At 58.9% G+C, this 115,343-nt stretch carries 103 protein-coding genes and 1 pseudogene (2 of these 104 running past the window's edge); 56 read left to right on the top strand and 48 right to left on the bottom strand.

Annotated features, from left to right (window positions below; translation table 11 throughout):
• Positions 1-4,293, top strand: partial view of an RHS repeat-associated core domain-containing protein gene (locus ACP7EE_RS17060; RefSeq protein WP_426235449.1) — the 3' portion only. It extends 492 nt beyond the left edge of the window; only the last 4,293 of its 4,785 coding nucleotides appear in the window; its start codon lies beyond the left edge, outside the window; its stop codon occupies positions 4,291-4,293.
• Positions 4,294-4,295: 2 nt separating this feature from the next.
• Positions 4,296-4,691, top strand: coding sequence for an Imm50 family immunity protein (locus ACP7EE_RS17055; protein ID WP_426235447.1), 396 nt, complete (start codon positions 4,296-4,298; stop codon positions 4,689-4,691).
• A 109-nt stretch (positions 4,692-4,800) separates the two neighbouring features.
• Here the strand turns inward: ACP7EE_RS17055 and ACP7EE_RS17050 are convergent.
• From ACP7EE_RS17050 to ACP7EE_RS17040, 3 genes and pseudogenes are all read right to left on the bottom strand, one after another.
• A pseudogene (locus ACP7EE_RS17050) lies at positions 4,801-5,835 on the bottom strand (chitinase); the annotation flags it as partial.
• Positions 5,836-5,874: 39 nt separating this feature from the next.
• Positions 5,875-6,510 carry a lytic polysaccharide monooxygenase auxiliary activity family 9 protein gene (locus ACP7EE_RS17045; RefSeq protein WP_426235445.1) on the bottom strand — a complete coding sequence of 212 codons (636 nt, stop codon included), beginning with the start codon at positions 6,508-6,510 and terminating at the stop codon, positions 5,875-5,877.
• 221 nt (positions 6,511-6,731) lie between these two features.
• Positions 6,732-7,169, bottom strand: coding sequence for a hemerythrin domain-containing protein (locus ACP7EE_RS17040; RefSeq protein ID WP_420648944.1), 438 nt, complete (start codon positions 7,167-7,169; stop codon positions 6,732-6,734).
• 146 nt (positions 7,170-7,315) lie between these two features.
• Here ACP7EE_RS17040 and ACP7EE_RS17035 point away from each other — a divergent pair, with 146 nt between their 5' ends.
• On the top strand, positions 7,316-7,741 hold the full coding sequence (locus tag ACP7EE_RS17035) for a GNAT family N-acetyltransferase (RefSeq protein ID WP_426235443.1): 426 nt from the start codon (positions 7,316-7,318) through the stop codon (positions 7,739-7,741).
• 20 nt (positions 7,742-7,761) lie between these two features.
• On the opposite strand, the gene ACP7EE_RS17030 is transcribed toward ACP7EE_RS17035, so the two are convergent.
• The gene (locus tag ACP7EE_RS17030) at positions 7,762-8,112 is read right to left on the bottom strand and encodes a hypothetical protein (RefSeq protein ID WP_426235441.1); all 351 of its coding nucleotides are present in this window, start codon (positions 8,110-8,112) and stop codon (positions 7,762-7,764) included.
• A 135-nt stretch (positions 8,113-8,247) separates the two neighbouring features.
• Here ACP7EE_RS17030 and ACP7EE_RS17025 point away from each other — a divergent pair, with 135 nt between their 5' ends.
• From ACP7EE_RS17025 to ACP7EE_RS16995, 7 genes are all read left to right on the top strand, one after another.
• On the top strand, positions 8,248-8,577 hold the full coding sequence (locus ACP7EE_RS17025; protein ID WP_420648947.1) for a DUF6388 family protein: 330 nt from the start codon (positions 8,248-8,250) through the stop codon (positions 8,575-8,577).
• 81 nt (positions 8,578-8,658) lie between these two features.
• Positions 8,659-9,051 carry a sulfurtransferase complex subunit TusD gene (tusD, locus tag ACP7EE_RS17020; RefSeq protein ID WP_426205379.1) on the top strand — a complete coding sequence of 131 codons (393 nt, stop codon included), beginning with the start codon at positions 8,659-8,661 and terminating at the stop codon, positions 9,049-9,051.
• A 1-nt stretch (position 9,052) separates the two neighbouring features.
• Positions 9,053-9,409: a sulfurtransferase complex subunit TusC gene (tusC, locus tag ACP7EE_RS17015; protein WP_426235439.1), complete on the top strand. Its 357-nt coding sequence runs from the start codon at positions 9,053-9,055 to the stop codon at positions 9,407-9,409.
• Complete coding sequence (tusB, locus tag ACP7EE_RS17010; protein ID WP_426235437.1) at positions 9,409-9,702, top strand: sulfurtransferase complex subunit TusB; 294 nt, start codon at positions 9,409-9,411, stop codon at positions 9,700-9,702. The genes tusC and tusB overlap by 1 nt, the downstream gene beginning before the upstream one ends.
• Positions 9,699-10,034: a TusE/DsrC/DsvC family sulfur relay protein gene (locus tag ACP7EE_RS17005; protein WP_426235435.1), complete on the top strand. Its 336-nt coding sequence runs from the start codon at positions 9,699-9,701 to the stop codon at positions 10,032-10,034. The genes tusB and ACP7EE_RS17005 overlap by 4 nt, the downstream gene beginning before the upstream one ends.
• Positions 10,031-11,032 (top strand): glycosyl transferase family protein, encoded by a 1,002-nt coding sequence (locus ACP7EE_RS17000; protein WP_426235433.1) that lies wholly within the window; start codon positions 10,031-10,033, stop codon positions 11,030-11,032. Before ACP7EE_RS17005 ends, ACP7EE_RS17000 begins: the two co-directional genes overlap by 4 nt.
• Before the next feature lie 92 nt (positions 11,033-11,124).
• On the top strand, positions 11,125-12,126 hold the full coding sequence (locus ACP7EE_RS16995; RefSeq protein WP_426235431.1) for a glutathione S-transferase family protein: 1,002 nt from the start codon (positions 11,125-11,127) through the stop codon (positions 12,124-12,126).
• A gap of 178 nt (positions 12,127-12,304) precedes the next feature.
• On the opposite strand, the gene cysG is transcribed toward ACP7EE_RS16995, so the two are convergent.
• From cysG to ACP7EE_RS16965, 6 genes are all read right to left on the bottom strand, one after another.
• Complete coding sequence (gene cysG, locus ACP7EE_RS16990; RefSeq protein WP_426235429.1) at positions 12,305-13,699, bottom strand: siroheme synthase CysG; 1,395 nt, start codon at positions 13,697-13,699, stop codon at positions 12,305-12,307.
• Positions 13,700-14,980: a serine--tRNA ligase gene (gene serS / locus ACP7EE_RS16985; RefSeq protein WP_426235427.1), complete on the bottom strand. Its 1,281-nt coding sequence runs from the start codon at positions 14,978-14,980 to the stop codon at positions 13,700-13,702.
• A 15-nt stretch (positions 14,981-14,995) separates the two neighbouring features.
• A complete protein-coding gene (crcB, locus tag ACP7EE_RS16980; protein ID WP_420648956.1) occupies positions 14,996-15,370 on the bottom strand; it encodes a fluoride efflux transporter CrcB in 375 nt (124 codons plus the stop codon).
• On the bottom strand, positions 15,370-16,692 hold the full coding sequence (locus ACP7EE_RS16975) for a replication-associated recombination protein A (protein ID WP_426235425.1): 1,323 nt from the start codon (positions 16,690-16,692) through the stop codon (positions 15,370-15,372). The genes crcB and ACP7EE_RS16975 overlap by 1 nt, the downstream gene beginning before the upstream one ends.
• Positions 16,693-16,716: 24 nt before the next feature.
• Entirely contained in the window at positions 16,717-17,337 is a 621-nt protein-coding gene (lolA, locus tag ACP7EE_RS16970) for an outer membrane lipoprotein chaperone LolA (RefSeq protein ID WP_426205387.1), read from the bottom strand.
• A 65-nt stretch (positions 17,338-17,402) separates the two neighbouring features.
• Positions 17,403-19,844 carry a DNA translocase FtsK gene (locus ACP7EE_RS16965; protein WP_426205388.1) on the bottom strand — a complete coding sequence of 814 codons (2,442 nt, stop codon included), beginning with the start codon at positions 19,842-19,844 and terminating at the stop codon, positions 17,403-17,405.
• Positions 19,845-19,847: 3 nt separating this feature from the next.
• On the opposite strand from ACP7EE_RS16965, the gene ACP7EE_RS16960 reads away from it, so the two are divergent.
• From ACP7EE_RS16960 to infA, 4 genes are all read left to right on the top strand, one after another.
• Complete coding sequence (locus ACP7EE_RS16960; protein ID WP_426235423.1) at positions 19,848-20,279, top strand: hypothetical protein; 432 nt, start codon at positions 19,848-19,850, stop codon at positions 20,277-20,279.
• An 11-nt stretch (positions 20,280-20,290) separates the two neighbouring features.
• Positions 20,291-20,971, top strand: coding sequence for a leucyl/phenylalanyl-tRNA--protein transferase (gene aat, locus ACP7EE_RS16955; protein ID WP_426205389.1), 681 nt, complete (start codon positions 20,291-20,293; stop codon positions 20,969-20,971).
• Between the two features lie 58 nt (positions 20,972-21,029).
• On the top strand, positions 21,030-21,737 hold the full coding sequence (locus tag ACP7EE_RS16950) for an arginyltransferase (protein ID WP_426235420.1): 708 nt from the start codon (positions 21,030-21,032) through the stop codon (positions 21,735-21,737).
• 112 nt (positions 21,738-21,849) lie between these two features.
• Positions 21,850-22,068: a translation initiation factor IF-1 gene (gene infA / locus ACP7EE_RS16945; protein ID WP_002553999.1), complete on the top strand. Its 219-nt coding sequence runs from the start codon at positions 21,850-21,852 to the stop codon at positions 22,066-22,068.
• Positions 22,069-23,012: 944 nt separating this feature from the next.
• On the opposite strand, the gene clpA is transcribed toward infA, so the two are convergent.
• Complete coding sequence (gene clpA / locus ACP7EE_RS16940) at positions 23,013-25,283, bottom strand: ATP-dependent Clp protease ATP-binding subunit ClpA (RefSeq protein WP_426235418.1); 2,271 nt, start codon at positions 25,281-25,283, stop codon at positions 23,013-23,015.
• 30 nt (positions 25,284-25,313) lie between these two features.
• On the bottom strand, positions 25,314-25,697 hold the full coding sequence (gene clpS, locus ACP7EE_RS16935) for an ATP-dependent Clp protease adapter ClpS (protein WP_236483710.1): 384 nt from the start codon (positions 25,695-25,697) through the stop codon (positions 25,314-25,316).
• 226 nt (positions 25,698-25,923) lie between these two features.
• Between clpS and ACP7EE_RS16930 the strand changes: the two genes are divergently transcribed.
• The gene (locus ACP7EE_RS16930; RefSeq protein WP_426235416.1) at positions 25,924-26,205 is read left to right on the top strand and encodes a cold shock domain-containing protein; all 282 of its coding nucleotides are present in this window, start codon (positions 25,924-25,926) and stop codon (positions 26,203-26,205) included.
• A gap of 89 nt (positions 26,206-26,294) precedes the next feature.
• Here ACP7EE_RS16930 and icd read toward each other — a convergent pair whose 3' ends face one another.
• A complete protein-coding gene (gene icd / locus ACP7EE_RS16925; protein WP_426205392.1) occupies positions 26,295-27,551 on the bottom strand; it encodes an NADP-dependent isocitrate dehydrogenase in 1,257 nt (418 codons plus the stop codon).
• A 480-nt stretch (positions 27,552-28,031) separates the two neighbouring features.
• On the opposite strand from icd, the gene ACP7EE_RS16920 reads away from it, so the two are divergent.
• The 9 genes from ACP7EE_RS16920 to aceA all read left to right on the top strand — a co-directional run bounded on the left by ACP7EE_RS16920 (position 28,032) and on the right by aceA (position 38,618).
• Entirely contained in the window at positions 28,032-30,257 is a 2,226-nt protein-coding gene (locus ACP7EE_RS16920; RefSeq protein ID WP_426235414.1) for an NADP-dependent isocitrate dehydrogenase, read from the top strand.
• Positions 30,258-30,460: 203 nt separating this feature from the next.
• Positions 30,461-30,907, top strand: coding sequence for an NUDIX hydrolase (locus ACP7EE_RS16915; protein WP_426235412.1), 447 nt, complete (start codon positions 30,461-30,463; stop codon positions 30,905-30,907).
• 59 nt (positions 30,908-30,966) lie between these two features.
• Positions 30,967-32,091 carry a tRNA 2-thiouridine(34) synthase MnmA gene (gene mnmA / locus ACP7EE_RS16910; RefSeq protein WP_426235410.1) on the top strand — a complete coding sequence of 375 codons (1,125 nt, stop codon included), beginning with the start codon at positions 30,967-30,969 and terminating at the stop codon, positions 32,089-32,091.
• On the top strand, positions 32,088-32,711 hold the full coding sequence (gene hflD / locus ACP7EE_RS16905) for a high frequency lysogenization protein HflD (protein ID WP_426205396.1): 624 nt from the start codon (positions 32,088-32,090) through the stop codon (positions 32,709-32,711). The genes mnmA and hflD overlap by 4 nt, the downstream gene beginning before the upstream one ends.
• A gap of 126 nt (positions 32,712-32,837) precedes the next feature.
• Positions 32,838-34,208 (top strand): adenylosuccinate lyase, encoded by a 1,371-nt coding sequence (gene purB, locus ACP7EE_RS16900; protein WP_426235408.1) that lies wholly within the window; start codon positions 32,838-32,840, stop codon positions 34,206-34,208.
• An 86-nt stretch (positions 34,209-34,294) separates the two neighbouring features.
• On the top strand, positions 34,295-35,467 hold the full coding sequence (locus tag ACP7EE_RS16895; protein ID WP_426235405.1) for a JmjC domain-containing protein: 1,173 nt from the start codon (positions 34,295-34,297) through the stop codon (positions 35,465-35,467).
• Positions 35,460-35,885: a GNAT family N-acetyltransferase gene (locus ACP7EE_RS16890; RefSeq protein ID WP_025108996.1), complete on the top strand. Its 426-nt coding sequence runs from the start codon at positions 35,460-35,462 to the stop codon at positions 35,883-35,885. Before ACP7EE_RS16895 ends, ACP7EE_RS16890 begins: the two co-directional genes overlap by 8 nt.
• A gap of 178 nt (positions 35,886-36,063) precedes the next feature.
• Positions 36,064-36,816 (top strand): secretin N-terminal domain-containing protein, encoded by a 753-nt coding sequence (locus tag ACP7EE_RS16885; protein WP_426235402.1) that lies wholly within the window; start codon positions 36,064-36,066, stop codon positions 36,814-36,816.
• 476 nt (positions 36,817-37,292) lie between these two features.
• Positions 37,293-38,618, top strand: a complete 1,326-nt coding sequence (gene aceA / locus ACP7EE_RS16880; RefSeq protein ID WP_033057066.1) for an isocitrate lyase — start codon at positions 37,293-37,295, stop codon at positions 38,616-38,618.
• Between the two features lie 116 nt (positions 38,619-38,734).
• Here the strand turns inward: aceA and ACP7EE_RS16875 are convergent, their stop codons facing one another.
• The 8 genes from ACP7EE_RS16875 to ACP7EE_RS16840 all read right to left on the bottom strand — a co-directional run bounded on the left by ACP7EE_RS16875 (position 38,735) and on the right by ACP7EE_RS16840 (position 46,521).
• On the bottom strand, positions 38,735-39,928 hold the full coding sequence (locus ACP7EE_RS16875) for an MFS transporter (RefSeq protein ID WP_426235400.1): 1,194 nt from the start codon (positions 39,926-39,928) through the stop codon (positions 38,735-38,737).
• A complete protein-coding gene (locus tag ACP7EE_RS16870; protein WP_426235398.1) occupies positions 39,925-41,082 on the bottom strand; it encodes a pyridoxal phosphate-dependent aminotransferase in 1,158 nt (385 codons plus the stop codon). The genes ACP7EE_RS16875 and ACP7EE_RS16870 overlap by 4 nt, the downstream gene beginning before the upstream one ends.
• A complete protein-coding gene (locus ACP7EE_RS16865) occupies positions 41,079-41,822 on the bottom strand; it encodes a class II aldolase/adducin family protein (protein WP_426235396.1) in 744 nt (247 codons plus the stop codon). The genes ACP7EE_RS16870 and ACP7EE_RS16865 overlap by 4 nt, the downstream gene beginning before the upstream one ends.
• A complete protein-coding gene (locus ACP7EE_RS16860) occupies positions 41,815-42,792 on the bottom strand; it encodes an NAD(P)-dependent oxidoreductase (RefSeq protein ID WP_426235394.1) in 978 nt (325 codons plus the stop codon). Before ACP7EE_RS16860 ends, ACP7EE_RS16865 begins: the two co-directional genes overlap by 8 nt.
• Before the next feature lie 62 nt (positions 42,793-42,854).
• Complete coding sequence (locus ACP7EE_RS16855; RefSeq protein ID WP_426235392.1) at positions 42,855-43,844, bottom strand: ornithine cyclodeaminase family protein; 990 nt, start codon at positions 43,842-43,844, stop codon at positions 42,855-42,857.
• Positions 43,845-43,910: 66 nt separating this feature from the next.
• Complete coding sequence (locus ACP7EE_RS16850; RefSeq protein WP_426235390.1) at positions 43,911-44,435, bottom strand: MaoC family dehydratase; 525 nt, start codon at positions 44,433-44,435, stop codon at positions 43,911-43,913.
• A 10-nt stretch (positions 44,436-44,445) separates the two neighbouring features.
• Complete coding sequence (locus tag ACP7EE_RS16845; RefSeq protein WP_426235388.1) at positions 44,446-45,273, bottom strand: HpcH/HpaI aldolase/citrate lyase family protein; 828 nt, start codon at positions 45,271-45,273, stop codon at positions 44,446-44,448.
• A gap of 9 nt (positions 45,274-45,282) precedes the next feature.
• Positions 45,283-46,521 (bottom strand): aminotransferase class I/II-fold pyridoxal phosphate-dependent enzyme, encoded by a 1,239-nt coding sequence (locus ACP7EE_RS16840; protein WP_426235386.1) that lies wholly within the window; start codon positions 46,519-46,521, stop codon positions 45,283-45,285.
• Positions 46,522-46,837: 316 nt separating this feature from the next.
• Here ACP7EE_RS16840 and ACP7EE_RS16835 point away from each other — a divergent pair, with 316 nt between their 5' ends.
• From ACP7EE_RS16835 to ACP7EE_RS16755, 17 genes are all read left to right on the top strand, one after another.
• Positions 46,838-47,599 (top strand): SDR family NAD(P)-dependent oxidoreductase, encoded by a 762-nt coding sequence (locus tag ACP7EE_RS16835; protein ID WP_290026460.1) that lies wholly within the window; start codon positions 46,838-46,840, stop codon positions 47,597-47,599.
• 508 nt (positions 47,600-48,107) lie between these two features.
• Positions 48,108-48,521 carry an NADH-quinone oxidoreductase subunit A gene (locus ACP7EE_RS16830; RefSeq protein ID WP_003223812.1) on the top strand — a complete coding sequence of 138 codons (414 nt, stop codon included), beginning with the start codon at positions 48,108-48,110 and terminating at the stop codon, positions 48,519-48,521.
• Between the two features lie 10 nt (positions 48,522-48,531).
• Positions 48,532-49,206, top strand: coding sequence for a NuoB/complex I 20 kDa subunit family protein (locus tag ACP7EE_RS16825; RefSeq protein ID WP_103306792.1), 675 nt, complete (start codon positions 48,532-48,534; stop codon positions 49,204-49,206).
• A gap of 70 nt (positions 49,207-49,276) precedes the next feature.
• On the top strand, positions 49,277-51,061 hold the full coding sequence (gene nuoC, locus ACP7EE_RS16820) for an NADH-quinone oxidoreductase subunit C/D (RefSeq protein ID WP_093434270.1): 1,785 nt from the start codon (positions 49,277-49,279) through the stop codon (positions 51,059-51,061).
• Positions 51,062-51,063: 2 nt separating this feature from the next.
• Positions 51,064-51,561: an NADH-quinone oxidoreductase subunit NuoE gene (gene nuoE / locus ACP7EE_RS16815; protein WP_007920186.1), complete on the top strand. Its 498-nt coding sequence runs from the start codon at positions 51,064-51,066 to the stop codon at positions 51,559-51,561.
• Positions 51,558-52,913: an NADH-quinone oxidoreductase subunit NuoF gene (nuoF, locus tag ACP7EE_RS16810; RefSeq protein WP_426205399.1), complete on the top strand. Its 1,356-nt coding sequence runs from the start codon at positions 51,558-51,560 to the stop codon at positions 52,911-52,913. The genes nuoE and nuoF overlap by 4 nt, the downstream gene beginning before the upstream one ends.
• Positions 52,914-53,050: 137 nt before the next feature.
• Positions 53,051-55,765 (top strand): NADH-quinone oxidoreductase subunit NuoG, encoded by a 2,715-nt coding sequence (gene nuoG / locus ACP7EE_RS16805; protein WP_426235382.1) that lies wholly within the window; start codon positions 53,051-53,053, stop codon positions 55,763-55,765.
• Positions 55,762-56,769 carry an NADH-quinone oxidoreductase subunit NuoH gene (gene nuoH, locus ACP7EE_RS16800; RefSeq protein ID WP_064390680.1) on the top strand — a complete coding sequence of 336 codons (1,008 nt, stop codon included), beginning with the start codon at positions 55,762-55,764 and terminating at the stop codon, positions 56,767-56,769. Before nuoG ends, nuoH begins: the two co-directional genes overlap by 4 nt.
• 11 nt (positions 56,770-56,780) lie before the next feature.
• A complete protein-coding gene (nuoI, locus tag ACP7EE_RS16795; RefSeq protein WP_426235380.1) occupies positions 56,781-57,329 on the top strand; it encodes an NADH-quinone oxidoreductase subunit NuoI in 549 nt (182 codons plus the stop codon).
• 9 nt (positions 57,330-57,338) lie between these two features.
• On the top strand, positions 57,339-57,839 hold the full coding sequence (gene nuoJ / locus ACP7EE_RS16790) for an NADH-quinone oxidoreductase subunit J (RefSeq protein WP_426235378.1): 501 nt from the start codon (positions 57,339-57,341) through the stop codon (positions 57,837-57,839).
• A gap of 3 nt (positions 57,840-57,842) precedes the next feature.
• Positions 57,843-58,151 carry an NADH-quinone oxidoreductase subunit NuoK gene (nuoK, locus tag ACP7EE_RS16785; protein WP_003223790.1) on the top strand — a complete coding sequence of 103 codons (309 nt, stop codon included), beginning with the start codon at positions 57,843-57,845 and terminating at the stop codon, positions 58,149-58,151.
• A complete protein-coding gene (nuoL, locus tag ACP7EE_RS16780; protein WP_426235376.1) occupies positions 58,148-60,001 on the top strand; it encodes an NADH-quinone oxidoreductase subunit L in 1,854 nt (617 codons plus the stop codon). The genes nuoK and nuoL overlap by 4 nt, the downstream gene beginning before the upstream one ends.
• A 39-nt stretch (positions 60,002-60,040) precedes the next feature.
• Entirely contained in the window at positions 60,041-61,573 is a 1,533-nt protein-coding gene (gene nuoM / locus ACP7EE_RS16775; RefSeq protein ID WP_420648978.1) for an NADH-quinone oxidoreductase subunit M, read from the top strand.
• A gap of 7 nt (positions 61,574-61,580) precedes the next feature.
• Positions 61,581-63,044 (top strand): NADH-quinone oxidoreductase subunit NuoN, encoded by a 1,464-nt coding sequence (gene nuoN / locus ACP7EE_RS16770; RefSeq protein ID WP_426235374.1) that lies wholly within the window; start codon positions 61,581-61,583, stop codon positions 63,042-63,044.
• A gap of 249 nt (positions 63,045-63,293) precedes the next feature.
• Complete coding sequence (locus ACP7EE_RS16765; RefSeq protein ID WP_426235372.1) at positions 63,294-63,644, top strand: toxin; 351 nt, start codon at positions 63,294-63,296, stop codon at positions 63,642-63,644.
• A complete protein-coding gene (locus ACP7EE_RS16760) occupies positions 63,634-63,948 on the top strand; it encodes a helix-turn-helix domain-containing protein (protein WP_426205404.1) in 315 nt (104 codons plus the stop codon). Before ACP7EE_RS16765 ends, ACP7EE_RS16760 begins: the two co-directional genes overlap by 11 nt.
• Positions 63,949-64,125: 177 nt before the next feature.
• Positions 64,126-65,451 (top strand): OprD family porin, encoded by a 1,326-nt coding sequence (locus tag ACP7EE_RS16755; RefSeq protein WP_426235370.1) that lies wholly within the window; start codon positions 64,126-64,128, stop codon positions 65,449-65,451.
• Positions 65,452-65,587: 136 nt separating this feature from the next.
• Here ACP7EE_RS16755 and ACP7EE_RS16750 read toward each other — a convergent pair whose 3' ends face one another.
• The 7 genes from ACP7EE_RS16750 to ACP7EE_RS16720 all read right to left on the bottom strand — a co-directional run bounded on the left by ACP7EE_RS16750 (position 65,588) and on the right by ACP7EE_RS16720 (position 73,114).
• Positions 65,588-66,109 (bottom strand): hypothetical protein, encoded by a 522-nt coding sequence (locus tag ACP7EE_RS16750; RefSeq protein ID WP_426235368.1) that lies wholly within the window; start codon positions 66,107-66,109, stop codon positions 65,588-65,590.
• The gene (locus tag ACP7EE_RS16745; RefSeq protein WP_426235366.1) at positions 66,067-66,360 is read right to left on the bottom strand and encodes a DUF1778 domain-containing protein; all 294 of its coding nucleotides are present in this window, start codon (positions 66,358-66,360) and stop codon (positions 66,067-66,069) included. The genes ACP7EE_RS16750 and ACP7EE_RS16745 overlap by 43 nt, the downstream gene beginning before the upstream one ends.
• A 362-nt stretch (positions 66,361-66,722) precedes the next feature.
• The gene (locus ACP7EE_RS16740) at positions 66,723-67,055 is read right to left on the bottom strand and encodes a DUF2790 domain-containing protein (RefSeq protein ID WP_426235365.1); all 333 of its coding nucleotides are present in this window, start codon (positions 67,053-67,055) and stop codon (positions 66,723-66,725) included.
• 78 nt (positions 67,056-67,133) lie between these two features.
• Positions 67,134-67,334, bottom strand: a complete 201-nt coding sequence (locus ACP7EE_RS16735; protein WP_426205407.1) for a co-regulatory protein PtrA N-terminal domain-containing protein — start codon at positions 67,332-67,334, stop codon at positions 67,134-67,136.
• 73 nt (positions 67,335-67,407) lie between these two features.
• Positions 67,408-70,554: a CusA/CzcA family heavy metal efflux RND transporter gene (locus tag ACP7EE_RS16730; RefSeq protein ID WP_426235363.1), complete on the bottom strand. Its 3,147-nt coding sequence runs from the start codon at positions 70,552-70,554 to the stop codon at positions 67,408-67,410.
• A 25-nt stretch (positions 70,555-70,579) separates the two neighbouring features.
• Positions 70,580-71,794 (bottom strand): efflux RND transporter periplasmic adaptor subunit, encoded by a 1,215-nt coding sequence (locus ACP7EE_RS16725; RefSeq protein ID WP_426235361.1) that lies wholly within the window; start codon positions 71,792-71,794, stop codon positions 70,580-70,582.
• 48 nt (positions 71,795-71,842) lie between these two features.
• The gene (locus ACP7EE_RS16720; protein WP_426235359.1) at positions 71,843-73,114 is read right to left on the bottom strand and encodes a TolC family protein; all 1,272 of its coding nucleotides are present in this window, start codon (positions 73,112-73,114) and stop codon (positions 71,843-71,845) included.
• A gap of 361 nt (positions 73,115-73,475) precedes the next feature.
• Here ACP7EE_RS16720 and ACP7EE_RS16715 point away from each other — a divergent pair, with 361 nt between their 5' ends.
• The 6 genes from ACP7EE_RS16715 to ACP7EE_RS16690 all read left to right on the top strand — a co-directional run bounded on the left by ACP7EE_RS16715 (position 73,476) and on the right by ACP7EE_RS16690 (position 79,186).
• Complete coding sequence (locus ACP7EE_RS16715) at positions 73,476-74,150, top strand: heavy metal response regulator transcription factor (RefSeq protein ID WP_420648988.1); 675 nt, start codon at positions 73,476-73,478, stop codon at positions 74,148-74,150.
• The gene (locus ACP7EE_RS16710; RefSeq protein ID WP_426235356.1) at positions 74,147-75,580 is read left to right on the top strand and encodes a heavy metal sensor histidine kinase; all 1,434 of its coding nucleotides are present in this window, start codon (positions 74,147-74,149) and stop codon (positions 75,578-75,580) included. Before ACP7EE_RS16715 ends, ACP7EE_RS16710 begins: the two co-directional genes overlap by 4 nt.
• A 378-nt stretch (positions 75,581-75,958) precedes the next feature.
• A complete protein-coding gene (locus ACP7EE_RS16705) occupies positions 75,959-76,087 on the top strand; it encodes a hypothetical protein (protein WP_420648990.1) in 129 nt (42 codons plus the stop codon).
• Positions 76,088-76,137: 50 nt separating this feature from the next.
• Positions 76,138-77,361, top strand: a complete 1,224-nt coding sequence (locus ACP7EE_RS16700) for a YcaO-like family protein (RefSeq protein ID WP_426235354.1) — start codon at positions 76,138-76,140, stop codon at positions 77,359-77,361.
• Positions 77,362-77,405: 44 nt separating this feature from the next.
• Complete coding sequence (locus ACP7EE_RS16695; RefSeq protein WP_426235352.1) at positions 77,406-78,311, top strand: class I SAM-dependent methyltransferase; 906 nt, start codon at positions 77,406-77,408, stop codon at positions 78,309-78,311.
• A 29-nt stretch (positions 78,312-78,340) separates the two neighbouring features.
• Positions 78,341-79,186 carry an alpha/beta fold hydrolase gene (locus ACP7EE_RS16690; protein ID WP_426235350.1) on the top strand — a complete coding sequence of 282 codons (846 nt, stop codon included), beginning with the start codon at positions 78,341-78,343 and terminating at the stop codon, positions 79,184-79,186.
• Between the two features lie 43 nt (positions 79,187-79,229).
• Here ACP7EE_RS16690 and ACP7EE_RS16685 read toward each other — a convergent pair whose 3' ends face one another.
• Genes ACP7EE_RS16685 through ACP7EE_RS16660 form a run of 6 tightly spaced genes read right to left on the bottom strand, consistent with a single transcriptional unit; the run spans position 79,230 to position 85,185 of the window.
• Positions 79,230-80,972, bottom strand: a complete 1,743-nt coding sequence (locus ACP7EE_RS16685; protein ID WP_426235348.1) for an extracellular solute-binding protein — start codon at positions 80,970-80,972, stop codon at positions 79,230-79,232.
• 47 nt (positions 80,973-81,019) lie between these two features.
• The gene (locus tag ACP7EE_RS16680; RefSeq protein ID WP_426205416.1) at positions 81,020-81,292 is read right to left on the bottom strand and encodes a DUF2160 domain-containing protein; all 273 of its coding nucleotides are present in this window, start codon (positions 81,290-81,292) and stop codon (positions 81,020-81,022) included.
• 10 nt (positions 81,293-81,302) lie between these two features.
• Positions 81,303-82,103 carry a carbohydrate ABC transporter permease gene (locus tag ACP7EE_RS16675; RefSeq protein ID WP_426235346.1) on the bottom strand — a complete coding sequence of 267 codons (801 nt, stop codon included), beginning with the start codon at positions 82,101-82,103 and terminating at the stop codon, positions 81,303-81,305.
• A gap of 9 nt (positions 82,104-82,112) precedes the next feature.
• Positions 82,113-82,979: a carbohydrate ABC transporter permease gene (locus tag ACP7EE_RS16670; protein ID WP_426235344.1), complete on the bottom strand. Its 867-nt coding sequence runs from the start codon at positions 82,977-82,979 to the stop codon at positions 82,113-82,115.
• The gene (locus ACP7EE_RS16665) at positions 82,976-84,091 is read right to left on the bottom strand and encodes an ABC transporter ATP-binding protein (protein ID WP_426235342.1); all 1,116 of its coding nucleotides are present in this window, start codon (positions 84,089-84,091) and stop codon (positions 82,976-82,978) included. Before ACP7EE_RS16665 ends, ACP7EE_RS16670 begins: the two co-directional genes overlap by 4 nt.
• Positions 84,091-85,185: an ABC transporter ATP-binding protein gene (locus ACP7EE_RS16660; RefSeq protein WP_426235340.1), complete on the bottom strand. Its 1,095-nt coding sequence runs from the start codon at positions 85,183-85,185 to the stop codon at positions 84,091-84,093. Before ACP7EE_RS16660 ends, ACP7EE_RS16665 begins: the two co-directional genes overlap by 1 nt.
• 248 nt (positions 85,186-85,433) lie before the next feature.
• Between ACP7EE_RS16660 and ACP7EE_RS16655 the strand changes: the two genes are divergently transcribed.
• A complete protein-coding gene (locus ACP7EE_RS16655; protein WP_426235338.1) occupies positions 85,434-87,338 on the top strand; it encodes a sigma-54-dependent Fis family transcriptional regulator in 1,905 nt (634 codons plus the stop codon).
• 115 nt (positions 87,339-87,453) lie between these two features.
• On the opposite strand, the gene ACP7EE_RS16650 is transcribed toward ACP7EE_RS16655, so the two are convergent.
• The 3 genes from ACP7EE_RS16650 to ACP7EE_RS16640 form a co-directional block, all read right to left on the bottom strand.
• Positions 87,454-88,659 (bottom strand): MFS transporter, encoded by a 1,206-nt coding sequence (locus ACP7EE_RS16650; RefSeq protein ID WP_426205470.1) that lies wholly within the window; start codon positions 88,657-88,659, stop codon positions 87,454-87,456.
• Positions 88,660-89,025: 366 nt separating this feature from the next.
• Positions 89,026-90,408 carry a cysteine--tRNA ligase gene (gene cysS / locus ACP7EE_RS16645; RefSeq protein WP_420649002.1) on the bottom strand — a complete coding sequence of 461 codons (1,383 nt, stop codon included), beginning with the start codon at positions 90,406-90,408 and terminating at the stop codon, positions 89,026-89,028.
• 20 nt (positions 90,409-90,428) lie between these two features.
• On the bottom strand, positions 90,429-92,129 hold the full coding sequence (locus tag ACP7EE_RS16640; RefSeq protein WP_426235336.1) for a glutamine--tRNA ligase/YqeY domain fusion protein: 1,701 nt from the start codon (positions 92,127-92,129) through the stop codon (positions 90,429-90,431).
• 249 nt (positions 92,130-92,378) lie between these two features.
• On the opposite strand from ACP7EE_RS16640, the gene ACP7EE_RS16635 reads away from it, so the two are divergent.
• Together ACP7EE_RS16635 and lpxH are read left to right on the top strand one after the other, a co-directional pair.
• Entirely contained in the window at positions 92,379-92,885 is a 507-nt protein-coding gene (locus ACP7EE_RS16635) for a peptidylprolyl isomerase (protein ID WP_420649004.1), read from the top strand.
• A complete protein-coding gene (gene lpxH, locus ACP7EE_RS16630) occupies positions 92,882-93,628 on the top strand; it encodes a UDP-2,3-diacylglucosamine diphosphatase (RefSeq protein WP_426235334.1) in 747 nt (248 codons plus the stop codon). Before ACP7EE_RS16635 ends, lpxH begins: the two co-directional genes overlap by 4 nt.
• Before the next feature lie 200 nt (positions 93,629-93,828).
• Here lpxH and ACP7EE_RS16625 read toward each other — a convergent pair whose 3' ends face one another.
• From ACP7EE_RS16625 to ACP7EE_RS16585, 9 genes are all read right to left on the bottom strand, one after another.
• Complete coding sequence (locus tag ACP7EE_RS16625) at positions 93,829-95,358, bottom strand: DHA2 family efflux MFS transporter permease subunit (RefSeq protein ID WP_426235332.1); 1,530 nt, start codon at positions 95,356-95,358, stop codon at positions 93,829-93,831.
• 174 nt (positions 95,359-95,532) lie between these two features.
• The gene (locus ACP7EE_RS16620) at positions 95,533-96,735 is read right to left on the bottom strand and encodes an efflux RND transporter periplasmic adaptor subunit (RefSeq protein WP_426235330.1); all 1,203 of its coding nucleotides are present in this window, start codon (positions 96,733-96,735) and stop codon (positions 95,533-95,535) included.
• Positions 96,736-96,750: 15 nt separating this feature from the next.
• Positions 96,751-98,220, bottom strand: a complete 1,470-nt coding sequence (locus ACP7EE_RS16615) for an efflux transporter outer membrane subunit (protein ID WP_426235328.1) — start codon at positions 98,218-98,220, stop codon at positions 96,751-96,753.
• Positions 98,210-98,692, bottom strand: coding sequence for a MarR family winged helix-turn-helix transcriptional regulator (locus ACP7EE_RS16610; protein ID WP_426235326.1), 483 nt, complete (start codon positions 98,690-98,692; stop codon positions 98,210-98,212). Before ACP7EE_RS16610 ends, ACP7EE_RS16615 begins: the two co-directional genes overlap by 11 nt.
• Positions 98,693-98,936: 244 nt before the next feature.
• On the bottom strand, positions 98,937-100,259 hold the full coding sequence (locus ACP7EE_RS16605; RefSeq protein WP_426235324.1) for a hypothetical protein: 1,323 nt from the start codon (positions 100,257-100,259) through the stop codon (positions 98,937-98,939).
• Positions 100,260-100,373: 114 nt separating this feature from the next.
• Positions 100,374-104,048, bottom strand: coding sequence for a translocation/assembly module TamB domain-containing protein (locus tag ACP7EE_RS16600; RefSeq protein WP_426235322.1), 3,675 nt, complete (start codon positions 104,046-104,048; stop codon positions 100,374-100,376).
• Positions 104,045-105,772: an autotransporter assembly complex protein TamA gene (locus ACP7EE_RS16595; protein WP_426235320.1), complete on the bottom strand. Its 1,728-nt coding sequence runs from the start codon at positions 105,770-105,772 to the stop codon at positions 104,045-104,047. The genes ACP7EE_RS16600 and ACP7EE_RS16595 overlap by 4 nt, the downstream gene beginning before the upstream one ends.
• Before the next feature lie 66 nt (positions 105,773-105,838).
• The gene (locus ACP7EE_RS16590) at positions 105,839-106,489 is read right to left on the bottom strand and encodes a GNAT family N-acetyltransferase (protein ID WP_420649013.1); all 651 of its coding nucleotides are present in this window, start codon (positions 106,487-106,489) and stop codon (positions 105,839-105,841) included.
• A gap of 24 nt (positions 106,490-106,513) precedes the next feature.
• Positions 106,514-106,792, bottom strand: a complete 279-nt coding sequence (locus ACP7EE_RS16585) for a hypothetical protein (RefSeq protein WP_426235318.1) — start codon at positions 106,790-106,792, stop codon at positions 106,514-106,516.
• Between ACP7EE_RS16585 and xthA the strand changes: the two genes are divergently transcribed.
• Together xthA and ACP7EE_RS16575 are read left to right on the top strand one after the other, a co-directional pair.
• The gene (gene xthA / locus ACP7EE_RS16580; protein WP_426235316.1) at positions 106,791-107,603 is read left to right on the top strand and encodes an exodeoxyribonuclease III; all 813 of its coding nucleotides are present in this window, start codon (positions 106,791-106,793) and stop codon (positions 107,601-107,603) included. The two genes, ACP7EE_RS16585 and xthA, sit on opposite strands and share 2 nt — an antisense overlap.
• Positions 107,604-107,694: 91 nt before the next feature.
• Positions 107,695-109,029, top strand: a complete 1,335-nt coding sequence (locus ACP7EE_RS16575) for a substrate-binding domain-containing protein (RefSeq protein WP_426235314.1) — start codon at positions 107,695-107,697, stop codon at positions 109,027-109,029.
• Between the two features lie 138 nt (positions 109,030-109,167).
• Here the strand turns inward: ACP7EE_RS16575 and ACP7EE_RS16570 are convergent, their stop codons facing one another.
• Complete coding sequence (locus ACP7EE_RS16570; RefSeq protein WP_426235312.1) at positions 109,168-110,397, bottom strand: acyl-CoA dehydrogenase; 1,230 nt, start codon at positions 110,395-110,397, stop codon at positions 109,168-109,170.
• Between the two features lie 167 nt (positions 110,398-110,564).
• Here ACP7EE_RS16570 and ACP7EE_RS16565 point away from each other — a divergent pair, with 167 nt between their 5' ends.
• The 4 genes from ACP7EE_RS16565 (at position 110,565) to ACP7EE_RS16550 (ending at position 114,014) form a co-directional block, all read left to right on the top strand.
• Positions 110,565-111,509 (top strand): LysR family transcriptional regulator, encoded by a 945-nt coding sequence (locus ACP7EE_RS16565; protein ID WP_420649018.1) that lies wholly within the window; start codon positions 110,565-110,567, stop codon positions 111,507-111,509.
• 55 nt (positions 111,510-111,564) lie between these two features.
• Positions 111,565-111,966, top strand: coding sequence for a MerR family transcriptional regulator (locus ACP7EE_RS16560; RefSeq protein ID WP_420649019.1), 402 nt, complete (start codon positions 111,565-111,567; stop codon positions 111,964-111,966).
• A gap of 146 nt (positions 111,967-112,112) precedes the next feature.
• On the top strand, positions 112,113-113,012 hold the full coding sequence (locus tag ACP7EE_RS16555; RefSeq protein WP_426205431.1) for a hydroxymethylglutaryl-CoA lyase: 900 nt from the start codon (positions 112,113-112,115) through the stop codon (positions 113,010-113,012).
• Positions 113,013-113,783: 771 nt separating this feature from the next.
• Positions 113,784-114,014: a hypothetical protein gene (locus tag ACP7EE_RS16550; protein ID WP_426235309.1), complete on the top strand. Its 231-nt coding sequence runs from the start codon at positions 113,784-113,786 to the stop codon at positions 114,012-114,014.
• Between the two features lie 159 nt (positions 114,015-114,173).
• Here ACP7EE_RS16550 and ACP7EE_RS16545 read toward each other — a convergent pair whose 3' ends face one another.
• Positions 114,174-115,343 carry the 3' portion of an AMP-binding protein gene (locus ACP7EE_RS16545; RefSeq protein ID WP_426235307.1) on the bottom strand. It continues 528 nt past the right edge of the window, so only the last 1,170 of its 1,698 coding nucleotides appear in the window; its start codon lies beyond the right edge, outside the window — the gene reads right to left on this strand; the stop codon is at positions 114,174-114,176.

Genomic DNA, 115,343 nt, shown 5'->3' with positions numbered 1-115,343 from the left:
GTCAAAACGCTGTACGCGTCTTATCAAGGTCTCATCGATGGACTTGAGGTCTGGCTGCGTGGGGAATGGGCAGGGTTTGAGCCGCAGTGGAAGGAGTTTTCCAGTGCCGGGTTCAGTGAGCGTTATGGCTTGTTGCAACAGGCTGACTGGCGCGGTTTTGAGAGCGCGCTAAACGGCGTCTGGGATGACGTGAAGCAGGTGTTTGCGCTGCTTGCGGACTTGCAGGCCAACAGCGAAAAACTCCTGGCGTATCTATCGGCGCTTGAACTGGACGCCCTGTTGAGCGCCTCGGCCGAGGCCATCGCCAACGGGTTGTTGATGCTCAGTGACGAGCCGCTGCTGTTTATTCATCTGGCGGCGTTTACCAGTTGGTTGAAGATGCTGCCGCCGCAGTATCTGGCCGAGGTGGTAGCGGAAGTTCGCGCCGAGTTGCTGATTGGCTTTTTGCTGATGTGCGTTGGGCGCGGCATGGGCGTGAAGCTGCTGTTGAGCGCCAAGGTCCTCTCCAAGATCAAATCGCCGCGTGCGCGGGAGTGGCTGGCGGCTGCGGCGTTGCGTTTGGCTGAGCTGACCTCTGAGGCCGATCTGACCCGACATGCTAATGCGCTGAGACCGCTGATGGTCAATGCGCGGCAGGCGCCGTTGAAGCCGACGCCGACCGTGCCGCTGGAGATTCGTCAGGGCGAGGCGCCGGTTTTGACGGTGCCCAACCCGGCGGCGATCTCGCGCAACAAGTCACAAGACATGACGCGGATGGAGCGGCACGAGCCTCGGGATGAGGCTTCGGATCAGGCTAAGAACCCCAACGGTGACAGCGCGGATTGCGCGGCGTCGACCTGCACCAACGGTTGCCCGGTATCGATGGTCACCGGTGAAGAGTTGCTGACCCTGACTGACGGTTCGCTCGATGGATTGCTGCCGTTCGAGTTCACTCGGTTGTATCGCAACAGCGCCGCCGAGATCGACGTTGGGCTGGGTTTTGGCTGGAGCCATTCGCTGGCGCATCGCTTGGAGATCGACGGTGACGCGGTTGTCTGGGTTGATCACGAGAACCGGCGCACGCGCTTTCCGTTGCCGAGCATTGCGCGGCCGGCGATTCACAACAGTCTGTCGCGGGCGGCGATTTTTCTCGGGGATGAACCGGAGGAGCTGATCCTGGCGCTGGCCGGGGATTCCGCGCGGTTTTATCACTTTCGCAATGGGCGGCTGACGGCGGTCAGTGATGCCTACGACAACCGGTTGGTTATTTCGCGTGATCGGTCGAATCGTATTCAGCGGCTGGACAACGGCGCCGGGCGTTGCCTGTTTCTGCGCTATGACCGCACGCATCTGGTGGCGGTGGATTACCAGGTGTTGCGCGAGGCGGTCTGGCGCAGTCAGCAGACCCTCGTCAGCTACCGCTACGACGCCCGTCAGCGGCTGATCGAGGCGACCAATGCGGTTGGCGACAGCGAGCGTTACGACTACGACGATCAGCACGTCATCCTCCAGCGGCAACTCAGCGGTGGGGCGAGTTTCTTCTGGGCGTGGGAACGGTCCGGCAAAGCGGCGCGCTGCGTGCGGCACTGGGCGTCGTTTTCGCAGATGGACACGCGCTATGTCTGGGATGATGCCGGCAGTGTCACGGTGCAGTACGTCGATGGCACTGAGGAAACCTATGTCCATGACGACCGTGCGCGGCTGGTGCGCAAGGTCGCCGCGGATGGTGGTGAGCAGCTCAAGGCTTACGACGATGCGGGGCGGTTGATTGCCGAGCAGGATGCGCTGGGGGCGGTTACCGAGTACCGCTATGACGAGGTGGGACGGCTGATTGCGCTGATTCCGCCGGAAGATGCACCCACGTCCTACGAGTATCGCCACGGTTTCCTGCACACCCGTTCGCGGGGTGAGGCGGTCTGGACTTACCGGCGCAATGCTCAGGGCGATGTGACCGAGTTGGTCGATCCGGACGGGCATGTCACGCATTACCACTACGACCCGCAAGGTCGGTTGCTGTCGATCCGTTATCCGGACACCAGCCGCCATGTGCTGGTGTGGAACGAGCTTGGGCAGTTGGTCGAGGAAACCCTGCCCGATGGCGGCGTGCGTAAATTTTCCTACGATGCCCTTGGGCGGCGGATTACCACTCGCGACGAACACGGCGCGCTTACCCGCCAGAGCTGGGACGCCGTCGGCCGACTGCTGCAGACCACCTCTCCAACCGGCGCCAGCCGCGCCTACAGCTACAGCCCCTACAACCAGATCACCGCCGAGCGCGATGAACTCGGGCGCATCACCCGTTACGAGTACGACGACGATCTGCACTTGGTCAGCCGCCGGATCAATCCGGACGGCACGCAGGTGCAATATCGCTACGACCATGCGCAGCTGCTGCTCACACAGATCGAGAACGAGTCCGGTGAAAAGTATCTTCTGGACTACACGCCGACCGGATTGATCCGACAGGAAACCGGCTTCGACGGCAGGCGCACCGCTTACGTCTACGACCGCAACGGGCATCTGCTGGAGAAAACCGAGTTTGGCGATGACGGTTCGACGCTGGTCACCGCTTACGAGCGTGATGCGGCCGGGCGCCTGCTGGTCAAGACCCTGCCGGACGGGGTCAAGGTTGAATACCGCTACGACCGCCTCGGCCGACTCAGCGGCGTCGATGACGGCCAAAAGCACCCGCTGGAATTTGCCTACGACACTCAGGATCGGCTGATCAGCGAACACCAGGGCTGGGGCACCCTGCGTTACGCCTACGACGCCTGCGGCCAGCTCAAACGCCTGCGCCTGCCCGACAACAGCAAACTCGACTACCTGTACGCCAAGGGTGGCGCGCTGACTGCGATCCACCTCAACGGCGCGCAGCTCACTCGCCACGTCTATCAGTCCGGTCGTGAGCAACAACGCCAGCAAGGCCTGCTGCTCAGCGAATATACCTACGACGAACAGGGCCGCTTGCAGGCGCACGCCGTAGGTCATCAGCGCAGTTCAGTGTATCGCCGCGATTATGCCTACAGCGCCAACGGCAATCTGGAGCAGATCGCCGACACCCGCCACGGCCAGCGCAACTACCAGTACGACGCCCTCGACCGGCTGATCCGCGTGTGCCACACCCGCGACCATCTGCCGGAAAGCTACGCTCACGACCCGGCCGGCAACCTGCTGATGCAGGATCGTCCGGGACCGAGCAGCGTCAAAGGCAACCGCCTGCTGGCCCAAGGCGACCGCCACTACGACTACGACGCCTTCGGCAACCTGATCCGCGAACGCCGTGGCCTCGCGCAACAACTGATCACCGAATACCGCTACGACAGCCAGCATCGCCTGATCGGCCTGACCCGCCCCGACGGAACAACCGCCAGTTATCGCTACGACGCCTTCGGCCGGCGCATCAGCAAAACCGTCGACGGCCAGACCACCGAATTCTTCTGGCAAGGCGACCACCTCGTCGCCGAAAGCAGCAAAACCCAACACCGCAGCTTCATCTACGAACCCGGCACCTTCCGCCCACTCGCCATGCTCGACGGCAAAGGCCCGAAACGCGCCTGCCCGTTCTACTACCAACTCGACCACCTCGGCACCCCGCAAGAACTCACCGACTACAGCGGCGAAATCGCGTGGTCGGCGCAGTACGCCGCGTACGGCAAAACCACCTCGGTGGAACTGGCCGGCGAAGACTACCTCGACCAGCCGCTGCGTTTTCAGGGGCAGTACTTCGATGAAGAAAGTGGACTGCATTACAACCGCCATCGATATTACGATCCGGACGTTGGACGCTATCTGACGCCGGATCCGGTGAAGCTGGCGGGTGGGCTGAATCAGTACCAGTACGTGCCGAATCCGACGGGGTGGGTGGATCCGTTGGGGTTGAGTTCCAACTGCCCGCCGAAGATCCAGCAATCCGTAACTTGCCAGAATCAGGGGGAACCTGAGTTACCTGATGCCTCAAGACGAGGGGCTTTCAGGCAAGCGAAAGCTGACGCCGGAATTCCGAAAAGCAATCAGCCGGATATACAAATAGATGAGATCAGTGGGCGACCACGTCAATTCACCTACGCCAACATGACTGATATCAACGGGAAGAATATTCTGGACGGTACCGGAATGCCGATCCGAACCAGACAGTACATGTTCACTAGAGAAGACGGTTTCATACTGATGTTGCAAGATCATTCGGCTGGCCACAAATTCGGCGAGAGCAACAAGAAAGGTGACCAAGGACCTCATTTCAACGTTCGTCCTGCAGATGATCCAAGAAATGGCAAGGTCGAAAATACTAATGAACATTATCCTTTCAGGAGATAAGCATGCAGTACTGGAACGACCTCGACGGTAGTACTTTTTTTTCCATGGTATTCAGTGGTCGCATTGAGATTGGGAACATAAAGCTTTTTTCCTTAAACATTGACACCAACCATTCCATAGTGACGATGGCATTCGACATCAAAGATCTCCCAGACAACCCACCGAGAAAGTGGCAATCAATGGAATATAACGCCTGCCGAATTGGAATTAGTTGCAGTGAAGTTGAGAGCGTCATGGTTAGAAATCTCCCAAATAGCGAACTTATGAAACTAACTATTCAGAAACACGGCTCCCACTTTGCCATCGCGGCTGTGTCTGAGCACTCTGCGATTGAGTTCACAACAGCGTTTCTGCACCTCCGGGACCCTTCTGTCTATCTGACAAATACTCCTATTTGAGTTGGAAACCACGAAATCAGGCACCTAGCAGTCGCCAGACATAAAAAAGCCCGGCAGCGCTACCGGGCTCTTTATTGGTTTACGACTGACGGGCGATGTTCGCCGTTGCAGCGTCAGGCTCATGGGTGGCTGACGCCGCTCCGTGAATCAGTGGCCCATACCGCCGACTGAATTCCCAGTTGTACGGCACCCGATCCTTGCTCACGCCGTTGTCCCAGTTCACCGACCAGGTCATCAAGCCCTTGATCGCCAGCCCTTTGACGGCCAGGCGCTTCATCGCATTACCGACCGCGTTTTTGTCGATCACGTAACCGGTCGCAGCGGCGTCGACGTTGGTGGGCAGGCCGATGACGAACTTGTCGGCCGGGATTTTGGTGAAGCCGCGTGTGCCGGTTACCAGACTTTCGGTCAGGTAGTACAGAAAGTCTTCCTTCAGCGCATCGTTGTTCTGCGCGATCCACGCGCCGCTGCCATTGTTGGCTTCCGGCACCCAGACGCCGTCGCCGCCCTGGTTATAGAACTGCGGGGCGATGAAGTCGTAGTAGCCTTCCAGCGCCCGCAAGTAGTCGACGTATTTGCCGTTGCTGGTCAGGTACGGAAACTCCGGCGCCATGCTGATGATGAAGTGTTTGCCCTGGCCGGCGTAGTGATCCTTGACCAGTTTCAGCGCGGCCGGCAGGACAGTCTTGTTGGCAGCGAAATCAATCGCGCTCTGTTCAAGATCGATGTCCAGACCATCAAAGCCGTAGGTTTCCACCAGACGGATGATTTCGTTGGCCAGCGGTTGTTCCTGACCGCTGCGCAACTCGATGTGCGCGTCGGCGCCGCCGAGGGAGATCAGCACCGCCCGCCCCTGACTGTTGAGCACACCGACCTGACGGCGGAACTCGGTATCGGAGAGGCTGTACGGTTTGAAGGTCGGGATCCCGCTGCCCTTCATGAAGGCCACCGCGACTACGTTGTAGTCCTTGGGCACATCTTCGAGCGCGATGTTGGCGAACTGACCGCGTTGGTAACCGTCGCTCGGCCCCGCCGGCCAGTTATGCCAGAAGCCCATGAGGATCTTCTTGCCGGCAATGCTCGGCATCAGCGAAGCGGCGTCGCTCGCCTTGTTTTGCAATAAGGTGAAATCGATATTCGACATGTTCTAATCCTTCAGAACGTGTGGGTTGGTGTTGCGGACTTATTTGAAGTCCACATCGAACGCTTGATAGAAAGCGTTGCCGGTGTTGGCAACGATCCACATCAGGACGATGACGTGGTGACCCTTCTTGTTGGCCGGAAGTTTCACCTCGTGATTGACCTTGGCCTTCAATTCCGCCGAATGACTGTAGTACGGAACCTGAGTGTAGAAATCCTCGGCGAACGGCTGCGCGTCCAGTTGCGCACGGCTGATGCGCTGCTGTGGATCCCAGCCATCCTTGGTGATCAGCCAACGGTAGCCACGGGTGGTGTGCGGTGCGGTGTACTCCCAATTGACCTTCAGAGTCTGGCCAGGCGTGACGTTGAGCAGCGGCCACTTAAACGGACGACCGAGTTTCTTGCTCATTTCCGCTGCGGTGAAGTTCACACAATCCCGGGCGTCATCCTTGCCGCCGCTGAGAATGTGACCGTCGGCCGGTGGCACTACGCTTGGGCTATCCGACTCGTAAGGCGCCGGGAACGGACCGGCCACCAGCGCCGGGAAGTTTTTGCCCCCTTCCATCTCGTTGACCTGCCAGCCGCCGAGCAATCCTTGATCGATGGCCACCGCGCCACGACTGGCCGGGGAGATGACGCGACCGTGTCGCAGTTGATTTTCAGCTTGTGGTTGATTCATGTTTTTCACTCCGTTGATTTAAGAACTCTCCTTTCCGAGGAGAGGCCTTCAACCTAACGGAGGTGGATTTTTTGTCCATTGGCGGATTTGTCGCGGTCGCAGGCACTGGTTCACGAAAACGCTGAAAACACTGGATATAAACACAGTGCTTTATGAGTAATCCTACTCGACATATGGAGAAAGGATTACACGCCGAGACCACATAAACCTGCATCCCGCGATCAAGCCAATTGAGCTTTGAACTCCTTTTGGTATTGCCCCGCGAGTTGCTCTTTCTGTTTTTCGTCGAGCAGTTTGCCGGCCATCTGGAAGAACTTTTGCTCCTCCTCCTTCAGATGGTGATGGACCTTGTCCGACAGCTTCTTCGCAGTCGCGAGCCAAGCCGGACTGGACATCTCGGTCTCGTCCAGTTCTTCCATCATCTCGTCCATTTCATGGTGTTCGGCGATGGCATGGCGGCTGAGGTCGACGCCTTGGTCCATCTCCATCAACGGGATATAGAAGAAGCGTTCCTCAGCGGTTTCATGGGCCTGCAACTCGGCTTTGAGCTGTTTGTAGGCCTCGACGCGTTCCGGGCTGTCGCCACTGGTCTCGATCAATGCCTTGGCGTAGGTGCGCTGACGGTCGTGGCTTTCGCGCAGGGCTTCGAAAATGTTCATGGAGTCTCCTCGGCTATGCGTTCTGAATTGACGCTGTAAATGCCTAGACCCCGGCGCGAGAGCAGCGGTTCCATACATGAATCGAGGGATAGAACAATTGGCTTGAGACAGCTAGGCTGCGGGTCTCTGCCATAAGGAAGTAGCACATGACGTTGCGGATCGAGCTGTCGCAAACCAACACGGAAGAAGAACGCCTGGCGATTCTTGCGCCGTTACATGCTTACAACGTTGCCAAGGCTGGAATTGCCAAATCCAAGCCGCTGACCCTGCTGGTGCGTGATGAGCAGGACGTCATACTCGGCGGTCTCTATGGACGACTTGTGTGCCAGTGGCTGTTCATCGATTTGCTGGCGGTGCCGGAGCAAGGCCGCGGGCAAGGTATTGGCTCGAAACTGATGCAAATGGCCGAAGACCTGGCGCGGGAAAACGGGTGCATCGGGATCTGGCTGGACACCTTTGATTTTCAGGCGCCGGAGTTCTACAAGAAGCTCGGCTTCAGCCAGTTCGGTGAGCTGGTGGATTATCCGCCGGGGCACAAGCGCCACTTCTTTCAGAAGCGCCTGAACAGCTGAGCCGGCGGATCTGCTGTGCTTTACAGACAGGTCGCCAACGCCGCCAATCGGCGCTTGGCGACAAAATCATCTTTCTGCGCGTAGTAGTTCAACAGGGTGCCAGAGGCATCACTGCTGACATCGACAAACGACTCTGCCGAACGGGTATAAACCGTCGAGCCACCCTTCTTGCCCGGTTGCAGATACGCGCCTGCATCCACACCAAACACCGCTTCGTCCTGCCAGGAAAATTGCACGCACTGGGCCACAACGTTCTCGGGTTTGTCCGAGTTCAACACCTTGTACGGGGTTTGGGTGCGGGCATCTTCCATCACCGAACCTGCGCAACCGGCCAGCATGCTCGCTGCCAGCGCTACCATCAGAATTCGCATTGCATTCGCTCATTCAGAAAAAAGCGGACTGTATCACCGCAGCGCCGCGAAACGTTCTGCTTTACTGCATTTAGCGCGCGACACATTGCGCCTGCTCCTGCACCCTATGGTCATCAAGCCCTACAAGGAAAGCCCATGGCGCCTACCGACCAGCGACACGAACACGCCTTGAAATTGTTTCTCGATGCGCGGCCCGAACTGCGCGAGACCCTCGATCATCTGAATCCGTTGTTGGCCCAGGCCAAGGGTGAAACCCAGGCGCAGTACCGCGAAGAACGCCTGCACGAAGCGTTTGAGGCCGAGGCTGAAAGCCTGAACCTGTTCGCCTGGGAACTGACGTTGAAATTGACCGCTGACACGCCTGAGGAATATCAGGCACAACGGCTGGAAGTGCATCGCGAAGTAGCGGAGATGGCCGGTATGGACTGGCTGGAGTATTGCGATTTGTACGGCATAGAGCCGTAACGCATCGCACGGACAACATCGACTTCGCCGCCCCGCCGAGAAAGCTTTATCATGGCCGCAGTTTTGCTGATCGAGTCCGTCATGAAGTTCGCCATTGCGTTGTTCTCCGCCGCCCACGCACCCTCCTCGCGCCGCGCCCTGCTGTTCGCTCAGGCGGCGCTGGCCGGGGGGCATGAAATTGTCCGGCTGTTTTTCTATCAGGACGGTGTGTTCAACGCCTCGGATGCGCTGGTCACCCCGCAAGATGAACTGGACTTGCCCAAGCAATGGCGGGCCTTCATCACCGAGCAAAATCTGGACGGTGTGGTGTGTATTGCCGCCGCCCTGCGCCGTGGTGTGCTGAATGACGAAGAAGCCAAGCGCTATCAGCGCGCAGCGGTCGCCGTCAGCGCACCGTGGGAATTGTCCGGCCTCGGTCAGCTGCACGATGCGGTGCAAGACGCCGACCGACTGATCTGCTTTGGAGGCGCGTGAGATGGCCAAATCCCTGTTGATCATCAGCCGCCAATCACCGTGGTCCGGCCCGAGTGCGCGCGAGGCGCTGGACATCGTGCTGGCCGGTGGCGCGTTCGATCTGCCGATCGGCCTGCTGTTTCTCGATGACGGCGTGCTGCAACTCGGCGCCGGGCAGAACGCCAAAGCCCTGCAACAGAAAGACCTGAGCGCCAATCTGCAAGCGCTGCCGATGTTTGGCGTTGAGGAACTGTTCTATTGCGCTGAAAGCGCCAACGCTCGCGGCATGGGCCAACTGTCGCTGGACGAAGCACAACCGCTTGGTGCCGCTCACATCACCGCCCTTATTGACCGTTACGACCAGGTGATCACCCTCTGATGTCGACTTTGCATGTGTTGTCTCATTCCCCGTTCGGCGACGACCGACTGACCAGTTGCCTGCGTTTGATCGGCAGCTCTGATGCCTTGCTGTTGTCCGGTGACGCGGTCTACGCGCTGCAACCGGACACCGCGCCGCTGGCTGCTTTGCAACGCCGTGAGGAAAATTTGTACGTGCTGGCGGAAGATGCCGAAGCCCGTGCGGTATTGGTCCCGCATTGGGCCGAAGTGATCGATTACCCGGGCTTCGTCGAATTGTCGATCCGCTATGACAAGGTCAACAGCTGGCTATGAATGTTTTGAACGTCGGCGCCCGCGCCATCGAACTGGACAAGGACGGCTTCCTGGTCGACCTCAGCGACTGGTCGGCAGACGTTGCCAGCGCCCTCGCCGCTGCCGAAGACATCAAATTGACTGCCGAACACTGGGAAGTCCTCGAACTGCTGCGCAGCTTCTACGCCGAATTCCAGCTGTCGCCAGCGACCCGGCCGCTGATCAAGTACACCGCGCTGAAACTCGGCGCGGACAAAGGCAACAGCCTGCACCTGAACCGACTGTTCAAAGGCACCCCCGCCAAACTCGCCGCGAAACTGGCGGGCCTGCCCAAACCGACGAATTGCTTATGACCGACTTTCCAGCGCTGACCCTCGAAACGCCCGCCGAACACCCATTCGCGCAATTCGTGCGGATTCTCGGCAAAGGCAAACGCGGCGCCCGCGACCTGACCCGCACCGAAGCCCGGGAAGCCATGGGCATGGTGCTCGACGATAAAGTCGAAGACACCCAGCTCGGCGCCTTCCTGATGTTGCTGCGCCACAAGGAAGAAAGCGCCGAGGAAATGGCCGGCTTCACCGAGGCCTTGCGCGAACGTTTGCAGGCGCCGGCATTGAATGTCGATCTGGACTGGCCGACCTACGCCGGCAAAAAGCGTCACCTGCCGTGGTATCTGCTGGCGGCCAAGTGCCTGGCGCAGAACGGCGTGCGCATCTTCATGCACGGCGGCGGCGCACACACTGCCGGGCGTATGTACTCGGAGCAACTGCTTGGCGATCTGAACATCCCGTTGTGCCGCGACTGGCAGCAGGTCGGCAGCGCGCTGGACAACGGCGGCCTGGCATTCATGCCGCTAGTGGACTGGGCGCCCCAGTTACAGAACATGATCGACCTGCGCAACACCCTCGGCCTGCGTTCGCCGATTCATTCGCTGGCGCGGATTCTCAATCCACTGGGCGCGCGTTGCGGCTTGCAAAGCATTTTCCACCCCGGCTATCAGGCAGTGCATCGCGATGCCAGCGGTTTGCTCGGCGACACCGCAATTGTGGTCAAGGGCGATGGCGGCGAAATCGAGATCAACCCGGACGCCGACAGCCATTTGTACGGCACCACTGGCGGTCAGAGCTGGGACGAGGAATGGCCGCAGTTGTCGGCACAACGCCACGTCAAACCGGCATCGCTGGACGTCGAGCATTTGAAAGCGGTTTGGCGCGGTGATGTGGTCGACAGCTATCCGCAAATGGCGCTGATTTCGACTATGGCACTGGCGCTGCGCGGTCTGGGCCAGAACCGCGAACAGGCCTTCGCGACCGCCGAGCAGTACTGGGCCGCACGCAACAAATCGATTTAACCGATCATTCACGCCCGATCTTTGCGCTTTTTGTTCGAACTCATCGGAATAGACTCGACTCCAACGAATTATTGATTTGTGGAGTCTTGATCATGGGTTTACTCGTCGATGGCCACTGGCAGGACAAGTGGTACGAAAGCAGCAAGGACGGTGCGTTCCAGCGCGAACAGGCGCAACGGCGCAACTGGGTCACCGCTGACGGCCAGCCAGGCCTGAGCGGTGACGGCGGTTTCGCTGCCGAGGCCGGACGTTATCACCTCTACGTTTCGCTCGCTTGCCCATGGGCGCATCGCACGCTGATCCTGCGCAAACTCAAAGGGCTGGAAAGTCTGATCGACGTCTCAGTCGTTAGCTGGCTGATGCTCGAGAACGGCTGGACCTTCGACCAGAACCTCGGTTCGACCGGCGACAAACTCGATGATTTTGACTTCATGCACCAGCGCTACACCGCCGACACCGCCGACTACACCGGCCGCGTCACTGTGCCGGTGCTGTGGGACAAACAGCTCAAGCGCATCGTCAGCAATGAGTCGGCGGAAATCATCCGCATGTTCAACAGCGCGTTTGATCATCTGACTGGCAACGACCTGGATTTTTACCCGGCGCCATTACGCGGTGAAATCGATGCCCTGAACGAGCGGATTTATCCAGCGGTAAATAACGGCGTGTATCGCGCCGGATTCGCCACTTCGCAGCAAGCGTATGAACAAGCTTTCGATGAGGTGTTTGCCGAACTGGATCATCTGGAGCAGGTGCTGGGCGCGAATCGCTACTTGAGCGGCGAATACCTGACTGAAGCGGATGTGCGCTTGTTTACCACGCTGATCCGCTTTGACGCGGTGTATCACGGGCACTTCAAGTGCAATCTGCGGCGGATTGCCGATTATCCGAACCTGTCGAACTGGTTGCGCGAGATGTATCAGGTGCCGGGTGTGGCCGAGACGGTGGATTTTCAGCACATCAAGCATCACTACTACGCTAGCCACAAGACCATTAACCCGACTGGTGTGGTGCCGAAGGGGCCGGAGCAGGATTTTACCGTGGCGCATGACCGCGAACGGCTGAGTGGCAAAGGCGTTTGGCGCCGGGGTTGATTGATTCGGTGTATTTGAGGGCCCCATCGCTGGCAAGCCAGCTCCCACAGTGATTTGTGTGATGCTGGAGATTACAGCTCCACTACGATTCCACAGGCCTTGGGTGATGCTGGAGATTGCAGCTTCAACGCAAAACCTGTGGGAGCTGGCTTGCCAGCGATGGGCGCGACTCGGTCTATCAGACCTGCGCCTGTGCGCCTTCAAACCATGCGAGTTTCTCGCGCAGTTGCACCACCTCACCGACGATCACCAGTGTCGGCGCATGCACTTCATGCTCCGCCACCAAGCGCGGCAAGTCGGCCAACGTCCCGGTAAACACCCGCTGATTGACGGTAGTGCCCTGCTGAATCAACGCCGCCGGGGTATCCGCCGCTCGACCATGCTTGATCAACTGCTCGCAAATCACCGGCAAGCCCACCAGCCCCATGTAGAACACCAGCGTCTGCGCCGGCGCGACAAGGTCCGCCCATGGCAGATCGGTGGAACCGTCCTTCAAGTGACCGGTGACGAAGCGCACTGATTGCGCATAGTCACGATGAGTCAGCGGAATCCCGGCATACGCCGCACAACCACTGGCCGCAGTAATGCCCGGCACGACCTGAAACGGAATGCCATGCGCCGCCAGTTCTTCGATCTCTTCGCCGCCACGGCCAAAGATGAACGGATCACCGCCCTTCAAGCGCACCACGCGTTTACCGGCCTTGGCCAGATCGACCAGTTGCTGGTTGATCTGATCCTGCGGCACAGCGTGTTCGGCACGACGTTTGCCGACGTAAACCCGCTCGGCGTCGCGACGACACAGCTCGAGAATTGCCGGAGCCACCAAGCGGTCATAGAGCACCACATCGGCTTGCTGCATCAAGCGCAAGGCACGGAAAGTCAGCAGATCCGGATCACCCGGCCCGGCTCCCACCAGATACACCTCACCGGTAGTGATGCTCGGTTCCCCGTCGATTTTCGCCTGCAACAGACGCTCGGCCTCGGTGCCCTGCCCGGCCAGTTGCCGATCGGCAATCGGGCCTTGAAACACGTCTTCCCAGAAACCGCGACGCTGCTGCACGTCCGGAAACAAGCCTTTGACCTGATTCCGAAAACGCGCAGCCAGTCCGGCCAACTGGCCGTAGGTTGAAGGAATCCAGGTTTCGATCTTGGCGCGGATCAGACGCGCCAGCACCGGCGCATCGCCGCCGCTGGACACCGCGATGATCAGCGGCGAGCGATCGACGATCGCCGGGAAAATCACACTGCACAGCGCAGGCGCGTCGACCACGTTGACCGGCACGCAACGCCGATGGGCATCGGTGGAGACTTGCGCATTGAGCATTTCGTCGTCGGTGGCGGCAATGATCAGCCCGCAATCGTCGAGATCCGTTTCGACATAACCGCGCAACAGGCACTCGCCACCGCTGGCAGCGACCAGTTCAGCCAATTGCGTTTCGATTTCAGGTGCGACCACCCGCAGCAGCGCACCGGCGTCGGCCAGCAGACGGGATTTGCGCAAGGCAATTTCCCCCCCACCGACGACCAACACACGACTGCCGCGCAGGTTGTGAAACAGCGGCAGATATTTCATTTAGCCGATGACCTCGAGGCCACCCATGTACGGCTTGAGAACGTCCGGCACGCGGATCGAACCGTCAGCCTGCTGATAGTTTTCCAGCACGGCAACCAGGGTACGCCCCACTGCCAGACCGGAGCCGTTCAGGGTATGCACCAGCTCAGGCTTGCCGGTTTCCGGGTTGCGGAAACGCGCTTGCATACGACGCGCCTGGAAATCGCCGCAGTTCGAGCACGAGGAGATTTCGCGGTACTTGTCCTGGCTCGGGATCCACACTTCCAGATCGTAGGTCTTGACCGCGCTGAAGCCCATGTCGCCGGTGCACAGCGCCAGAGTGCGGTAAGGCAATTCGAGCAGTTGCAGGACTTTTTCAGCGTTGGCGGTCAGGCCTTCCAGCGCTTCCATCGACTGCGATGGCTCAACGATCTGCACCATCTCAACCTTGTCGAACTGGTGCTGACGGATCATGCCACGGGTGTCGCGACCCGACGCACCGGCTTCACTACGGAAGCACGGGGTGTGGGCGACGAACTTGATCGGTAGCAGTTTCGAATCGACGATTTCGCCGGCGACGATGTTGGTCAGCGACACTTCCGCAGTCGGAATCAGGTACAGATCGGCTTCGCCTTCGCGAGTGATCTTAAACAGGTCTTCTTCGAACTTCGGCAGTTGACCAGTGCCTTGCAGCGCCGGCGCCTGAACCAGATAAGGCGTGTAGGCCTCTTCGTAGCCGTGCTCGTTGACGTGCAGGTTGATCATGAACTGCGCCAGGGCGCGGTGCAGACGGGCGATCGGGCCGCGCAGCAGGGCGAAACGTGCGCCGGACAGCTTCGCAGCGGTTTCGAAGTCGAGCCAGCCGAACTTCTCGCCCAGCGCAACGTGGTCCTTCACTTCGAAATCGAATGCAGTCGGCGTGCCCCAGCGGCGCACTTCGACGTTGTCTTCTTCGTCTTTGCCAACCGGCACCGATTCGTGCGGCAGGTTGGGAATGCCGAGCAGGATCGAATCCAGTTCAGTCTGGATTGCATCCAGTTCGACTTTACCGGCACTCAATTCGCCCGCCATGCGCTCGACGTCAGCCATCAGCGGCGCGATGTCTTCGCCGCGCTGCTTGGCCTGACCGATGGACTTGGAACGCGCATTACGCTCAGCCTGCAGTGCTTCGGTGCGGGTCTGGACGGTCTTGCGCTGTTCTTCCAGCGCTTCGATGCGCGCGACATCCAGGGCAAAGCCACGGGAAGCCAGGCGGTCCGCTACGTCCTGAAGGTTGCTACGTAACAGTTTGGAATCGAGCATGTCGGTTTCTCGTTATCAAAGTTTGGTCAGGGACAGGCCGGCCCAGGTGGCGAGCAGCCCGCCGAATACGCTGATCGCCGCATAGCCCAGGGCCAGCGGCACTTGCCCGCTTTCCAGCAAGCGCACCGTATCCAGTGAAAAGGATGAAAAAGTCGTCAGCCCCCCGAGGAAGCCGACCATCAACCCGGCACGCACCTCGATCGGCACCTCCGGGCGTAGCAAAAACAGGCCGTACAACACGCCGATCAGCAGGCAGCCCACGATATTAACGGCCAGCGTCGCGGTATAGAAGTGCCGCGGCCAATTGGCGTTGATCCAATTACCGGTGGCGAAGCGCAACAAGGTGCCGGCAACCCCGCCGGCCGAGACCGCAACGATCAATGGAAGCACTATTTTCTCCGCTGTCTTGGGCTTAAACGGTCGAGTTGCGCGAGGTGATTGAGCTTCTCGCCGATCTTCAATTCGAGGCCACGGGGCACCGGCTGGTAGAACGGAATCGGCTCGAGTTCGTCCGGAAAATAGTCTTCACCGGCGGCATACGCGTCTGGCTCGTCATGGGCGTAACGGTATTCATCGCCGTAGCCGAGCTGTTTCATCAGTTTGGTCGGCGCGTTGCGCAGGTGCAGCGGGACTTCCAGCGAACCGTGTTCGGCGGCGGCGCGCAGTGCGGTTTTGAAACCCATGTACACCGCGTTGCTTTTCGGCGCGCAGGCCAGATAGGTGATGGCCTGGGCCACCGCCAATTCGCCTTCGGGACTGCCCAGGCGTTCCTGCACTTCCCACGCTGCAAGACACAGGCTCAGGGCGCGCGGGTCGGCGTTGCCGATGTCTTCGCTGGCCATGCGCACCACGCGCCGGGCCAGGTATAACGGATCGCAGCCGCCGTCGATCATTCGCGCGAACCAGTACAGCGCACCGTCCGGGTTCGAGCCGCGGACCGATTTGTGCAGCGCGGAAATCTGGTCGTAGAAGGCTTCGCCACCCTTGTCGAAGCGTCGACGGGTGTCGCCGAGCAGGCTTTGCAGGAGTTCGCTGCCGATTTCGCTGTCGTCTTCGGCCAGATCCGAAGCGTTTTCAAGCAAATTCAGCAGACGCCGGCCATCGCCATCGGCTGCGGACAGCAGCATCTGGAAGCCTTCGTCATTCAGCGTCAGATTGCGCTTGCCCAGACCGCGCTCTTCGGTGAGCGCGCGCTGCACCAGTTTGCGCAACGCGGCTTCGTCGAGGCTTTTGAGTACATAGACTCGCGCCCGCGAAAGGAGCGCGTTGTTCAGTTCAAACGAGGGATTTTCGGTGGTAGCGCCGATGAAGATCAGCGTGCCGTCTTCAACATATGGCAGGAATGCATCCTGCTGGGATTTGTTGAAGCGGTGCACTTCATCGACGAACAAAATAGTGCGCTTGCCGTATTGCCCGGCTTGCTGCTTGGCGATTTCCACCGCCTGACGGATCTCCTTGACCCCGGCGAGCACCGCCGAGACCGTTTCGAAGTGCGCATCCGAGACTTCCGCGAGCAGCCGCGCCAGCGTGGTTTTACCCACGCCCGGCGGGCCCCAGAAGATCATCGAATGCAGGGCACCCTGCTCCAGCGCCTCACGCAGAGGCTTGCCGCGAGCGAGCAGGTGTTCCTGACCGACGTACTCATCCAGATTGGTCGCGCGCAAACGGGCGGCCAGCGGCTGGGCAATCGGTGCACTGCGAAACAGATCCATCACGTACCGTTGAAACCTCTGTGCTTATTCCTGAATCACATCGGCACCCTTGGGGATGTCGAACTTGAACTTCGATGCAGGGATCGCTGCGTTGGCCTTGACCCCGGTGAACAGGATATTGGTGCGTTGGCCGACGCTGTCGATCAGTTGCATGTCATTGACCAGACCGTTGCGGAACGACAGACGCAGGCTGTCGAACAGGGTGTCTTTGGTTTTCGGCTTCAGAGTGAAGTCGATCACGCCACCGGCTTCTTTGGCGCTGATGTCGAAGCTCTGGCTGATTTTCGATACATCATCTGACAGCAACAGCGCTGGAGTCTGGGTCAGGCGCGGATCAAGCTTTTTGATCGTGACCTGTTCCAGATCCGGGTCCCACAAGGTGACTTTCTTGCCGTCGGAGACCATGGTCTGCTCGTTAGGCGCTTCGGTGTGCCAGTAGAACAGGCCCGGACGCTGCAGGGACATTTCGCCGGTGGTTTCCTGCAACTGGGTGCCGCCGCCATCCAGCGTGAGCTGCGAAAAACGCGCGGTCAGGGTATTGGATTGCTCCAGCAATTGGGTCAGACGCGCCACGTCCTTGTCATCGGCGTGGGCTGTAAAAGTGGTCAGCGCCAGTACTGGCAGCAACATGCGGATAAGACGCATGGGAGTCCTCTTGAATACGCGTAGGAAAGTGGACGGCGCCTCATGCACCGTCCATTACATTTGAATCAGTCGCGCACCGGGCCAGGGGCCAGTACTTCACGCGAACCGTTGGTGTTCATCGACGTCACGACCCCGGCCATTTCCATGGCTTCGATCATGCGTGCGGCGCGGTTGTACCCAATCTTCAGCTTGCGCTGTACTGCGGAAATCGAGGCGCGGCGGCTTTCCAGCACGAACTGCACGGCTTCGTCGTACAGCGCGTCGGCTTCCGGATCATCACCGTCGCCACCACCACTGCTGCCTTCGAAACCGCTGCCCGCCTCTTCGACACCGTTGAGGATATCGTCGTTGTATTCCGGTGCGCCGCGCAGCTTCCAGGCTTCGACCACACGGTGTACTTCTTCGTCGGAAACGAACGCGCCATGAACCCGGATCGGCAGGCTGGTGCCGGGTGGCATGTAGAGCATGTCACCGTGGCCGAGCAATTGCTCAGCGCCGCCCTGGTCAATGATGGTCCGGGAATCGATCTTGCTCGAGACCTGGAACGCCATACGGGTCGGAATGTTGGCCTTGATCAGACCGGTAATCACGTCCACCGATGGACGCTGGGTCGCGAGAATCAAGTGAATACCGGCGGCACGTGCTTTTTGCGCAATACGCGCGATCAGCTCTTCAACCTTCTTGCCGACGATCATCATCATGTCGGCGAATTCGTCGACCACCACAACGATGGTCGGCAGCTTCTGCAGCAGCGGCGCTTCGTCGTGGATGCTTTCGCGCTTGTACAGCGGATCGCTCAGCGGCTCGCCGGCGTCCTGCGCTTCCTTGACCTTGGCGTTGAAGCCGGACAGGTTACGCACGCCCATTTTTGCCATTAGTTTGTAGCGCCGTTCCATCTCGGCGACGCTCCAGCGCAGGGCGTTGGCGGCGTCCTTCATGTCGGTCACGACCGGGCACAGCAAATGCGGAATGCCTTCGTAGATCGACAGTTCCAACATTTTCGGGTCGATCATGATCAGCTTGGCGTCTTCCGGGCCGGACTTGAACAGGATCGACAGAATCATCGCGTTGACGCCCACCGACTTACCGGAACCGGTGGTACCGGCCACCAGCAAATGCGGCATCTTCGCCAGGTCGGTGATCACCGGTTTGCCACCGATGTCGTGACCCAGCGCCAGGGTAACCGGCGACTTGAAGTTGTCGTACTCCGGGGTCGACAGCACTTCGGAGAAACGCACGATCTGCCGGTCTTCGTTAGGAATCTCGATACCGACGGTCGTCTTGCCGGGAATCACTTCAACCACGCGCACACTGGTCACGGCCAGCGAACGCGCCAAGTCTTTCGCCAGGTTGGAAATGCGGCTGACTTTCACGCCCGCGGCTGGCTGGATTTCGTAACGGGTGATCACCGGGCCGGGGTGAATCGAATCCACAGTGACTTCGACGCCGAATTCCTTGAGCTTGATCTCCAGCAAGTGGCCGACCGCCGCCAAGGATTCAGGCGAGTAATTGAGTTGTTTCTTTTCCGCAGGATCGAGGATCGAGATCGGCGGCAAGGTGCCTTCCACGGCGCTGTCGACGAACAATGGCGCCTGTTTCTCTTTCTGCACGCGCTTGCTTGGCTCAGGCGCTTTGACCGGGGCCGGTGCGATGACCGGCGGCACCTGCTTCTCGCGGTCGGACATGTGCTTGCTCAGAGCCTGCTCGCGCTCGATCAGGCGTTCCTTGACCTTGGCCTGCTCGCGCTTGTCGGTGACGGTCGGTGCGACCACATCATGCACGCGATCATCGACTTCACGCAGTTGCGCGACCAGTTGCTTGCGTTCGGTGCGTGCAGCCCACCAGCGATTGAGCGCGCCCTGGAACAGTTCGAACAGATCGAGCGTGATCTTGCCGGTGACGTCCATCACCTTGAACCACGACAGATCGGTAAACACCGTCAGGCCGAACAGGAACAGCGCTATGAACATCAGCGTGCTGCCCTGAATATTCAGTGCATTGCGCGCCAGATCGCCAAGGCTTTCGCCCAGCGCACCACCCGCGCCTGCTGGCAGACCGGTAGCAGCGTGGAAGTGAATGTGCGCCAGCGCAGCGCCGGACAGCACCAGAAACACCAGACCGATCAGGCGCCAGGAGAACAGCCAGCCGCTCCACTGCCACGGCTCGTGGCGCTGACGGAAGATCTGATAAGCCTTGACCGCCAGCAGCAGCGGGAAGATATAGGCGAAGTAACCCAGCACCATGAACAGGATGTCGGCGCTGTAGGAACCGGCCGGACCGCCGAAGTTCTGTACGTCGTCGATCTTGCTGTTGTGGCTCCAGCCCGGATCGTCCTTGCCGTAGGTCAGCAAAGCCATCATCAGGAACAGGCACAGGGCACCGATGGCGATCAATGCACCTTCCTTGAGCCGGTAGTGCAATTGCTGGCGCCAGAGCGGGACGACTGTTTTGGGTGCTGCGGTGGATTTCTTCAAAACGCTTCTTTTCCTGCGCCGTGGCGCGTCCATCTATTGAGTGACAATAAAAACTGCCCGATCCAGGCAGGTAAAAAAAGTGAGCAGGCGCAACTGGGACTACTTTTAACACTGCACGCCGGGATTAATAAACCGGGGCGCGTAGCGAAGATTCTAAAACAGCCCGGCATTGTACGGGTTTGCGCGTCCGATGCCATGTTTCACAGCATAGTCAAACGGGCAAAAGCTGCGGCTCAATTTGAGCATGCATTATGTTTTGTTACAAAGGCTTATGAGGGCTATTTGATGAACATCGCGATGAACGCGGCAAAGCACACATTGCGGGCGATCATGAAGTCCGCTTACGACCGCACATATCGCATCAAGTTGCAGCAGTGCATGCGTTGTGCAGGATCGGCAGGACATGGCCGCCATTTAACGGCACACTTGAGCGCGGGCCTGAGCGCCCACTACCCTCCCCTTCTGTAAGCCCGGACGCCATGCTGACTTGGTTGCAACGCAATTCCCTGAATTTTCCGCCACTGGAAAAGGCCATGCGCGATCCCAACGGATTACTGGCCGCCGGTGGCGATCTTTCTGCCGATCGCCTGATCCAGGCCTATCGGCACGGCTGCTTTCCGTGGTTCTCGGAGGGTCAGCCGATCCTGTGGTGGTCGCCCGATCCGCGCACCGTGCTGTTTCCCGACGAATTGCACGTCTCGCGCAGCCTCGGCAAACTCCTGCGCCAACAACGCTATCAAGTGACCTTCGATCAGGATTTCGATGCAGTGATCCGCGCCTGCGCCGCGCCGCGCGACTACGCCGACGGCACCTGGATCACCCAAGCCATGCAGGATGCCTACGTCGAACTGCACCAGCGCGGCTTCGCCCACTCGGTGGAAGTCTGGGATCAGGGCGAACTGGTCGGCGGCCTGTACGGCCTGGCGATGGGCCAACTGTTTTTCGGCGAGTCGATGTTCAGCCGTGCCGATAACGCCTCAAAATTCGGCTTTGCCACTCTGGTGCAGCATCTGAAAGACTCGGGTTTCGTGCTGATCGACTGTCAGATGCCGACCGATCATCTGCACAGCCTCGGCGCCCGCGCGATCTCGCGCTCGACATTCGCCGACTATCTGGGCCGTCATCTCGATCAACCCAATCGTGCCACCTGGGTTTGCTGAGCGACTTTTGCGCGCGTGGCTTACACTTGATTAACCAGCTTATCCCGAGGTTTGATTCATGACCGAGTTGGCGCGGTTGAAGTTCTATGCCACTCAGCCCCACTCTTGCAGTTATCTGCCCGAGGAGCAGGCGACAACCCTGTTTCTCGACCCTAGCCAGCCCATGGATGTGCACGTCTACGCAGACCTGTCGGAAATGGGCTTTCGTCGCAGCGGCGACCATTTGTACCGCCCACATTGCCAGAACTGCAATGCGTGTGTACCTGCGCGTATTCCGGTCGCGCAGTTCAGCCCGAACCGACAGCAGAAGCGCATCTTCAAGCGCAACGTCGACCTTCAGATTCACCCGGTCAAACCAGGCTTCAGCGAAGAATATTTCGATCTCTACCAGCGCTACATCGAACAGCGCCATGCCGACGGCGATATGTACCCGCCCAGTCGCGATCAATTCTCGACTTTTCTGGTACGTGACCTGCCCTTCTCGCGCTTCTACGAATTTCGTCTCGACGGACGGTTGCTGGCGGTCGCCGTGACCGATCTGCTGCCGAACGGCCTGTCGGCGGTCTACACCTTCTACGAGCCGGCGGAAGAGCGCCGCAGCCTCGGTCGCTACGCAATCCTGTGGCAGATCGCCGAGGCCCAGCGCCTGGGACTTGAAGCGGTGTACCTCGGATACTGGATCAAGAACTGCAAAAAGATGAGCTACAAGACCCAATATCGGCCCATCGAACTACTGATTAATCAGCGCTGGGTTGTCCTCAACTAAACGCAAGCCGTAAACCCCTTGGCGTAAACACCATTTTTCGGGCACAATGCACGCCGCTTTTGCCTGGCGCAGTTGCACCGGGCCATTCATTGGATACCGAGGGCTTTACTGCATGTCGAAAGAAGACAGCTTCGAAATGGAAGGCACTGTCGTCGACACCCTGCCCAACACCATGTTTCGTGTGGAGTTGGAAAATGGGCACGTCGTAACCGCGCATATTTCCGGCAAGATGCGCAAGAACTACATTCGTATTCTTACCGGTGACAAAGTGCGCGTCGAGCTGACGCCCTATGACTTGAGCAAAGGGCGTATTACTTACCGCGCTCGTTAATCAAGTCAATACAGAACGCCCGGGTTATTCCGGGCGTTTTTGTTTGTCTGCGATTTGGGCTTTTTTGGATTTGTGAGCATATCCGTTGCTGCGGTGATGGCTTCTTAGGGTTCCGCCCTTACGGCGGGTCACCTTTTTCAAACGCCAAAAAGGTAACCCAAAAGGCTTCTCCCTGACGTACGGCACCTCGCTTAGGCTCAGTGTTCCCTCGCTACGGCGCCCATCAGGGGCATCGCCTCCGGTTTGCTGCGCTGCACCTCCTCTCGATGAATGCGGCTGCGCCGCACGGCGCTGCGCGCCTACCCCTGATGGACGCCTACGCTCGGCCTGCCGATGGAGCTGGAGATCAAAAGCCACATCAAAAGCCGGATCAAAAGCCGGATCAAAAGCCCCTCACCCTAGCCCTCTCCCGGAGGGAGAGGGGACTGACCGAGTGGTTTGGCAGAGGTACGCCGACGTGCGATACCGCGTTGAACTCAGGTTTTGAAAAGCACACAAATCGGCCCCCTCTCCTAAGGGAGAGGGGTGAATCCACCGCAAAACCAAAGCCGAACACCCGCCTCTCACCACTCAACACAATGAGCGTTAGCTCGAGAGCAGCTCTTGATCTCGAGCGCCCGTCGGCAGGCTGAGTGGAGGGATTGATCCGGGGGTGGGAGCGCAGCGACCGTTTGGCGCAGCCAAACACATCGAGAGGAGGTGCAGCGCAGCAAACCGGAGGCGATGCCCCCGGATCAATCCCGGAGCGAAGGAACCCGAGCCACAGCGAGGGCCGAACGTCAGGGATACAGCGTTTTGGTTACTTTTGGGCGTTTGCAAAAGTGACCCGCCGTAAGGGCGGAACCCTAACTCGCCATCACCAAAAAAACGGATATAAACCCAAAACCAAAAAACCCCGCAAAACAAAAAAGGCGCCCGAAGGCGCCTTTCGCTTAACAACAATGTCAGGCCATTTCCGCCGTAGTCTCGAAGTCAAACGTCAACTCACCATCCTTGATGTCGATGTGTACCACACCGCCATGCTCGGCCAGCTCGCCAAACAGAATCTCCTCCGCCAACGGACGCTTGATCTTGTCCTGAATCAGACGCGCCATCGGACGTGCACCCATCGCCGCATCGTAACCACCCGCCGCAATCCAGCTACGCGCCGCGTCAGTCACCTCCAGCAAGACACGCTTGTCTTCCAACTGCGCCTGAAGTTCGGTGAGGAACTTGTCCACCACACTTTTGATGACCTCATGACTGAGGCGACCAAACTGGATAATGGTATCCAGACGGTTGCGGAATTCCGGCGTGAAACTCTTCTTGATCACTTCCATCGCATCGGACGAATGATCCTGATGCGTGAAACCAATCGAAGCACGCGCCGCAGTTTCGGCACCAGCGTTGGTGGTCATGATCACGATCACATTGCGGAAATCCGCCTTGCGTCCGTTGTTGTCGGTCAGCGTACCGTGGTCCATCACCTGCAACAGCAAGTTGAAGACTTCCGGATGCGCCTTCTCGATTTCGTCGAGCAGCAGCACGCAATGCGGTTGCTTGGTGATCGCTTCGGTCAACAGACCGCCCTGATCGAAGCCGACATAACCCGGAGGCGCACCGATCAGACGCGATACGGTGTGACGCTCCATGTACTCGGACATGTCGAAACGCACCAACTCGATCCCGAGCGCTTTGGCCAACTGCCGCGCCGCTTCGGTTTTACCGACACCGGTCGGCCCTGCGAACAGGAACGAACCGACTGGTTTGTCAGGCGACTTCAGACCGGCGCGCGACAGTTTGATCGCAGTCGACAGCGAATCGATCGCCGCGTCCTGACCAAACACCGTCAGCTTCAGGTCACGCTCGAGGTTACGCAACAACTCCCGATCAGAGGTGTTGACGTGCTTCGGCGGAATCCGCGCGATCTTGGCCACGATGTCTTCAACGTGCGGGACTTCGATGCGCTTGGCGCGCTTCTCGACCGGTTGCAGACGCTGGTAGGCGCCGGCCTCGTCAATCACATCGATGGCTTTGTCCGGCATGTGCCGGTCATTGATGTAGCGCGAAGCCAGTTCGGCAGCGGCACGCAAGGCTTCATCGCTGTACTCGATGTTGTGGTGCGTTTCGAAACGCCCCTTCAGACCGCGCAGGATACCGATGGTGTCTTCCACCGAAGGCTCCGACACATCGACTTTCTGGAAGCGCCGAGCCAAGGCACGATCCTTCTCGAAGATGCCGCGGAATTCCTGGAAGGTGGTCGAGCCGATGCAGCGGATATCACCGGACGACAGCAGCGGCTTGAGCAGGTTCGAGGCATCCATGACGCCACCGGACGCGGCACCCGCACCAATAATGGTGTGGATTTCGTCGATGAACAGGATCGCCTGCGGACGCTTTTTCAGTTCGTTAAGCAGGGCCTTGAAGCGCTTCTCGAAATCGCCACGGTACTTTGTGCCGGCCAACAACGCGCCAAGATCCAGCGAATACACCACGCTGTTCGCCAGCAGGTCGGGCACCTGGTTGTCGACAATACGCTTGGCCAGGCCTTCGGCAATCGCGGTTTTACCCACACCTGCTTCGCCTACCAGCAGCGGATTGTTTTTACGGCGGCGCGCGAGGATCTGCGCGACACGCTCGACTTCCATTTCACGGCCGACCAACGGGTCGATTCGACCCTGACGCGCGAGTTCGTTGAGGTTGCTGGCATAAGCATCCAGAGGATTGCCTGAAGAAGAAGACTCACCGCCCTCGTCGTCCTGCATATCTTGTTCACCTTCAGAGTGATCGCCGTGCCCTGGCACCTTGGAGATGCCGTGAGCGATGTAGTTGACGACATCAATGCGCGCAACGCTCTGCTGTTTCAGCAGGAACACTGCCTGACTCTCTTGCTCACTGAAGATTGCAACCAGCACATTGGCGCCGGTTACTTCGCGTTTGCCCGAGCTCTGTACATGAAAGACAGCACGCTGCAGTACACGCTGAAAGCCCAGGGTTGGCTGGGTTTCGCGATCTTCGTCGTGGACGGGGATCAATGGCGTGGTGGAGTCGATGAACTCCTGCAGATCATGCTTGAGTTTGTCGAGGTTTGCGCCGCAGGCACGCAAAACGGTGGCGGCAGCCTCATTATCCAATAGCGCCAGCAGCAGGTGTTCGACGGTCATGAATTCATGACGTTTCGAACGAGCCTCCTTGAAGGCAAGATTGAGGGTGACTTCGAGCTCGCGGTTTAACATAGCTTCACCTCATACCCAAGTGGTCGGCGATTAACCGTCCTTCTCGATTTCACAGAGTAGCGGATGCTGGCTTTCCCTGGCGTACTGGTTGACCTGCATGGCCTTTGTCTCGGCGATGTCACGGGTAAACACTCCACATACTGCCCGCCCTTCTGTGTGGACGGCCAGCATGACCTTGGTCGCCAGCTCGCGATTCAGGTTAAAAAACACCTCGAGCACTTCGACGACGAAATCCATCGGTGTGTAGTCATCATTAAACAAAACCACCTTGTACATCGGTGGCGCCTGCAACGCAGGCTTTGCTTCCTGAACAGCAACGCCCGCCGAATCGTCGTCGTGTTCCTCCGGATGATCCTTTTGGAAGGTCGGGCGATCCTGATTGAATGTTAGTCGAATCTGGCTGATTGCATGCATGGAAAGAAAGGTTCGTCAGTTGTGCAAATACAGTGGTGGGGGCGCTTTGGCACGTTTTCAACTCCGACTGCCCGGTCACCTTGACTATCGGGAAAACGGTGTTACAACCAATAGAACCCACAGTGGGTAAAAAAGATCCGCGGAGTCAATCTTTATATTATGAAGATGACTGCGGACTCATTGGATGATACTCCAGCGATGGAGACTGTTGCAGAGGGATTTGAGCATGGCGGTCGGCACGGTGAAATGGTTCAACAATGCCAAGGGGTTCGGATTCATCAATACCGATGCCCCGCAGGGTAAGGACGAGGACGGTAAAGACATCGATTTCTTTGCCCATTATTCCGCCATTGAAATGGACGGATACAAAACCCTCAAGGCCGGGCAAAAAGTCAAATTCGAAATGGTGCAAGGCCCCAAGGGTCTGCATGCGGTCAAAATTACTGCTGCTGAGGTCGCATCAGATGCCGCCTCGGTCGCCGCCGCGCACCAGAAGGTAACCAGCTAAAACGAATACAAACCACCTGCCAGAAAAAACCGCCCGACTCGATTACTCGAGCCGGGCGGTTTTGTTGTAGCTGATTATTACAGGGGCGTTTACATGTGCGAGATCAGCGCATCGCCAAAGCCGGAGGAAGACACCAGCTTCGCGCCGTCCATCAGACGTTCGAAGTCATAGGTCACGGTCTTGGCGGAAATCGCGCCATTGGTGCCCTTGATGATCAGATCTGCCGCTTCGGTCCAGCCCATATGTCGCAACATCATCTCCGCGGACAGAATCAGCGAGCCCGGATTGACCTGGTCCTTGCCGGCGTATTTCGGCGCAGTACCGTGAGTCGCTTCGAACATGGCAATGGTGTCGGACAGGTTGGCACCCGGTGCGATACCGATACCACCCACTTCTGCCGCCAGCGCGTCGGAGAGGTAGTCGCCATTGAGGTTCAAGGTAGCGATCACGTCATATTCGGCCGGGCGTAGCAGGATTTGCTGGAGCATGGCATCGGCGATTGCATCTTTGACCACAACATTCTTGCCGGTTTTCGGGTTCTTGAACTGCATCCACGGGCCACCGTCGAGCAGGGTCGCGCCGAATTCTTCGGCCGCCACTTCGTAGGCCCATTCCTTGAAGGCACCTTCGGTGAACTTCATGATGTTGCCTTTGTGCACGATGGTCAGCGAATCGCGGTCATTGTCGACCACGTATTGCAGTGCTTTGCGCGCCAGACGCTTGGTGCCTTGCAGCGAAACCGGCTTGACGCCGATGCCGCAGTTTTCGTCGAAACGGATCTTGGTGACGCCCATTTCTTCTTTAAGGAATTTGATGACCTTGGTCGCTTCCGGCGAGCCGGCCTTCCATTCGATACCGGCGTAAATGTCTTCGGAGTTCTCGCGGAAGATGGTCATGTCGACATCGCCAGGCTTTTTCACCGGGCTCGGCACGCCTTCAAACCAGCGCACCGGGCGCAGGCAGACATACAGATCGAGCTGCTGACGCAGCGCCACGTTCAGCGAGCGGATGCCGCCACCGACCGGGGTGGTCAGCGGGCCTTTGATGGAGACTACGTAGTCCTTGACCGCATCGAGGGTTTCCTGAGGCAGCCAGGTGTCCTGATCGTAAACCTGAGTCGCCTTCTCGCCGGCGTAAACTTCCATCCAGGAGATCTTGCGCTTGCCGCCGTAGGCTTTCTCAACGGCAGCATCGACAACCTTGATCATGACCGGGCTGATATCAACCCCAATGCCATCACCCTCGATGAAGGGGATGATCGGGTTCTCAGGAACATTGAGAGAATGGTCTGCGTTGACGGTGATTTTGTCGCCGACGGCTGGAACCTGAATCTTCTTGTAACCCATGCTGAACTCCATTGTTTGGATTGAACATCTGGCTTGGTCCGAGCGTAACCCAGTTAAATCAACACGCAAACCCCATGTTCCGGGCGCGGGCACAAAGCGTTTCGTACAAGCCTGAAAGCAAAGGGAAAAGCGCCAATCTCAAGCATTCGCAACGACTCTACGCCCCACCCTGCCCTGCGACCTTTAGACCAATGGACGAGAATCGTTGCATATGAACCATCGGCAGATTGCCAGCTACCTATGTATAATGCCGCCCGCTGACCACAGGGTCACGGCGGCTGGCCTCTCTAGAACGAGACTTTCCGACCTATAGGCAGGTTGTTATCGCAGCCTGACTGCTTGACGCTCTACTGATGCACCCAACATCACCGCGAAGAATCTCGACATTCGGTTCATGGCTGACTTTGAACGAACGCGCTTACCCGGCGCCCCTCGAGTTTCTGCGCATGCTTTAGCAAAGAAGAGAGAGTTAATCCGAATATGCCCACCCGCTCGAAGATCATCTATACCTTCACCGACGAAGCCCCGGCCCTCGCCACCTATTCCCTGCTGCCGATCATCGAGGCTTACACCGCCTCGGCCGATATCGCCGTGGAAACTCGCGATATCTCTCTTGCAGCGCGCATTCTGGCCAGCTTCCCCGAGCAACTGGGTGACAAAGCCGTAGCCGACCACCTCGCCGAACTGGGCGACCTGGCCGTTACGCCTGAAGCGAACATCATCAAGCTGCCGAACATCAGCGCTTCGGTTCCGCAACTGCAAGCCGCGATCAAGGAACTGCAAGCTCAGGGTTACAACCTGCCGGACTACCCGGAAACCGTAACCAGCGACGCCGACAAAGAAGCCAAGGCGCGCTACGACAAGATCAAGGGCAGCGCCGTGAACCCGGTTCTGCGCGAAGGCAACTCGGACCGTCGCGCTCCGCTGTCGGTCAAGAACTACGCGCGCAAGCACCCGCACAAAATGGGCGCCTGGGCCAAAGATTCCAAGTCCCACGTCGCTCACATGAGCACCGGCGATTTCTACGGCAGCGAAAAAGCTGCCCTGATCGACGCCGCTGACACCGTGAAGATCGAGCTGATCGCCAAGGACGGTAGCGCTACCGTTCTCAAAGAAAAAACCAGCGTTCAGGCCGGCGAGATCCTCGACTGCGCCGTGATGAGCAAACACGCCCTGCGTTCGTTCATCGCTGCTGAAATCGAAAGCGCCAAGCAACAAGGCGTGCTGCTGTCGGTGCACTTGAAAGCGACCATGATGAAGGTCTCCGACCCGATCATGTTCGGCCAGATTGTTGCCGAGTTCTATAAAGATGCCCTGACCAAGCACGCTGACGTGCTGGCTCAGATCGGCTTCAACCTGAACAACGGCATCGGCGACCTGTACGCCCGCATCAAGGCTTTGCCGGCCGAGCAGCAAGCGCAGATCGAAGCCGACATGGCTGCGGTCTACGCCGCGCGCCCGTCGCTGGCGATGGTCAACTCCGACAAAGGCATCACCAACCTGCACGTGCCGAGCGACGTCATCGTCGACGCCTCGATGCCGGCCATGATCCGTGACTCCGGCAAGATGTGGGGCACCGATGGCCAGCTGCACGACACCAAGGCTGTGATCCCGGATCGTTGCTATGCAACCATCTATCAGGCCGTGATCGAAGATTGCAAAGCCAATGGCGCTTTCGATCCGACCACCATGGGCAGCGTGCCAAACGTTGGCCTGATGGCTAAAAAAGCTGAAGAATACGGCTCCCACGACAAGACCTTCCAGATCAAGGCCGACGGCGTGGTTCGCGTGACCGACAGCAAAGGCACCCTGCTGATGGAGCAGGCTGTTGAAGCCGGCGACATCTTCCGCATGTGCCAGACCAAAGACGCGCCGATCCAGGACTGGGTCAAACTGGCCGTCAACCGCGCCCGTGCAAGCAGCACCCCGGCGATCTTCTGGCTCGACCCGATGCGCGCTCACGATGGCGTGGTGATCGAGAAAGTTCAGGCTTACCTGAAGGATCACGACACTGCCGGTCTGGACATCCAGATCATGGCGCCGGTCGACGCAATGAAGTTCACCCTGCAACGCACCCGCGCCGGCAAGGACACCATCTCGGTGACCGGCAACGTGCTGCGCGACTACCTGACTGACCTGTTCCCGATCATGGAACTGGGCACCAGCGCCAAGATGCTGTCGATCGTGCCGCTGATGAACGGCGGTGGTTTGTTCGAAACCGGCGCTGGCGGTTCGGCACCGAAGCACGTGCAGCAACTGGTCGAAGAGAACTTCCTGCGCTGGGATTCGCTGGGCGAGTTCCTCGCTCTGGCAGCCTCGCTGGAGCATTTGGGTGTGAACTACAACAACCCGAAAGCGCTGGTACTGTCGAAGACTCTGGATCAGGCCACCGGCCAGTTCCTCGACAACAACAAGTCGCCATCGCGCAAAGTCGGCAACATCGACAACCGCGGCAGCCACTTCTATCTGGCGATGTACTGGGCACAAGCCCTGGCCGCCCAGACTGAAGACGCTGCACTGCAAGCGCAGTTCGCGACCCTGGCCAAGACCCTGACCGAGAACGAAGCGACCATCGTCGCCGAGCTCAACGCCGTTCAAGGCAAGCCAGTGGACATCGGCGGTTACTACCACGCCAATGCCGAGCTGATCAGCAAGGCCATGCGCCCAAGCGCAACCTTCAACGCGGCGATTGCTGCGCTGGTGTAAGGTTGTAGCGCGGTAAACAAGCCCCGGCCCAGTGCCGGGGTTTGTGTTTCCGGGCTTTATGATCACCACAAAACCCTGTGGGAGCTGGCTTGCCAGCGATAGCGGATTATCATTCAACGATGATGGTGACTGACCCACTGCAATCGCTGGCAAGCCAGCTCCCACAGGGATCGGATTTCAATATTCAACAGTTGAGGACACCTATGGACTGGAAACCCCACATCACCGTCGCCACCATCGTAGAAGACAACGGCCGCTTTCTGATGGTCGAAGAGCACAAGGCCGGGCGCAACGTGCTCAATCAGCCCGCCGGCCATCTCGATCCGGACGAAACCCTGATCGAAGCCGCGATCCGCGAAACCCTCGAAGAAACTGGCTGGGATGTCGAACCCACCGGCGTGATCGGCATTTACCTGTACACCGCCCCAAGTAACGGCGTGACTTACCAACGCGTGTGCTTTGCCGCCAAACCCCTGAAACACCACCCGGATTATCAACTCGACGACGGCATCGTCGGCGCCAAGTGGTTGACCCGCGACGAATTGATCGCCCAGCGCGAGCACTGGCGCAGTGAGCTGATCATCCGCTGCATCGACGATTATCTGGCCGGCAATCACTTCAGTCTCGAACTGATCCGCCCTTCCCTTTAGCCTTGCGGGCGTGAGCCTGCTAGAATCGCGTCCTTTTTCAAGACACTCATTGAATCCCTATGCGTGATCCAGCCCCTTCTGACACATCCAAGAAGCGCGTCATTGTCGGCATGTCCGGCGGCGTGGACTCTTCCGTTTCCGCTCTCCTGCTGATCGAGCAGGGTTACGCGGTGGAAGGCCTGTTCATGAAGAACTGGGAAGAAGACGACGGAACGGAATACTGCACCGCCATGGACGACCTGGCGGATGCGCAGGCCGTGTGCGACAAGATCGGCATCAAGCTGCACACCGCCAACTTTGCCGCCGAGTACTGGGACAACGTGTTCGAGCACTTCCTGGCCGAATACAAGGCCGGACGCACGCCGAACCCGGACATCCTGTGTAACCGCGAGATCAAATTCAAGGCGTTCCTCGACTACGCCATGATGCTCGGCGCCGACCTGATCGCGACCGGCCACTACGTGCGCCGCCGTGATATCGATGGCCGCACCGAGCTGCTCAAAGGCCTCGACGCGAACAAGGATCAGAGCTACTTCCTGCACGCCGTCGGCGGCGAACAGATTGCCAAGACTCTGTTCCCGGTTGGCGAGCTGGAAAAGCCTGAAGTGCGCGCGATTGCCGAGAAATACGAGCTGGCCACCGCCAAGAAGAAAGATTCCACCGGGATCTGCTTCATCGGCGAGCGTCGTTTCAGCGATTTCCTCAAGCAATACCTGCCGGCGCAACCGGGCGAGATCAAGACCACCGAAGGCGAAGTCATCGGCCGTCACCACGGCTTGATGTACCACACCATCGGTCAGCGTCAGGGCTTGGGCATCGGCGGCTTGAAAGACGCCGGCGACGAGCCGTGGTACGTGCTGCGCAAGGATCTGGACACCAACGAGCTGATCGTCGGCCAAGGCAACAACCATCCGTGGCTGTTCTCCGGCGCCCTGCTCGCCTCGGAAATCTATTGGGTCAACCCGATCGATCTGAGCCAGCCACGGCACCTGACCGCTAAAGTGCGTTACCGCCAAGGCGATCAGGCTTGCGTCCTTGAGCAAACCGCGACTGGCTATCGCGCCGTGTTCGACGAACCGCAACGCGCAGTCACGCCAGGTCAGTCGGTGGTGTTTTATGACGGTGAAATCTGCCTCGGCGGCGGCGTGATCGAAGTCGCCGAGCCGTGGAGCGGCCAGGCATGAGCCCGACGCAAGAGCAACTGACGGCACTCGGCGGCGTGTTTCTTGCCGCTGTGCTGGTGGATCGCATCGCCAAGAGCGGCCAGACCAGCGAAGCCGGCCTGACCTGCATGCTCGGCAGCCTGCTGGTACGCGACCCGAAAGACACGCTGGACGTGTACGGCGGCGACGACCTCAATTTGCGTGAAGGCTATCGCGCATTGATCGGCGCCCTCGAACGCGATCCAAGCACCTTGCAGCGCGAGCCGCTGCGCTACGCCTTGGCGATGCTCGGTCTGGAGCGCCAATTGGCCAAGCGCGAAGATATGCTCGAGGTGATCGGCAAGCGTCTGCCGCAGATTCAGTCGCAGGTCGAGCACTTCGGCCCGGCCCATGAAAACGTGATTGCTGCGTGTGGCGCGCTGTATCAGGACACCCTGAGCACCCTGCGCCAACGCATCCAGGTGCACGGCGACATGCGCAACCTGCAACAGCCGAGCAACGCTTCGAAGATCCGCGCTCTGCTGCTCGCCGGGATCCGTTCAGCGCGCCTGTGGCGTCAGCTCGGCGGCCATCGCTGGCAGCTAGTGATCAGCCGGCGCAAGCTGCTCAAAGAGTTGTATCCGCTGATGCGCAGCGAATAAATCGCCTGCAACAAAAGTTTTGTAGTCTGTAACGCGTAATACGCCGGTCAGTTGGCAACGGACCGGCGGAATTTTTCATGTATGATACGCGCCCCATTTCGTTGCCCGACTGTCCGAGAACACCCCATGCAGCTTTCTTCGCTCACTGCGGTTTCCCCTGTTGACGGCCGCTACGCCGGCAAAACCCAGGCCCTGCGCCCAATTTTCAGCGAGTACGGCCTGATCCGTGCCCGCGTTCTGGTTGAAGTGCGCTGGCTCCAGCGCCTGGCCGCTCACGCCGGCATCCCGGAAGTGCCAGCCTTCTCCGCCGAGGCCAACGCCGTTCTGAATGAACTGGCGGAAAACTTCGCGCTGGAGCACGCCGAGCGCGTCAAAGAGATCGAGCGCACCACCAACCACGACGTAAAAGCCATCGAGTACTTGCTCAAAGAGCAAGCCGCCAAGCTGCCTGAGCTGGCGGCCGTCAGCGAATTCATCCACTTTGCCTGCACCAGCGAGGACATCAACAACCTGTCCCACGCCCTGATGCTGCGCGAAGGCCGTGATGATGTAATGCTGCCGCTGATGCGCCAGACCGCCGAAGCCATCCGTGAACTGGCGATCCGTTTCGCCGACGTGCCGATGCTGTCGCGCACCCACGGTCAGCCGGCGTCGCCGACCACTCTGGGTAAAGAACTGGCGAACGTGGTTTACCGTCTCGAGCGTCAAATCGCTCAGGTCGCTGCCGTTCCGCTGCTGGGCAAGATCAACGGCGCTGTCGGCAACTACAACGCGCACCTGTCGGCCTACCCGCAGATCGACTGGGAAGCCAACGCCCGCGCCTTCATCGAAGACGAGCTGGGTCTGGGTTTCAACCCGTACACCACGCAGATCGAGCCGCACGACTACATCGCCGAGCTGTTCGACGCCATTGCGCGCTTCAACACCATTCTGATCGACTTCGACCGTGACATCTGGGGCTACATTTCCCTGGGTTATTTCAAACAGCGCACCATCGCTGGGGAAATCGGTTCGTCGACCATGCCGCATAAGGTCAACCCGATCGACTTCGAAAACTCCGAAGGCAACCTGGGCATCGCCAACGCACTGTTCCAACACCTGGCGAGCAAACTGCCGATCTCCCGCTGGCAGCGTGACCTGACCGACTCCACCGTCCTGCGTAACCTCGGTGTCGGCTTCGCCCACAGCGTGATCGCGTACGAAGCCAGCCTCAAAGGCATCAGCAAGCTTGAGCTGAACGAGCAGAAGATCGCCGCTGATCTGGACGCTTGCTGGGAAGTTCTGGCTGAGCCGATTCAGACTGTGATGCGTCGGTACAACATTGAAAACCCGTACGAGAAGCTGAAAGAACTGACCCGCGGCAAGGGCATCAGCCCGGAAGCGTTGCAGACTTTCATCGACGGTCTGGACATGCCAGCCGAAGCGAAAGCCGAGCTGAAATTACTGACCCCGGCCAACTACATCGGCAACGCTGTGGCACAAGCCAAACGCATCTGATCGACTGCTGGACCCGTTTGAGACGCCCGGCAGCGCCGGGCGTTTTTATTCCCGTCTGAAAAATACATTTTTTCAATAGGTTACACATGAATCCTGATATTCCTCTTCAACTTCTGGGCGGCCTTACTGCGCGTGAATTCATGCGCGATTACTGGCAGAAAAAACCATTGCTGGTGCGTCAGGCGATTCCAGATTTCGAAAGCCCGATCGATGCCGATGAACTGGCCGGCCTGGCCCTGGAAGAAGAAGTTGAATCGCGCCTGGTGATCGAAAACGGCGAGCGCCCATGGGAGTTGCGTCGCGGCCCGTTCGCCGAAGACGAATTCAGCAAACTGCCGGAAAAAGACTGGACCCTGCTGGTACAGGCAGTCGATCAGTTCGTACCGGAAGTCAGCGAACTGCTGGAAAACTTCCGCTTCCTGCCGAGCTGGCGCGTCGATGACGTAATGATCAGCTTCGCCGCTCCGGGTGGCAGCGTGGGTCCGCACTTCGACAACTACGACGTGTTCCTGCTGCAAGGCCAGGGCAAGCGCAACTGGAAAATCGGCCAGATGTGCGATTCCGAGAGCCCGCTGCTCAAGCACGCGGACCTGCGCATCCTTGCCGAATTCGAACAGACCGAAGAGTGGGTGCTGGAACCCGGCGACATGCTCTACCTGCCGCCGCGTCTGGCGCACTGCGGCGTGGCCGTGGATGACTGCATGACCTACTCGGTCGGTTTCCGCGCACCGAGCGCCGCTGAAGTGCTGACCCACTTTACCGACTTCCTCGCCCAGTTCCTGACTGACGAAGAGCGCTACACCGACGCCGATGCGCAGCCGGTCAGCGATCCGCATCAGATCCAGCACGATGCACTCGGCCGCCTCAAAGCGCTACTCGCCGAGCACATGAGCGACGAACGCCTGCTGCTGACTTGGTTCGGCCAGTACATGACCGAGCCGCGTTATCCGGAGCTGGTTGCCGGGCCGGAAGAGGTCGAGGAAGAAGACTTCCTCAGCGCCCTGCAAGACGGCGCCATCCTGATCCGCAACCCGAGCGCGCGTCTGGCCTGGTCGGAAGTCGATGACGATCTGCTGCTGTTCGCCAGCGGCCAGAGCCGTTACTTGCCGGGCAAACTGCGCGAACTGCTGAAGCTGATCTGCTCCGCCGACGCCCTGCACACCGACAACCTCGGTGAGTGGCTGAACGACGAGGACGGTCGTGGCCTGCTGTGCGAACTGGTCAAGCAAGGGAGCCTGGGGTTCGCCGACGATGAATAAGATTCGCGTACGTGTTGCAGATTGGCAAAAGGACATCGCCGAGATCCGCCGCATTCGCGAAACGGTGTTCATTGCCGAGCAATCGGTTCCGCCTGAGCTGGAGTGGGACGCCGACGATGCAACGGCCGTGCACTTCCTGGCTTTCGAAGGCGACTTTCCAATCGGCACCGCCCGCCTGTTGCCCGACGGGCACATAGGCCGGGTTTCGGTGCTGAAAGACTGGCGCGGGATGAAGGTCGGTGATGCGCTGATGCAAGCGGTGATTGCCGAAGCTGAAGCGCGCGGACTGAAGCAACAGATGCTCAGCGCACAGGTGCAGGCCACGGCGTTCTATGAGCGCCTGGGTTTCAGCCTGGTCAGCGAAGAATTCCTTGAAGCCGGGATTCCGCATGTCGACATGGTTCGCCATTCGGCTTGATCAGCAGAGATCCTGTGAGCTCTGGAGATCCCCTCACCACAAAAAGCAGTAAGTGGACATCAGCAAACGCCCCGCCATCCTCGGATGCCGGGGCGTTTTGCTGTCTGGCATTCAACTTGCCCCACCCCGGGCCGACAAACTGGCAATATCAAGCCTTTCGAACGCGGAGATAACGGACATGTCCCTACGCACCCTGCTCACCACCCTGCTGCTTGGCTGCAGTTTTTCGGTGATGGCAGCCACAGAAATCGTACCCCTCAAATACCACACCAGCGCCGACATGCTACCGGTCGCACAGGAATTCATCGGCACGGACGGCAAGGTCAGCGCCTATGGAAATCAACTGATCGTAAATGCTGAACCGGGCAAGATCGAAGAACTCAAGAGCCTGCTCTCGCAGCTCGACACCGCACCCAAGCGCCTGCTGATCACTGTCGACACCAATGAAAACAACGGTCGCGGCGATGAAGGTTATTCGATGAATGGCTCGCAAACACGCATCATCAGCCGCAGCACCACCAGCCGTGACGGCGGCATTCAGCAAGTGCAGGCCAGCGAAGGCGCACCGGCGCTGATCCAGGTCGGCCAGAGCGTGCCGCTCACCAGCAGCCAGACCGATTCCTACGGCGATCAGCGCAGCCAGACCGAGTATCGCAACGTCACGCAAGGGTTCTACGTGACTGCCAGCGTCACCGGCGACATCGTTCACCTGTCGATCAGTACCAACCGTGACCGCATGAGCCAGGAACGTCCCGATGTAGTGAACGTGCAGAGTACCGACACAACTGTCACCGGGAGACTGGGCGAGTGGATCACTCTCGCCGGGGTCAACAGCCAGACCCAGGCCGACAAACAGGGCCTGACCCGCAGCTACTCTACTCAAGGCCGGGATGACATGACGTTGCGGGTAAAAGTCGACAGCCTGGACTAAAGCACCGAAAACTGACTGATTAGTCGTATTAGACGAAAGATGTAGTGCTTTAAAAAAAGCACTACAAAACGTTTGACGGGCCAAAAAAGCGAAGGCATGATGGCCTCGCTCCCGCTAATCAGGGGCCCTGGCAAGGGCCTTCGAAGCGACGTTCGCACCAACCCCGCGAACCGCTTCGTGTCTGTACCGCCCACAAGGTGTGTTTGACGAGGTTGCCGACTGGAACGAAGTTGTCCCGAGGGACGGAAGCGTAATTAGGTAGCCCGGCATCACACTGTAGTTCGTATAGAGGCCCACGACGCCCGAATGCGCCCGCCAGTACGCCTTTACCTGCTCACTTCCCCTCGAGCCCATCGTTCATCCCGTCGCCTGCCCCGCCGAACCCGACCTGACCGCCTAAGCTTCTGGTCAGCGAGCGCAAGGAATTTTCCACCGCAGAACAACTTTTCATAAAAGACGCGACGAGGTTTATCTCCATGGCACTGACACGCGAACAGCAAATTGCAGCCCTTGAAAAAGACTGGGCTGAAAACCCGCGCTGGAAAGGCGTGACCCGCGCTTACTCCGCTGCTGACGTCGTCCGCCTGCGTGGCTCGGTTCAACCAGAGCACACCTTTGCAAAACTCGGCGCCGAGAAGCTGTGGAACCTGGTCACCCAGGGTGCCAAGCCGTCCTTCCGTCCCGACAAAGATTTCGTCAACTGCATGGGCGCCCTGACCGGCGGCCAGGCAGTACAACAGGTGAAAGCCGGTATCCAGGCGATCTACCTGTCCGGCTGGCAGGTTGCTGCGGACAACAACTCCGCAGAATCGATGTACCCGGATCAGTCGCTGTACCCGGTGGACTCGGTTCCAACCGTGGTCAAGCGCATCAACAACTCGTTCCGTCGTGCCGACCAGATCCAGTGGAAAGCCGGCAAAGGCCCGGGCGACGAAGGTTACATCGACTACTTCGCGCCAATCGTGGCTGACGCTGAAGCCGGTTTCGGCGGCGTACTCAACGCTTACGAGCTGATGAAAAGCATGATCGAAGCAGGCGCCGCCGGCGTTCACTTCGAAGACCAACTGGCTTCCGTGAAGAAATGCGGCCACATGGGCGGCAAGGTTCTGGTGCCAACCCAGGAAGCTGTTCAGAAGCTGACTGCTGCACGTCTGGCTGCTGACGTTGCCGGTACGCCGACCATCATTCTGGCCCGTACCGACGCGAACGCCGCTGACCTGCTGACTTCCGACTGCGATCCGTACGACCAGCCGTTCGTGACTGGCGAGCGTACTCAGGAAGGTTTCTACAAGGTTCGCGCCGGTCTCGACCAAGCGATCGCCCGTGGCCTGGCTTACGCGCCGTACGCCGATCTGATCTGGTGCGAAACCGCCAAGCCGGATCTGGACGAAGCCCGTCGCTTCGCCGAAGCGATCAAAAAGGAATACCCGGACCAGTTGCTGTCGTACAACTGCTCGCCTTCTTTCAACTGGAAGAAAAACCTGGACGACGCGACCATCGCCAAGTTCCAGCGCGAACTGTCCGCCATGGGCTACAAGCATCAGTTCATCACCCTGGCCGGCATTCACAACATGTGGCACAGCATGTTCAACCTGGCGCACGACTACGCCCGCAACGACATGACTGCCTACGTGAAGCTGCAAGAGCAGGAATTCGCTGATGCCTCCAAGGGTTACACCTTCGTGGCGCACCAGCAGGAAGTGGGCACCGGCTACTTCGACGACATGACCACCGTGATTCAGGGTGGCTCGTCCTCGGTAACCGCACTGACCGGTTCGACTGAAGAAGAACAGTTCCACTGATCTGAGCAAACGGCCGCTGCGGACCGAATAAAAAGCTAACCGCAACGTCGCACATCTGACGCCCCGACTGGTTCGGGGCGTTTTTTTATCCGCGTTTTCTCCATCACTGCATCGGATCATACCGAGGTCGCGTAGCGGTTCCTCCTTGCAGCCAGCAGTAGGTAACCTCCCCCGAAAAAGATGCCCAACAGCCCGTAGAGACTCCAGCTCAACTGGAAACCGATACCGGTGATCAGCGAGGCGCCAATGCCTACGGACACCATCCTCGCCCCCGCCAGCAGTATAGGAATAAGGGAGAACAGACTCGCCTGGATTTGTAATGTGGTTTTCTGCGCAATCAACGCCGTGACGTAGGTAACGCCGAGAATCTCACCCAGCGTCCAGAAGAACACGAAAGAGAGGATCAGAAGGGTCTGCTCGAAAAAGGCATAGGCGCCAAATCCTATGCCGTAAAAAACTGCCGCCAGGGACAAATTACTCAGCGCCCCGAAACGCGACGTCAACGCAATCAGCGGTTGCGTCATCACCACCACCAGCAACGCATTGACGATACCTACCGCGCCGAACAGGCCGGCTGCCTTCCCCCCCGTCACCCCATCCAGCCATAAAGGCAGCTGATATTCCCGTTGCGCATCCAGCACCGACAACGCAAAGAACATGGCGCCCGCAACGATCACGATCCTAGGCACATCGACCAGTGCGCCAATGGAGCTCCTTCTGGCTTCAGTCACAGCGCTCTGTCGTTCCGGCAGCGCCAGAAAAACGCTCGCCAACAGGCACAACACACTGGAGACCATCGCAAACAGCACCAGATAGCGGCTTTCGATGCTGAGCAAGTACCCGCCGATCACGAACAGCAGTGCCCCTCCCAGATTGCTGGCCAGGTGTAAGTAGCCAAAAGAGGCGATGCGATTGCTTTCGTCCGACGCCAGGGACGTAAGAACACTGAATACCGGCGTGATCAGGCCCGCGCACAGCATGAACAACAGCACCATCGCAATGGATGCAATCGATGAACTGAATACCGCAGCGAACAACAAAAACAGCGATGAACAGGACGAGGTGCAAATCAGCAATGCCCGGAAGGAACAACGACCGATCAGCGCCCCACCCAACAGATTGCCCAGCAGATAACACGCCGACATCAGCGTGATCACCCAGGCCACCGCCGAGTTGTCGAGCTGGTAGTGCCGCTGGAAAAACAAGGCAGCAAAAGGCCCCAACGCGTTGGCCATGACGAACAGCAATCGGAGAAAAACAACATTGCGCATCCCTGCCGCCAGACCGCCCCCTTTCAACCAGCCCGTCACTTGAGGCTCGCCTTGACGCTGCGCAAGAGCGAAACGCTGGCCCGTTCGGCAGTCCGGCGCTCTATTTTCACATCGCACAAGCAAGCCGCACTGCCGCTCCCACGCAATATCGCCATCAGGAATGTTTTGAGATCTGATGACGAGGGAACGGCCACACGCAGCAAATTGTGGAGCAGATCGAAGCTGTGAGGATATTGCGAACAGTTACTTACGCGGATATTGGCCTGAGAAAAAGCGTTGGCCAGACGACCATCTTGCTCATCCTGGAGTAGCAAAAAGTTCGTATCGCTCTCGTACACGACGATCGAGTTGGCCCGACAGACTTCGATGATTTCACTCTTGATCTGCGCAAGACTATCGTGCGCCTGCTGCAAGACTTCCTGGTTCTGCAGGCAGAACAGCCCCGCTTTCACCGCCACATGGTTAACATCCCAAGGACCGCGCACTTTCATCAGTTCACGGATTGATTCCGGACGTGTGACTACATACCCCAGGCGCAACCCTGCAAGGCCGAAATACTTGGAGAACGAACGAATGACAAATAGCTGCCTGACCGCGCCAAATGTTTCCAGACACGATTGTTGCAGGTACTCAAAGTAGCATTCGTCAACGATTATTGGCTTGTCTTGCCTTACACAAGCCTCGACGAGAACGTTCAATTGCTCAGAATCGATGCGTACGCCCAAGGGATTATTGGGGTTACACAGGATCAGTCCCTGACTGGTTTGCAAGGATTGGAGTACAGCCTCGATGGGCAGCACGAATTTTTCGGTGTGCTTCTCAAAACCCACGATGACCGGCACCACGCCATTGACGTCGAGCATCTGGTAGTAAAAAGAAAAAACCGGAGAAGGAACCACTACCCGGTCCCCTGGCGAAAACAGTAACCGGATCACCAGGTCGATGGCCTGATCCGCCCCATTGGTCAGCAGTAAGCATTCGGTCGAAACCTTGCAATACTGGGCCAGCTCGTTAAGGAGCGGCTGATAATTGGGATAGGTGAACAAATCCCGGGGGGTCAATTCGTTGGCAATGAACCCTGCCAGAAACTTATGTAAAAACTGGTTTTCATTCAGATCCAGCAACATCGATGAAAGGTCGCGCTCCGGCGCCTTCCATGATCCGGAACACAAAATGTGATGATGGAACTTCATTTCTGCATCCCTCCATAGATCACCTGGTCGCCAGCCGCATACATCTGTCTGACTTCTTCGCTGCTGGCATACACCACCGCCTTCCCGGTGGCTGCCGCTAAATACTGGCTGGTAATCAAACGGCTGATTTCCGCCGTGAATGCCACGGCACGGTGAAACGCCTCGGACAGGTCGCGGCCAAAACAGGTAATGCCATGGCTGGGCATGACGATGCAGTTGGTGTCACTGGCGCAGCGGCCGATGGAACTGACGTCCAGTTCGATATTCACGCCTTCATCTAAAATGCACGGCGGCTTGCCCATGACCAGTGCCGTGTCGTTCGATACGTACTCCATCTCACGCCACTGCATGACAGCGAAGAAGGAGATGACTTCATTGGGATGAAGATGCACCGTTGCATTGACATCAGCACGACACTGCATGATTTCCCGGTGCATCTGATGCCCCAGACTGGGCCTGAAACGACCGTGCAACAGTTCATCGGACTGCATATCCAGCACGGCCAGTTGTTCAAGACCGCACTCCTCCAAGGAGACGCCGCGATGTTTGGTGTAGATCACTTCGCGCTGCCAGTACGGGCAGTGACTGCGAACAGCGATGTTCCCCAGCGTATTGACCAACAGCTGTCGCGCCGCCAGGCGCTGACCGTATAGAACAATGCTGTTGCCGATCGACACATCGAACCAGGCCGGCAATCCCACTCGGGAAGATTCGAGCCCTACACGTTTTAATTCACGCATACCCCTTCGCCTCCCCCGATACGCAATCGGGATTGACCACTGTATTGACTGTTTCCCCCTGTAGCAGACCAAGCATCGTTTCCAAGGCACTGGCCTTCAATTGCGCCAGAGAACGCTCGCTGTAAAACGCGGCATGCGGTGTCAGTAACACACGCTCATGTTCGATCAGGGCGCGGGGAGGTGCCGGCTCTTCCTGCGCGACATCCAGCAGTGCCATGGACACAATCCCGGACTGCAGGGCTCGCAGTAACGCGTCGGTATCGACGATGGAACCTCGTGCGGTATTGACCAGGATCGCACCGTGCCTCATCCGCGAAAATGTTGCATCGTTCAGCAAATGCACGGTGTCCGGGGTGAGAGGCAGATGTAGCGACAGGACATCTGCCGTAGCGAGCAGCGAATCCAGCGTGCCGCCCTGCGCAATACCTTCGACACAGCGCTCGACCCCGGGATCGTAAAAACGGACCTGGTACCCCATAGCCGCCGCTCGGCGCGCCAATGCCCGCCCTGTTGCGCCATAACCAATCAACCCCAGCACCGTGTCTGCGCAGGCTTTCACCTCGCCGGCATGGGCTCGCCAGCTCCAACCGCCTTGCCGGGTGTGTCTGGCATAGTCGAAAAGCTTGCGTTGGGAGAAGAGGATCAACGCCATGGCGTGCTCCGCGACTTCCTCAACCCCTACCGAGCCGATGTTGGAGCAAAGAATTCCTTTCGCGCTCAACGCCTCGACATCCACATCATCGAGGCCGATGGTTGCCTTAACCAGCGCCCGGCAACGCTGCATCCTGGCAACCAGTGGTGCATCGATAACTACCGAATGAAAAGCGATGATCCCGTCGGCTCGAGCCAGCTGCTCATCCGAGGGCCGAGTCGTCACCTCCAGGTTATAAAGCCGATGCTCCGAACTCGAGGCGTACTCCCCAGGGTCGACATAATTCACTCTCTGCGAATCGATCATCAGAATATTCATGGGCATCCTTTTCCTTCCCGAGTCGGTGTCACTACCGATCAAAATTTTGCGCCTGACGGTTCTCAGGCACTGAAGTAGTCGCACTGTTTGCCGATATGACCCGCCACAGCCGCGTCATACAGGCAGGCGGCAACCACCATGTCCTGACTGGCATGGCCAACGCTGCGGAAATAACTCAGACCTTCTTTGCGCGTGACTGGCGAAAGTTGCTCTACAGCCAAGGCACTGATCTCGCGGATGTCCTTGCGCTCGATCACCGACAACGCCAGCGCCTGGGCAATCTCGCCCGACTCTCGGCATGCAGCGTCCAGATGATCGACATGGACCTGCGCATTGCCTAGCAACCGGGGATCGATCTCGCACGCCCGCAGCGTACTGCCGCCAATCGCATTGATATGGGCATCGGGTTTGAGCTGATGCACCCCAATCAAGGGCTGCGGACTGTCATGGGAGGTCGTCGTGCAGACAATGTCAGCGTCTGCCAGCGCCTGCTCCATGTTTTCGACAGCCTCGACCGGCAGCAACAGCTCAATGGACAGGCACTCAGCCAACGCGATACTTCGGGCCAGGCAACGGGAAAATATCCTGACCTGACCAAGCTCCCTGATAGCGGCCATCGCCCTGATATGCGCTGCGGCCTGAGCCCCGGCACCAATCACCGCCAGATTTAGCCGCATCTGCGGGCAGAGCTTGTCCGTCGCCAACGCACTCAGGGCGCTGGTACGAATCGCCGTCAGGGCTGCACTGTCGAGCATCGCCAATAACCTCCCGCTTTCGACATCGATCAGCATGACCGCACCATTGACTGCCGACAGCCCGTGCACAGCGTTGCGGGGATGAAACGACGATACTTTGATGCCCAGTGTCTGGCTTGCAGGCAAAAAAGCCGGCATGAACAAAGAAAATGCTTTTTGTCGTTCGTGCGTGATGATCGAGCGTTGCGGAACCACGGGGGCCGAGCGTGCGAAGCCCCGGTGAGCTATTTCGAGTGCGCGAACAAGCGTTGGCAACTCGACGCAACGGCCTATATCTGCGCGATTAAGTAGCAGCATGGCTATTCCTCTTCCATCAAGGCTTTTTGAAACTACCGGCCATCCTGGTACCGGCAGCACAGACCTCTATCCGACCGGGTAGTCTTGGGAATGCCCCAGCTTTGGAACCAGAAAAGTGCGCAGGTAAGTGATCACAGGGGTGCCATCCTGCTTACGCCCAATCACCCGGATGGTGACGATGCCTTGGCCCGGACGTGATCGGGATTCACGCTTGGAAACAACCTCGCTTTCGGCGTACAAGGTATCGCCGACATAGACCGGATTGGGCAGCCGGATTTCATCCCAGCCCAGGTTGGCGATCGCCCGGGCACTCATTGTCGCGACCGTCATGCCGCTGACAATCGACAACGTCACGGAGCTGTTGACAAGCAACTTTTCGAATTCGGTGCGCTGTGCATAGGCAACATCGATATGTGCCGGATGGTTGTTCATGTTCATCAGCGACTGCCAGATGTTATCCAGCTCAGTCACCGTTCGGCCTGGGCGGTGCTCAAACACGTCACCTTCCACAAACTCTTCGTAATGCAGCCCATAAGACTCACGGTAGCGATTGGCACCGATACGCTCATGGGCCGGAATCATCGGCTCCATAGCTTTCTCCTCAAAGGCCCAGTTCACGAGCGCGCTGGATGAGTTTTCGGGCTTGCTTCACAAACGGCGGCCCCACCATGAGGTTCTTCAATCGGGTGATTTTTTCACCACTGCTTTGCGCAGCCTGCACAACCGCCAAGGCGTGCTCGTACTCAGCCATGGATGGGGTGAAAACCTGATTGATGACAGGTATCTGCCTTGGGTGAATGGAGGTCTTGCCACTGAACCCCAACTCCCGGGTGTCCTGGCACTCCTTAAGCAGCCCTGCTTCGTCGTCGAGATCGAAGTAAGCGGTGTCGAACGCAGGAATACCCGCTGCACTCGCGGCCGCGATAATGCTCCCTCGTGCATGCAGGATGTTGCTCCAGCCACCGATCGGCACTCCTAGGCTGGCCGCATAGTCGGCGGAACCGAAGATCAATCCGTCAGCGCTGGATGCGATGGCGTAAATGTCCCGCAGACAGGCCGGTGTTTCGACGGTGACCAGGATTTTCGGACTTTCGCCATCACGACTTAAATTGGCACGCACCACCTCTATCTCGGCCGCCGCTTCAGTCATTGCCAGGACGATGAACTCGGGCCGCTGTTCAAGTGATTGCACCAGCAGCAAATCGAGCAATCCTTGATTGTCCCTCAAGGGATTGATACGTAACGCCGTACGCTGCGGGACTTGGGATCGATAGAACTGCTCAACACACAACCGGGCTTCGGCTTTTCTGGGGAGTGGAACGCCGTCCTCCAGATCAATCACCATGACATCCGTTGTAGCACTCTTGGCATATTGATCAGGGTGCAAGGCGGAGCAATACAGCAAACTTCTTGGGATTGGATTAGTCATCGCAACCTCTCAACGCTGGGCAGTTTTCAGGTGCAGGCGCGCCACTTCGATTTCTGCCTGGACAGCGGAGCAGAAACTTCGGACATCGTCCTGGGACATGTCGGCACGCATCATCACGCGCAAACCGGATTTGTTCCTGGCCACGATGGGAAAGAAGACTGCCGAGGTGTAATACCCTCGTTTGAAGACACCCTCGGAAACGCCAACCGCCATATCCGGACTGTCCAATGGAATAACCCGAATTGGCAGACCTGACCCCGTGTGTTCCGTCTCGAACAAACTGTCGAACAAACGAATATTGGAACTGAGTTTTTCCTGAAGAACCCCAAGCTCACTGGTTTTATGAATATCCAGGGATGCCATGGCTGCGCCTATAGCGGCAGGATTGACATACTGAGAATAAGACATTGGCCCGCCAAAGCGCCGGAAAACACTCTGATAGTTAGCCTTCTCCGACATGAATATGCCGCCACCATTGGCACCAAATGCCTTGGCCAATGAATAAACCAGCAGGGTACGAGGATTGAGTTCAGGCATGAAAGTACGAATATAGCCCTCGCCCCGTTCGCCATAGGCACTTAATGAATGAGAGTCATCGAAGTAGAGAAACAGCCCATATTTATTCTGCAGCGCCAACAATCGCTCAATAGGTGCACTTCCGCCCATGCTGTATGCACCATCAGCAACATACGCGACCAAGGGATGACGCTTGCACATGTCCTCAATAAAATCGACATCATTGTGATTGCAAGTGACAACCTGCGTTTCGTCACCACAGATGGCCTTGACTTGATTCAGTGCGAAATGCGCATGTTTATCAAAGACCAGGACAGGGCGCTGCCCCTCGGTAAACATGCCAGCGGCCAGCAGAGGCAAAGACGCGACGATTCCTGCACTGCAGGAGGTCGCCGTAAATGCTCGACAACTGAAATGCTCAGACAAGGCGTCCTCAAGCTCATCGAGTTCTTTCAACCGTATTCTGATTCGCGAGGTGGGCAAATTCACCGTACCGCAGTTCAACACATAGTCCGCAGCACGTCGCGCCAAGCGCTTATCGACCTCAAGTCCCAAATATGAACAAGAGCACATATTCATGAACACATGACCGTCTTGATCCTGCATACGCCCATGGGGAGCATGCTTGACACTCAAATCGGTCAATCCCGAATTTTGCGCCAATGCCCAGGATGGATTACCAATATCGACGGACCTGGCGGTATTAATATACTTATTTCGCTGCTCTGACATACACGACCTCTATTGGAGTCTATATAACAGGAACACTTACAAGCTGGCACTCGCGACTGCTTCAATAACGAATACTCAATACAACACCCTCTGATTAGCGACAGAGCTTACCTGACAACGACTCACCATCAGCGTCATCACTTCAGTCGTCAGGCGCACTCAAGAGAATTCCTTCACTTATAAACGAATGAACTGTAGGACCTCTCTTAATAATCACCGTCCACATACGAAATGCGGCGAACGGTCTATGTTAAACCGTGCACGCATTCAACTTTCAGGTGTATGCCCTACAGGCTTGTATTACGGAGAATCACTTATGAATGGAAGATTAAGAGGCAAGCGAGCATTAATAACAGGTGCATCGTCAGGAATTGGAAGAGCGATAGCCGAGGCGTTCATTACCGAGGGTGCCGATGTTTTCATTACTGCTCGCACCGATGCCGCGGCGGCCCGTGAAGTCGTTGAGTTGGCTGAGCACCTGGGGCAGCACGCCAGTTTCACCCTCATGGATGCAGCGAGTATTTGCGCTGAAGCGCTGTTTGACGAAGCGCAAGCCGCCATCGGCCCCATGGATATACTCGTTAACAATCCTGCATTTATTACCCGCACTCCATTTCTGGAACTGAGCGGCGACGAGTACAACCAAACCCTGGCGGTCAACCTGCGCTTTCCTTTTTTCGCGACTCAACGCTTCGCAAAAGACTGTATTGCTCGCAACCAGGGCGGCAGCGTCATCAACATTTCATCCGTCAGCGCTTTCAGGGCAGTCAGCCGAATGTCGGCTTATCAAACCAGCAAGGCGGCACTCTCGATGCTCACAAGAAGCTGCGCGGTAGAACTGGCCCCCTACGGCATCCGAGTCAACACGATTTCACCCGGGCTGACCGCAACCCGCGGTAACGCCAACCAGTGGCGGGACGCCCCGGAGATATGGCAGGACAGAAAAAGGGACATCCCTATGCAGCGAGCCGGAATTCCTTCAGACATGGCAGGCGCGGCCATCCTACTGGCATCTGACGAGTCATCATGGATGACCGGTGCCGATCTGGTCATTGATGGGGGCCATAGCTCCATTTGAGCCCCGTAGGAGCGAGGCTTACCCCCGAAAAATGCGCCCCGGTGTCTTAGGCATACCGCGTTCTCGTTCCTCGCGGGCAAGCCTCGCTCCTGCAAAAGCGGCGGTAAAACCTTGATCCAGAGCACCGTCGCGATCAGAAAAATGCGCTAAAACGACCTCGGCTGCTATTTGCAGTAACGCCTATATAAGACAACTTCCCACCCACTCACCCGTTAAACAGTTTAAAAACCGACCCAAACAATATTGATTATCATTTAGACACAACTATGTTCGTTACATTCCCTACAAATCATAATTGATGAAATGGCGCCTAATGCCCGCACCGCATGGGCTACAGGGCTTTAGAGGTGCGCTATGTCCTTATTCCAATAAATAATTTCGCTATAGGAATTTTACTTGCCGGGTGTTTAGCCATAAAATCACCGCGATTGATTGCTGCGACATATCGTCACTGCTTTATTTCTTTATCAAGCTCAGAGACCTTTGCTCTCTGTTAAGGATTACCAGCATGCCCGAAGCGACAGGACTCATGGCCCACAACTGGGGCTTTGCCATTTTCCTTCTGGGCGTCGTCGGCCTGTGTGCCTTCATGCTTGGCGTCTCCAGCCTCCTAGGGTCAAAAGCCTGGGGTCGCAGCAAAAACGAACCGTTCGAGTCCGGCATGCTACCTACAGGTGGCGCCCGCTTGCGGCTCTCAGCCAAATTCTATCTGGTCGCGATGCTCTTCGTGATCTTCGATATCGAAGCCCTCTTTCTCTTTGCATGGTCTGTGTCCGTCCGCGAAAGCGGCTGGACCGGATTCGTCGAAGCTCTCGTTTTCATAGCAATTCTGTTGGCAGGTCTTGTCTACCTGTTCCGAGTGGGCGCCCTTGACTGGGCTCCGGAAGCTCGTCGCAAGCGGCAGGCGAAGCTGAAACAATGAGGCTTTGGCAATGCAATACAATCTCACCAGGATCGACCCCGATGCTCCTAACGAGCAGTATCCGATTGGCGAACGGGAAACCGTTTCCGATCCGTTAGAAGATCAAGTTCACAAAAACATTTTCATGGGCAAGCTGGAAGACGTGCTGAACGGCGCGGTCAACTGGGGACGTAAGAACTCCCTGTGGCCGTACAACTTCGGCTTGTCGTGCTGCTACGTGGAAATGACCACCGCCTTCACGGCGCCCCACGACATCGCGCGCTTTGGCGCCGAAGTTATCCGGGCATCGCCGCGTCAGGCCGACTTCATGGTTATCGCCGGTACGTGCTTCATCAAGATGGCGCCGATCATTCAGCGCCTGTACGAGCAGATGCTCGAGCCCAAGTGGGTGATCTCGATGGGTTCGTGCGCCAACTCCGGCGGCATGTACGACATCTACTCCGTGGTTCAAGGGGTGGACAAGTTCCTGCCCGTTGACGTCTACGTACCTGGCTGCCCACCCCGTCCGGAAGCATTTCTGCAAGGCTTGATGCTGTTGCAGGAATCGATTGGACAGGAGCGTCGCCCACTTTCCTGGGTCGTTGGTGATCAAGGCGTTTATCGCGCCGACATGCCTTCGCAAAAGGAACAGCGCCGCGAACAGCGAATCGCAGTCACCAACCTGCGCAGCCCCGACGAAGTCTGATCCAGATCTGTTTCAAAGAAACGAGAAGCTGGCTTCATTCTTTACGTTGACCGAAAGCGAAAAAATAACCATGACTACAGGCAGTGCTCTGTACATCCCGCCTTATAAGGCAGACGACCAGGATGTGGTCGTCGAACTGAACAATCGTTTTGGCCCTGAGGCGTTCACCGCCCAGCCGACCCGCACCGGCATGCCGGTGTTGTGGGTGGCGCGTGCCAGACTCGTCGAAGTCCTGACCTTCCTGCGCAACCTGCCCAAGCCGTACGTCATGCTTTATGACCTGCACGGCGTGGACGAGCGTCTGCGCACCAAGCGTCAGGGTTTGCCGAGCGACGCTGAGTTCACCGTGTTCTATCACCTCATGTCGCTGGAACGTAACAGTGACGTGATGATCAAGGTCGCCTTGTCCGAGAGCGACCTCAGCTTGCCGACCGTTACCAGCATCTGGCCGAACGCCAACTGGTACGAGCGTGAAGTTTGGGACATGTTCGGTATCGACTTCAAAGGTCACCCGCACCTGTCGCGCATCATGATGCCGCCGACCTGGGAAGGTCACCCGCTGCGCAAGGACTTCCCGGCACGCGCCACTGAATTCGATCCGTACAGCCTGAACCTCGCCAAGCAACAGCTTGAGGAAGAAGCCGCGCGCTTCCGTCCTGAAGACTGGGGCATGAAGCGTTCCGGCCCGAACGAGGACTACATGTTCCTCAACCTCGGCCCGAACCACCCTTCGGCCCACGGTGCGTTCCGCATCATCCTGCAACTCGATGGCGAAGAAATCGTCGACTGCGTTCCGGACATCGGTTACCACCACCGTGGCGCCGAGAAGATGGCCGAGCGTCAGTCCTGGCACAGTTTCATCCCGTACACCGACCGGATCGATTACCTCGGCGGCGTGATGAACAACCTGCCGTACGTGCTCTCGGTCGAGAAACTCGCCGGCATCAAGGTGCCGGAGAAGGTCGACGTCATCCGCATCATGATGGCCGAGTTCTTCCGCATCACCAGCCACCTGCTGTTCCTTGGTACGTACATCCAGGACGTGGGTGCCATGACCCCGGTGTTCTTCACCTTCACCGACCGCCAGAAGGCGTACACGGTGATCGAAGCCATCACCGGTTTCCGTCTGCACCCGGCCTGGTACCGCATCGGTGGCGTCGCCCACGACTTGCCGCGCGGCTGGGAAAAACTGGTCAAGGACTTCGTTGAATGGCTGCCAAAACGCCTCGACGAATACACCAAGGCGGCCCTGCAGAACAGCATCCTCAAGGGTCGGACCATCGGCGTTGCCCAGTACAACACCAAAGAGGCCCTGGAATGGGGCGTCACCGGTGCCGGCCTGCGTTCGACCGGTTGCGACTTCGACCTGCGTAAAGCGCGTCCGTACTCGGGCTACGAAAACTTCGAGTTCGAAGTGCCGCTGGCCGCCAATGGCGATGCCTACGACCGCTGCATGGTGCGCGTAGAAGAAATGCGCCAGAGCATCAAGATCATCGACCAGTGCATGCGCAACATGCCGGAAGGCCCGTACAAGGCGGATCACCCGCTGACCACGCCGCCACCGAAAGAGCGCACGCTGCAGCACATCGAAACCCTGATCACGCACTTCCTGCAAGTTTCGTGGGGCCCGGTCATGCCGGCCAACGAATCCTTCCAGATGATCGAAGCGACCAAGGGCATCAACAGTTATTACCTGACGAGCGACGGCGGCACCATGAGCTACCGTACCCGGATCCGCACTCCAAGCTTCCCGCATCTGCAACAGATCCCTTCGGTGATCAAAGGCAGCATGGTCGCGGACATGATTGCGTACCTGGGTAGTATCGATTTCGTTATGGCCGACGTGGACCGCTAAGCATGAACAGCACGCTTATCCAGACAGACCGTTTCACCCTCAGTGAAACCGAGCGCTCGGCCATCGAGCACGAGCTGCATCACTACGAAGACCCGCGCGCGGCGTCGATCGAAGCCCTGAAGATCGTTCAGAAGGAACGTGGCTGGGTGCCGGATGGCGCCTTGTACGCGATCGGCGAGATCCTCGGCATCCCGGCGAGCGATGTTGAAGGTGTGGCGACGTTCTATAGCCAGATCTTCCGTCAGCCAGTCGGCCGTCACATCATCCGCGTCTGCGACAGCATGGTCTGCTACATCGGCGGCCACGAGTCGGTGGTCAGCGAAATCCAGAACAATCTGGGCATCGGCCTGGGTCAGACCACCACCGACGGTCGTTTCACCCTGCTGCCCGTCTGCTGCCTCGGCAACTGCGACAAGGCCCCGGCGCTGATGATCGATGACGACACCTTTGGCGATGTCCAGCCTGCCGGCGTCGCCAAACTGCTCGAGGGCTACGTATGACCCTGACATCTTTCGGCCCGGCCAACCGCATCCAGCGTTCGGCCGAAACTCACCCGCTGACCTGGCGCCTGCGTGACGACGGCGAAGCCGTGTGGCTCGACGAGTACCAGGCCAAGAACGGTTACGCCGCTGCGCGCAAAGCCTTCGCCGACATGGATCAGGACGCCATCGTCCAGACCGTGAAAGACGCAGGTTTGAAAGGTCGCGGCGGTGCAGGCTTCCCCACTGGCGTTAAGTGGGGCCTGATGCCCAAAGACGAATCCATCAACATCCGCTACCTGCTGTGCAACGCGGATGAAATGGAGCCGAACACCTGGAAAGACCGCATGCTGATGGAGCAACTGCCCCATCTGCTGATCGAAGGCATGCTGATCAGTGCCCGCGCGCTGAAAACCTACCGTGGCTACATCTTCCTGCGTGGCGAATACACCACCGCCGCCAAGCACCTCAATCGTGCTGTGGAAGAAGCCAAGGCTGCGGGCCTGCTGGGCAAGAACATTCTCGGTAGCGGCTTCGATTTCGAACTGTTCGTGCACACCGGCGCCGGGCGTTATATCTGCGGTGAAGAAACCGCACTGATCAACTCCCTCGAAGGCCGCCGCGCCAACCCGCGCTCCAAGCCGCCCTTCCCTGCCGCCGTTGGCGTGTGGGGCAAGCCGACTTGCGTGAACAACGTCGAAACCCTGTGCAACGTGCCGGCGATCATCGCCGACGGCGTTGACTGGTACAAATCGTTGGCCCGCGATGGCAGTGAAGACATGGGCACCAAGCTCATGGGCTTCTCCGGCAAGGTCAAGAATCCCGGCCTGTGGGAATTGCCATTCGGCGTTACCGGTCGCGAGCTGTTCGAAGACTACGCCGGCGGCATGCGCGACGGCTTCAAGCTCAAGGCTTGGCAGCCAGGCGGCGCCGGCACCGGTTTCCTGCTGCCAGAACACCTCGACGCACAAATGTATGCCGGCGGCATTGCCAAGGTCGGGACCCGGATGGGTACTGGCCTGGCGATGGCGGTGGACGACAGCGTCAACATGGTCTCCTTGCTGCGCAACATGGAGCAGTTCTTCGCTCGCGAGTCGTGCGGTTTCTGCACCCCGTGCCGCGATGGCTTGCCATGGAGCGTCAAGCTCTTGATGGCCATCGAAGAGGGCCGCGGTCAGCCGGGCGATATCGAGACCCTGCTGGGTCTGGTCAACTTCCTCGGCCCGGGCAAGACCTTCTGTGCTCACGCACCGGGTGCCGTGGAGCCTTTGGGCAGTGCCATCAAATACTTCCGTCCAGAGTTCGAAGCCGGCATCGCGCCTACCAGCGCCGCCGTCCCGCCTCTGGCAAAGCCGATCGTAGTCGGCGCGTAAACGCTTAACAAAGACGCAGGGTCCGTGCCCTGCGTCTTGCGTCCGATGACGCCTTTCGGGGCTGGTTGGATTCGGACCGATAACAAGATTCCATTAGCCACGCCCGCTGACACCGGGCCAACGAAGACCTTTGAACCATGGCCACTATCCACGTAGACGGCAAAGCGCTCGAAGTCGACGGGGCAGACAACCTGTTACAGGCATGTCTGTCGCTGGGCCTCGACATTCCATATTTCTGCTGGCACCCCGCGCTTGGTAGCGTCGGGGCCTGCCGCCAGTGCGCGGTCAAGCAGTACACCGACGAGAACGACACCCGTGGTCGCATCGTCATGTCCTGCATGACCCCGGCCACCGACAACACCTGGATCTCCATCGAAGATGACGAGTCCAAGGCGTTCCGCGCCAGTGTTGTCGAATGGCTGATGACCAACCACCCGCACGACTGCCCGGTCTGCGAAGAAGGCGGTCATTGCCACTTGCAAGACATGACCGTGATGACCGGCCACAACGAGCGCCGTTATCGCTTCACCAAACGTACCCACCAGAACCAGCAACTGGGCCCGTTCATTTCCCACGAAATGAACCGCTGCATCGCTTGCTACCGCTGCGTGCGTTTCTACAAGGACTACGCCGGCGGCACCGACCTCGGCGTATTCGGCGCCCACGACAACGTGTACTTCGGTCGCGTTGAAGACGGCACCCTCGAGAGCGAGTTCTCCGGCAACCTCACCGAGGTCTGCCCGACCGGTGTGTTCACCGACAAGACTCACTCCGAGCGCTACAACCGCAAGTGGGACATGCAGTTCGCCCCGAGCATCTGCCATGGCTGCTCCAGCGGTTGCAACATCTCCCCGGGCGAGCGTTACGGCGAGCTGCGTCGCATCGAAAACCGTTTCAACGGTTCGGTGAACCAGTACTTCCTGTGCGACCGTGGCCGTTTCGGTTATGGCTACGTCAACCGCACCGACCGTCCACGTCAGCCGCTGCTGGCCGACGGCACCAAGCTCAGCCTGGATGCCGCGCTGGATAAAGCCGCTGATCTGCTGCGCGGGCGCAACATTGTCGGTATCGGTTCGCCGCGTGCCAGCCTCGAAAGCAACTACGCGTTGCGCGAACTGGTGGGTGCCGAGCACTTCTACTCGGGTATCGAAGCGTCCGAACTGGAACGCATCCGTCTGGTCCTGCAAGTGCTGAATGACAGCCCGCTGCCAGTGCCGAACATGCGCGACATCGAAGACCACGACGCGATCTTCGTCCTCGGTGAAGACCTGACTCAGACCGCCGCCCGTATGGCGCTGGCCCTGCGTCAATCGGTCAAGGGCAAGGCTGAAGACATGGCCGACGCCATGCGCGTACAGCCGTGGCTCGACGCCGCCGTGAAGAACATCGGTCAGCACGAGCTGCACCCACTGTTCATCGCCAGCCTGGCTGAAACCAAGCTCGACGACATCGCCGAAGAGTGCGTACACGCCGCTCCCGACGATCTGGCACGCATCGGTTTCGCCGTGGCTCACGCTCTGGACGCCAGCGCTCCGGCCGTTGAAGGTCTGGACGCCGAAGCTCTGGAACTGGCCAAGCGTATCGCCGACGCCCTGCTCGCAGCCAAGCGTCCGTTGATCATCGCCGGTACTTCGCTGGGTTCCAAAGCGCTGATCGAAGCCGCCGCGAACATCGCCAAAGCCTTGAAGCTGCGCGAGAAAAACGGTTCGATCAGCCTGATCGTGCCGGAAGCCAACAGCCTCGGTCTGGCCATGCTCGGTGGCGAATCGCTGGATTCCGCGCTGCAAGCCGTGATCGACGGCAAGGCTGACGCCATTGTTGTGCTGGAAAACGACCTGTACACCCGCACCGACAGCGCCAAGGTCGATGCTGCGCTGAATGCCGCGAAAGTGCTGATCGTTGCTGACCATCAGAAGACCGCAACCAGCGACCGCGCACATCTGGTTCTGCCAGCCGCAAGCTTCGCTGAAGGCGACGGTACGCTGGTCAGCCAGGAAGGTCGCGCCCAGCGCTTCTTCCAGGTTTTCGATCCGCAATACATGGACGCGAGCATTCTGGTGCACGAAGGCTGGCGCTGGCTGCACGCCCTGCGCGCCACCCTGCTGAACCAGCCAATCGACTGGACCCAGCTCGACCACGTCACCGCTGCCGTTGCATCGAGCACCGCGCAACTGGCACGTATCGTCGATGCCGCGCCATCCGCTTCGTTCCGCATCAAGGGTCTGAAGCTGGCCCGTGAACCGCTGCGTTACTCGGGTCGCACCGCAATGCGCGCCGACATCAGCGTTCACGAACCGCGCACCCCGCAAGACAAAGACACTGCGTTCGCCTTCTCCATGGAAGGTTACTCGGGCTCCGCCGAACCGCGTCAGCAAGTGCCATTCGCCTGGTCGCCGGGCTGGAACTCGCCACAAGCCTGGAACAAGTTCCAGGACGAAGTCGGCGGTCATATCCGTGCTGGCGACCCGGGCACGCGCCTGATCGAAAGCACTGGTGACGCGCTGAACTGGTTCGCCAGTGTTCCGCGCGCGTTCAACCCGGCTCCAGGTACCTGGCAGGTTGTGCCGTTCTTCCACTTGTTCGGCAGCGAAGAAAACTCTTCCAAAGCCGCTCCGGTGCAAGAGCGCATTCCAGCCGCTTACGTCGCGCTGGCCAAGTCGGAAGCCGATCGCCTGGGCGTCAACGAAGGTGCCCTGTTGAGCTTGAAGGTTGCTGGCCAGACTCTGCGTCTGCCGCTGCGCATCAACGAAGAACTGGGCGCGGGCCTTGTGGCCTTGCCGGCGGGTATCGCCGGCATCCCGCCAGCGATTTTCGGTAAATCCGTTGACGGTCTGCAGGAGGCAGCGCAATGACCTGGTTCACCCCCGAAGTGATCGATGTGATCCTTACGGTCGTCAAAGCCATCGTCATCCTGCTGGCCGTGGTGGTCGCAGGGGCCTTGCTCAGCTTTGTCGAACGTCGCCTGCTGGGCTGGTGGCAGGACCGTTACGGTCCGAACCGCGTTGGCCCGTTCGGCATGTTCCAGATCGCTGCCGACATGCTCAAGATGTTCTTCAAGGAAGACTGGACGCCGCCGTTTGCCGACAAGGTGATCTTCACTCTGGCACCGGTTGTGGCCATGTCAGCCCTGCTGATCGCCTTCGCGATCATCCCGATCACCCCGACCTGGGGCGTGGCGGATCTGAACATCGGCCTGCTGTTCTTCTTCGCCATGGCCGGTCTGTCGGTCTACGCGGTGCTGTTCGCCGGTTGGTCGAGTAACAACAAGTTCGCCCTGCTGGGTGCCTTGCGTGCCTCGGCGCAGACCGTGTCCTACGAAGTGTTCATGGGCCTCGCGCTGATGGGCATCGTGGTGCAGGTCGGCTCGTTCAACATGCGCGACATCGTCGAGTACCAGGCGCAGAACCTGTGGTTCATCATTCCGCAGTTCTTCGGCTTCTGTACCTTCTTCATCGCTGGCGTCGCCGTGACTCACCGTCACCCGTTCGACCAGCCGGAAGCGGAACAGGAACTGGCCGACGGTTACCACATTGAATACGCCGGCATGAAATGGGGCATGTTCTTCGTTGGCGAATACATCGGCATCATCTTGATCTCGGCGCTGCTGGTCACCCTGTTCTTCGGTGGCTGGCACGGTCCGTTCGGCATCCTGCCGCAACTGTCGTTCCTGTGGTTCGCCCTGAAGACCGCGTTCTTCATCATGCTGTTCATCCTGCTGCGCGCTTCTATCCCGCGTCCGCGTTATGACCAGGTGATGGACTTCAGCTGGAAATTCTGCCTGCCACTGACCCTGATCAATTTGCTGGTGACCGCTGCGGTGGTGTTGTGGAACACGCCCGCGGTTGCGGTTCAGTGAGGATTTGACCCATGTTCAAATATATTGGCGACATCATTAAGGGTACCGGTACCCAGTTGCGCAGCCTGGTCATGGTCTTCGGCCATGGCTTTCGCAAGCGCGACACCCTGCAATACCCGGAAGAAGCGGTCTACCTGCCACCACGTTACCGTGGCCGCATCGTCCTGACCCGCGACCCCGATGGCGAAGAACGCTGCGTTGCCTGCAACCTGTGCGCCGTGGCTTGCCCGGTGGGTTGCATCTCGCTGCAAAAAGCGGAAACGGATGACGGTCGCTGGTACCCGGAATTCTTCCGTATCAACTTCTCGCGCTGCATTTTCTGCGGTCTCTGCGAGGAAGCCTGCCCGACCACCGCAATCCAGCTGACACCGGATTTCGAGATGGCCGAGTTCAAACGTCAGGATCTGGTGTACGAGAAAGAAGATCTGCTGATCTCCGGTCCCGGCAAAAATCCTGATTACAACTTCTATCGTGTTGCAGGGATGGCCGTTGCCGGTAAGCCGAAAGGCGCCGCACAAAACGAAGCCGAGCCGATCAACGTGAAGAGCTTGCTGCCTTAAGGAAGAACGATGGAATTCGCTTTCTATTTCGCATCGGGTATCGCTGTTGTGTCCACCCTGCGTGTGGTCACCAACACCAACCCTGTGCACGCCCTGCTCTACCTGATCATTTCGCTGATCGCCGTGGCCATGACGTTTTTCGCCCTCGGTGCACCGTTTGCCGGTGTGCTCGAAGTGATTGCCTACGCCGGTGCCATCATGGTGCTGTTCGTGTTCGTTGTGATGATGCTCAACCTCGGCCCGGCCGCGGTTCAGCAGGAACGCGTATGGCTCAAGCCCGGCATCTGGGCTGGCCCGGTACTCCTCGGCGCGCTGCTGCTGGCCGAACTGCTGTATGTGCTGTTCGCTCACCAGAGCGGTCAGGCCATAGGTCACACCACCGTCGATGCAAAAGCCGTGGGCATCAGCCTGTTCGGCCCGTATCTGCTGGTGGTCGAACTCGCCTCGATGTTGCTGCTTGCCGCAGCCGTCACGGCGTTCCATTTGGGCCGCAACGAGGCGACGGAGTAACTTATGCCTGCTATCCCTCTTGAGCATGGTCTGGCGGTTGCCGGCATCCTGTTCTGCCTAGGCCTCGTCGGCCTGATGGTTCGCCGCAACATTTTGTTCGTGTTGATGAGTCTGGAAGTGATGATGAACGCCTCTGCACTGGCCTTCATCGTCGCAGGCGCCCGTTGGGGCCAGCCGGATGGACAGATCATGTTCATCCTGGTGATCAGCCTTGCAGCCGCCGAGGCCAGTATTGGTCTGGCGATCCTGCTGCAACTGTATCGCCGCTTCCACACGCTCGATATCGACGCTGCCAGTGAGATGCGCGGATGAACCTGATCTTCCTGACTTTCGTATTCCCTCTGATCGGATTCCTGCTGCTGTCGTTCTCCCGTGGACGCTGGTCGGAAAACCTCTCGGCGCTGATCGGCGTGGGTTCCATTGGCTTGTCGGCGATTGTTACCGCCTACGTCATCTGGCAATTCAACGTCGCACCTCCGGAAGGCGGTCACTACACCCTGGTCCTGTGGCAGTGGATGGCGGTCGAAGGCTTCAAGCCGGACTTCGCCCTCTACATCGACGGCCTGTCGATCACCATGCTCGGCGTGGTGGTTGGCGTGGGTTTCCTGATCCACCTGTTCGCCTCCTGGTACATGCGCGGCGAAGCCGGTTACTCGCGCTTCTTCTCGTACACCAACCTGTTTATCGCCAGCATGCTGTTCCTGGTGCTGGGCGATAACCTGTTATTCCTGTACTTCGGTTGGGAAGGCGTGGGCCTGTGCTCGTACCTGTTGATCGGTTTCTACTACAGCAACCGCAACAACGGTAACGCCGCACTCAAGGCCTTCATCGTGACCCGGATCGGCGATGTGTTCATGGCCATCGGCCTGTTCATCCTGTTCCAGCAAGTGGGCACGCTGAACATCCAGGAACTGCTGGTGCTGGCACCGCAGAAATTCCAGGTCGGCGATTTCTGGATCACGCTGGCGACCCTGATGCTGCTGGGTGGCGCTGTCGGTAAATCCGCGCAACTGCCGCTGCAAACCTGGCTGGCGGACGCGATGGCCGGCCCTACCCCGGTTTCGGCACTGATCCACGCTGCAACCATGGTAACTGCCGGTGTCTACCTGATCGCGCGTACCCACGGCCTGTTCACCTTGGCACCGGACATCCTGCATCTCGTCGGTATCGTTGGCGGTGTAACCCTGGTGCTGGCAGGTTTTGCCGCACTGGTGCAGACCGACATCAAACGTATCCTCGCCTACTCGACCATGAGCCAGATCGGCTACATGTTCCTGGCGCTGGGCGTTGGCGCATGGGACGGCGCGATTTTCCACCTGATGACCCACGCCTTCTTCAAGGCGCTGCTGTTCCTTGCTTCTGGTGCGGTGATCGTTGCCTGCCACCACGAGCAGAACATCTTCAAGATGGGCGGCCTGTGGAAGAAACTGCCGCTGGCCTACGCCAGCTTCATCGTCGGCGGCGCGGCACTGGCTGCCCTGCCACTGGTGACTGCAGGTTTCTACTCCAAGGACGAAATCCTCTGGGAAGCGTTCGCCAGCGGCAACCATGGTCTGCTCTACGCAGGTCTGGTCGGCGCATTCATGACTTCGCTGTACACCTTCCGCCTGATCTTCATCACGTTCCACGGTGAAGCCAAGACCGAAGCACACGCCGGTCATGGTATCGCTCACTGGCTGCCACTGTCGGTACTGATCGTGCTGTCGACCTTCGTCGGCGCAATGATCGTGCCACCGCTGCACGGCGTACTGCCGGAAAGCGTTGGTCATGCCGGCGGCGAAGCCAAGCACAGTCTGGAAATCGCCTCGGGCGCCATCGCCCTGGCCGGTATCCTGCTGGCGGCCCTGCTGTTCCTCGGCAAGCGTCGCTTCGTGACGGCGGTTGCCAACAGCGGCATCGGGCGTTTCCTTTCGGCCTGGTGGTTCGCTGCCTGGGGCTTCGACTGGATCTACGACAAACTGTTCGTCAAGCCATACTTGGCGATCAGCCATGTACTGCGCAAAGACCCGCTCGACCAGACCATCGGTCTGATCCCGCGTATGGCCAAGGGTGGTCACACTGCCCTGAGCCGCACCGAGACCGGTCAACTGCGTTGGTACGCTGCTTCGATGGCTGCTGGTGCCGTGCTGGTAATCGGCGCCATCGTGCTGGTAGCGGTCTGATATGAACCTTGCGAATTTGCGAAAGGAAACGAGCCCGTCATGATTCTGCCTTGGCTAATCCTGATCCCCTTCATCGGCGGCCTGCTGTGCTGGATGGGTGAGCGCTTCGGCGCCACCCTCCCCCGCTGGATTGCGCTGATCACCATGTCCCTGTTGCTCGCGATCGGCCTCTGGCTGTGGGCTACCGGCAACTATTCATTCGCCCCGGCGCCTGGCGCCGATCCGACCTGGGCGCTTGAGTTCAAGCACATCTGGATCCAGCGCTTCGGCATCAGCGTGCACCTGGCCCTCGACGGCCTCTCGCTGCTGATGATCCTGCTGACCGGTCTGCTGGGTATCCTCTCGGTACTCTGCTCGTGGAAAGAGATTCAACGTCACGTTGGTTTCTTCCACCTGAACCTGATGTGGATCCTGGGCGGCGTGGTCGGCGTGTTCCTCGCCCTCGACCTGTTCATGTTCTTCTTCTTCTGGGAAATGATGCTGGTGCCGATGTATTTCCTCATCGCGCTCTGGGGTCACAGTTCTTCGGACGGCAAGAAAACCCGGATCTACGCGGCGACCAAGTTCTTCATCTTCACTCAGGCTTCCGGCCTGATCATGTTGGTGGCGATCCTCGGTCTGGTACTGGTCAACTTCAACAACACTGGCGTGATTACTTTCAACTACGCCGATCTGTTGAAAACCAAGATGTCGATGACCACCGAGTACATCCTGATGCTCGGCTTCTTCATCGCCTTCGCGGTCAAGCTGCCTGTCGTACCGTTCCACTCGTGGTTGCCTGATGCTCACGCCCAGGCGCCGACTGCGGGTTCCGTCGACCTCGCCGGTATCTTGCTGAAAACCGCCGCCTACGGTCTGCTGCGTTTCGCCCTGCCGCTGTTCCCGAACGCTTCGGCCGAGTTTGCGCCGATCGCCATGGCCCTTGGTCTGGTCGGGATCTTCTACGGTGCGTTCCTCGCTTTCGCCCAAACCGACATCAAACGTCTGATCGCCTTCTCCTCCGTTTCCCACATGGGTTTCGTGTTGATCGGCATCTACTCCGGCAGCCAACTGGCCCTGCAAGGCGCAGTGATCCAGATGCTCGCGCACGGTGTTTCGGCAGCGGCGCTGTTTATCCTCAGCGGTCAACTCTACGAGCGTCTGCATACCCGTGACATGCGTGAGATGGGCGGTCTGTGGTCGCGTATTGCTTACCTGCCGGCGATCAGCCTGTTCTTTGCAGCCGCATCCTTGGGCTTGCCGGGCACCGGTAACTTCGTCGGCGAGTTCCTGATCCTGATCGGTTCTTTCGCCAGTTGGCCCTGGATCACTGCGATTGCCACCTCCGGTCTGGTGTTCGGTTCGGTCTACTCGCTGATCATGATCCACCGTGCGTACTTCGGCCCGTCCAAATCGGACGCGGTCCTGCACGGCATGGACGCTCGCGAACTGATCATGGTGCTGGGTCTTGCGGTGCTGCTGATTTACCTCGGCGTGTACCCGCAACCGTTCCTCGACACCTCTGCCGCCACGATGCATGGCGTGCAGCAGTGGCTCGGCACCGCCTTCACTCAACTCGCTTCGGCCCGGTAAGAGCGCTATGGAATTCACGATTCAACACTTTATTGCGCTTGCGCCACTGTTGATCACCAGCCTCACCATTATCGTGGTGATGCTGGCGATCGCCTGGCGCCGCAACCACTCGCAGACCTTTCTGATTTCGGTGGCGGGTCTGAACCTGGCCTTGCTGTCGATCCTGCCGGCTCTGAAAGTCGCGCCTCTGGCCGTGACCCCATTGCTGCAGATCGACGCCTTTGCCTGCCTGTACATGGCGCTGATCCTGGTCGCCACCCTCGCTTGCGTAACCCTCGCCCACGCCTACCTCGGCGATGGCGGTTCGGGTTACCCGGGCAACCGTGAAGAACTGTACCTGCTGATCCTGATGGCCGCCGCCGGTGGTCTGGTGCTGGTCAGCGCGCAGCACCTGGCCGGCTTGTTCATCGGTCTGGAACTGCTGTCGGTGCCGGTCTACGGTCTGGTGGCTTACGCCTTCTTCAACAAGCGTTCACTGGAAGCCGGCATCAAGTACATGGTGCTGTCGGCCGCCGGTTCCGCGTTCCTGCTGTTCGGTATGGCCCTGCTGTACGCAGACGCCGGTTCGCTGAGCTTCACCGGTATCGGTCAGGCGCTGGCCGCCACTGGCCTGCCTAGCCCGCTGGCGCAATTGGGCCTGGGCATGATGCTGATCGGTCTGGCGTTCAAGCTGTCGCTGGTACCGTTCCACCTGTGGACGCCGGACGTGTACGAAGGTGCTCCGGCACCGGTTGCGGCATTCCTCGCGACCGCTTCCAAGGTTGCCGTGTTTGCGGTGATGGTGCGTCTGTTCCAGATCTCCCCTGCTGCCAGCAGTGGCGTACTGAGCGACGTGCTGAGCGTGATCGCCGTCGCCTCGATCCTGTTCGGTAACTTGCTGGCCCTGACCCAGAGCAACCTCAAGCGTCTGCTCGGTTACTCGTCCATCGCGCACTTCGGCTATCTGCTGATTGCATTGGTGGCGAGCAAGGGTCTGGCAGTAGAAGCTATCGGCGTGTACCTGGTCACCTACGTGATCACCAGCCTTGGCGCCTTCGGCGTGATCACCCTGATGTCCTCGCCGTACAAAGGTCGTGACGCCGATGCCCTGTACGAGTATCGCGGCCTGTTCTGGCGCCGTCCGTACCTGACCGCCGTACTGACCGTGATGATGCTGTCGCTGGCCGGTATCCCGCTGACTGCCGGCTTCATCGGCAAGTTCTACATCATCGCCACCGGTGTCGAATCGCACCAATGGTGGCTGGTTGGTTCGCTGGTACTGGGCAGCGCCATCGGCGTGTTCTACTACCTGCGCGTGATGGTCACCCTGTACCTGATCGAACCGAACCTGCGCCGTCACGACGCGCAACTGCACTGGGAACAGAAAGCAGGCGGCGTAATGCTGCTGGCCATCGCCTTGGTCGCGTTCTTCCTCGGCGTCTACCCGCAACCGCTGCTGACGCTGGTGCAGCAGGCCGGTCTGGCGGGCTGATCGCTCGGCGACATCTGGCTACAAACAGAAACGGCACCTTCGGGTGCCGTTTTTGCGTTTGTGGGATTTGTTACTGGTACCGCCCTCTCTTTCCACGATCCCAGAAAGCTCTCACCAGACTAGTCGATTCGTCCTACAGGTGTTTTTACGAGCGGGGTCTACCGTTGAAAAAGGGACGAAAAGGAAGGCTTCGAAGCCTTGACCAATTCGGTTATCGGGACAACACTATACGTAGGTAGCGTACAGAACATGGATGCTCTTTTTATCGAATTGCCTGCGTTTCAGAAACACCGAGAGGATTATCTGGATGACGAGTTGTTTCGCAGTTTTCAGCTGGAGTTGCTGAAAAACCCCGAAGCCGGGGATCTCATCGAAGAAACGGGCGGGCTGCGCAAAGTCCGCTTTTCGGACAAGCGACGTGGCAAAGGTAAGCGCAGCGGGCTACGAGTGATTTATTACTGGTGGTCCGGTTTCGACCAGTTCTGGCTGTTCACCGTTTATGGCAAGAACGAGCAAGACGATCTGTCGCCCTCTCAAAAAAAGCTGTTCAGACAATTGCTGGATAGAGAAATCAACACGAGAACCCACTATGAAACGTGACATTTTTACTGAATTGATGGATGGCCTCGAAGCCTTGGCCGACGAGCGCCAAGGCAAGATCACACTGCGAACCCACAAGGTTGAGTTGCCGAAACTGATGCCCATTACCGCCGAGGAGGTGGTTGCCATCCGCCAACAACTCAACCTCTCACGGTCGGTGTTTGCGATGTACCTGCGCACCAATACTCGAACCCTCGAAAATTGGGAACAGGGACGCGCAACGCCAAACGCTCAAGCCACCACGCTGATTCGGCTGGTTGAGCGCTTTCCGCAAACTATCGAACAACTCGCAGCCTTGACCTGAACGGTCAAGACTTCAACTCCAACCACATAACCAAATTGTAATTCCCCCATCACCCTCGCGTTATCCGCAGCTTGCAACGATGTCACCCGGCGACCATGCCGGCGGGCCCCTGCCTGCCGAACAATAAAAACCCACGCCGAAGCACGTTCCCGTTCTGCCGAACCCGAGGAGTGATGGATGCTTAACAACACAAAAATATCGATGGCCGCGCTGGCCGTGGTGGTTGGGTCAGGGCCGTCCATGGTGCTGGCCGAGGATAAGGCCGAAGGCTTTGTCGAAGGCAGCAGCCTGACGGTGCTCAACCGCAATTACTACTTCAACCGCGATCACGGCAACGGTCAATCCAGCCCCACCGGCAACGGTTATTCCGAAGCCTGGTCCCACGGCGTGATCGGCAAGTTCGAATCCGGATTTACCCAGGGCACCGTCGGCGTCGGGGTCGATGCCTTTGCGATGATCGGCCTCAAGCTTGATACCGGTGACGGGCGCAACGGTGGCCGAAGTTCGTTCGATGTACTGCCGGTCAACAGTAAAGGCCAGGCGCGTGACGAATACACCAAGGTCGGCGGCGCCGCCAAGGTGCGTGCCTTCGATACCGTGGTGAAGGTCGGCGATGTGTTCCCGGCCAACCCGGTGGTCGCAGCAGGTGACTCGCGATTGCTGCCGGAAAGCTTTCGTGGTGTCACGGCGACCAACAACAGTATCGAAGGCCTGTCGATTCAGGGCGGCCGCTTGCATGCAATGAGCCAGCCGGTGTCCAGCGACATGCGCGAGAACTTCGCAACTTTCTACGCCGGCCCGGTCAACTCGCCTTGGATCGCCTACGGCGGCGGCGACTATGTCCTGAACAAGCACCTCAGCTTCAGCCTGTATTCCAGCCGACTCAAAGACGCCTGGAATCAGTACTACGCCGGCACCGCCTGGACCTATCCGTTGGCGGACGACCTGTCGCTGTTCGGCGGCCTGAACTATTACAAGGCAGTCGATGAAGGCAAACAACTGCTCGGCAAATTCGACAACAACATCTGGAGTGGTCGCGTCGGCGTGAAACTCGGCGCGCACTCCGTGGCCTTGTCGCACCAGCGCAACAACGGCAACGACGACTTCGATTATCTGCGCCAGTCCGACTCGATCTTCCTCGACAACTCCATCCAGTACAGCGATTTCAACTCACCCAAGGAGCGTTCATGGATGGTGCGCTATGACCTCGACATGAGCACTTACGGCGTGCCCGGTCTGTCGTTCATGACCCGCTACGCGCGTGGCACCGACGCTGACTATTCCAACGCCAACTCGGTGTACATGCGCCGCGATGCCGAGGGTAATCCGATGACCGACCAGAAGCGCTGGGAGCGTGATATCGAAGTCAAATATGTGGTGCAGAGTGGCTCGCTGAAAGACCTGTCGCTGCGCCTGCGTCAGGCGAACACCCGCGCCACGGCATTCGAGTCGGATCTGGATGAAGTGCGGGTGATTGTCGAGTATCCGTTGGCGATTCTTTGATTGAACGGTAGATGCAAATTCACCTTTAGAAGCTCCTTGCTCCTTTGGTAAGAGGTGAATCTTTTGGCGTCCTTCGGGGCGCTTTTTTTTGCGCCACTGAATTGAACCAGCCTAAGGTAGACCGCATACCAAAGCATTACCGAAGCGGGAGCATAAGTGTGATGGGCGAGATTTCCGGACACCGCAGAAATCCCGCGTACTTGATGTAAAAATTGGTCAGTTGCTCGTTAAGTGGGTGCACGATGATTGCGCAAGAACCAACGGCCTCAGATGCAGCTATCGAACGCTCGATTGCATCTTGCAACAAGTCGACGGCAAAACCCTGCCCTTGAGCCTCAAGAGTTATGCCCATACGACCCAATAGTGTTACGGGGTGGACGCTTGGCGAATTGCGTTGATGACCTCGCGGAACGACGTGAGCGCGAGCAATCGAGCCACTCGACAGCGTGAAATACGCCATTACGAACTGTGTCCCTTTGCGGCGACAAACATAGACAACAGCTTGTTTGGCGGCTTGCGCTTTATGTGCCTGTTTTTGCAGGTAGTCGTTGATTGACGCTTCACCACACTCAAACTGCTCCAGAATGTGCCGGCCATTCAGCTTTTCCGGTGCGGTCAGCTCCAGCGTTTTGGACGTTCGAGAAGTTTGTGAAGACATTCGTTACCTCGTATCGGGTTCGCTTCAATGGCTTGTTCAAATGCGTCAAATGCAGCCTCATCAAGGAGGAACAATCGTTTGTCCAAGATGACCTCTTCTGCCTTCTGACAAGCTGCTTCCAGGATGAAGCTCGTTCGATCGCGACCGGACAGAGCAGCAGCCAGATCGATCAGGTTTCGTTTCTTTTCATCCGTGCGCATGTTGATTGGAACGGGTTTGGTTTTCTCGACGCTTTCAGTTCTGCTGGGCATTGTTCTGTTTCCTGGCTAGATAGTGGTGTTGGAACCGCGGCCTCCTTATGGCATAAGCACATCAGTTATCTCTAATCCGCATTTTTCGACTCCTTGAATGGCCGGGACAATTTCGGGCCACGCTGCTAAACGAGAGACATCTAACGTTTGAAGCAGATGGCCGAGACGGCGTTCGAGTCGATTCTATACCCCGCGTATAGCCAATGCATACACGCGTGTAGCTTTCTGATATACGGTCACTTGCTGGCAAGTACGGATACAGACTAGAGAGCGGCCGTCCGACGGACAACCTGAAAACACCGTGGGAAACTTCAGCATTTCTCCAACGGCATTAAACATTTCAACCCAAATACACGGAGCCTTCATCCCCCACGCTTACGACAATCCCCCGCCACGCTATACCTGACGGTATTCAGCCGCCCCTTGGAATCCTCGTAAGTCATCGCCGTCGGCACCACAGCGCACGCAGCTTTCGGCCGCACAACGCTGACCACTTTCACCACATCCAGCTGCATCCCGTACTCATACTCCTTCACCTCCGGCGCCGGTTTACCCTGGCTGGCGGCGTATTGCTGCATGGCTTTGGCGTTGGCGCTGAAGGCGCGTTCAAACGTCCGGTCGCCGCCGCCCTCAGCGGACACGTTCAGCGACACTGCAACTACGCCTGCGGCGATCATCAACTTAAACACGTTCATATCCATCTCCTGCAAATCCGGCTCATAAAAAAGCCCGGCATCGATGCGCGATGACGGGCTGGTTCAGATGCGACACGCTTACAAGTCTTGAGTCTTCTCGTCCTTTTTCTCGTGGACGACGACCGGATCACGCGCCTGCTCTCGGGCGACAAACAGCTCCACCGAGCGGTCATTGGCGGTCATCATTTTCTCGAAGGTGCGGTCGCCGCCCCCTTCAGCCAAGGCCACGGAAGACATCAGCAGCGCTGCGGCAAAAGTACTGATTTGTGCGAGTTTCATGTTTGATTCCTCGTTTAAGTAACTGACGGGATCAAGGTAACAATCCGAACCTATCGTGACGGTGGCGGGGAAATTACATATCCGTTATCTCCTCATCCCGCCGATGCGCGAGTTGGTACAACGCCGGCAATATCAGCAGCGTGAGGATGGTCGAGGACAGGATTCCGCCGATCACGACCGTCGCCAACGGACGCTGCACCTCCGCACCGGTGCCGGTCGCCAGCGCCATCGGGATAAAACCCAGGGACGCCACCAGCGCGGTCATCAGCACCGGGCGCAAACGTGTCAGCGCGCCTTCGTTGATCGCGTCAGACAGCGAACGCCCCTCCTCGCGCAGATTGCGAATGAAGGCAATCATCACCAACCCGTTGAGCACCGCCACCCCGGACAGCGCGATAAACCCTACACCCGCCGAAATCGACAACGGAATATCGCGCAGCCACAGCGCCATGACGCCACCGGTCAATGCAAACGGGATTCCGGTAAACACCAGCAAGCCGTCCTTGAGGTTGTTGAACATCATGAACAGCAACCCGAACACCAGCAGCAACGCCACCGGCACCACGATTTGCAAGCGCTTGGCCGCCGACTGCAACTGCTCGAACTGCCCGCCCCAGTTGATCCAGTAACCGGCCGGGATCTGCACATCGCGCTCAATCGTGGTGCCGGCCTCGCTGACGAAAGAGCCGATGTCACGCCCGCGCACGTTGGCGCTGACGATCACCAGGCGCTTGCCGTTTTCGCGGCTGACCTGATTCGGCCCCAGCACCAGGTCGAGGCTGGCGACTTCATTCAACGCGATAAACCCGATCTGATTAGCCGCGCCATTAATAGCCGGCACTGGAATCAATAACGCCGACAGTCCGTCAATGTCCTTGCGCATCGCATCGGACAAACGCACCACCATGTCGAAGCGGCGGTCGCCTTCATACAACGTACCGGCCTGACGTCCACCGACCGCTACGGCAATCGTGTCTTGCACATCGCCAACGTTGAGCCCGTAACGCGCAGCCTTGTCGCGGTCGATGTTGATGGTCAGCACTGGCAGTCCGGTGGTCTGCTCGACCTTGACCTCAGAGGCGCCATTGACCTTTTGCATCGCCGTAGCGATCTTGGTGGCCGTGGCGTTGAGCACCGCCATGTCATCACCAAACACCTTCACCGCCACATCACTGCGCACCCCGGAGATCAGTTCGTTGAAGCGCAACTGGATTGGCTGCGACAGTTCATAGTTGCTGCCCGGCAACGTCGCCGCCGCTGCCTGCAACTCGGCCATCAGCGTCTCGCGCGACTTGTCCGGGTCCGGCCACTGATCTTTCGGCTTGAGCATCACGTAACTGTCGGAGATGTTCGGCGGCATCGGATCGGAGGCGATTTCGGCGGTGCCGGTGCGAGCGAATACGCGCTCGACTTCCGGTACTTTGTTGAGAATCACGGTTTCCAGACGCTGCTGCATGTCCACCGATTGCGTCAGGCTGGTGCCCGGCACACGCAAAGCTTGCAGGGCGAAATCGCCTTCACTGAGACTCGGCACAAACTCGCTGCCCATGCGGCTGGCCACTGCACCACTGAGCACCACCACAACCAATGCCGCAGCCACCGCAAAACGCTTGTGGCCCATGACCCAGTTCAACGCCGGAGCGTACAACTGACGCGCACCGCGCATCACCACACCCTCTTTCTCCTGGACTTTGCCGGTGACAAACAACGCAATCGCCGCCGGCACAAAGGTCACCGACAGCAGCATCGCGCCAAGCAACGCGATGACCACGGTGAAGGCCATCGGGTGAAACATTTTCCCTTCGACACCACTGAGGGCAAAGATCGGCAGGTAGACGACCATGATGATCAACTGGCCAAAAATCAGCGGCCGCCGCGCCTCTTTGGCCGCTGCAAACACTTCATGGAATCGTTCACTGCGCGTCAGCAAACGCCCGTATTTCTGTTGCGCATGAGCCAGCCTGCGCAAGGTGTTTTCGACGATCACCACCGCGCCATCGACGATGATGCCGAAGTCCAGCGCGCCGAGGCTCATCAGGTTGGCGCTGACCTTGTTGGTGAACATGCCGGTGAAGGTGAACAGCATCGACAGCGGAATCACCATCGCCGTAATCAGCGCCGCGCGGATGTTGCCGAGGAACAGGAACAGGATCGCGATCACCAGAATCGCGCCTTCGATCAGGTTCTTTTTCACCGTGGCAATGGCTTTGTCCACCAGATGCGTGCGGTCGTAAACCGGCACCGCGATCACGCCTTTGGGCAGCGAACGGTTGATCTGTTCCAGCTTGCTGGCGACGGCTTGCGAGACCGTACGGCTGTTTTCGCCGATCAACATGAACACCGTGCCGAGTACCACCTCCCGACCGTTTTCAGTGGCGGCGCCGCTGCGCAGTTCGCGGCCGATGTCGACGGTGGCGACGTTACGAATCCGGATCGGCGTGCCATCGACATTGGCCATGACGATATTGGCGATGTCCTCGGTGCTGGCAACCTGGCCCGGCGCGCGAATCAGCAACTGCTCGCCACTGCGCTCGATGTAACCGGCGCCGACGTTGGCGTTGTTGCGTTCCAGCGCCGTCACCAGATCGGTGAGGGTCAGTTTGTAAGCGGCAAGTTTCTTCGGATCGGGCGCGATCTGATATTCCTTGGCAAACCCGCCGATGGTGTTGATCTCGGCCACACCTGCGACGTTGCGCAACTGCGGCTTGATGATCCAGTCCTGAATCACCCGCAGATCGGTCGGCGTGTAAGGCGTGCCGTCATCCTTGCGCGCGCCCTCCTGCGCTTCCACGGTCCACAGGAAAATCTCGCCGAGGCCGGTGGAAATCGGCCCCATCACCGCGTCAACGCCTTCGGGCAGTTGCTCCTTGGCGGTCTGCAAACGTTCGTTGACCAACTGCCGGGCGAAGAACAGATCAGTGCCGTCCTTGAAAATCACCGTGACCTGCGACAGCCCCGAACGCGACAGCGAGCGGGTCTGTTCCAGCGCAGGCAAACCGGCCATCGCGGTTTCGATCGGAAAGGTAATGCGCTGCTCGGTTTCCAGCGGCGAGAACCCGGCGGCGCCAGTGTTGATTTGCACCTGAACGTTGGTGATATCCGGCACGGCATCGATCGGCAACTTTTGATAGCTGGCGATGCCGAGGCCGGCCATGAGCAAAACGGCGAGCAGCACGATGATGCGTTGCTCGATGGCAAACTGGATCAGGCGTTCGAACATGAGAATCTTCTCGTCGAGGGGCGGATCAATGGGAATGCTCGGCCGAAGCCTTGCCCAGTTCCGATTTGAGAACGAAGCTGCCGGCGCTGGCGATTTGCACACCGGCATCCAGCCCTTGAGTGATTTCCACCTGACCGCCCGCGCGATTGCCGAGCGTCACCACTTGCGTCTTGAAGCCGTCGGCGGTGCGCACGAACACCGTGGGTTTGTCCTCGACGGTTTGGATGGCGGCTTCGGGCACCGCGACCTTCACTTGACGGCTGTCGGTGGCGACCAGTGCGGTCACAAACAAGCCTGGACGCCAGGCGCCCTGCGGGTTGGCGAGAGTCACACGGACCGTCGCAGTGCGCGTCTGCTCGCCCAGCAGGCTGCCGACGTAAGCCACCGTGCCTTCGACTTCGGCATTGAGCTCAGCCGCGCTGATCGTCACCGGTTTGCCCACCTGGACCCGATTCAAATCCTTGGGTGAAACGCCAAACGTCACCCAAACGCGCGATAGATCGGAGAGCGTGAACGCGGCACTGGTTTCATCAACCACCTCCCCTGGCGTCAGGTGTTTTTCCACCACCACGCCGTCGAATGGCGCGCGCAGTTCATAACGATTGCCGCCATTGGCGGCCGTGCTGCCACTGAGTACGCCGTTTTTCTGCCGAGCGTTGTTCAAAGCAATTTCTGCTTCCTCCAACGCTTGGCGCGCCTGAAGGAAATCCTGTTCGGCGGAGATCTTGTCCTGCCACAAGGTTTTCTCGCGCTCATAAGTCGTGCGCGCCAGTACCAATCGACGCTGCGCGGCAGCCTGTTCGCTGCGTTGATCGGAGATCTGCTGACTGGCGATCACCGCCAGCAACTGGCCCTTTTTCACCGATTGCCCGAGATTGACCGCCACCGACTCAACCACCCCCGGCACCCGAGGCACCACGTGCGCGGTGCGATCTTCGTCAAAGCGCACTTCGGCCGGGAACGGCAACGCCAGGCTGATGTTCTGCGCCCGCGCTTGCGCCAGGCCAATACCGGCCGCCGCAATCTGCTCATCAGTCAAAGTCAGGTGGCCTTCTTCACTTTCGCCTTCGACATGCTCTGCGCTCTGCGCTGCGTGTTCGTCGGCGTGATCGGCGTGCTCCGCCGCTTCATCAGCATGCGCGTCGTTGGAGGAATGCGCTGAATCGCCCATCCACGTCGAGCCAATGCCAATCCCCAGCGCCAAAGTCGCCACAGCGACCACTATCAGTTTTTTGTCCATGCAAACTCCTCTGCGTCAGGCCAGCGCGCAGTGCTTTGAAAGTGAGATTCAGGGGCTGACGCCGAACGCGCCGAGGTCACCGAAGATGCGTTCGATGCGCACGCGGGCGTCGGTCGCTTCGGCGACGGCCTGGATGTATTGGGCGCGCGCGCTGATCAAGGTGCGTTGGGCGTCGAGCACATCGAGAAAGCCGAACTTGCCCATTTCGAAACCGCGCGTTGCACTGTCGACGGCACTCTGCGCGGCCGGCAACACGGTCTGGTTGAATGCACTGGCCTCGCCATTGGCGGTCTGCCACTGCGCCAGCGCGGTCTGGATTTCAGTGCGCAGGCGCAGCTCGGTGGCGTTGCGCAGATCGCGCGCCTGATCGCTGCGTCGGGCGGCGGCCAGAACGTTGCCCTGATTGCGGTTGAACAACGGAATCGGCATCGACAAGCCGACCACGTTGACTCGCTCGCGCTCAAGTTCGCTGTACTGACTGCCGACGCTCACCGTCAGATCAGGAATCCGCTGGGCTTTTTCCAGTCCCAACGAAGCCTCACGCTGATCAATCTGCAACGCCGCCAGACGCAGGTCGGCGGTTTGGTTCAGACGTTCCAGCAAGGTGGTCGAGGACGGTGCAGCCGGAAGGCTTTGCGTGGCGCTCGGCACAACGGTCGAAACCGCTAATGGCGCGCCCATGACCTGCGCCAATTGCTGATAGGCGTTGGCCTGATCGCGCTCGGCCCGGCTCAACTCCAGACGCACCTCGGACAGTTGCACCTGCGCCCGCGTGCCTTCGACCGGCGAGGATTTTCCTGCCGTGATTCGTCCTTGGGCCACGCGCAAACTGTGCTCGGTCAATGCCAAAGACTGACGCGACAATTGCAGGCGCTGCTCAGCGGTTTGCACGCTGGAAAACGCTTGAATCACATCCGCGCGCAAGCCATTGCGCTTGCGCTCCAGTTCAATCCCGGCGGCATCCTGCGCACGGCTGGCGACATCGATGCGCGCACCGCGCTTTCCGCCCAGTTCAAGCGGCTGGCTGAGCATTACCGTGGTGGTGCGCGATTCGCGGCGAGTGTCCTCGGCTTCCCAGGACACCTCGGGATTGGGGATCAAACCGGCCTGACGCCGATCACCCTCAGCGATGCCGATCTCCCACTGCGCCGCCGCCAGATCCGGGTTGCCGGCGAAGGCCGTTTGCAACGCCTGATCAAGGGTCAATGTGGCGCCTGACGCAGCGGTCGGGCCGGTCAGCATTAACAGGCAGGCGACAGTTATCACCTGCCGCGTTTTTTTCAGGCGTGAGCGCGCCGTCAGTTCTATTAAACCGGGCAATGGCGTATTTCCTTTAAATCAGGATTCGATTGCCGCCACGGTAGAGTTTTGAACTTATCGACAAGGTGACTGCAACATTACAAATCCGTTATCCAGAGTTGCAGCGAACTGTTTTGCACTAGCATGCGCAGAGTTTGTCGAGCATTTGGCAATACAAAGAAACAAATGGATTGTCGCAGAGCGCTGATTTAACGGCAGTTCTGTTGACTCTGTAGCCACTACAGCCTTTACCTTGCGCGCCTGCAAACCGAAGAAACAGCTGTAGGACAACAGAACTAAACCGTTCGGAAGCCCATACAAAAACAATAACTTTCCCGACCACCTTAATTACGGATCCATTAAATAAAAGTGGTGATTGATCATGCGAATCCTTGTCGTCGAGGACGAGCTTAAAACTGCCGAGTATTTGCATCAGGGTCTGACCGAAAGTGGTTATATCGTCGACCGTGCAGCCACCGGCGCCGATGGACTGCATCTGGCGCAACAGCAGGTTTATGACCTGGTGATCCTTGATGTGAATTTGCCAGAGCTGGACGGTTGGGGCGTGCTCGAACAACTACGGCGCACGCGCTCCACGCGGGTGATGATGCTCACCGCGCGCGGGCGTCTGGCCGACAAGATTCGTGGACTGGATCTGGGCGCCGACGACTATCTGGTCAAACCCTTCGAGTTTCCCGAATTGCTCGCGCGGGTGCGCAGCCTGATGCGTCGCAGCGAAAACATTCCGCAGCCGCAAGTCTTGAAAGTCGCCGATCTGGAACTCGATCCTGGACGCCACCGCGCCTTTCGCGGCGAGCAGCGCATCGACCTGACCACCAAGGAATTCGCCCTGCTGCATCTATTGATGCGCCAATCCGGGGAAGTGTTGACGCGCACTCAGATCATTTCGCTGGTGTGGGACATGAACTTCGACTGCGACACCAACGTGGTCGAAGTGTCGATCCGCCGTTTGCGAGCGAAGATCGATGACCCGTTCGACAGCAAATTGATCCACACCCTGCGCGGCGTCGGTTATGTGCTGGAGGCGCGAGAATGAAGCCGGCCAGTCTGTCGCTGCGCCTGGGTTTGACGGTGAGTATTCTTGGGGCGCTGCTGGTGGTGTTCCTGGCGATCCTGGCGTATTTCGCCCTGACCCATGAATTGAATGCGCTCTCCAGAGACAGCCTGCAAAAGAAGATGGAGCAGGTCGAACACAGCCTGTCGCTGTACGCCGACGTCGGCGAAATCAGTGCGAAACCGCATATTCTGCTCGATCAGGTAATGGGCCACGACAACCTGACACTGACCATTTATGACCAGCACAAATTGCGCACGCCGCTGCTCAAATCCGGCTCCGGCATGGCCGATCCGCGCCTGGAACTGAAAGCGGTGCGCGCCTCCTCCGAGCAACTGCTTTACACCAGCAGCACCGATGCCGAGGGCGCAAAATTCCTCACTGCCTCAAGGCTGATCGCCATCAAGAACGGCAACCGCGTCGCGGTGCTGTTATCCACCGACAACGCTCATGATCAGGCACTGCTCAGTGCCTATCTGCGCTCGACGCTGATTGCCTTGCCGTTGCTGCTGATCTTCATCGGCCTGAGCGCGTGGGGCGCGGTGCAGCGCGGGCTGGCGCCGTTGCGCGAATTTCGCAAAGTGGCGGCGCGGGTGACCACGCAGGATCTGGATCATCGGCTATCGATGGTGAACATGCCGCAAGAGTTGAGCGAGCTGGCACGCGGTATCAACTTTATGCTCGATCGCCTCGACAGCGGCGTGCAGCAGTTGTCGCAGTTCTCCGACGACCTCGCCCACGAACTGCGCTCGCCGATCAACAACCTGATGGGCAAGGCGCAGGTGACGCTGTCGCGCGAGCGCACACCGGATGAGTACAAAGACGTGCTGGTGTCGTGCATCGAGGAGTTGGAGCGCGTCGCGCGGATCGTTTCCGACATGCTGTTTCTGGCGCAGGTCAGTCAGCCGATGGCGCTCGCAAGCTTTGAACCGGTCGCACTGGAAGTGGAAGCATTGAAGGTCGCAGAACTGTTTTCGCTGTCGGCACAAGACAAGCACATCAGCCTGAATGTGCAGGGCAGCGCATCAGTACGGGGGGATCGGTTGATGATCCAGCGGGCGATTTCCAATCTGCTGTCCAACGCCTTGCGCCATTGCCCGGCCGGACATGCTGTCTCATTGGTGATTGAACGCAGCGCTACGCAGATTTCACTGAGGGTGAGCAATCCCGGCCCAGGCATTGAAGCCGAACATCTGCCGCATCTGTTCGACCGTTTTTATCGGGTCGACAGCAGTCGCTCGCGCACTCAAGGCAGTACTGGCCTCGGTTTGGCCATCGTACGCTCGATCATGAGCCTGCATCAGGGAGAAGCACAGGTTGCAAGCGTGCCGGGCGGGATCACGGCGTTCACGCTGGTGTTTCCTGGCTACGAACAAGCCGATTTTTGTGCGCAGAACTCTCGCTCCCTATAGGAAAAATCATCGCGTACGCCGTCCAGATTCAGGTGCAAATGACTTCGCGCGATTCTGCTGCCCCCCTCAGCTGAAATGTCTTACGCACTTCGGAACCAAAACCGCGCCGGCAGTTAATCCTTGCGATGCAGCGGGGGCTTATTTGTCGCTCAACCGGATTCGCTGTTTACTCGCGGCAGCGTGCGCCAGAGAGGCTTCGAGCCACCCGAACCGGGCACCTGGCAAGCGTCAATTCACGGATTATCAGTACATATTTCGACATGCTGAAAATCCCGAAACTGAAACGTCTGGACATTTTTGACCGTTGCTCCGCTGCGCCTTTAGATTTGGCTCGTGCTTGAAACAGCACATCCAACCAACCGAAAAGGAGCAACACACATGGGCTACATGGGAAGCGCCAACGCCAATCCGATCGTTGAACTCGACGAGGAACAAACCCCGACACCGGAGCAGATCGAAGCGCTGCAACTGACTGAAGAAGAGCGCACCGAACTGGACGCCGAGTAACAAAAAAACGGGGGCTTCACGCCCCCGTTTTCTTTTACAGGAAGGGAATCATGGACAACACAAGGATTGCCGAGCGCGAGCTGACGGCGGATCAGGCACAACAGCGTATCGATGCCGAGCTGTTCCGGCTGGGCATTGCTTCGACCACCCGGACACTCGGCCGCAACGTCGTCTGCGTACAGGCGATCTTGCGCGACAGCCATGGTCGCCAGGCCCGCGGAGCAGGCAAAGGCTATGCCGAACACGCGCGCCTCGGCGCACTCTACGAAACCCTCGAACATTATTGGAGCGACGACCTGCGCCCTGCCGATGCGCACTATCAAACAGGCCGCTATTTTTCCGACACCTCGCTGTTTGCCGATGACTCGGTACTGCGTCTGGTTGCCGGGCAGCAAAACCGTGGGATTGCTTGTCGCACCTACACCTGTCCAGCACAAACAGTCGAGTTTTCCTATCCGCTGGCCCTTACCTCGCCTGCGTATATCCAGCAGCGCTTTACCCGAGACACCACCAACTACCGTGCTCTGCAACGCTACGCCAGCAACAGCGGCACCGCGATCGGCGCGAGCTATTACGAAGCGGTACTGCACGCTGCCAATGAATGCATCGAACGCGATGCGCTCTCGCTGTTCCTGCTGAATCACTTTTACTACCAGAACCATTTGCCGCTACGCCGGGTGGCACGCCTCGATCAGAGCGACAGCCTCGGCCGTTCATGGGCGGATGCCGAGCAAGAGATCGGCGGCTCTATCGTATTGCTGGATATCAGTAACGAATTCAAGGCGCGAACCTTTTTGGCCTTCTCCAGCGCACCCGGCGCGCTGCCACGTGTGTTTGGTACCGGTTGCTCACTCGATGCCCGCCACGCGGCATGGCGGGCGCTGAGCGAACTGGTGCAACTGCATCTCGCTGCGACGCAAACCGAATACCGAAAAGCTTTGGGCAATGCACAGCGGCATCTGGTGCCTTTCCCGCGACTGCTGCGCTGCGTACGGTTCGATCCGCATGCATTACTGCATGTGTGCCCACATCGCGAGGTGACACTGCGCGATCCCGTTGAACAAGCGTCCCTGGCCGAGCAGGTTGACTACTTGTTGCGCGATCTGCACAACCACGGACGCACGCCAGGCGTCTGCATTCTCAAGCAGACCGAACTGGGCACCACGCTGGCCAACGTGGTCATTCCGGGCCTTGAGCGCTTCTTTGTGGTGTCCAGCGGCAACGTTGTCATCCCGCAAGTCCGCGGTCGCCGTCTAGAGGCACACCGCCGATGAACGTGGAAATCGATCACGCTCGAGAGCGTGCGCTGGGGCTGTCCATGGCAAGCCACATCAAAAAGTCCGCTGCGTTGAGTTGCTATATCGAGCCTGTGGCCAACGGGCTACACCAGGTGTTTTTCCTGCGCGTGGCGGGTCGCGACTGGGTTGGCCGCAAAGTTCTTCAACGCGCGGACAACGGTCGTTGGCATTCGAGCAGTGCGCTGAAACCCTCGATGTTGCTGGGGCCGCATGTCGAGTCGCAGTGGGGAAATGAAGGTCTGGCGATGTACTTTCAAACGGTCTCGCCATCGGAAAAAATCGCGGCGCTGGATGCCGCACGCGGCACGCCTGGCAGTGAGATTCAGTTTCCCTTTGCATTGATTGACCGTGTTGACCAAGAGGCCGTTTGCCCGCCCGGGTTCTGGCAATGCAGCGAGGCGCTGGCCACAGGACTGAACGCTGACGAAGCCCATTTGCGCGAGTATTGCGCTGCGTTGCTGCGGACACTGGTGACGCCAGGTAGATTGATTTATGACCCGGCCTGCTCGACTGGCGAATTCATTGCGCATCTGGCAAGTTCGCTGCCCGCCTGCCGCTTCCTCGCCTCTGACCGTTCAGCTTCGATGATCGAACATGCGCGACAGCAGCACGCGGCATTGCCGATCGACTTTCGCTGCCTGGATGCCGGTGATGCCGTCGATGCCGGCATCCATTGCGACGTATTGATCCTGCGTTTCCTGAACGCCGAAGTCTTGACTCGCCGGCAAGCCCAGTGCGTATTCGAGTCGCTGGTCCACTGCGTGCGGCCTGGCGGCACGATCCTGATCTTCGGCCATACGCCGGTATTGATTGCCGTGTCCTGGCTGGCCGCGACACTCAATCTGCACTTGCAGTCGTGCGTCGCGGGGCGCTCTGGCCAGGCCGAACTGTTCCAGTTCTATCGCCTGACGGTGCCAACAACATGACCTGCTCAACGCACAGTCGAGGCTGCTACATGACCAGTGACCGCCATCAACTCTACTGGGAACGCCATGGAACACCTGGCGCCGAACCGGTGTTTTTCCTGCATGGCGGGCCCGGCGGTCGCTGCAGCCTGCATCATCTGCAATTCTTCGATTTGCGCTGCTTCGACATCGTCCTGAGCGACCAGCGCGGCTGCGGTCGATCAATGCCTTCCGGCGAACTACGCGATAACAACACCGGCCTCTGCGTCGAGGACATCGACGCCTTACGCGAGCATTTCGGCTTCGAAAAAATCAGCGTGCTGGGTGTCTCATGGGGCAGTTGGCTGGCGATTCAGTACCAACAGCGCTACCCGCACGCGGTGCTGAAAACCACGCTGGTGTCGCTGTTTGTACCGTTTCCGGCCAACGTCCGCGCATACGATCAAGCGCTTGATGCGGGGTTATCGGAAGTCACTCCGGGCTCCGCGCACCATCGTGCCAAAGACCTCTATCGGATACTCACCGACGGCTGCCCGACACAACAACATCACGCCGCCATCGAATGGTTGAAGGCGATCATGCGCCGCTCCGGGCAAACCATCCAGGACAGCACCATCGAGGACTTTGCCGACGAACATGCCGTTCGCGCGATCCGTCTCGAATTGCACTATCACTTGAACGGTTACTTCTTCACCGCGAAGGACGAAGACCTGAGCCTCAACGAAAACACCCTGATCATTCAAGGCATCCGCGACGTCCACGGCATGGCCAGCGTGCGCTGGTTGCGCCAGCGCATGAACATCCATTGCCGGTTGCTGCACGCAGGGCACAACGCCTTCGAGAACGCCATCCTGAAAACCGTGCGGCGAGCGTTGAAGCGTGAAATCGAGCGCTAAAAAAACGGCACCTCTCGGTGCCGTTCAGTCCCACAAAAAACGCTTACTTGCGCGCCGCCTCCCACGATTTCAGGAGTTCGTTGTAGCTCACGGTTTCGCCTTTCGGCTTCTCGTTGGCCAGTTTCGGTTTTGGTGCGCCCGGTTGATCGAACCAGTATTGCGCGTCGCGCTCGGGGTTCATTTTCGGACCGCAGGTCGGTTGCACTTTAGAGCGTTCCAGACGGGCCATGATCGCGTCCTGATCCTTGGCCAGGCCGTCGAGCGCCTGTTGCGGGGTCTTGTCGCCGCTGGCGGCTTCCGCGATGTGGCTCCACCACAATTGCGCCAGACGTGGGTAGTCCGGCACGTTGGTGCCGGTCGGCGACCACTGCACACGCGCGGGGCTGCGGTAGAACTCGACCAGACCACCGAGTTTCGGCGCGAGGTCGGTCATGGCTTGCGAGTTGATATCCGACTCGCGAATCGGCGTCAGGCCGACGATGGTTTTCTTCAGCGATACGGTTTTCGAGGTCACGAACTGCGCGTACAGCCAGGCCGCAAGTTTCTGTTTTTCAGGCGTCGATTTGAGGAACGTCCACGAACCCACGTCCTGATAACCGAGCTTCATCCCCTCTTCCCAGTACGGGCCTTTCGGCGACGGCGCCATACGCCATTTCGGCGTGCCGTCGGCGTTGACCACTGGCAAGCCCGGTTTGGTCATGTCGGCGGTGAACGCGGTGTACCAGAAGATTTGCTGAGCGATGTTGCCCTGAGACGGCACCGGGCCGGACTCGGAGAAGGTCATGCCCGCCGCTTCCGGTGGCGCGTATTTTTTCATCCAGTCGACGTACTTGGTGGTCGCGAACACCGCCGCCGGGCCATTGGTATCGCCGCCACGGGTCACGCTGGAACCCACCGGATGGCAGTCCTCGACGCGAATACCCCACTCGTCCACCGGCAAGCCGTTGGGCAAGCCTTTGTCGCCGCCGCCAGCCATGGAGAACCAGGCATCGGTGAAGCGCCAGCCCAGCGACGGATCTTTCTTGCCGTAGTCCATGTGCCCATAGATGCGCTTGCCGTCGATTTCCTTGACGTCTTCGCTGAAGAATTTGGCGATGTCTTCATAGGCCGACCAGTTCACCGGTACGCCCAATTCGTAGCCGTACTTTTCCTTGAACTTGGCTTTCAGATCGGCGCGTTCGAACCAGTCGGCGCGGAACCAGTACAGGTTGGCGAACTGCTGGTCGGGCAATTGGTAGATCTTGCCGTCCGGCGCGGTGGTGAACGAGAGGCCGATGAAGTCTTTGAGATCAAGGGTCGGAGAAGTGAAGTTCTTGCCTTCGTTGGCCATCAGGTCGGTAATCGATTCGGTCTTGCCGTAGCGAAAGTGCGTGCCGATCAGATCCGAATCGTTGACCCAGCCATCATAAATCGTCTTGTCCGACTGCATCGCTGTCTGCAGTTTTTCCACCACATCGCCTTCTTGCACCAGGTCGTGAGTCAGCTTGATCCCGGTGATTTCAGTGAAGGCCTTGGCCAGTACCTTGGACTCATATTCGTGGGTGGTCAGGGTTTCCGAAACCACCTTGATTTCCATCCCGCGAAACGGCTCGGCGGCCTTGATGAACCACTTCAATTCCTCAAGCTGTTGCTCGGCCGTCAGGGTCGAGGGTTTGAATTCACTGCCGACCCATTTTTTCGCCGCATCTTCGTAGGCATCGGCCCACGCGGATGCGCTCAAACCGCTGAGTGCCAGCATGGCTGCCAATGAAATGCTATGTCGCAGCTTATTGTTTTTGTCGAACATAGAGACCTCCTGTTTAAGTTGTGGAGCACAGTTGCCGAGCGATTCGACTAGCCCCAACGCATCACAGCCAACAGCCACACCAGGGACAACGCGGACGCTACCCAGATGCTCCAGTCGGTGACGCCGATTACCAGCAAATGCAGGTAGGCGCTGCCGAGAAGACCGATAAACAAGCGATCGCCACGGGTAGTGGCAATCGGCAAAAATCCGCGCCGCAGAATGCTCGGCGAGCGCAGTTCCCAAGTGGTCATGCCCACCAGGATCAAACCAATCACAATGAAAAATATGGCCGTGGGGACGGTCCAGCTCATCCATTCCATCATCAGATCCTCAGACCCGGCCCAGGGCAAAGCCCTTGGCCACGTGGTTGCGAACAAACCAGATCACCAGCATGCCGGGGAGAATAGTCAACACTCCCGCCGCCGCCAGTACACCCCAGTCGATACCCGACGCCGAGACCGTGCGCGTCATTACCGCCGCGATCGGCTTGGCATTCACCGAAGTCAGGGTGCGCGCCAGCAACAGTTCGACCCAGGAAAACATGAAGCAGAAAAACGCCGTCACCCCGATGCCGGAGCCGATCAGCGGGATGAAAATCTTCACGAAAAACTTGGGAAAACTGTAGCCGTCGATATAGGCGGTTTCGTCGATTTCCTTGGGTACGCCGGACATGAAGCCTTCAAGAATCCATACCGCCAGCGGCACGTTGAACAAGCAGTGCGCAAGTGCCACGGCGATGTGCGTGTCGAACAAGCCAATCGACGAATACAGCTGAAAGAACGGCAGCAGAAACACTGCCGGCGGCGCCATGCGGTTGGTCAGCAGCCAGAAGAACAGGTGCTTGTCGCCGAGAAAGCGATAACGCGAGAACGCATACGCCGCCGGCAACGCCACACTCAGGGAAATCACGGTGTTGAGACTGACGTAGTACAGCGAGTTGAGATAACCGGTGTACCAGCTCGGGTCAGTGAAGATCACCTTGTAGTTCGCCAGCGTGAAATCCTGTGGGAAAAGTGTCAGACCGCTGAGAATTTCGGTGTTGCTCTTGAACGACATGTTCAGCAGCCAGTAGATCGGCACCAGCAGGAACAGGATGTAGATCAGCAACGGAATCAGCTTTCTTTTGCTCATGGCCGGGCCTCAGCGGTTGGCATCGTTGTGGGTCATGGCGGTGTAGAACAGCCACGAAACCAGCAGGATGATCAGGAAGTACACCAGCGAGAATGCAGCCGCCGGCCCCAGGTCGAATTGCCCTATAGCCATCTGGGTCAGGGTCTGACTCAAGAAGGTCGTGGCATTACCCGGCCCGCCGCCGGTGAGCACGAATGGCTCGGTGTAAATCATGAAACTGTCCATGAAGCGCAGCATCACCGCGATCAGCAGCACGCTTTTCAGCTTGGGCAACTGAATGTGGCGGAACACCGCCCAGGCCGAGGCCCGATCAATCCGCGCGGCCTGGTAATACACGTCGGGAATTGCGCGCAGTCCGGAGAAACACAGTAGCGCCACCAATGAAGTCCAGTGCCAGACGTCCATCACCAGCACCGTCACCCAGGCGTCCATGGTGTTGGCCGCGTAGTTGTAACTGATGCCCATCGCGTTAAGGCTCGACCCGAGCAAACCGATATCGGCGCGGCCGAAGATCTGCCAGATCGTGCCGACCACGTTCCACGGAATCAGCAGCGGAATCGCCAGCACGATCAACACCACCGACGACCAGCGGCCCTTGGTCGGCATGGTCAAAGCGATGCCGATGCCCAGCGGAATTTCGATCAGCAGCACGCACGCCGAATAGATGAACTGGCGCAGCAGCGAATCATGCAGGCGTGGGTCGAGCAGCACCTGCTTGTACCAATCGGCGCCGACAAAGTAGCGGCTCGACTGATCAAAGATGTCCTGCACCGAATAGTTGACCACGGTCATCATCGGGATCACCGCGCTGAACGCCACCAGCAGGAACACCGGCAACACCAGCCACCAGGCCTTGTTGTTCTGCACTTTGTTCATGACAGCACCTCGTTGTCGCCGGCGGTATCGAGCAGGACTTCATCGGCATACACCATCAGCCACTGCGCCGGAAAACTGATGTACGCCGTGCCCTGCGGCACCGGTTTGTCTTCAGCAAGACGCACCTTCAACGGTGCGCCGTCGAGGTCGAGGGTCATGATCTTGTAGGTGCCGAGGTCTTCGACGTGTACGACCCGTGCTCGCATCGCGTCATCAAACGGCTCGTCCCATACATGAATGAACTCGGGACGGATGCCGACCTTGAGGTTTTTCCAGTGGCCGTGCTCGATATGCCTTTGCAAGCCGTCGGACAGTGGTAGATGCGTGGAGTTGAAACCAACGCCGCCGGGTTGAGGCTGCACCTCAATCAGGTTCATCCCCGGACTGCCTATGAAATAGCCGACAAAGGTGTGGCTCGGGCGCTCGAACAATTCCCGGGGCGTACCGAACTGCACGATCTGGCCGCCGTACATCACCGCGATCTTGTCAGCGAAGGTCGAGGCCTCCAGTTGATCGTGGGTGACGTAGACCATGGTGATGTTGAACTGCTCGTGGATCTGCTTGAGCTTGCGCCGCAGTTTCCACTTCAGGTGCGGGTCGATCACCGTCAGCGGCTCATCGAACAGGATCGCCGATACGTCGTCGCGCACCAGTCCACGGCCCATGGAAACTTTCTGCTTTTCGTCGGCGGTGAGGTTGCTCGCCTTCTTGCTCAGCAGGTTTTGCAAGTCGAGGACTTCGGCAATTTCCTGCACCTTGCTGTGCACTTTTGCCTCGGCCATGCCCTGATTGCGCAGAGGGAATGCGAGGTTATCGAACACGGTCATGGTGTCGTAGACCACCGGAAACTGGAAAACCTGCGCGATGTTGCGCTTCTCCGGCGTAAGGTCGTTGACCTCTTTGCCATCGAACAAAACTTTGCCTTGGGACGGACTTAGCAGGCCGGAAATGATGTTGAGCAAGGTCGATTTGCCGCAACCGGAAGGACCGAGCAAGGAATAGGCGCCGCCCTGCTGCCAGATGTGATCCATCTCGCGGATTGCGTAATCCTCAGGTCCCGCCGGGGTTTTGCTGTAGCTGTGGGCGAGGTGGTGCAAACGGATCTCGGCCATCAGGCAACCCTCGCGATACGCCGGCCCGGTGCCTGAACCAGTCGGCCCTGCGCATCGAACACAAACAGTTTATGGGTGGGAATGTAGATGCGAATCGGCGCGTCGACGTCGTATTCGTGGACGCCGGGCAGGTGCAACACCAGCAGGAAATGCTCGTTACGCACATGCAGGAAGGTTTCCGATCCGCTGATCTCGGCCACTTCGACAGTTACGGCCAGTTCCAGATCGTCGTCGTTGCTTGGTACCAGCGAGATATGGCTTGGGCGCACGCCAAAACGGAACTCGCCCTCGCCCACCGGACGCAGATCGACGTTCAACGGGAAGTGCACGAAATTGGCAAAACTCACTTCGTTACCGGCAATCCGCCCCGGCATCAGGTTGATCGGCGGCTCGGAGAACAACTCAGCCGCCAGCACCGTTTGCGGCTGGTGATAGACCTCGGTCGACACACCGCTCTGGATCACCCGGCCTTCGTGAAGAATGGTCGTGGTGCCGCCCAATGCCAGTGCTTCGTTGGGCTCGGTGGTGGCGTAGATGGCGATGGTGTGGCGCAGCTTGAACAGCTCGCGCATTTCCTGACGCAGCTCTTCGCGCAGCTTGTAGTCAAGGTTGACCAGCGGCTCGTCGAAGAGAATGAGCTCGGCATCCTTGACCAGCGCCCGCGCCATGGCCGTGCGCTGTTGCTGACCGCCGGAGAGTTCCAGCGGGTAGCGCTGGAGAAACTTGTCGATGCGCAGCATCTTCGCGGTTTCCAGCACTTTGCTATGGATCTGTTCGTTGGAAATCCCGGCCTGACGCAACGGCGAGGCGATGTTCTCGAACACGGTCATGGTCGGGTAATTGATGAACTGCTGATACACCATCGACACGTTGCGCAAACGCACCGGACGTTGGGTGACGTCGACGCCGTTCATCAGGACGCGGCCGCTGTCGGGCTTGTCCAGCCCGGCCATCAGGCGCATCAGACTGGTCTTGCCGGACAGCGTGCGCCCGAGCAAAACGTTGAACGAACCGGGTTCGAATTTCAGGCAGGCATCGTCGATCCAGATCTGGCCTTCGACGGTGCGGCTGACGTGCTCCAGGGTGAGTGACATGGCTCGGCCTTTTTATTATTGGAGTCAAGCGACCTGTGCACTAGAGCGACATTCGTGCCAGAAAAGGCAAGCTGTTGATTTGTCGTGAAAATCGCCGAAACGGCGGTTAAACCACCTTCATTGCTGAACACATTTGAACAGTTCAGCGATTGACAATGAACAATAGTGAACAACACTCTATGCACTGCCGCGCCCCGCAGGCGCTGTGCAATAACAATAATAAAAATGCCCATCAGAGGCTGACTGCCATGGTCGCTCCCGCTTCCGCGTTATCCCACGACGCCATCGTCCAGGATTCCTGGTCACGTTGCCGCGCGTTCGGTCTCGATCATCAAAGCACGCCGTCGTTCGATCAACTGCCCGCCGCTGGCATCGCGCAGCTGCTCGAAAGCCATCACTCACTGGTGCAGACCACCCACCAGGAAGTGCTGCCCTACTACGAAAACATTCTGAGCAATTCCAACTGCCTGATCATGCTCGCCGACAATCAGGGCCAGGTGCTGACGTCGTGGGGCACGCAACGCTTTATCGAACCGAGCCTGGCGCGCGGGTTTCAGGCTGGTGCCAGTTGGATCGAACGCGCGAGCGGCACCAACGCGATCGGCACGGCGCTGGCCTGCGAGCAGGCGGTGCATATCGAACACGATGAACACTTTCTCAAGGCCAACCGCTTCATGACCGGGTCCGCCGCGCCGATCTTCGATGCCGAACGCAAGGTTATTGCGGTGCTGGATGTGTCCAGCGACAGCTACCTGCCGCCCTCGCACACCCTCGGAATGGTCAAGATGATGAGCCAGACCGTGGAAAACCGGCTGATCCTCAACCTGTTCCACGGCCAGCACTTTCAACTGACTTTCAACACCGGTTTGAACAACCTCGACAGCCAGTGGGCCGGCTTGTTGATCTTCGATGAGAGCGGCCAAGTGCTTTCGGCCAACCGCCGAGCCGATAACCTGCTGGGCGTGCGGCTGTCGCGGGTCAGTGTCGAGAGCCTGTTCAAGGTGTCGTTGCTGGAATTGCTCAATCAGCCTGAAGGTTTGCCGTTTGCCTTGCAGACGTCTGGCCGCAACCGTTTTCAGTGCATGTTGAAGCGCCCTAAACAGGTGCCGATTCAACCACGACTGTTTGTTGAACCGACGGTCGCTGCGTCGAACGCGATCAGCCTCAACACCTTGCATTTCGGCGACAGCCGCGTGGAAAAAGCCGTGCGTCAGGCTGAGCGTTTGCTGGAAAAAGATATTCCGCTGCTGATCCACGGCGAAACCGGGGTCGGCAAGGAAGTGTTCGTCAAAGCCCTGCATCAGGCCAGCTCGCGCAGCAAACAGGCATTTATTGCGGTGAACTGTGCAGCGATCCCCGCCGAACTGGTCGAATCGGAGCTGTTTGGTTATGAGAAAGGCGCGTTTACCGGCGCCAATCAGAAAGGCAGCATCGGCCTGATTCGCAAGGCTGACAAAGGCACGCTGTTCCTCGACGAGATTGGCGACATGCCGTTGCCGACCCAGGCACGGCTGCTGCGGGTGTTGCAGGAGCGTTGCGTGCAGCCGGTGGGCAGCAGCGAGGTGTTTGCGGTGGATTTGCGGATCATCTCGGCGACCAACCGTTCTTTGCGTGAACAGGTGCAATTGGGGCGGTTTCGCGAGGATTTGTATTACCGGATTGGCGGTCTGACTCTGGAATTGCCGCCGTTGCGCGAGCGTTCGGATAAGGAAGCGTTATTTAAACGGCTGTGGGAACAACATCGCGAGCCGTCGCAGTGGGCGGGCCTGAGCCGCGAGGTGCTGGACTTGTTCGAGCGGCATCCGTGGCCGGGGAATTTGCGTCAGGTGAGCAGCGTGATGCAGGTGGCACTGGCCATGGCCGAGGAACAACCGGTGCGGCCGGAGCATTTGCCGGATGATTTTTTTGTTGATCTGGAGATGGAGCCGGTTGAAGTGGCACCGCCACTGGCGGTGGATCTGAATGATGTCGAAGCGTTGAATCGGGAATTGCAGTTGGCCGGGGGGAATATTTCCCATCTGGCGCGGCGGTTGGGGGTTAGCCGCAATACTCTTTACAAGCGATTGCGCCACCCTCACCCCAGCCCTCTCCCCCAGGAGAGGGAGCCGACCGAGGTGTCTGGCGTTTTACATCGACCTGAAAAAACCAGTTGATTATGGATTCAGAGCAAGACTTTCAGGTCGCCAGATTTCGTGAGCATCCCCCAATCAGTCCCCTCTCCAGGGGGAGAGGGCTAGGGTGAGGGGAAATTCCGAATACTGCCAATTATTAATGGACCGCCTCAACCCTCGTAGTTGAGACCGCACCCAATGTACGCAACCCAACCAGCACAACCACCATCATCATCCCCCCTGCACCAATCGCCACGCCAAACCCCGCCCGCGCCCCATAAGCATCGATCACCGGCCCCGAAAGCATGCCTCCCAGCGCCACGCCAATGCTGATGCCGGTGGTCATCCACGTCAGGCCTTCGGTGATCCGCGACGGCGGAAGAATGATCGTGCCCAGATTCATTACCACGACCATGGTCGGCGCAAACGACATTCCGGCAATAAACAGCATCAGCGACAGGACATAAACGTCCGTTGAGAAAATCGGCAATACGCCTGTGACGGCGGTAACCAATATCCCGATGAAGAACTGCTTTTCTATCGGCAAGGAAATCCTCAACGCACCAAACGTGAGACCTGCGACCAACGAACCGAGCGCGTAGGACGCAAGGATGAACGTGGCGGATTCGGGCCAGCCCTGTGCATTGGCGAACGCCACAACCGCCACGTCGATCGCCCCACCAATCACGCCCATCGCCAGCAGCGCGAGAACGATGGTGCGCACGCCGGGAATAAGCAGCGTGGAGCCTTTGCTGCCGCGATTGCCCACCACCACTTTCGGTTCGGTCCGGCGCTGCATCAGAAACGCCGTCACCCCGACCGCCAGCAACACAACCGCTACCAGCGGCCCGGCTTCGGCAAAGAAGCTCACGCTCAAGCCAATCGCCAGCGGTGGGCCGATGATGTAGGCGAGTTCAGTCAGCACGGTGTCCAGAGAGAACGCCGTGTGCAACAGCGGCTTGCCACGGAACAGCTGCGACCAACGCGCTCTGATCATCGACGGCATGCTCGGCATCGTTCCTGCCAGTGCCGCCAGAATAAACAGCAGTACGGTGGGCGCCTTGAGGTACACGGCGAGGATCAGCGCCAGCAACATGCCAATGCTGAACGCCGTCACGACGGGCAGCACGCGACTCTGGCCGCGTTGGTCCACCAGTTTCGAGATGTATGGGCCGAGCAGTGCATTGGCCAGGGTGAACACACCGGCGACCGCGCCGGCCAGCCAATACACACCGGTTTGTTGCACCAGCATGGTGATGATACCGATGCCGATCATTGCCTGAGGCAGACGGGCGATGGCGCTCGCGAGCACCAGCCCGGTGGCGCCGGGGGTTGCCAGAAGTTCGCGATAGTGATTGGCCATGATTTTTTTCCCTTTCATGATCGTCGCTGTTCAGCATCCGGCTGAACGCGTGGCCGACATCAAGACGTATGCGGACACCGAAAGCAACCCCCTCACCCCAGCCCTCCCGAAACGTCGGACCGCCCGGAGGGAGAGGGAGCCGACCGAGGTGTCTGGCGCTATACATCGACCTGAATGACCGAGTTGATTATGGATTCAGCACATCAGTTTCAGGTCGATGTATTTCTGAAGCATCCCCCAATCAGTCCCCTCTCCTGGGGGAGAGGGTTAGGGTGAGGGCGTAATCTCAGAACAGCACAAATCCCCCAACCAGCAGAAAAACAAAAACCCGCACACGGCGGGTTTTGTCTTCAACAACCACAACAATCAGTCAGCCAGACGCCACGTAGTCCCGCCCTTCCCGTCTTCCAACACCACGCCCATGGCGGTGAGCTGGTCGCGGATGCGGTCGGATTCGGCCCAGTCTTTGCCGGCACGTGCGGCCAGGCGCGCAGCAATCAGCGCGTCAACTTCAGCGGCATCAACCCGCCCTTCAGCGCCGGCCTGCAAGAAGTCATCAGCCTCAAGCTGCAACACACCGAGCACGCTGGCCAGTTCTTTCAGACGTGCCGCCAGACCGGCCGCCGCGTTCAGATCGCTCTCACGCAGACGGTTGATCTCGCGCACCATCTCGAACAGCACGGCGCAGGCTTCGGGTGTGCCGAAGTCGTCGTTCATCACGTTGGTGAAACGCTCGACGAACGCTTCGCCGCCGGCAGGAGCGACGTTCGGCAGGCCTTTCAACGCGTGGTAGAAACGCTCGAGTGCGCCTTTGGCGTCCTTGAGGTTGTCTTCCGAGTAGTTGATCGCGCTGCGGTAGTGGCTCGACACCAGCAGGTAACGCACGACTTCCGGGTGGTACTTGTCGAGCACGTCGCGGATGGTGAAGAAGTTGTTCAAGGACTTGGACATCTTCTCGCCATTGATGCGAATCATGCCGCAATGCATCCATGCGTTGGCGTAGGTCTTGCCAGTGGCCGCTTCGCTCTGGGCGATTTCGTTTTCGTGGTGCGGGAACTCAAGATCGCTGCCGCCGCCATGAATATCGAACGTCTCACCCAGGCAGCAGGTGGACATCACCGAGCACTCGATGTGCCAGCCCGGACGCCCGGCGCCCCACGGCGATTCCCAGCTTGGCTCGCCCGGCTTGACGCCCTTCCACAGCACGAAGTCCAGCGGATCTTCCTTGGCTTCGTCGACCTCTATCCGCGCACCGATGCGCAGGTCTTCGATCTTCTTGCGCGAGAGCTTGCCGTAACCCATGAACTTGCCGACGCGGTAGTACACGTCGCCATTGCCCGGGGCGTAGGCGTAACCCTTGTCGATCAGGGTCTGGATCATCGCGTGCATACCCGGGATGTGATCGGTGGCACGCGGCTCCATGTCCGGCTTCTGGATGTTCAGGCGCGCTTCATCTTCGTGCATCGCGGCGATCATGCGCTCGGTCAACGCTTCGAACGATTCACCGTTCTCGTTGGCGCGATTGATGATCTTGTCGTCGATGTCGGTGATGTTGCGCACGTAGGTCAGGTCGTAACCGCTGAACCGCAACCAGCGGGTCACCAGGTCGAACGCGACCATGCTGCGGCCGTGGCCGAGGTGGCAGTAGTCGTACACGGTCATCCCGCACACGTACATGCGCACCTTGTTGCCATCCAGCGGCTTGAAAACTTCTTTGCTCTTGGTGAGCGTGTTGTAGATCGAAAGCACGTTCATTCCTTAAGACTGAATCACTGGCCCCACGAATCGCGCAGGGTCACGGTACGGTTGAATACCGGCGCGCCCGGTTTCGAGTCCTTGATATCCGCGACGAAGTAACCTTCGCGCTCGAACTGGAAACGGTCTTCCGGCTGTGCGTTGCCCAACGAAGGCTCGGCACGACAACCGGTGAGGACTTGCAGTGAGTCAGGGTTGATGTTGTCGAGGAAACTCGCGCTGTCTTCAGCCTTCTCCGGGTTTGGAGAACGGAACAGACGATCGTACAGACGCACTTCGCACTCGACGCTGGCAGCAGCCGGCACCCAGTGCACCACGCCTTTGACCTTGCGGCCTTCAGGATTCTTGCCGAGGGTTTCCGGGTCGTACGAGCAACGCAGCTCGACGATGTTGCCGTCGGCGTCTTTGATTGCCTCGTCGGCACGGATCACGTAGCTGCCACGCAGACGCACTTCGCCGTTCGGTTCCAGGCGCTTGTAGCCTTTTGGCGGCTCTTCCATGAAGTCATCGCGGTCGATGTAGATTTCACGGGCGAACGGCAGAGCGCGCACGCCGAGCTCTTCTTTCTGCGGATGACGCGGCAGTTCGAGGTTCTCGACCTGGCCTTCCGGATAGTTGGTGATCACTACCTTCAACGGACGCAGCACGCACATGGCACGCGGGGCGTTCTGGTCCAGGTCCTGACGGATGCTGAACTCGAGCATGCCGAAGTCGACCACGCCGTCGGAACGGTTAGTGCCGACCATGTCGCAGAAGTTACGGATCGACGCCGGGGTGTAGCCGCGACGACGGAAACCCGACAGCGTCGACATGCGCGGGTCATCCCAGCCAAACACGTGTTTCTCGTCAACCAACTGCTTGAGCTTGCGCTTGCTGGTGATCGTGTAGTTCAGGTTCAGACGGCTGAACTCGTACTGACGCGGGTGCGCCGGCACTGGCAGCGCATCGAGGAACCACTCGTACAACGGACGATGGCTTTCGAATTCCAGGGTGCAGATCGAGTGCGTGATGCCTTCGATGGCGTCCGACTGACCGTGAGTAAAGTCGTAGTTCGGGTAGATGCACCACTTGTCACCGGTCTGATGGTGATGCGCGTGGCGGATGCGGTACATGATAGGGTCGCGCAGGTTCATGTTCGGCGAAGCCATGTCAATCTTCGCGCGCAGCACACGGGCGCCGTCCGGGAATTCGCCGGCACGCATGCGGGCGAACCAGTCGAGGTTCTCTTCGACCGAACGGTCGCGGAACGGGCTGTTCTTGCCCGGCTCGGTCAGGCTGCCACGGTATTCCTTGGCTTGCTCCGGGGTCAGGTCGTCGACGTAGGCTTTGCCGGCCTTGATCAGCTCGACCGCCCAGTCGTGCAGCTGGTCGAAATACTGCGAGGCGTAGCGCACTTCGCCGGACCATTCGAAACCCAGCCATTTGACGTCGCTTTCGATCGCGTCGATGTATTCCTGGTCTTCCTTGGCCGGGTTGGTGTCGTCGAAACGCAGGTGGGTGACGCCGCCGAACTCCTGGGCCAGGCCGAAGTTCACGCAGATCGACTTGGCGTGACCGATGTGCAGGTAGCCGTTGGGCTCAGGCGGGAAACGGGTGACGATCTGCGTGTGCTTACCCGAGTCCAGGTCCGCCTGGATGATCGGGCGCAGGAAATTGACCGGCGTGACAGGGCCGGTCTTGGAATTCGAGGTAGGGTCGACAGTGGGCTTGCTCATAGGATCCTTGAACGTACGTGCGCGGCCGGGACACAGGCCTGACAAAACAAAGCCGCTATCATAGCCGATGCTGTCAAGCACCTGACAGAGCAGGGCCTAAAAGGTATGCATTTAATCGCCGGGATTTGAAAAACAGCCTCGAAATTCGCGCCTGTCACGCTAAACTGCGCACCTTGGCCCTTGCGGGCTGAACCGGTAAAGGGCCTGTAGGTCCCAATACCCACGAATTCCTTATAAAGAGTAGCGATCATGACTCAAGTTAAATTGACCACTAACTTCGGTGACATCGTCATCGAACTGAACGACGAAAAAGCCCCGATCACCGTGGCCAACTTCATCGAATACGTTAAAAAGGGTCACTACGAGAACGTCGTGTTCCACCGTGTGATCAAGGGTTTCATGATCCAGGGCGGCGGTTTCGAGCCTGGCATGAAGGAAAAGAAAGACAAGAGCCCAAGCATTCAGAACGAAGCTGACAACGGTCTGAAGAACGAGAAGTACACCCTGGCCATGGCTCGCACCATGGACCCGCATTCGGCATCGGCGCAGTTCTTCATCAACGCCACCGACAACAGTTTCCTCAACCACACCGCCAAGACCGCTCAGGGTTGGGGTTACGCGGTATTCGGTAAAGTGGTTGCCGGCACCGACGTTGTCGACAAGATCGAAGGCGTTTCCACCACGTCCAAGGCAGGCCATCAGGACGTACCAGCAGACGACGTGATCATCGAGAAAGCCGAGATCATCGAAGCGTGATACTGCTGATTTCAGACTTGCATCTGGAAGAGGAGCGCCCGGACATTACCCGGGCGTTTCTGGATTTGCTCGCCGGACGCGCCCGCTCGGCGAGTGCGCTGTACATTCTTGGCGACTTTTTCGAAGCGTGGATTGGCGACGACGCCATGACGCCCTTCCAGCGTTCCATCTGCCAGGCCCTGCGCGAACTCAGCGACAGCGGCACGGCGATATTTCTGATGCACGGCAATCGCGACTTCATGCTCGGCAAGGCCTTCTGCAAACAGGCCGGCTGCACATTATTGAAGGACCCGAGTGTCGTGCAGTTTTACGGCGAGCCGGTGCTGCTGATGCATGGCGACAGCCTGTGCACCCGCGACGTGGCTTATATGAAGCTGCGCCGTTACCTGCGCAACCCGCTCAGCCTGTTCATTTTGCGTAACCTGCCATTGCGCACCCGGCACAAACTCGCGCGCAAACTGCGCAGCGAAAGCCGTGCGCAGACACGGATGAAGGCCAATGACATTGTCGATGTCACGCCGGAGGAAGTGCCGCGGATCATGCAGGAATTCGGTGTGAAGACGCTGATTCATGGGCATACCCATCGCCCGGCGATCCACAAGTTGCAGCTTGGTGATCAGGCGGCGAAGCGGATTGTGCTGGGGGATTGGGATCGGCAGGGTTGGGCTTTGCAGGTGGATGAGAACGGATTTGCACTGGCGCCGTTTGACTTCTCGCCTCCGCTGGCTTTGTCTAACGGCTGAGAACCTACCCCCTCACCCCAGCCCTCCCGAAACGTCGGACCGCCCCCAAGGGGGCGAGGGGGAAAGGGAGCTGATCTTCACGCTATTCAAACCTGAGTTCGACTGAAGTCTGTCAGGTCGATGTAGCTCGAACATTCAACTCGGTCAGTCCCCTCTCCCTCCGGGAGAGGGCTAGGGTGAGGGGCTTTTGGCTTTTGACCTTAGTGCCCGGAAGCAGCCGGCCCTGCTTTAGCGGCAAACGGCGGCTTCGCCAGCCACACAATCAATATCAACCCCATAAAACCCCAGCCCAACAACGTGAAGTAATCCACAGTCGACAACATATACGCCTGACTCGTCAGAATATGATCCATCTGCGCGTAAGCCGATTGCCCTGCCCCACCCAACGAATTCAAAGTCTCCCGCGTCGCCGGCTCATAGGTGCTAATGCTTTCGCTCATGTACGCATGGTGCTGATCGGCCCGACGAATCCAGATCCAGGTAGTCAAAGACGCCGCAAAGCTACCGCCCAACGTACGCAGAAAAGTCGCAAGCCCGGCACCGTCGGCGATCTGGCTCGGCGGCAAGTCCGACATCAGGATGCTCAGGGTTGGCATGAAGAACAGCGCCACACCAATGCCCATGAACAGTTGCACCAGCGCGATGTGCTGGAAGTCCACCTCGTTGGTGAACCCGGCGCGCATGAAGCAGCTCAGGCCAATCGCCAGGAATGCAAGCCCGGCCAGCAGTCGCAGGTCGAACTTGTGCGCGTACTTGCCGACAAACGGTGACAGCAGCACCGGCAGAATGCCGATTGGCGCCACGGCCAGGCCGGCCCAGGTCGCGGTGTAACCCATTTGGGTTTGCAGCCACTGCGGCAGGATCAGGTTGATGCCGAAGAACCCGGCGTAACCCAACACCAACACAATCGTGCCGATGCGGAAGTTGCGGTGGGCGAACAGCCGCAGGTTGACCACCGGATGCTGGTCGGTCATTTCCCAGATCACGAACACCGCCAGCGCCACCACCGAAATCGCCGCGCCAATGATGATGAAGTTCGATTCGAACCAGTCGAGGTCATTGCCCTTGTCGAGGATCACCTGCAACGCGCCGACGCCGATGATCAGCGTGATCAGTCCGACGTAATCCATCGGTTGATGGCTGGTAACCACCGGACGCTTGGCCAACTGCGAGCGCACCACCATCACCGCGAAAATGCCGATCGGCACGTTAATGAAGAAAATCCACGGCCAGCTGTAACTGTCGGTGATCCAGCCACCGAGAATCGGCCCGGCAATCGGCGCGACCACCGTGACCATCGCCAGCAACGCCAAGGCCATGCCGCGCCTGGCGGGGGGATAAACCGCGATCAACAGGGTTTGCGTCATCGGATACAACGGCCCGGCTACCAGCCCTTGCAGCACACGGAAGCCGATCAGCTCGGGCATCGACGTGGAAATACCGCAGAGGAACGAGGCCAGTACAAACAAGACGGTGGCCCATAGAAACAGCTTCACTTCGCCGAAGCGGCGGCTGAACCAACCGGTCAGCGGCAGGGCAATCGCGTTGCTCACGGCAAACGAAGTAATGACCCAGGTGCCCTGCTCCGAACTCACCCCGAGGTTGCCGGAAATAGTCGGCAGCGCCACGTTGGCGATGGTGGTGTCGAGCACTTGCATGAACGTCGCCAGCGACAGACCGATGGTGCTGAGCAACAGGCTGGGCGGCGTGAAAGAAGCGTTATTGCTCATCGCGAATCCTTTGGAACCGGGTTGGCGCTACGGAACGGACTTTTGTGGCGAGGGGATTTATCCCCGTTGGACTGCGCAGCAGGCCCTCTTTTCTGGATCAAAAGCGGGGCCGCTTCGCGACCCAACGGGGATAAATCCCCTCGCCACAGAAGTTCTCACTCACAGGAAGTGGTATCAGCGTTGCGCGGTTTTGCTGGCCGCTGCGCTGTTGTCGTGGATCAATTGGGCGATCATCGCGTCGGCTTCGGCCAGTTGGCGGTCGTAGACGTTGGTGCTGAAAGAGGCCTTTTGCGGCGGCTGTTGCGCCAGCACCGGGCCGCTCTGGTCGTGCAGGTTGACCTCGACCGTGGTCGACAAGCCGACGCGCAGCGGGTGTTTGGCCAGTTCTTCGGCGTTGACGTGAATCCGTACCGGCACACGCTGGACGATCTTGATCCAGTTACCGGTGGCGTTCTGCGCAGGCAATAGAGCGAACGCGCTACCCGTACCGGCGCCGAGGCTGTCGATGGTGCCGGTGAATTTCACGTCGCTGCCGTAGATGTCCGATTCGATGTCCACTGGCTGACCGATGCGCATGTCACGCAGCTGGGTTTCCTTGAAGTTGGCGTCGATCCACAGTTGATCCAGCGGAATCACCGCCATCAGCGCGGTGCCCGGCTGTACCCGCTGACCCAGTTGCACGGTGCGTTTGGCAACGTAACCGGTGACCGGCGCAATCAGAGTGCTGCGCGCATTGGTCAGGTAGGCCTGACGCAGTTGCGCGGCGGCGGACATCACGTCCGGGTGCGACGAAACCACGGTGTCATCGACCAGTGCGCTGGTGGTTTTCAGTTGTTGTCTGGCGTTGGCCAGCGCATTTTGCGCCGAGGTCAGATCGTCGCGAGCGTGGGACAGTTCTTCCTGGGAAATCGCCCCGCCAGCCGCCAGATTTTTCCGGCGGTTGAAGTTGTCCTGCGCTTTTTGCACTTCAGCCTGTTGCGCGTTGACCTGGGCTTTCATGCCATCAACGTTGCTGTACAAGCCGCGCACCTGACGCACGGTGCGCGCCAGATTGGCCTGAGCACTTTGCAGACCGACTTCAGCGTCGTTCGGGTCGAAGTTGATCAGCACCTGGCCTTCATGCACCAGATCGCCATCATCGGCACCGATGCTCACCACCGTGCCCGTCACCAGCGGCGTGATCTCGACCACGTTACCGTTGACGTAGGCATCATCGGTGCTTTCGTTCCAGCGCCCGATAAATTCGTGATACGCCCACACGCCGGCAATGGCGAGCAGCACCACAACGGCCAGCGTCAGCAGCATCACTTTGCGTTTGCGCGGGTTGCCGGTGTCGGGCGTTTTATCTTGAGCTTGAGTGTTTTCGGCAGTGGCCATGACAGATACCTTGAATTAGTTGTGCGGCGTGGCTGGGGTGGCGTTGGCTGCGGTCAGGGTCTCACCCTGAAAGCCACCGCCCAGCGCTTGCATCAGTTGAATCGACAGATCGATCTGCTCGGCATTCAGGGTGGCCAGTTGGCGCTGGGCCTGAAGCAGTTGCTGCTCGATGCTGAGTACGTCCAGGTAGTTGCCGATGCCGGAACCGTAACGCTGGACCACGGTGTTGTAAGAATCCTGGGCAATCTCGGTCGCGTGCTGCTGAGCGCCGATCTGCCGGCCGATGTCACGCAACTGGTTAATCGTGTCGCTGACATCGCCGAGGGCTTTCACCAGGTTTTTGTTGTATTGCGCCACCGCCAGATCGTAATCGGCGTCACGCGCATCGAGGTTGGCGCGCAGGCGTCCACCGTCGAAGATCGGCACCGAAACGGTCGGCGCGATGTTGAAGAAACGGCTGGCGGAACCGAACATTGCGTCACCTAACAACGATTCCGCACCAGCGGCAGCCGACAGGTTCAAGTTCGGATAGAACTGGGTTTTGGCCGAAGCAATGTCCTTGCTTGCAGCCTCGACCCGCCAGCGCGCAGCGACCAGATCCGGACGCCGACCGAGCAGTTCTGCCGGCAATACCGACGGCAAGGCCACGGCGCTGGCCTGGAGGATTTTCGGCCGGGCGATTTCGTTGCCGCGATCCGGGCCTTTGCCGAGCAGCACGGCCAAGGCGATTTTGGCGCTGTTCAGGCGTTTTTCCGCGTCGATCAGGCTTGCTTCGGAGCTGGCTTCCAGACTTTGCGTCTGCTGGAACTGGTAGTTGCTGTCGATCCCCGAACTAAGGCGGCGCTGGCTCAAATCGAGCATCTGCTTGGTGCGCTTGAGGTCGTCGTTGGCCAGGTCATACACGATGTGCGCCTGGCCGAGATCGCTGTAGGCTCGGGCGACGTCGGCGGCGAGCGTCAACTGCGCAGCCTGACGATCGACTTCAGCGGCACGCGCTTCACCGAGCGCGGCTTCCCACGCATCACGCTGGCCGCCCCACAGGTCGAAGTTGTAATTGAAACCGGCGCTGATATTACGCACGGTGGCGTAAGCATCGCCTTGCCCGCGCGGGTCCTGATCCTTGGCCAGACGCGAGCGGGTAATCCCGGCGCTGGCATCGAGGGTCGGATAGCGCGCGGCATCGGCGGCGTACGCGGAGGCGTTGGCCTGATGCGCGCGAGCGCTGGCGATCTGCATGTCCGGGCTGTCACGCAGGGCTTCGCGGATCAGACCGTCGAGCTGCGGATCGCCGAGGCTGGTCCACCAGTCACTTTTTGGCCACGCGGCTGGCGACAGGCTGACTCCGTTGAGCGATTGCCCGGCTTGCAAGGTTTTCGCATCGAGGTTGCTGTTGCTGGTATCGAGGCCGCTGTAATTGGCGCAACCGGCGAGGATCATCGCCGACAGCAGCAGTGTCAGGCTGCTGCGCAAGGTTTTACCGCTCATTGTGTTCACCTAAGCGCTGGATAGTGATCGGGTCACCGGCTGCCAGCAGAATTTTCTTGAGGAGGTACTCCAGGGTCTTCAATTCTTCCCGGGAGATGGCGCCGGCCAGTTCATTCATGGCGTCGGCGCCGATGTGTGGCAGGCGATCAGCCAGTTGCTGGCCTTGCCCGGTCAGTTTGAGTTGCACCTGACGGCGATCGCCTTCGCTGCGTTGGCGCACCAGAAAGCCCTTCTGCTCCAGACGATCGAGCATGCGCGTCATCGAACCGCTGTCCAGCGACAGGTGCCGGCACAGCTCGGCCGGGGTGTCGACGCCGAACTGGGCCATGATGATCAACACCTTGAACTGCGCGGCGGTGATGCCGTGGGGTTCCATGTGGGTGTCGATGATCCGGTCTTTGAGCAACGCCGCACGACCGAGCAGCAGGCCGAGATGGCAATGCTTGAATTCGTCTGGGGTGAAATGCTTCATGTGCGCACCTGATAACTGCCTAGGCAGTGAATGTATGTCGGGATGTTACTGCCTAGGCAGCGAATGTCAACGTAATAGTTAGCAGGCTTGGTAATTAGCTGGCTAATGGGCTGGGGTTTTGTGGTGCATAAGAGGACGCCATCGCTGGCAAGCCAGCTCCCACAGGTTTTTGTGGCGTACGTGAATTTTGCGTACGACACACACCCTGTGGGAGCTGGCTTGCCAGCGATTGCAGCGACTCGGATCAGGATTTGTCGGAGGGATTGTCCACGGATGGCGGTTGCACGGGATGCACGTCGCGGCCACGCAACGCCGTTGCCACATAACCGCAAGCGCGCTTGGCTCCCGCGAAAATGCCGTGCCAGCCCGGCGGTGCCGGCTCGATGGCGGCGTGCAGCGCCCGCGCGTAATCGAGCACCAGCCCCGGCGTCCACGCCATGGCCTCGGCGCGTTTGCGCACTTGGGCCGCGACCCAGAATTCCGGGCTGATGATGATCCGGGCGAAATCGAGCATGCTCGAATGACCACGATTCATCGCGCCTTCCAGCGCTGCTTCAAGGCTATGCGCAACCGCGCTGGAACAGTTGCGGCTGGTCAGGTTGTAAGTGCTGTTCTGCCTGTAAGCCGCCCAAAACGCATTCAGTCGCCGGGCGTCGTAACGGGCAAAACTGACCTGCACCGATGACGGACACCAGTCACCGACCTCGCTGGCGTAGTCAGGCAAAAACCTGCCCGGCACATCGTTGTTCGGCGTGGCTCGCAGCAGCCGCACGAAATCCCCCGCCGAGCGATCAATGTCATCTTGCGGGTAGTGGCTGATGTAAATGTCCGGGCCACATTCCAGTGCCGCATGGCCGGCAGAAATCACACCGTTGATATCAACCGCCGCGATATAGCGGTTGAGCAGCCGATTGCGCACCAACGTGTCGTCAACCGTGCCGCTGGGGGTCCAGACATGGATCACCAGCGCATCGCTGCAGGCTGGCGCACTGACCGTGGAAGGCGTGACGAACGACTGCCAGTTTTTGAAGCGCCACGCCTGGCGAAACAACGCGCAGCCCGAAAGGAAAATGCTCATGCCAATGCAGAACGGCACCGTGCCCTTGTACAGCGTCGGATACGGTTCAAGGATGAACAGGCCAAAGCCGATTTCGAACAACCCGGTCAGCAATGACACTGGCCAACCGACAAACCGTACCACCATCGCAGCCGCCAGACGAAACCCGCCATCGATCAGGAACGCCCCGCCAAACAGCAGCGCCAGAATCAGGCTGGCGGCGTGTTGCCGGTCGACGATCAGCAGCCCCAGCACCAGGAACACCAGACCTCGCCCCTTGCGCAATGCCGCAGCCGTGCCGGTTCGCGGAGCCGGCACCAGCAGAATGATCAGCGCTTCAAGCAGCAACAGGTAGCCGAATACATGCAGCGGAAAGTACAGCACGCCGTCCAGCGCATCGATGAAGATCGCCACACCGGCCGCGCCCCAGACGATGCCGGTCAGGGCCAGCGCTGACCAGCGTTTGCGGACAAAGTCGTTGCCGAGCAAGACCATACTCAAGCGGATCATAGGCTCCCCGTAAGCTCCGGGCACCGGCAAGCGGCGCGGCTTTCACGCTGCGATGAGTCTAATACATCCTGCGAAAACCGGATCGCGACGGCGATCCGGTTATGGGAGCGCGCTCTAGAAATCCCGCTTGTAGAAGATATCCAGCGAACTGGCCACACCACTGGCAACCTCGACGTAAACCTTCTTGCTCAGCTTGTAGCGCAGAGCAATGGTGCTGGCCGGTTCGAACACGCCGACGCCGTAACGCAGGCTGAGTTTTTCGGTGAGGTTACCGCTGGCCACGACGCTGGTAGCGTCGCCACTGCCCTGAGTGTCGAGCTGGAAATCCTGAATCCCGAGGTCTTTCGCCAAACCGCTGGTCACACCAGAGCTGCCCATCAACCCCAGACCCAACGCCGCTTGCGCGAGCATGTTGTTGTCCTCGCCAGTGGTGCTCAGCGGACGGCCCAGTACCAGATACGAGAGTGCCTGTTCCTGACTCATCGCCGGTTCGGAAAAGATCTGCGTGGTCGGCTGCTCGGCGCTGCCACTGAGGCGAATGCCGGCAATCACGTCGTCCGTCTGGCGAATCGCTTCAATGTCCAGATACGGCTGATCCAGCGGCCCGGCAAACAACAGGCGCGCACGGCGCACGGTCAGACGCTGTCCGTAAGCGCGGTAGCGTCCGTCGTTGAGCCACAGCTCGCCGCGGGTGTCCATGTTGTCGCCGATGTGCACCTGACCTTGCAGATTGGCGGTCAGGCCGAAACCGGCGAAGCTCAGTTTGTCCTGACCGACCACCACGTCGATGTCCATTTTCATCGCCAGCGGCGGTTTGCCCTGCTCGGTCTGCTGGCCGACGATGATCGTGTCATCCGAGACCTTCACGGTGGATGGCGGCAGCTCGCGCACGGTGATTTCGCCTTTCGGCACCAGCACCTTGCCGGCGATTTTCAGTTCGTCGCCGGCCATGGAGATTTTCAGGTCCGGCGCCACTTCGAGCTTGGCGTACGGCTCGACCGTGACTGGCAATTGTGTGCCCTTGAGCGCCAGATCGACCACCAGCGCCTGACCCCAGGCGATGTTACCGTTGAGGCTGCCCTGCCCGCTCTTGCCGCTTTTCCAGCCGCCGTTGACCTGCACGGTCTCGCCGGCGATCACTGCTTGCAGTTGCAGCGCTTGCAGCTCCAGCGGCAGTTCCGGGCCGGAGACTTCACCGTCACTCAGTTGCACCGTGCCGTTGACCTGCGGCGCAAGCAAGCCGCCGGAAATCGTGCCGCTGCCGTTCAGGCGTCCGGTGAGTTTCTCGACCATCGGCACAAACGGCCGCGCCACTGACAAGTCCAGCCCGCTGAGGCGAAACGAACCGCTGACCGGTTTGTTGTTCGGCAGCGGATTGATCTGCGCCTGCACCCTCAACTCGCCGAGCTTGCCACCGACGAAATTCAAGTCGGTGTCGATGCGTTTCGGGGTGAGTTTGCTGGTGAGTTTCAGCGTCTGATACGGGAAATCCAGCCACTGATCTTTATCGCGCATGCGCAAAGTGCCGCCGCTGGCGTCGATGCTGACCTGGCCGTTAGGGCCGCTGGCCGGCAAGTCCAGTTGCAGGTCGGCGTTGAGTTTGCCCTGCCAGGCGAAATCCTTCGGCAGCCACTGCGCCAGGCTTTCGATGGGGAATTGCTTGAGGTGATAACGCAGCTTCGGCTCGGGCATCAAGCGCTGATCTTCGCCGCACAGGCTGGCGCCGTTGGACAACCAGCAATGCGCGCCGAAGTTGATCTTGCCGTCGGCCAGCCGTTCGAGCCTGGCCGGGTTCTGCAGTTTCCAGTCCTGACCGCCTGCCTGAATATCGCCGCTGGCCAGGCGTCCGCGCCAGTTGCCTTTGTCCAGATTGCCGTCCAGGCCCAGCGCCAGTTTCAGCTTCGGCCCGAGCAAGTCGAGGTTGAGTTTCTGGCTTTTGATATCGCCCTGCGCGCTGGCGGTCAGCGTGCCCAACGAGGTGTCGCCGGCCTGAATACCGCTGCCCTTGAGATCGATTTTCGCCCGCTGCGCACTGTCGAGGGTGGCGTCGAGGTTGAGGCTTTGCAGGCGATTGTCTTGAAACGCCAGTTGCGAACCTTGCAGACCGAGTTTGCCTTGCGGCGCTTTCAGCGTGCCAGCGACATCGACGCGGCCGTTGATCTGCCCACGCAACTCAGGCCAGAGCTGGGCCAGACGCGGCAGTTTGATGTCGATCTGCCCGGTTAGTTTCTGTTGCAGGCTGCCCTTGCCGTTGATGCTGTTGTCACCGAGGCGAATTTGCAGCGCGTTGAGATTCCACTGCTCGCCAGCACCGTCAGCCTTGGCTTGCAGCACCGCCGGTTGCCCGCGCAGTTTGCCTTTGAGATCAAGGTCGGCGTTGAGGCTCAGGCGCTCGTTCTTCATTTCGCCTGTGCTGCTCAGCGGCCCGGCGAGCGTGCCCGGCAGTTCCGCCAGCCAGTACGCCGGGTTGAGTGCCGAGAGTTGCAGCGCGGTGTCCCAGGCGATGCCATCAGTGAACTGCACATTCACATGCCCTTCAGCCTTGCCCTGCCCCGCTTCGAGCTTGAATTGCGGCAGGAAGATCTGCTTGAGATTGCCGCTGAACGGACTGCTCAAACTGAACGCACCGGCCGGGCCATCCAGCGCGGCGGCGAAGTTACCGAGGTATTGACCGTCGGTGTAGGAGACTTCGCCGTTGAACGTGCGCAACGCGACTTGCGGCTCGTCGATTACTGGATACAGGCGATGCCACGGGAAATCCTGCCAATTGATATTGGCCTGTGCCGTGAGGCCTTTGCTCCAGTCGACATTGCCGGTGAGCTTGAGGCTTTGCTTGTCGTTGGCATTCAGATCAAGGCCGGCGATTTGCGCGCCGTTGGCGTCGACCTTGCCTTTGAGCAGCAACGCCACCGGACCTTTTTCGGCCGGCAGCGTGGCGTTGCCGAGCAGTTGGTAACCGTTTTTCAGGTCGCCCTCGGCGGTCAGCAGCAATTGGTTGAGTTGCAGCGTGTCCGGCAGATCGGCGCTCGGCTTGAACGCATCGCTGGTGATGCGCACTTTTGCTGGCAGATTTTCCGCCAGCGGCTGCAGTTCGCCGCTCAACTGGCCGTTGAGATAACCGCGACTGTCAGCGTGCAGGTTGAGGGTTTTCAGCAGGTCGCCGTCGATCTTCAGCGCCAGCGTCCACGGCTCGGGGGCCGGGGATGGCAGGGTCAGTTGGCCTTCGATGTTCAACGGCCAGTTGCCGGTCGGTTGCAGCAACCCGGAGAGGTTCAGGCTGAGCTCGTCGCGCTGCAATTTGACGCTGTCGATCTGCAACCCCTGAGCCGTCCAGTGCGCCACCAGTTGCAGGCCTTTGAGTTGTTCGCTGCCGTTGAATAACAGGCTGCCGATTTGCACATCACCCAGTTCAATGCCCAGTGGCAACTGCAGATCCGGCAGTTTGATCGGGCCGCTTTCGGTGGTCTCGGCACTCGGCGGGAATTGCAGGGTGACCTGATCGGCTTTCAGTTGATCGATGCACAAGGTCATGCGCGTCAGACACAGCGGCGACCAGGCGAAGATCGCTTTGCTCAGCTCGACCCGGCTGGTGTCCTGCTGCCACACCAAGTGATCGGCGCTCCATTGCCCGCCGAGGCGACCGTTGAAGTTCTCTACGTTCAGCCCCGGCACAAAACCCAGCGCCCAGCGACTGCCGGCCTGGGTGCCAAGCACGCTTGCGACTATCAGTACAATCAGCAACACCAGCGCCAGCAGCACCAGCCCGGTAATTTTCAAACCACGCTTCACAGCTCAGGCCCCATGGAAAAGTGCAGCCGGATGCCGCCATCGTCGTCCAGCGCATGGGCCAGATCGAGACGGATCGGCCCGACCGGCGAAACCCAGCGCACACCGATACCGACCCCGGTCTTGAGGTCCGGCAATTCGAGTTTGTTGAAAGAGTTGCCCTGGTCGACGAAGGTCGCCACCCGCCATTTTTCCGCGACAGAATATTGATACTCGACGCTGCCGGCGATCATGTAGCGCCCGCCGATGCGGTCGCCGTCGGAGTTTTCCGGGGACAGACTTTGATAGTCGTAACCGCGCACGCTCTGATCGCCACCAGCGAAGAAACGCAGCGACGGCGGCACCGATTTGTAACCGTTGGTGGCGCTGCCGCCAACCTGCACGCGGCCGAGCAAGCGGTGCTTGTCGAACACCGTGGTCAAGCCTTTGACCAGCGCCGTGCCATAGAGCAGGTTGGTGTCCGAGCCCAGTCCCTCCTTGGCGACTTTGCTTTCGAAGGTCAGGCGATAGCCGTTGTGCGGGTCGATGCGGTTGTCGCTTTTCAGGTAGGAATAGCTGACGCCGGGCATCAACAGATTGCTCAGACCCGAATCGTCACCGAGTTTGTATTCTTCGCGTTGCCACTTCAGCGACACCACGCGCTGCCAGCCGCTGGGCAACTTGCTGTGCCACTCAGGGCCGAGGGTCAGCAGTTTGCTCAGGGTGTCGGTGTCGGCGAGCTCTTCGTTCTGGTAGCCGCCGGCAAACCGCAGTTTGTCGGTCAATGGCGGGTCGAGCGGGATGTCGTAGAACAGGCCTACGTTCTGCCGTGGCGCCGAAATCTCGGTTTCCCAGCCGTAACTGTGGCCCTGCGGGTTGACCCAATGCCGGGTCCAGTTGGCTTTGGCCCGAGGCCCGACGTCGGTAGAAAATCCGAGGCCCAGTCCCATGGTGCGCGGTTTGCGCGTGTCGAGTTTGACCGCAACCGGAATCACATCGTCCTTGGCGGCGGTCGGCGCGGCGTCCACGCGCACGCCTTCGAAATAGCCGCTCGATTGCAGCGCCTGATTGAGTTCGGCGATCAGCTCCGAGTCGTACGGCTCGCCGGCCTTGAACGGCACCATGCGTTGCAGCAGGTCTTCGTCGAACGGCGTGTCGCCCTCGAAACTGACGTTGCCCAGCGCATAACGCGGGCCGCTGTCGTAGATCAACTCGATATCGGCGACGCCGGCACGGGGATCGACCATGAGTTTTTGACTAGTGAAACGCCCGCTGAAGAACCCGAAGCGCGACGCCTGATTCTGAATCAGGCGTTTGGCGTCTTCGTAACGCCCATGATTAAGCGCCGCGCCAGTTTTCAGCAGATCGCTTTTCGGGGTTCTGAAGGATTTGAGCGAGGCGGCCGGGCCGTCGATGCGGATGGTCACATTGCGCAGACGGATCGGCTCGCCGGGATCGATATTCAGCACCAGCCGTGGCGACTTGCCGCCCTTCACATCGCTGTCGATCTGCGGCTGGTAATAGCCCAAAGCCTGAGCGGCTTTGCGCGCCTGCTCCTCGGCACCACGACTGAAGCGCTGCAAGGCTTCTTCGTCGCGATCGCCGAGGCTGCCGATATAGCCTTCTATATTGGCTTTCAGTTCATCGTTGGACGGTTTGATCCGCACATCCAATTCACTTTGCGCCAGCGCCGCGCAGCTGGATAACAGCATCAGCACGCCGCTGGTAAATCTTCCTGGAAACTTCATAGGCGCGGATGCTATCACGAGGGTGGGAGCGTGATAGAACAGGAAATTTCCCAAGAAGTTCGATGGTTATGCTGTTGCTGTTTGTAACACCTGCGGATTGGCGTGGAAAAACACATGCTCGCGCACCGGGCCAACCGCGACTTCGCCGACTTCCTCGTAGCCCTGGCGTTTGTAGAACTCCAGGTAACGCGGATTGCCGGTGTCGAGCACCACGCCTTGGGAGGATTCGTCGACCGCGCACCAGTTGTGCACCGCTTGCAACAATTGCTCACCGAAGTGCTTGCCCTGAAATTGCGGATGCACGCCGAGCAGCGGCAGCATGTGCACCGAATCAGTCGGCACGCAGGCCTCAACTGCGGCGTGATATTCCAGATAGCGCCGGGTGCAGCGGAAACCGGTGCTGAGCACCATGCGCAGGCGCCAGGCCCAACTCTCGGTGACGCCCAGACGGCGTTGCGGCGGCGCGATCAGGGCTATGCCGATCAGGCGGTCGTTGACCAGCAGGCCGATGGCCGGCAGATCCTGCAGAAAGTGTTGTTTGACCAATTCGCGTACGGTCGCGCGCACGCGTTGCTCGTAACCGGGACGCTCGGCCTCGAACAGATAGGCGAAGGTCGGCTCGTGCCGGTAAGCCTGGTAGAGCAAGGAACGGGCTTCTCGCGAGTAACCACGGTCGAGCATGTGGATATCGGCGATGGCGGTCGAAGTTTCGGGCATGACGATGATTCTCCCCGGCGCGGCTCAAATGACTGCGCTCTTGTTGGTACGAACCTTTTGGCTACGGTGCAGTTCCCCACAGGTATAGCCCAAGCATGGATCTTCATCGACCAGTCGGGCCTCATCGCTGGCAAGCCAGCTCCCACAGGGATTTTCGGCGAGCACAAAATTTATGTACACCATCAAACACTGTGGGAGCTGGCTTGCCAGCGATAGGGCCTGAGCAGTCAGCATATCCATTCCAGACTGGCCGACGCCGGTCATGTCAGCTAGCATCGCCCTTTTGCCAGGACTGCCGACCATGAAGATTGTCTCCTTCAACATCAACGGACTGCGCGCCCGCCCGCATCAGTTGGCGGCGCTGATCGACAAGCATCAGCCGGATGTCATCGGTCTGCAGGAAACCAAAGTCCACGACGATCAGTTCCCGCTGGAAGAAGTCAGGGCGCTGGGCTACCACGTTTATTACCACGGTCAAAAGGGTCACTACGGCGTCGCGATGCTCTCGCGCAAAGAGCCGATTGCCCTGCACAAAGGTTTCGCCAGCGATGAAGAAGACGCTCAGCGCCGCTTCATCTGGGGCACCTTCGCCGACGCCAACGGCGTGCCGGTAACGATCATGAACGGCTATTTCCCACAGGGCGAAAGCCGCGACCACCCGACCAAATTCCCGGCCAAGCAGCGCTTCTACAGCGATTTGCAAACGCTGCTGGAAAGCCAGTTCAGCAACGAACAACCGGTGGTGGTGATGGGCGATGTGAACATTTCGCCGGAAGACTGCGACATCGGCATCGGCCCGGACAACATGAAGCGCTGGCTGAAAACCGGCAAATGCAGCTTCCTGCCGGAAGAACGCGAGTGGATGGCGCGCCTGAAGAATTGGGGTCTGACCGACAGCTACCGCCATCTGAACCCGGATGTGACGGACACCTTCAGCTGGTTCGATTACCGCAGCCGTGGCTTTGAAGACGAGCCGAAACGCGGGTTGCGCATTGATGTGATTCTGGCTTCGCACGGGTTGTTGCCGCGGGTGAAGGCTGCCGGTGTCGACTATGAACTGCGCGCGATGGAGAAGCCGTCGGATCATGCGCCGATCTGGCTTGAGTTGAGCTGAAACAAGGCCCCGAAAGGGGCCTTTGTCATTTTATGGTCATGCACCTGACTTAATCTCCCCGGCAATCCCCTTGTCTTCAATCGGTGCCGGCATGACCCTGCGCGTTTTGTGCGTTTTTCTGATGAGTGCGTGGCTGTCGGTGACGGCCGCCACCCTGCCCATTCCCGAGAACGGCGCGGTTTTGCGCATCCAGGGCTCGAACACCATCGGCGCGGCGCTCGGCCCCGCGCTGGTCGAGGGCCTTCTGCAAGAACAGGGCTTGCTGAAAATCCACCGCGAAACCCCGGATTCCGCCAACGAACAGCGCATCGTCGGGCAGACCGCCCAAGGTAAACGCGTGGTGGTCGAACTCGCCGCGCATGGTTCAAGTACTGGTTTCAGCGCACTCAAATCCGCTACCGCCGACCTCGCGGCGTCCTCACGCCCGATCAAGGACAGCGAACTGCTGAGCCTGCAAGCCCTCGGCAATCTGAAAAGCCCCAGCGCCGAACAAGTGATCGCCATCGATGGCCTGGCGATCATCCTGCACCCCGCCAATCCATTGCAGCAATTGAACACCGAGCAACTGGCGCGGATCTTCAGTGGCGAAGCGAAGACGTGGGAAGAAGTCGGCGGCAAGGGTGGGACGATTCATTTATATGCGCGGGATGATCAATCCGGCACCTACGACACGTTCAAGGAACTGGTCCTCAGTCGTCGTGGGAAAACGCTGAACAGCGCAGCGAAAAGGTTTGAATCCAGCGAGCAATTGTCCGATGCGGTGAGCGCTGATCCGCAGGGCATCGGCTTTATCGGCCTGCCTTATGTGCGCCAGGCCAAAGCCGTGGCGATTGTCGACGGGCAATCTCAGGCGATGTTGCCGCTGAACAGCCTGATCGCCACCGAAGATTATCCGCTGTCGCGACGTTTGTTTTTCTACCTGCCGCCGGACAGCAAAAACCCTTGGGCCAAGGCGTTGGTGGAATGTGCGCAAAGCCCGCAAGGCCAAGTGATTGTCGCGAACAACGGCTTTATCGCGCAGACCGTGCAAGCCATCGCCGTCACGCCGAATGCGCTGATGCCCGAGGGTTATCAATCACTCAGCCGTCACGCCCAACGTCTGACAGTCAATTTCCGTTTTGAAGAAGGCAGCGCCAGCCTCGACAACAAGGCACGCCAGGATCTGGCGCGAGTGTTCGACTATATACAGCGCCATGACAAGACCGACCGCGCGGTGACGCTGGTGGGATTTGGTGATGCCAAGGATGACCCGGCGCGCGCAGATTTGCTGTCGAAGTTGCGCGCGATGGCGGTGCGCCGCGAGTTGGTCAAGGACGGCGTGGTGCTGCGCGAAGTACGCGGGTTTGGCGCGCTGATGCCGGTGGCGGCGAATAGCGCTGATGAGGGGCGGATCAAGAATCGGCGGGTTGAGGTTTGGGTTTATTGAATCTGGTGTTGATGGGTTGCCTGTACTGACGCCATCGCTGGCAAGCCAGCTCCCACAGGGATCTCCAGTGAACGCATTGTTGCGAGCACCCGTGAAACCTGTGGGAGCGGGCTTGCCCGCGATAGAAGCACCGCGGTCTTAATGACCGCTACGCAGCATTTCTTTCGGCACATATTTGCCGATCTCGAACTTGCCGATCGCCGCGCGGTGCACTTCGTCCGGGCCGTCGGCCAGGCGCAGGGTGCGTTGCATGGCGTACATATAGGCCAGCGGGAAATCGTTCGAAACCCCTGCCCCACCATGCATCTGAATTGCCCGGTCGATCACGCGCAACGCCACGTTCGGCGCGACAACCTTGATCTGCGCGATTTCGCTTTTCGCTACTTTGTTGCCGACGGTGTCCATCATGTACGCGGCCTTCAATGTCAGCAGACGCGCCATGTCGATCTCCATCCGCGAGTCAGCGATCTTGTCGACGTTGCCGCCCAGACGCGCCAGCGGTTTGCCGAATGCCGTGCGGCTCACCGAACGTTTGCACATCAATTCCAGTGCGCGTTCGGCCATGCCGACCGAGCGCATGCAGTGGTGAATCCGGCCTGGGCCGAGGCGACCTTGAGCGATTTCGAAGCCGCGTCCTTCACCGAGCAGGACGTTTTCGTACGGCACGCGCACATTGTCGAACAGCACTTCGGCGTGGCCGTGCGGTGCGTCGTCGTAACCGAAGACTGGCAGCGGGCGCACAATTTTCACGCCGGGTGTGTCGACTGGGACCAGAATCATTGAGTGCTGAGCATGGCGTGGCGCGTCGGGATCGCTGAGGCCCATGAAGATCATGATTTTGCAGCGCGGATCGCAGGCGCCGGAGGTCCACCACTTCTTGCCGTTGATCACCCACGAATCGCCATCACGCACGGCGCGGGCGGCCATATTGGTGGCATCGGAGGAGGCAACATCCGGTTCGGTCATGGCGAATGCCGAGCGGATCTCGCCGCGCAGCAGCGGTTCGAGCCAACGCTGTTTCTGTTCTTCGTTGGCGTAACGCACCAGCACTTCCATGTTGCCGGTGTCCGGCGCCGAGCAGTTGAACGGCTCAGGCCCGAGCAGGGAGCGGCCCATGATTTCCGCCAGCGGCGCGTATTCGAGGTTGGTCAGGCCGGCACCCAGTTCCGATTCCGGCAGGAACAGATTCCACAGGCCTTCGGCTTTGGCCTTGACTTTGAGTTCTTCCATGATCGCCGTCGGCTGCCAGCGGTCACCTTCAGCAACCTGGCGCTCGAACACGGCTTCGGCCGGATAAACGTAAGTGTCCATGAACGCGGTTACGCGCTCACGCAGTTCCTGAACCTTGGGCGAATACGCGAAATCCATGAGCAGCTACCTTCTTCTGGAGAGGTTGTTTAGGTCATGCAATCGATGCTAGAACAGCGTTGATAATTTACCTAGCCTATTCTCGGCGTGTATTAACATTCATCACCGATATATGTTTCACTGATGTCAGCCGCCCTGGCCATCCCCCATAACAAGAGAAACGCGTCATGAATCTGAGCAAGGTCGACCTCAACCTCTTCATCGTCTTTGACGCGATCTATACCGAAGCCAACCTGACCCGCGCCGGGCAGATTGTCGGTATCACTCAGCCGGCGGTGTCGAACGCCTTGGCGCGGTTACGCGAAACCTTCAACGATCCACTGTTCGTGCGCACTGCTCAGGGCATGGTGCCGACGCCGATGGCGCAGAACATCATCGGCCCGGTGCGCAACGCGCTATCGTTGCTGCGGGTGTCAGTGCAGGAAAGCCGGATTTTCAACCCGTCGCAAGCGGCCAAGACTTATCGCATCAGCATGACTGACTTGACGGAGGCTGTGATTCTGCCGCCGCTGTTCCAGCGTCTGCGGCGTCTGGCGCCGACGGTGATCATCGAAAGCTTTCTGTCGAAACGCCGGGAAACCACCAAGGAGCTGGCGGCCGGGCGTCTCGACTTTGCCGTGGACGCGCCACTCAATACCGACCCGCAGGTGCGCCACGTCAAGCTGATGGAAGACCGTTACGTCTGCGCCATGCGCAAGGGCCATCCGCTGGCGGGCAAGGAAAAATTCACGCTCGATGATTATCTGTCGCTGACGCATATCCACATTTCCAGCCGCCGCAGTGGCCTCGGTCATGTTGATCTGGCGCTGGGCAAAATGGGCATTCAGCGCAAGATCGCGCTGCGCTCGCAGCATTATTTGATGGCTTCGCAGGTGTTGCAGCAGACCGACATGGTCATGACCGTGCCGGAACGTTTCGCCCGTCGCCATGAACTGCATGCGTTCAATCTGCCGGTGAATGATGTGCCGCCAGTGGAAACGCATTTGTACTGGCACGAAAGCACCGATCAGGACCCGGCCAACCGCTGGATGCGCGAACAGATGATCGAGTTGTGCCAACAAGTGACAGCGCACGAGAAGAAGCTCGACAAGCTGCAGGCGCCCGCGACTTGACGTAAACGTAAAGCAGCCATTAGCTTAGCGCCAAGACCTTTCTTCGAGCGCTTTCATGAGCAGTCAGACCTACAGCATTTCCGACCTCGCCCGCGAGCTGGACATCACCACCCGGGCGATCCGCTTTTATGAAGAGCAAGGCCTGCTCAGCCCTGAGCGTCGCGGCCAGGAACGCATTTATTCGCCGCGCGACAAGGTCAGCCTGAAACTGATTCTGCGCGGCAAGCGCATCGGTTTTTCCTTGGCTGAATGCCGCGAACTGATCGAGCTGTACGACCCTAGCAGCGGTAACACCAAACAGTTGAACAGCATGCTGGCGAAAATCACCGAGCGCCGCGAACAGCTGGAGCAGCAGTTGCTCGACATCGAACAGATGAAGCTCGAACTCGATACCGCTGAAGAGCGCTGCGTGCAGGCGTTGGAACAGACGCTGAAAAGCCAGCAAGTGGCGCAGTAGCCGCCATCCACACCATCCTGTGGGAGCGGGCTTGCCCGCGATGAGGCCAGATGATTCAGCATTGATGGTGACTGACCCGACGCCATCGCGGGCAAGCCCGCTCCCACAGTGTCTTCCTCGAATTCAAAAGTGAGCAGGTCAATCCCATGTCCCTCCCCTCCCAAGTACGTCTGATCGAAGTCGGCCCGCGCGATGGCCTGCAAAACGAAGCCCAGCCGATCAGCGTGGCTGACAAGGTGCAATTGGTCGACGCATTGAGCGCCGCCGGTCTTGGCTATATAGAAGTCGGCAGTTTCGTCTCGCCGAAGTGGGTGCCGCAGATGGCCGGGTCGGCCGAGGTGTTCGCGCAGATCCAGCGCAAGCCCGGCGTGGTCTATGGCGCACTGGCGCCGAACCTGCGCGGTTTCGAAGATGCACTGGCCGCCGGGGTCAAGGAAGTGGCGGTATTCGCAGCCGCGTCCGAAGCGTTCTCGCAGCGCAACATCAATTGTTCGATCAGCGAGAGCCTGGCGCGTTTCGCACCGATCATGGAGTCCGCTAAACAGCACGGCGTTACCGTGCGCGGTTACGTTTCCTGTGTACTGGGTTGCCCGTACGAAGGCACGGTCGCGCCGGAACAGGTGGCGCTGGTCGCGCGCGAGCTGTACGCGATGGGCTGCTACGAAGTGTCGCTCGGTGACACTATCGGCACCGGCACCGCAGGCGCGACCCGCCGTTTGTTCGAAGTGGTCTCGGCGCAGGTGCCACGCGAGAAACTCGCCGGACATTTCCATGACACCTACGGTCAGGCCATGGCCAACATCTACGCCAGCCTGCTTGAGGGTATTTCGGTGTTCGACAGCTCGATTGCCGGCCTCGGCGGCTGCCCGTACGCCAAAGGCGCCAGCGGTAACGTCGCCACCGAAGATGTGGTTTACCTGCTTAACGGCTTGGGGATCGAAACCGGCATCGACCTCGACGCGTTGATTGCCGCTGGCCAGCAAATAAGTGCGGTGCTCGGTCGCCCAAGCGGATCGCGCGTGGCCAAGGCCCGTAGCACACAGTGAGGACAGGAGTGTTACCGCTTCGCTCGAAACGTGGGCGCAAGCGAGTAACACGGAAACAAATTGTCTGCGTTTTACTGAAGGGCAAATCCTGCAAAATTTTCAAAGCCTTGATTTTAAAGGCTTTTACAAAGTTGGCACGGCTCCTGCTATCTCTATGGCATAACAAGAATAAAAAGCCGCAAACCAATAAAAACAAAACGAAACGACTCTGACATAACAAGAACAACACGACAGAGACGCAGCTAACAGATTTTTTTGGAGAAGGTAAGCTTTTCAGGGTATTCCTCGGAATCACTCGCAACCGGGCAGAGAACAATAAAACTACCCTCAGGTAGCTCCCGAATCGGTTGGATCGTTAAACGAGAAAGCAGATCAGCGCTCAAAAAAATACGTTTGCTCTTGACCCCGCATGGGGGTCGCCAAAAACAGCTGTAAAGGGCCACGGTTGCCAAAAACAACAACAGACCGCCCCTCAATAATAAAAAAGAGCACGCAACGACAAATTAAAGGGGAGCTTCGGCTCCCCTTTGTGCTTTCGGAATATCACATTAACAATCCTGAATTTTACGTAAGCCTCCTCCGCCGCGCTCCAGCAATACTTCTCTTGCATATCCGTAGGACTGCCCCCCCCCCTTTACAACACCGCAGCTTAGTACTTATAGCCAATCAACCTAAAAAACTGTCATTTCTTACAGGCGCGCTTTTTTTCCTGTCGGTCCAATATCGCGTTGAACCCAGAACAGCATCTGGTTCTTTCAAGGAGATCGGCAGATGAGCACTTATACCGCAAAGACAAAAGGTACAGGATACGTAGGAGTGGTAAAAATTCTCGAAATACGGGAAGGGGATCTGATGCACCTTCAACTGTCGGGCGAAACTTGGCAGTTAACCAGCGAAGCGGCTGAAGTAGGCGGGTACCTCGTCAATGGAGTTGCAATGTCGCCGGAGGAATTTGAAAAAGTTAAAAATAATTATTTGCCTCCCCCACTGGAACTGCCCTAAGTTGAAATTCAGCCTTGGCCTGATCGTCGAGTTGAATAGCCTCCTGAAGCCTCCCGTCTCGATATGACCCAAACCGCAATGAAAAAACTGCGGGCCTAATCAAAAGTTTTAAAAGCATGGCTTTCCGGGAAAGTCATGCTTGCACCGCAGGCTTTTTCATCAGCCACTAGCGCTGCCCAACTCCTCGATACTGATCTCGCGCATCCTGAATTTCTGAATCTTGCCGGTCACGGTCATCGGGAACTCCTCGACGAACTTGAAATGACGCGGCGTCTTGAAATGCGCAATGCGTTCCTTGCACCACGTCTGCAACTCCAGTTCGTTAGCGCTGTGGCCGGGATGAAATTTGATCCAGGCAACGATTTCCTCACCGTAACGCGCACACGGAATGCCGATCACTTGCACATCCGCCACTGCCGGGTGGGTGAAGAAAAACTCCTCCAGCTCACGCGGATAAACGTTCTCGCCGCCGCGAATGATCATGTCCTTGTTGCGCCCAGCAATATTCACGTAGCCATCATCATTCATGCTCGCCAGATCGCCAGTGTGCATCCAGCCCGCTTCGTCGATGGCTTCAGCGGTGCCCTGCGGATTGTTCCAGTAACCGAGCATCACGCTGTAACCACGCGTGCACAGCTCGCCAATGGTGCCACGCGGCACCAGATTGCCAGCCTCGTCGATGATCTTGCTTTCCAGTTGCGGCTGAGTGCGGCCGACGGTGGTCACGCGCAATTCCAATTCATCTGACGGACCAGTCTGTAACGACACCGGGCTGGTTTCAGTCATGCCGTAAGCGATCTGCACTTCGCTCATGTGCATCTCGTTGATCACGCGGCGCATCACTTCAATCGGGCAGGTTGCGCCGGCCATGATGCCGGTGCGCAACGTTGATAGGTCGAATTCGCCACGCTGCGGCTGATCGAGCATGGCGATGAACATCGTTGGCACGCCGTACAGCGCAGTAGCTTTTTCTTCGGCGACAGTACTAAGCGTCAGCAGCGGATCAAACGCGTCGTTGGGATAAATCATCGTGCTGCCGTGGGTGATGCAGCCGAGATTGCCCATGACCATCCCGAAGCAGTGATACAGCGGCACCGGAATCACCAAGCGATCAGCAGCCGTCAGACCGAGACTCTCGCCGACCATGTAACCGTTGTTGAGGATGTTGTAGTGGCTGAGGGTCGCGCCCTTGGGGAAACCGGTGGTGCCGGAGGTGTATTGAATGTTGACGGGTTGATCGAAGTGCAGGCTGTCGCTGCGTTCGCGTAGTTGTTGCGGGGAGACGCTGGCCGCCAGATCCGTCAGTTGCGACCACGGCAGGAAACCCGA

The organism is Pseudomonas sp. TWP3-2, from assembly GCF_049897765.1.
Classification (GTDB): Bacteria; Pseudomonadota; Gammaproteobacteria; order Pseudomonadales; family Pseudomonadaceae; genus Aquipseudomonas.
Note: the sequence above shows the minus strand (reverse complement) of the source record. Positions and strands in the feature narration are given on the sequence as shown.

Coding starts and splice junctions, on each gene's coding strand:
- tusC (WP_426235439.1), top strand. CDS start 9,053: ATGGCCAAATCCCTGTTGATCATCAGCCGCCAATCACCGTGGTCCGGC.
- nuoN (WP_426235374.1), top strand. CDS start 61,581: ATGGAATTCACGATTCAACACTTTATTGCGCTTGCGCCACTGTTGATC.
- lolA (WP_426205387.1), bottom strand. CDS start 17,337: ATGCGTCTTATCCGCATGTTGCTGCCAGTACTGGCGCTGACCACTTTT.
- icd (WP_426205392.1), bottom strand. CDS start 27,551: ATGGGTTACAAGAAGATTCAGGTTCCAGCCGTCGGCGACAAAATCACC.
- ACP7EE_RS16610 (WP_426235326.1), bottom strand. CDS start 98,692: ATGAAGCATTTCACCCCAGACGAATTCAAGCATTGCCATCTCGGCCTG.
- ACP7EE_RS16845 (WP_426235388.1), bottom strand. CDS start 45,273: ATGACTAATCCAATCCCAAGAAGTTTGCTGTATTGCTCCGCCTTGCAC.
- ACP7EE_RS16660 (WP_426235340.1), bottom strand. CDS start 85,185: ATGTCACTCACCCTGGAGCACGTCAGCCGCACCGTCGAAGGCCAGATC.
- ACP7EE_RS16570 (WP_426235312.1), bottom strand. CDS start 110,397: ATGGATTTCGCGTATTCGCCCAAGGTTCAGGAACTGCGTGAGCGCGTA.
- cysG (WP_426235429.1), bottom strand. CDS start 13,699: ATGAAATATCTGCCGCTGTTTCACAACCTGCGCGGCAGTCGTGTGTTG.
- ACP7EE_RS16755 (WP_426235370.1), top strand. CDS start 64,126: ATGCTTAACAACACAAAAATATCGATGGCCGCGCTGGCCGTGGTGGTT.
- ACP7EE_RS16725 (WP_426235361.1), bottom strand. CDS start 71,794: ATGGACAAAAAACTGATAGTGGTCGCTGTGGCGACTTTGGCGCTGGGG.
- nuoE (WP_007920186.1), top strand. CDS start 51,064: ATGAACAGCACGCTTATCCAGACAGACCGTTTCACCCTCAGTGAAACC.
- ACP7EE_RS16705 (WP_420648990.1), top strand. CDS start 75,959: ATGGGCTACATGGGAAGCGCCAACGCCAATCCGATCGTTGAACTCGAC.
- ACP7EE_RS16835 (WP_290026460.1), top strand. CDS start 46,838: ATGAATGGAAGATTAAGAGGCAAGCGAGCATTAATAACAGGTGCATCG.
- ACP7EE_RS16825 (WP_103306792.1), top strand. CDS start 48,532: ATGCAATACAATCTCACCAGGATCGACCCCGATGCTCCTAACGAGCAG.
- ACP7EE_RS16870 (WP_426235398.1), bottom strand. CDS start 41,082: ATGAAGTTCCATCATCACATTTTGTGTTCCGGATCATGGAAGGCGCCG.
- ACP7EE_RS16950 (WP_426235420.1), top strand. CDS start 21,030: ATGACCGAGTTGGCGCGGTTGAAGTTCTATGCCACTCAGCCCCACTCT.
- nuoC (WP_093434270.1), top strand. CDS start 49,277: ATGACTACAGGCAGTGCTCTGTACATCCCGCCTTATAAGGCAGACGAC.
- nuoF (WP_426205399.1), top strand. CDS start 51,558: ATGACCCTGACATCTTTCGGCCCGGCCAACCGCATCCAGCGTTCGGCC.
- mnmA (WP_426235410.1), top strand. CDS start 30,967: ATGCGTGATCCAGCCCCTTCTGACACATCCAAGAAGCGCGTCATTGTC.
- nuoI (WP_426235380.1), top strand. CDS start 56,781: ATGTTCAAATATATTGGCGACATCATTAAGGGTACCGGTACCCAGTTG.
- ACP7EE_RS16620 (WP_426235330.1), bottom strand. CDS start 96,735: ATGGCCACTGCCGAAAACACTCAAGCTCAAGATAAAACGCCCGACACC.
- ACP7EE_RS16625 (WP_426235332.1), bottom strand. CDS start 95,358: ATGAGCAATAACGCTTCTTTCACGCCGCCCAGCCTGTTGCTCAGCACC.
- ACP7EE_RS16655 (WP_426235338.1), top strand. CDS start 85,434: ATGGTCGCTCCCGCTTCCGCGTTATCCCACGACGCCATCGTCCAGGAT.
- ACP7EE_RS17055 (WP_426235447.1), top strand. CDS start 4,296: ATGCAGTACTGGAACGACCTCGACGGTAGTACTTTTTTTTCCATGGTA.
- ACP7EE_RS17030 (WP_426235441.1), bottom strand. CDS start 8,112: ATGCGAATTCTGATGGTAGCGCTGGCAGCGAGCATGCTGGCCGGTTGC.
- nuoL (WP_426235376.1), top strand. CDS start 58,148: ATGAACCTGATCTTCCTGACTTTCGTATTCCCTCTGATCGGATTCCTG.
- aat (WP_426205389.1), top strand. CDS start 20,291: ATGCTGACTTGGTTGCAACGCAATTCCCTGAATTTTCCGCCACTGGAA.
- ACP7EE_RS16700 (WP_426235354.1), top strand. CDS start 76,138: ATGGACAACACAAGGATTGCCGAGCGCGAGCTGACGGCGGATCAGGCA.
- ACP7EE_RS17025 (WP_420648947.1), top strand. CDS start 8,248: ATGGCGCCTACCGACCAGCGACACGAACACGCCTTGAAATTGTTTCTC.
- ACP7EE_RS16930 (WP_426235416.1), top strand. CDS start 25,924: ATGGCGGTCGGCACGGTGAAATGGTTCAACAATGCCAAGGGGTTCGGA.
- ACP7EE_RS16995 (WP_426235431.1), top strand. CDS start 11,125: ATGGGTTTACTCGTCGATGGCCACTGGCAGGACAAGTGGTACGAAAGC.
- ACP7EE_RS16675 (WP_426235346.1), bottom strand. CDS start 82,103: ATGAGCAAAAGAAAGCTGATTCCGTTGCTGATCTACATCCTGTTCCTG.
- ACP7EE_RS16590 (WP_420649013.1), bottom strand. CDS start 106,489: ATGCCCGAAACTTCGACCGCCATCGCCGATATCCACATGCTCGACCGT.
- serS (WP_426235427.1), bottom strand. CDS start 14,980: ATGCTCGATTCCAAACTGTTACGTAGCAACCTTCAGGACGTAGCGGAC.
- infA (WP_002553999.1), top strand. CDS start 21,850: ATGTCGAAAGAAGACAGCTTCGAAATGGAAGGCACTGTCGTCGACACC.
- ACP7EE_RS16975 (WP_426235425.1), bottom strand. CDS start 16,692: ATGGATCTGTTTCGCAGTGCACCGATTGCCCAGCCGCTGGCCGCCCGT.
- ACP7EE_RS16595 (WP_426235320.1), bottom strand. CDS start 105,772: ATGAAGTTTCCAGGAAGATTTACCAGCGGCGTGCTGATGCTGTTATCC.
- ACP7EE_RS17005 (WP_426235435.1), top strand. CDS start 9,699: ATGAATGTTTTGAACGTCGGCGCCCGCGCCATCGAACTGGACAAGGAC.
- ACP7EE_RS16605 (WP_426235324.1), bottom strand. CDS start 100,259: ATGATCCGCTTGAGTATGGTCTTGCTCGGCAACGACTTTGTCCGCAAA.
- ACP7EE_RS16895 (WP_426235405.1), top strand. CDS start 34,295: ATGAATCCTGATATTCCTCTTCAACTTCTGGGCGGCCTTACTGCGCGT.
- ACP7EE_RS16890 (WP_025108996.1), top strand. CDS start 35,460: ATGAATAAGATTCGCGTACGTGTTGCAGATTGGCAAAAGGACATCGCC.
- nuoG (WP_426235382.1), top strand. CDS start 53,051: ATGGCCACTATCCACGTAGACGGCAAAGCGCTCGAAGTCGACGGGGCA.
- hflD (WP_426205396.1), top strand. CDS start 32,088: ATGAGCCCGACGCAAGAGCAACTGACGGCACTCGGCGGCGTGTTTCTT.
- nuoM (WP_420648978.1), top strand. CDS start 60,041: ATGATTCTGCCTTGGCTAATCCTGATCCCCTTCATCGGCGGCCTGCTG.
- ACP7EE_RS16685 (WP_426235348.1), bottom strand. CDS start 80,972: ATGTTCGACAAAAACAATAAGCTGCGACATAGCATTTCATTGGCAGCC.
- ACP7EE_RS16850 (WP_426235390.1), bottom strand. CDS start 44,435: ATGGAGCCGATGATTCCGGCCCATGAGCGTATCGGTGCCAATCGCTAC.
- ACP7EE_RS16920 (WP_426235414.1), top strand. CDS start 28,032: ATGCCCACCCGCTCGAAGATCATCTATACCTTCACCGACGAAGCCCCG.
- ACP7EE_RS16550 (WP_426235309.1), top strand. CDS start 113,784: ATGAGCACTTATACCGCAAAGACAAAAGGTACAGGATACGTAGGAGTG.
- ACP7EE_RS16650 (WP_426205470.1), bottom strand. CDS start 88,659: ATGGCCAATCACTATCGCGAACTTCTGGCAACCCCCGGCGCCACCGGG.
- ACP7EE_RS17035 (WP_426235443.1), top strand. CDS start 7,316: ATGACGTTGCGGATCGAGCTGTCGCAAACCAACACGGAAGAAGAACGC.
- aceA (WP_033057066.1), top strand. CDS start 37,293: ATGGCACTGACACGCGAACAGCAAATTGCAGCCCTTGAAAAAGACTGG.
- ACP7EE_RS17040 (WP_420648944.1), bottom strand. CDS start 7,169: ATGAACATTTTCGAAGCCCTGCGCGAAAGCCACGACCGTCAGCGCACC.
- ACP7EE_RS16965 (WP_426205388.1), bottom strand. CDS start 19,844: ATGGACGCGCCACGGCGCAGGAAAAGAAGCGTTTTGAAGAAATCCACC.
- ACP7EE_RS16690 (WP_426235350.1), top strand. CDS start 78,341: ATGACCAGTGACCGCCATCAACTCTACTGGGAACGCCATGGAACACCT.
- tusD (WP_426205379.1), top strand. CDS start 8,659: ATGAAGTTCGCCATTGCGTTGTTCTCCGCCGCCCACGCACCCTCCTCG.
- ACP7EE_RS16640 (WP_426235336.1), bottom strand. CDS start 92,129: ATGAGCAAGCCCACTGTCGACCCTACCTCGAATTCCAAGACCGGCCCT.
- ACP7EE_RS16735 (WP_426205407.1), bottom strand. CDS start 67,334: ATGAAACTCGCACAAATCAGTACTTTTGCCGCAGCGCTGCTGATGTCT.
- ACP7EE_RS16575 (WP_426235314.1), top strand. CDS start 107,695: ATGACCCTGCGCGTTTTGTGCGTTTTTCTGATGAGTGCGTGGCTGTCG.
- ACP7EE_RS16665 (WP_426235342.1), bottom strand. CDS start 84,091: ATGGCCGAGATCCGTTTGCACCACCTCGCCCACAGCTACAGCAAAACC.
- ACP7EE_RS16855 (WP_426235392.1), bottom strand. CDS start 43,844: ATGCTGCTACTTAATCGCGCAGATATAGGCCGTTGCGTCGAGTTGCCA.
- ACP7EE_RS16555 (WP_426205431.1), top strand. CDS start 112,113: ATGTCCCTCCCCTCCCAAGTACGTCTGATCGAAGTCGGCCCGCGCGAT.
- ACP7EE_RS16885 (WP_426235402.1), top strand. CDS start 36,064: ATGTCCCTACGCACCCTGCTCACCACCCTGCTGCTTGGCTGCAGTTTT.
- ACP7EE_RS16715 (WP_420648988.1), top strand. CDS start 73,476: ATGCGAATCCTTGTCGTCGAGGACGAGCTTAAAACTGCCGAGTATTTG.
- ACP7EE_RS16830 (WP_003223812.1), top strand. CDS start 48,108: ATGCCCGAAGCGACAGGACTCATGGCCCACAACTGGGGCTTTGCCATT.
- ACP7EE_RS16730 (WP_426235363.1), bottom strand. CDS start 70,554: ATGTTCGAACGCCTGATCCAGTTTGCCATCGAGCAACGCATCATCGTG.
- ACP7EE_RS16695 (WP_426235352.1), top strand. CDS start 77,406: ATGGCAAGCCACATCAAAAAGTCCGCTGCGTTGAGTTGCTATATCGAG.
- ACP7EE_RS16740 (WP_426235365.1), bottom strand. CDS start 67,055: ATGAACGTGTTTAAGTTGATGATCGCCGCAGGCGTAGTTGCAGTGTCG.
- clpS (WP_236483710.1), bottom strand. CDS start 25,697: ATGCATGCAATCAGCCAGATTCGACTAACATTCAATCAGGATCGCCCG.
- tusB (WP_426235437.1), top strand. CDS start 9,409: ATGTCGACTTTGCATGTGTTGTCTCATTCCCCGTTCGGCGACGACCGA.
- ACP7EE_RS17045 (WP_426235445.1), bottom strand. CDS start 6,510: ATGAATCAACCACAAGCTGAAAATCAACTGCGACACGGTCGCGTCATC.
- ACP7EE_RS16765 (WP_426235372.1), top strand. CDS start 63,294: ATGGATGCTCTTTTTATCGAATTGCCTGCGTTTCAGAAACACCGAGAG.
- ACP7EE_RS16615 (WP_426235328.1), bottom strand. CDS start 98,220: ATGAGCGGTAAAACCTTGCGCAGCAGCCTGACACTGCTGCTGTCGGCG.
- ACP7EE_RS16760 (WP_426205404.1), top strand. CDS start 63,634: ATGAAACGTGACATTTTTACTGAATTGATGGATGGCCTCGAAGCCTTG.
- ACP7EE_RS16745 (WP_426235366.1), bottom strand. CDS start 66,360: ATGCCCAGCAGAACTGAAAGCGTCGAGAAAACCAAACCCGTTCCAATC.
- nuoJ (WP_426235378.1), top strand. CDS start 57,339: ATGGAATTCGCTTTCTATTTCGCATCGGGTATCGCTGTTGTGTCCACC.
- ACP7EE_RS16560 (WP_420649019.1), top strand. CDS start 111,565: ATGAGCAGTCAGACCTACAGCATTTCCGACCTCGCCCGCGAGCTGGAC.
- ACP7EE_RS16915 (WP_426235412.1), top strand. CDS start 30,461: ATGGACTGGAAACCCCACATCACCGTCGCCACCATCGTAGAAGACAAC.
- clpA (WP_426235418.1), bottom strand. CDS start 25,283: ATGTTAAACCGCGAGCTCGAAGTCACCCTCAATCTTGCCTTCAAGGAG.
- nuoH (WP_064390680.1), top strand. CDS start 55,762: ATGACCTGGTTCACCCCCGAAGTGATCGATGTGATCCTTACGGTCGTC.
- ACP7EE_RS17000 (WP_426235433.1), top strand. CDS start 10,031: ATGACCGACTTTCCAGCGCTGACCCTCGAAACGCCCGCCGAACACCCA.
- xthA (WP_426235316.1), top strand. CDS start 106,791: ATGAAGATTGTCTCCTTCAACATCAACGGACTGCGCGCCCGCCCGCAT.
- ACP7EE_RS16710 (WP_426235356.1), top strand. CDS start 74,147: ATGAAGCCGGCCAGTCTGTCGCTGCGCCTGGGTTTGACGGTGAGTATT.
- ACP7EE_RS16750 (WP_426235368.1), bottom strand. CDS start 66,109: ATGTCTTCACAAACTTCTCGAACGTCCAAAACGCTGGAGCTGACCGCA.
- ACP7EE_RS16865 (WP_426235396.1), bottom strand. CDS start 41,822: ATGCGTGAATTAAAACGTGTAGGGCTCGAATCTTCCCGAGTGGGATTG.
- ACP7EE_RS16635 (WP_420649004.1), top strand. CDS start 92,379: ATGACTCAAGTTAAATTGACCACTAACTTCGGTGACATCGTCATCGAA.
- ACP7EE_RS16565 (WP_420649018.1), top strand. CDS start 110,565: ATGAATCTGAGCAAGGTCGACCTCAACCTCTTCATCGTCTTTGACGCG.
- ACP7EE_RS16680 (WP_426205416.1), bottom strand. CDS start 81,292: ATGGAATGGATGAGCTGGACCGTCCCCACGGCCATATTTTTCATTGTG.
- ACP7EE_RS16840 (WP_426235386.1), bottom strand. CDS start 46,521: ATGTCAGAGCAGCGAAATAAGTATATTAATACCGCCAGGTCCGTCGAT.
- ACP7EE_RS16860 (WP_426235394.1), bottom strand. CDS start 42,792: ATGAATATTCTGATGATCGATTCGCAGAGAGTGAATTATGTCGACCCT.
- nuoK (WP_003223790.1), top strand. CDS start 57,843: ATGCCTGCTATCCCTCTTGAGCATGGTCTGGCGGTTGCCGGCATCCTG.
- purB (WP_426235408.1), top strand. CDS start 32,838: ATGCAGCTTTCTTCGCTCACTGCGGTTTCCCCTGTTGACGGCCGCTAC.
- ACP7EE_RS16585 (WP_426235318.1), bottom strand. CDS start 106,792: ATGGTCGGCAGTCCTGGCAAAAGGGCGATGCTAGCTGACATGACCGGC.
- ACP7EE_RS16670 (WP_426235344.1), bottom strand. CDS start 82,979: ATGAACAAAGTGCAGAACAACAAGGCCTGGTGGCTGGTGTTGCCGGTG.